General features: G+C 62.5%; 101 protein-coding genes (2 of these 101 cut by a window edge). 50 read left to right on the top strand and 51 right to left on the bottom strand.

Annotation, left to right across the window (positions count from 1 at the left end; translation table 11 throughout):
• Window positions 1–1,550, top strand: partial view of a succinic semialdehyde dehydrogenase gene (locus FHU29_RS12250; protein WP_260152665.1) — the 3' portion only. It extends 46 nt beyond the left edge of the window; 1,550 of the gene's 1,596 nt are visible here — the last part of the coding sequence; its start codon lies off the left edge, out of view; the stop codon is at window positions 1,548–1,550.
• 80 nt (window positions 1,551–1,630) lie between these two features.
• On the opposite strand, the gene FHU29_RS12245 is transcribed toward FHU29_RS12250, so the two are convergent.
• Window positions 1,631–2,056: a CsbD family protein gene (locus FHU29_RS12245; protein WP_064439925.1), complete on the bottom strand. Its 426-nt coding sequence runs from the start codon at window positions 2,054–2,056 to the stop codon at window positions 1,631–1,633.
• A gap of 180 nt (window positions 2,057–2,236) precedes the next feature.
• Here FHU29_RS12245 and FHU29_RS12240 point away from each other — a divergent pair, with 180 nt between their 5' ends.
• The gene (locus tag FHU29_RS12240) at window positions 2,237–2,704 is read left to right on the top strand and encodes an SRPBCC family protein (protein ID WP_064440084.1); all 468 of its coding nucleotides are present in this window, start codon (window positions 2,237–2,239) and stop codon (window positions 2,702–2,704) included.
• Between the two features lie 8 nt (window positions 2,705–2,712).
• On the opposite strand, the gene FHU29_RS23680 is transcribed toward FHU29_RS12240, so the two are convergent.
• From FHU29_RS23680 to FHU29_RS12215, 5 genes are read right to left on the bottom strand one after another with little or no spacing between them, the layout of a single operon-like run.
• Window positions 2,713–3,681: a CopD family protein gene (locus tag FHU29_RS23680; protein ID WP_064439924.1), complete on the bottom strand. Its 969-nt coding sequence runs from the start codon at window positions 3,679–3,681 to the stop codon at window positions 2,713–2,715.
• A 4-nt stretch (window positions 3,682–3,685) separates the two neighbouring features.
• Window positions 3,686–4,255 (bottom strand): copper resistance CopC family protein, encoded by a 570-nt coding sequence (locus tag FHU29_RS12230; RefSeq protein ID WP_064439923.1) that lies wholly within the window; start codon window positions 4,253–4,255, stop codon window positions 3,686–3,688.
• Window positions 4,256–4,879 (bottom strand): YcnI family copper-binding membrane protein, encoded by a 624-nt coding sequence (locus FHU29_RS12225; RefSeq protein ID WP_064439922.1) that lies wholly within the window; start codon window positions 4,877–4,879, stop codon window positions 4,256–4,258.
• A gap of 37 nt (window positions 4,880–4,916) precedes the next feature.
• Window positions 4,917–5,447 carry a hypothetical protein gene (locus tag FHU29_RS12220; RefSeq protein ID WP_064439921.1) on the bottom strand — a complete coding sequence of 177 codons (531 nt, stop codon included), beginning with the start codon at window positions 5,445–5,447 and terminating at the stop codon, window positions 4,917–4,919.
• A 41-nt stretch (window positions 5,448–5,488) separates the two neighbouring features.
• Window positions 5,489–6,163 carry a DUF6474 family protein gene (locus FHU29_RS12215; RefSeq protein WP_064439920.1) on the bottom strand — a complete coding sequence of 225 codons (675 nt, stop codon included), beginning with the start codon at window positions 6,161–6,163 and terminating at the stop codon, window positions 5,489–5,491.
• A 101-nt stretch (window positions 6,164–6,264) separates the two neighbouring features.
• Here FHU29_RS12215 and FHU29_RS12210 point away from each other — a divergent pair, with 101 nt between their 5' ends.
• Genes FHU29_RS12210 through yidC form a run of 3 tightly spaced genes read left to right on the top strand, consistent with a single transcriptional unit; the run spans window position 6,265 to window position 9,157 of the window.
• Entirely contained in the window at window positions 6,265–7,902 is a 1,638-nt protein-coding gene (locus tag FHU29_RS12210; RefSeq protein WP_064439919.1) for a TM0106 family RecB-like putative nuclease, read from the top strand.
• 58 nt (window positions 7,903–7,960) lie between these two features.
• Window positions 7,961–8,269 carry a hypothetical protein gene (locus tag FHU29_RS12205; RefSeq protein ID WP_064439918.1) on the top strand — a complete coding sequence of 103 codons (309 nt, stop codon included), beginning with the start codon at window positions 7,961–7,963 and terminating at the stop codon, window positions 8,267–8,269.
• A 42-nt stretch (window positions 8,270–8,311) separates the two neighbouring features.
• Window positions 8,312–9,157 carry a membrane protein insertase YidC gene (gene yidC / locus FHU29_RS12200; RefSeq protein WP_232322939.1) on the top strand — a complete coding sequence of 282 codons (846 nt, stop codon included), beginning with the start codon at window positions 8,312–8,314 and terminating at the stop codon, window positions 9,155–9,157.
• 60 nt (window positions 9,158–9,217) lie between these two features.
• Here yidC and ilvD read toward each other — a convergent pair whose 3' ends face one another.
• The 4 genes from ilvD to FHU29_RS12180 form a co-directional block, all read right to left on the bottom strand.
• Window positions 9,218–10,924, bottom strand: a complete 1,707-nt coding sequence (gene ilvD / locus FHU29_RS12195; RefSeq protein WP_064439916.1) for a dihydroxy-acid dehydratase — start codon at window positions 10,922–10,924, stop codon at window positions 9,218–9,220.
• 41 nt (window positions 10,925–10,965) lie between these two features.
• Window positions 10,966–11,733, bottom strand: a complete 768-nt coding sequence (locus FHU29_RS12190; protein ID WP_064439915.1) for an SDR family NAD(P)-dependent oxidoreductase — start codon at window positions 11,731–11,733, stop codon at window positions 10,966–10,968.
• Window positions 11,734–11,865: 132 nt separating this feature from the next.
• Entirely contained in the window at window positions 11,866–13,485 is a 1,620-nt protein-coding gene (locus tag FHU29_RS12185; RefSeq protein ID WP_064439914.1) for a coiled-coil domain-containing protein, read from the bottom strand.
• Between the two features lie 271 nt (window positions 13,486–13,756).
• Complete coding sequence (locus tag FHU29_RS12180) at window positions 13,757–14,281, bottom strand: hypothetical protein (RefSeq protein ID WP_064439913.1); 525 nt, start codon at window positions 14,279–14,281, stop codon at window positions 13,757–13,759.
• 216 nt (window positions 14,282–14,497) lie between these two features.
• Between FHU29_RS12180 and mgtE the strand changes: the two genes are divergently transcribed.
• Window positions 14,498–15,865, top strand: coding sequence for a magnesium transporter (mgtE, locus tag FHU29_RS12175; protein ID WP_064439912.1), 1,368 nt, complete (start codon window positions 14,498–14,500; stop codon window positions 15,863–15,865).
• Between the two features lie 55 nt (window positions 15,866–15,920).
• Here mgtE and FHU29_RS12170 read toward each other — a convergent pair whose 3' ends face one another.
• On the bottom strand, window positions 15,921–16,544 hold the full coding sequence (locus FHU29_RS12170) for a superoxide dismutase (RefSeq protein WP_064439911.1): 624 nt from the start codon (window positions 16,542–16,544) through the stop codon (window positions 15,921–15,923).
• Between the two features lie 237 nt (window positions 16,545–16,781).
• On the opposite strand from FHU29_RS12170, the gene msrA reads away from it, so the two are divergent.
• The gene (msrA, locus tag FHU29_RS12165) at window positions 16,782–17,444 is read left to right on the top strand and encodes a peptide-methionine (S)-S-oxide reductase MsrA (RefSeq protein WP_064439910.1); all 663 of its coding nucleotides are present in this window, start codon (window positions 16,782–16,784) and stop codon (window positions 17,442–17,444) included.
• A 29-nt stretch (window positions 17,445–17,473) separates the two neighbouring features.
• On the opposite strand, the gene FHU29_RS12160 is transcribed toward msrA, so the two are convergent.
• Together FHU29_RS12160 and FHU29_RS12155 are read right to left on the bottom strand one after the other, a co-directional pair.
• Window positions 17,474–18,268: an ABC transporter permease gene (locus FHU29_RS12160; RefSeq protein WP_064439909.1), complete on the bottom strand. Its 795-nt coding sequence runs from the start codon at window positions 18,266–18,268 to the stop codon at window positions 17,474–17,476.
• Window positions 18,269–18,280: 12 nt separating this feature from the next.
• Entirely contained in the window at window positions 18,281–19,252 is a 972-nt protein-coding gene (locus FHU29_RS12155; protein WP_064439908.1) for an ABC transporter ATP-binding protein, read from the bottom strand.
• Window positions 19,253–19,382: 130 nt separating this feature from the next.
• Here FHU29_RS12155 and FHU29_RS12150 point away from each other — a divergent pair, with 130 nt between their 5' ends.
• From FHU29_RS12150 to FHU29_RS12130, 5 genes are all read left to right on the top strand, one after another.
• On the top strand, window positions 19,383–20,546 hold the full coding sequence (locus tag FHU29_RS12150) for a sensor histidine kinase (RefSeq protein WP_157095022.1): 1,164 nt from the start codon (window positions 19,383–19,385) through the stop codon (window positions 20,544–20,546).
• Complete coding sequence (locus FHU29_RS12145) at window positions 20,546–21,169, top strand: response regulator transcription factor (RefSeq protein WP_083962253.1); 624 nt, start codon at window positions 20,546–20,548, stop codon at window positions 21,167–21,169. Before FHU29_RS12150 ends, FHU29_RS12145 begins: the two co-directional genes overlap by 1 nt.
• Window positions 21,170–21,490: 321 nt before the next feature.
• Window positions 21,491–21,811: a 2Fe-2S iron-sulfur cluster-binding protein gene (locus FHU29_RS12140; RefSeq protein ID WP_064440082.1), complete on the top strand. Its 321-nt coding sequence runs from the start codon at window positions 21,491–21,493 to the stop codon at window positions 21,809–21,811.
• 38 nt (window positions 21,812–21,849) lie between these two features.
• Window positions 21,850–23,238: a cytochrome P450 gene (locus tag FHU29_RS12135; RefSeq protein ID WP_198156528.1), complete on the top strand. Its 1,389-nt coding sequence runs from the start codon at window positions 21,850–21,852 to the stop codon at window positions 23,236–23,238.
• A 2-nt stretch (window positions 23,239–23,240) separates the two neighbouring features.
• On the top strand, window positions 23,241–24,473 hold the full coding sequence (locus FHU29_RS12130) for an NAD(P)/FAD-dependent oxidoreductase (protein ID WP_064439905.1): 1,233 nt from the start codon (window positions 23,241–23,243) through the stop codon (window positions 24,471–24,473).
• A gap of 31 nt (window positions 24,474–24,504) precedes the next feature.
• Here FHU29_RS12130 and FHU29_RS12125 read toward each other — a convergent pair whose 3' ends face one another.
• A complete protein-coding gene (locus FHU29_RS12125; RefSeq protein WP_232322938.1) occupies window positions 24,505–25,419 on the bottom strand; it encodes a DAPG hydrolase family protein in 915 nt (304 codons plus the stop codon).
• Window positions 25,420–25,468: 49 nt separating this feature from the next.
• Here FHU29_RS12125 and FHU29_RS12120 point away from each other — a divergent pair, with 49 nt between their 5' ends.
• The 3 genes from FHU29_RS12120 to FHU29_RS12110 all read left to right on the top strand — a co-directional run bounded on the left by FHU29_RS12120 (window position 25,469) and on the right by FHU29_RS12110 (window position 28,058).
• A complete protein-coding gene (locus FHU29_RS12120; RefSeq protein WP_198156524.1) occupies window positions 25,469–25,843 on the top strand; it encodes a DUF6403 family protein in 375 nt (124 codons plus the stop codon).
• Window positions 25,836–27,038: a hypothetical protein gene (locus FHU29_RS12115; RefSeq protein WP_198156523.1), complete on the top strand. Its 1,203-nt coding sequence runs from the start codon at window positions 25,836–25,838 to the stop codon at window positions 27,036–27,038. Before FHU29_RS12120 ends, FHU29_RS12115 begins: the two co-directional genes overlap by 8 nt.
• Window positions 27,039–27,161: 123 nt before the next feature.
• Window positions 27,162–28,058: a hypothetical protein gene (locus FHU29_RS12110; protein WP_064439904.1), complete on the top strand. Its 897-nt coding sequence runs from the start codon at window positions 27,162–27,164 to the stop codon at window positions 28,056–28,058.
• A 20-nt stretch (window positions 28,059–28,078) separates the two neighbouring features.
• Here the strand turns inward: FHU29_RS12110 and FHU29_RS12105 are convergent, their stop codons facing one another.
• Window positions 28,079–29,122 carry a flavin-containing monooxygenase gene (locus tag FHU29_RS12105; RefSeq protein WP_064439903.1) on the bottom strand — a complete coding sequence of 348 codons (1,044 nt, stop codon included), beginning with the start codon at window positions 29,120–29,122 and terminating at the stop codon, window positions 28,079–28,081.
• A 5-nt stretch (window positions 29,123–29,127) separates the two neighbouring features.
• Window positions 29,128–30,387, bottom strand: coding sequence for an MFS transporter (locus FHU29_RS12100; protein WP_064439902.1), 1,260 nt, complete (start codon window positions 30,385–30,387; stop codon window positions 29,128–29,130).
• Window positions 30,388–30,483: 96 nt separating this feature from the next.
• Between FHU29_RS12100 and FHU29_RS12095 the strand changes: the two genes are divergently transcribed.
• Window positions 30,484–31,362 carry a helix-turn-helix domain-containing GNAT family N-acetyltransferase gene (locus tag FHU29_RS12095; RefSeq protein WP_064439901.1) on the top strand — a complete coding sequence of 293 codons (879 nt, stop codon included), beginning with the start codon at window positions 30,484–30,486 and terminating at the stop codon, window positions 31,360–31,362.
• On the opposite strand, the gene FHU29_RS12090 is transcribed toward FHU29_RS12095, so the two are convergent.
• Together FHU29_RS12090 and FHU29_RS12085 are read right to left on the bottom strand one after the other, a co-directional pair.
• Window positions 31,359–31,700: a carboxymuconolactone decarboxylase family protein gene (locus tag FHU29_RS12090; protein ID WP_064439900.1), complete on the bottom strand. Its 342-nt coding sequence runs from the start codon at window positions 31,698–31,700 to the stop codon at window positions 31,359–31,361. The genes FHU29_RS12095 and FHU29_RS12090 overlap by 4 nt on opposite strands.
• A gap of 116 nt (window positions 31,701–31,816) precedes the next feature.
• A complete protein-coding gene (locus FHU29_RS12085) occupies window positions 31,817–33,760 on the bottom strand; it encodes an ABC transporter ATP-binding protein (RefSeq protein WP_064439899.1) in 1,944 nt (647 codons plus the stop codon).
• A 93-nt stretch (window positions 33,761–33,853) separates the two neighbouring features.
• Here FHU29_RS12085 and FHU29_RS12080 point away from each other — a divergent pair, with 93 nt between their 5' ends.
• The 5 genes from FHU29_RS12080 to FHU29_RS12060 all read left to right on the top strand — a co-directional run bounded on the left by FHU29_RS12080 (window position 33,854) and on the right by FHU29_RS12060 (window position 38,341).
• Complete coding sequence (locus tag FHU29_RS12080; protein ID WP_221194919.1) at window positions 33,854–34,762, top strand: S49 family peptidase; 909 nt, start codon at window positions 33,854–33,856, stop codon at window positions 34,760–34,762.
• Window positions 34,763–35,091: 329 nt separating this feature from the next.
• The gene (locus FHU29_RS12075; RefSeq protein WP_423785872.1) at window positions 35,092–35,433 is read left to right on the top strand and encodes a rhodanese-like domain-containing protein; all 342 of its coding nucleotides are present in this window, start codon (window positions 35,092–35,094) and stop codon (window positions 35,431–35,433) included.
• A gap of 15 nt (window positions 35,434–35,448) precedes the next feature.
• Window positions 35,449–36,444: a DUF4328 domain-containing protein gene (locus FHU29_RS12070; protein WP_064439897.1), complete on the top strand. Its 996-nt coding sequence runs from the start codon at window positions 35,449–35,451 to the stop codon at window positions 36,442–36,444.
• Between the two features lie 45 nt (window positions 36,445–36,489).
• The gene (locus FHU29_RS12065) at window positions 36,490–37,380 is read left to right on the top strand and encodes a glycerophosphodiester phosphodiesterase (RefSeq protein WP_064439896.1); all 891 of its coding nucleotides are present in this window, start codon (window positions 36,490–36,492) and stop codon (window positions 37,378–37,380) included.
• A 28-nt stretch (window positions 37,381–37,408) separates the two neighbouring features.
• A complete protein-coding gene (locus FHU29_RS12060; RefSeq protein WP_064439895.1) occupies window positions 37,409–38,341 on the top strand; it encodes a DUF5926 family protein in 933 nt (310 codons plus the stop codon).
• Between the two features lie 70 nt (window positions 38,342–38,411).
• On the opposite strand, the gene FHU29_RS12055 is transcribed toward FHU29_RS12060, so the two are convergent.
• The 6 genes from FHU29_RS12055 to FHU29_RS12030 form a co-directional block, all read right to left on the bottom strand.
• Window positions 38,412–38,951 (bottom strand): ferritin, encoded by a 540-nt coding sequence (locus FHU29_RS12055; protein ID WP_064439894.1) that lies wholly within the window; start codon window positions 38,949–38,951, stop codon window positions 38,412–38,414.
• A 143-nt stretch (window positions 38,952–39,094) separates the two neighbouring features.
• Entirely contained in the window at window positions 39,095–40,015 is a 921-nt protein-coding gene (locus FHU29_RS12050) for an LCP family glycopolymer transferase (RefSeq protein ID WP_083962252.1), read from the bottom strand.
• A 418-nt stretch (window positions 40,016–40,433) separates the two neighbouring features.
• Window positions 40,434–41,186 (bottom strand): LysR substrate-binding domain-containing protein, encoded by a 753-nt coding sequence (locus tag FHU29_RS12045; RefSeq protein ID WP_064439893.1) that lies wholly within the window; start codon window positions 41,184–41,186, stop codon window positions 40,434–40,436.
• Window positions 41,179–41,511: an Rdx family protein gene (locus tag FHU29_RS12040; protein ID WP_064439892.1), complete on the bottom strand. Its 333-nt coding sequence runs from the start codon at window positions 41,509–41,511 to the stop codon at window positions 41,179–41,181. Before FHU29_RS12040 ends, FHU29_RS12045 begins: the two co-directional genes overlap by 8 nt.
• A 41-nt stretch (window positions 41,512–41,552) precedes the next feature.
• Window positions 41,553–42,341: a CPBP family intramembrane glutamic endopeptidase gene (locus FHU29_RS12035; RefSeq protein WP_064439891.1), complete on the bottom strand. Its 789-nt coding sequence runs from the start codon at window positions 42,339–42,341 to the stop codon at window positions 41,553–41,555.
• A gap of 20 nt (window positions 42,342–42,361) precedes the next feature.
• The gene (locus tag FHU29_RS12030) at window positions 42,362–43,150 is read right to left on the bottom strand and encodes a DUF2470 domain-containing protein (RefSeq protein ID WP_064439890.1); all 789 of its coding nucleotides are present in this window, start codon (window positions 43,148–43,150) and stop codon (window positions 42,362–42,364) included.
• A 111-nt stretch (window positions 43,151–43,261) separates the two neighbouring features.
• Between FHU29_RS12030 and pheA the strand changes: the two genes are divergently transcribed.
• Entirely contained in the window at window positions 43,262–44,179 is a 918-nt protein-coding gene (gene pheA, locus FHU29_RS12025; protein ID WP_064439889.1) for a prephenate dehydratase, read from the top strand.
• Window positions 44,176–44,832, top strand: a complete 657-nt coding sequence (locus FHU29_RS12020; RefSeq protein WP_064439888.1) for a histidine phosphatase family protein — start codon at window positions 44,176–44,178, stop codon at window positions 44,830–44,832. Before pheA ends, FHU29_RS12020 begins: the two co-directional genes overlap by 4 nt.
• A 15-nt stretch (window positions 44,833–44,847) precedes the next feature.
• On the opposite strand, the gene FHU29_RS12015 is transcribed toward FHU29_RS12020, so the two are convergent.
• From FHU29_RS12015 to FHU29_RS11995, 5 genes are all read right to left on the bottom strand, one after another.
• Entirely contained in the window at window positions 44,848–45,609 is a 762-nt protein-coding gene (locus FHU29_RS12015) for an ESX secretion-associated protein EspG (RefSeq protein ID WP_064439887.1), read from the bottom strand.
• A gap of 5 nt (window positions 45,610–45,614) precedes the next feature.
• Complete coding sequence (locus tag FHU29_RS12010) at window positions 45,615–46,904, bottom strand: PPE domain-containing protein (RefSeq protein WP_064439886.1); 1,290 nt, start codon at window positions 46,902–46,904, stop codon at window positions 45,615–45,617.
• Window positions 46,905–46,928: 24 nt separating this feature from the next.
• Window positions 46,929–47,237 (bottom strand): PE family protein, encoded by a 309-nt coding sequence (locus tag FHU29_RS12005; RefSeq protein WP_183377549.1) that lies wholly within the window; start codon window positions 47,235–47,237, stop codon window positions 46,929–46,931.
• 169 nt (window positions 47,238–47,406) lie between these two features.
• The gene (locus FHU29_RS12000) at window positions 47,407–47,757 is read right to left on the bottom strand and encodes a metallopeptidase family protein (RefSeq protein ID WP_074390831.1); all 351 of its coding nucleotides are present in this window, start codon (window positions 47,755–47,757) and stop codon (window positions 47,407–47,409) included.
• 15 nt (window positions 47,758–47,772) lie between these two features.
• Window positions 47,773–48,909 (bottom strand): septum formation family protein, encoded by a 1,137-nt coding sequence (locus FHU29_RS11995; RefSeq protein ID WP_083962250.1) that lies wholly within the window; start codon window positions 48,907–48,909, stop codon window positions 47,773–47,775.
• A 73-nt stretch (window positions 48,910–48,982) separates the two neighbouring features.
• On the opposite strand from FHU29_RS11995, the gene FHU29_RS11990 reads away from it, so the two are divergent.
• Both FHU29_RS11990 and serS read left to right on the top strand, forming a co-directional pair.
• The gene (locus tag FHU29_RS11990) at window positions 48,983–49,402 is read left to right on the top strand and encodes an ankyrin repeat domain-containing protein (protein WP_064439884.1); all 420 of its coding nucleotides are present in this window, start codon (window positions 48,983–48,985) and stop codon (window positions 49,400–49,402) included.
• Between the two features lie 44 nt (window positions 49,403–49,446).
• The gene (gene serS / locus FHU29_RS11985; protein WP_064439883.1) at window positions 49,447–50,706 is read left to right on the top strand and encodes a serine--tRNA ligase; all 1,260 of its coding nucleotides are present in this window, start codon (window positions 49,447–49,449) and stop codon (window positions 50,704–50,706) included.
• Here the strand turns inward: serS and FHU29_RS11980 are convergent.
• The gene (locus FHU29_RS11980) at window positions 50,703–51,218 is read right to left on the bottom strand and encodes a PaaI family thioesterase (protein ID WP_064439882.1); all 516 of its coding nucleotides are present in this window, start codon (window positions 51,216–51,218) and stop codon (window positions 50,703–50,705) included. The genes serS and FHU29_RS11980 overlap by 4 nt on opposite strands.
• Window positions 51,219–51,309: 91 nt before the next feature.
• On the opposite strand from FHU29_RS11980, the gene FHU29_RS11975 reads away from it, so the two are divergent.
• The 3 genes from FHU29_RS11975 to FHU29_RS11965 are packed head-to-tail and all read left to right on the top strand — an operon-like array spanning window position 51,310 to window position 53,739.
• On the top strand, window positions 51,310–52,074 hold the full coding sequence (locus FHU29_RS11975; RefSeq protein WP_064439881.1) for a lysophospholipid acyltransferase family protein: 765 nt from the start codon (window positions 51,310–51,312) through the stop codon (window positions 52,072–52,074).
• Window positions 52,071–52,862, top strand: coding sequence for a lysophospholipid acyltransferase family protein (locus FHU29_RS11970; protein ID WP_064439880.1), 792 nt, complete (start codon window positions 52,071–52,073; stop codon window positions 52,860–52,862). The genes FHU29_RS11975 and FHU29_RS11970 overlap by 4 nt, the downstream gene beginning before the upstream one ends.
• Before the next feature lie 37 nt (window positions 52,863–52,899).
• Complete coding sequence (locus FHU29_RS11965; protein ID WP_064439879.1) at window positions 52,900–53,739, top strand: Cof-type HAD-IIB family hydrolase; 840 nt, start codon at window positions 52,900–52,902, stop codon at window positions 53,737–53,739.
• A 59-nt stretch (window positions 53,740–53,798) separates the two neighbouring features.
• On the opposite strand, the gene FHU29_RS11960 is transcribed toward FHU29_RS11965, so the two are convergent.
• Window positions 53,799–55,844: an N-acetylmuramoyl-L-alanine amidase gene (locus FHU29_RS11960; RefSeq protein WP_064439878.1), complete on the bottom strand. Its 2,046-nt coding sequence runs from the start codon at window positions 55,842–55,844 to the stop codon at window positions 53,799–53,801.
• Window positions 55,845–56,162: 318 nt separating this feature from the next.
• Between FHU29_RS11960 and glf the strand changes: the two genes are divergently transcribed.
• From glf to FHU29_RS11900, 12 genes are all read left to right on the top strand, one after another.
• The gene (gene glf / locus FHU29_RS11955) at window positions 56,163–57,389 is read left to right on the top strand and encodes a UDP-galactopyranose mutase (RefSeq protein ID WP_064439877.1); all 1,227 of its coding nucleotides are present in this window, start codon (window positions 56,163–56,165) and stop codon (window positions 57,387–57,389) included.
• 55 nt (window positions 57,390–57,444) lie between these two features.
• A complete protein-coding gene (locus FHU29_RS11950; protein WP_064439876.1) occupies window positions 57,445–59,346 on the top strand; it encodes a glycosyltransferase in 1,902 nt (633 codons plus the stop codon).
• A gap of 8 nt (window positions 59,347–59,354) precedes the next feature.
• Window positions 59,355–59,909 (top strand): phosphatase PAP2 family protein, encoded by a 555-nt coding sequence (locus FHU29_RS11945; protein WP_064439875.1) that lies wholly within the window; start codon window positions 59,355–59,357, stop codon window positions 59,907–59,909.
• A gap of 62 nt (window positions 59,910–59,971) precedes the next feature.
• Window positions 59,972–60,925 (top strand): decaprenyl-phosphate phosphoribosyltransferase, encoded by a 954-nt coding sequence (locus tag FHU29_RS11940; RefSeq protein ID WP_064439874.1) that lies wholly within the window; start codon window positions 59,972–59,974, stop codon window positions 60,923–60,925.
• Window positions 60,903–62,837, top strand: a complete 1,935-nt coding sequence (locus FHU29_RS11935; RefSeq protein ID WP_232322937.1) for an arabinofuranosyltransferase AftB family protein — start codon at window positions 60,903–60,905, stop codon at window positions 62,835–62,837. Before FHU29_RS11940 ends, FHU29_RS11935 begins: the two co-directional genes overlap by 23 nt.
• Window positions 62,838–63,163: 326 nt before the next feature.
• Window positions 63,164–64,141: an alpha/beta hydrolase gene (locus FHU29_RS11930; protein WP_064440075.1), complete on the top strand. Its 978-nt coding sequence runs from the start codon at window positions 63,164–63,166 to the stop codon at window positions 64,139–64,141.
• A gap of 390 nt (window positions 64,142–64,531) precedes the next feature.
• Window positions 64,532–66,484, top strand: coding sequence for an alpha/beta hydrolase-fold protein (locus FHU29_RS11925; protein WP_064439872.1), 1,953 nt, complete (start codon window positions 64,532–64,534; stop codon window positions 66,482–66,484).
• Window positions 66,485–66,661: 177 nt separating this feature from the next.
• Window positions 66,662–67,195 (top strand): DUF732 domain-containing protein, encoded by a 534-nt coding sequence (locus FHU29_RS11920; RefSeq protein ID WP_183377548.1) that lies wholly within the window; start codon window positions 66,662–66,664, stop codon window positions 67,193–67,195.
• A 3-nt stretch (window positions 67,196–67,198) separates the two neighbouring features.
• Window positions 67,199–68,185, top strand: a complete 987-nt coding sequence (locus tag FHU29_RS11915; RefSeq protein ID WP_064439870.1) for a cutinase family protein — start codon at window positions 67,199–67,201, stop codon at window positions 68,183–68,185.
• A 399-nt stretch (window positions 68,186–68,584) separates the two neighbouring features.
• Window positions 68,585–70,477 (top strand): long-chain-fatty-acid--AMP ligase FadD32, encoded by a 1,893-nt coding sequence (gene fadD32, locus FHU29_RS11910; RefSeq protein WP_064439869.1) that lies wholly within the window; start codon window positions 68,585–68,587, stop codon window positions 70,475–70,477.
• Between the two features lie 17 nt (window positions 70,478–70,494).
• The gene (locus FHU29_RS11905) at window positions 70,495–75,342 is read left to right on the top strand and encodes a type I polyketide synthase (RefSeq protein ID WP_064440074.1); all 4,848 of its coding nucleotides are present in this window, start codon (window positions 70,495–70,497) and stop codon (window positions 75,340–75,342) included.
• Window positions 75,343–75,355: 13 nt separating this feature from the next.
• Window positions 75,356–76,900, top strand: coding sequence for an acyl-CoA carboxylase subunit beta (locus FHU29_RS11900; protein WP_064439868.1), 1,545 nt, complete (start codon window positions 75,356–75,358; stop codon window positions 76,898–76,900).
• A gap of 72 nt (window positions 76,901–76,972) precedes the next feature.
• On the opposite strand, the gene FHU29_RS11895 is transcribed toward FHU29_RS11900, so the two are convergent.
• The 3 genes from FHU29_RS11895 to FHU29_RS11885 form a co-directional block, all read right to left on the bottom strand.
• On the bottom strand, window positions 76,973–80,212 hold the full coding sequence (locus tag FHU29_RS11895; protein ID WP_183377573.1) for an arabinosyltransferase domain-containing protein: 3,240 nt from the start codon (window positions 80,210–80,212) through the stop codon (window positions 76,973–76,975).
• Window positions 80,213–80,340: 128 nt separating this feature from the next.
• A complete protein-coding gene (locus FHU29_RS11890; protein WP_183377547.1) occupies window positions 80,341–83,592 on the bottom strand; it encodes an arabinosyltransferase domain-containing protein in 3,252 nt (1,083 codons plus the stop codon).
• A 68-nt stretch (window positions 83,593–83,660) separates the two neighbouring features.
• Window positions 83,661–83,876, bottom strand: coding sequence for a hypothetical protein (locus FHU29_RS11885; RefSeq protein ID WP_064442412.1), 216 nt, complete (start codon window positions 83,874–83,876; stop codon window positions 83,661–83,663).
• 241 nt (window positions 83,877–84,117) lie between these two features.
• On the opposite strand from FHU29_RS11885, the gene FHU29_RS11880 reads away from it, so the two are divergent.
• Window positions 84,118–84,645 carry a COG4315 family predicted lipoprotein gene (locus FHU29_RS11880; RefSeq protein ID WP_083962568.1) on the top strand — a complete coding sequence of 176 codons (528 nt, stop codon included), beginning with the start codon at window positions 84,118–84,120 and terminating at the stop codon, window positions 84,643–84,645.
• Between the two features lie 64 nt (window positions 84,646–84,709).
• Here FHU29_RS11880 and FHU29_RS11875 read toward each other — a convergent pair whose 3' ends face one another.
• From FHU29_RS11875 to FHU29_RS11845, 7 genes are all read right to left on the bottom strand, one after another.
• Window positions 84,710–85,015 (bottom strand): Rieske (2Fe-2S) protein, encoded by a 306-nt coding sequence (locus FHU29_RS11875; RefSeq protein ID WP_064442413.1) that lies wholly within the window; start codon window positions 85,013–85,015, stop codon window positions 84,710–84,712.
• Window positions 85,012–87,492 (bottom strand): nitrite reductase large subunit NirB, encoded by a 2,481-nt coding sequence (gene nirB / locus FHU29_RS11870; protein ID WP_064442414.1) that lies wholly within the window; start codon window positions 87,490–87,492, stop codon window positions 85,012–85,014. Before nirB ends, FHU29_RS11875 begins: the two co-directional genes overlap by 4 nt.
• Entirely contained in the window at window positions 87,489–87,836 is a 348-nt protein-coding gene (locus FHU29_RS11865) for a hypothetical protein (RefSeq protein WP_064442415.1), read from the bottom strand. The genes nirB and FHU29_RS11865 overlap by 4 nt, the downstream gene beginning before the upstream one ends.
• Window positions 87,837–87,959: 123 nt before the next feature.
• A complete protein-coding gene (gene dprE2, locus FHU29_RS11860) occupies window positions 87,960–88,715 on the bottom strand; it encodes a decaprenylphospho-beta-D-erythro-pentofuranosid-2-ulose 2-reductase (protein WP_064442416.1) in 756 nt (251 codons plus the stop codon).
• Window positions 88,712–90,145 carry a decaprenylphosphoryl-beta-D-ribose oxidase gene (dprE1, locus tag FHU29_RS11855; RefSeq protein ID WP_064442417.1) on the bottom strand — a complete coding sequence of 478 codons (1,434 nt, stop codon included), beginning with the start codon at window positions 90,143–90,145 and terminating at the stop codon, window positions 88,712–88,714. The genes dprE2 and dprE1 overlap by 4 nt, the downstream gene beginning before the upstream one ends.
• Window positions 90,146–90,197: 52 nt before the next feature.
• Window positions 90,198–90,755, bottom strand: coding sequence for a TetR/AcrR family transcriptional regulator (locus tag FHU29_RS11850; RefSeq protein WP_064442418.1), 558 nt, complete (start codon window positions 90,753–90,755; stop codon window positions 90,198–90,200).
• Entirely contained in the window at window positions 90,718–91,263 is a 546-nt protein-coding gene (locus FHU29_RS11845) for an SRPBCC domain-containing protein (protein WP_064442419.1), read from the bottom strand. The genes FHU29_RS11850 and FHU29_RS11845 overlap by 38 nt, the downstream gene beginning before the upstream one ends.
• A 100-nt stretch (window positions 91,264–91,363) precedes the next feature.
• Here FHU29_RS11845 and FHU29_RS11840 point away from each other — a divergent pair, with 100 nt between their 5' ends.
• Window positions 91,364–91,831 carry a GtrA family protein gene (locus FHU29_RS11840; RefSeq protein ID WP_074390936.1) on the top strand — a complete coding sequence of 156 codons (468 nt, stop codon included), beginning with the start codon at window positions 91,364–91,366 and terminating at the stop codon, window positions 91,829–91,831.
• An 11-nt stretch (window positions 91,832–91,842) separates the two neighbouring features.
• Here the strand turns inward: FHU29_RS11840 and FHU29_RS11835 are convergent, their stop codons facing one another.
• The 5 genes from FHU29_RS11835 to FHU29_RS11815 form a co-directional block, all read right to left on the bottom strand.
• Window positions 91,843–92,397 (bottom strand): Uma2 family endonuclease, encoded by a 555-nt coding sequence (locus tag FHU29_RS11835; RefSeq protein WP_064442420.1) that lies wholly within the window; start codon window positions 92,395–92,397, stop codon window positions 91,843–91,845.
• A gap of 73 nt (window positions 92,398–92,470) precedes the next feature.
• On the bottom strand, window positions 92,471–93,058 hold the full coding sequence (gene rfbC, locus FHU29_RS11830; protein WP_064442421.1) for a dTDP-4-dehydrorhamnose 3,5-epimerase: 588 nt from the start codon (window positions 93,056–93,058) through the stop codon (window positions 92,471–92,473).
• Window positions 93,045–93,929: a glucose-1-phosphate thymidylyltransferase RfbA gene (gene rfbA / locus FHU29_RS11825; protein ID WP_064442422.1), complete on the bottom strand. Its 885-nt coding sequence runs from the start codon at window positions 93,927–93,929 to the stop codon at window positions 93,045–93,047. The genes rfbC and rfbA overlap by 14 nt, the downstream gene beginning before the upstream one ends.
• Window positions 93,930–93,991: 62 nt before the next feature.
• Window positions 93,992–95,407 carry an alpha/beta-hydrolase family protein gene (locus FHU29_RS11820; RefSeq protein ID WP_183377546.1) on the bottom strand — a complete coding sequence of 472 codons (1,416 nt, stop codon included), beginning with the start codon at window positions 95,405–95,407 and terminating at the stop codon, window positions 93,992–93,994.
• On the bottom strand, window positions 95,398–96,156 hold the full coding sequence (locus FHU29_RS11815) for a hypothetical protein (protein WP_064442423.1): 759 nt from the start codon (window positions 96,154–96,156) through the stop codon (window positions 95,398–95,400). The genes FHU29_RS11820 and FHU29_RS11815 overlap by 10 nt, the downstream gene beginning before the upstream one ends.
• A gap of 54 nt (window positions 96,157–96,210) precedes the next feature.
• Here FHU29_RS11815 and FHU29_RS11810 point away from each other — a divergent pair, with 54 nt between their 5' ends.
• The 7 genes from FHU29_RS11810 (at window position 96,211) to FHU29_RS11780 (ending at window position 103,171) form a co-directional block, all read left to right on the top strand.
• Window positions 96,211–97,473, top strand: a complete 1,263-nt coding sequence (locus tag FHU29_RS11810; RefSeq protein ID WP_232323084.1) for a sensor histidine kinase — start codon at window positions 96,211–96,213, stop codon at window positions 97,471–97,473.
• Window positions 97,474–97,482: 9 nt separating this feature from the next.
• On the top strand, window positions 97,483–98,148 hold the full coding sequence (locus FHU29_RS11805) for a response regulator (protein WP_064442425.1): 666 nt from the start codon (window positions 97,483–97,485) through the stop codon (window positions 98,146–98,148).
• 80 nt (window positions 98,149–98,228) lie between these two features.
• Window positions 98,229–99,314 carry a FecCD family ABC transporter permease gene (locus FHU29_RS11800; protein WP_232323085.1) on the top strand — a complete coding sequence of 362 codons (1,086 nt, stop codon included), beginning with the start codon at window positions 98,229–98,231 and terminating at the stop codon, window positions 99,312–99,314.
• Complete coding sequence (locus FHU29_RS11795) at window positions 99,314–100,114, top strand: ABC transporter ATP-binding protein (protein WP_064442426.1); 801 nt, start codon at window positions 99,314–99,316, stop codon at window positions 100,112–100,114. Before FHU29_RS11800 ends, FHU29_RS11795 begins: the two co-directional genes overlap by 1 nt.
• Window positions 100,111–101,106, top strand: a complete 996-nt coding sequence (locus FHU29_RS11790; RefSeq protein ID WP_232323086.1) for an ABC transporter substrate-binding protein — start codon at window positions 100,111–100,113, stop codon at window positions 101,104–101,106. Before FHU29_RS11795 ends, FHU29_RS11790 begins: the two co-directional genes overlap by 4 nt.
• Window positions 101,107–101,151: 45 nt before the next feature.
• A complete protein-coding gene (gene rfbB / locus FHU29_RS11785; RefSeq protein ID WP_064442428.1) occupies window positions 101,152–102,150 on the top strand; it encodes a dTDP-glucose 4,6-dehydratase in 999 nt (332 codons plus the stop codon).
• Entirely contained in the window at window positions 102,134–103,171 is a 1,038-nt protein-coding gene (locus FHU29_RS11780) for an endonuclease/exonuclease/phosphatase family protein (RefSeq protein WP_232323087.1), read from the top strand. The genes rfbB and FHU29_RS11780 overlap by 17 nt, the downstream gene beginning before the upstream one ends.
• Before the next feature lie 25 nt (window positions 103,172–103,196).
• On the opposite strand, the gene FHU29_RS11775 is transcribed toward FHU29_RS11780, so the two are convergent.
• The 5 genes from FHU29_RS11775 to FHU29_RS11755 are packed head-to-tail and all read right to left on the bottom strand — an operon-like array spanning window position 103,197 to window position 108,664.
• Window positions 103,197–104,471 carry a lysine N(6)-hydroxylase/L-ornithine N(5)-oxygenase family protein gene (locus FHU29_RS11775; protein ID WP_064442429.1) on the bottom strand — a complete coding sequence of 425 codons (1,275 nt, stop codon included), beginning with the start codon at window positions 104,469–104,471 and terminating at the stop codon, window positions 103,197–103,199.
• 39 nt (window positions 104,472–104,510) lie between these two features.
• Complete coding sequence (locus FHU29_RS11770; RefSeq protein ID WP_064442430.1) at window positions 104,511–105,161, bottom strand: isochorismatase family protein; 651 nt, start codon at window positions 105,159–105,161, stop codon at window positions 104,511–104,513.
• Window positions 105,161–106,798 (bottom strand): (2,3-dihydroxybenzoyl)adenylate synthase, encoded by a 1,638-nt coding sequence (locus tag FHU29_RS11765; RefSeq protein WP_064442431.1) that lies wholly within the window; start codon window positions 106,796–106,798, stop codon window positions 105,161–105,163. The genes FHU29_RS11770 and FHU29_RS11765 overlap by 1 nt, the downstream gene beginning before the upstream one ends.
• Window positions 106,773–107,531: an SDR family oxidoreductase gene (locus FHU29_RS11760; protein WP_064442432.1), complete on the bottom strand. Its 759-nt coding sequence runs from the start codon at window positions 107,529–107,531 to the stop codon at window positions 106,773–106,775. The genes FHU29_RS11765 and FHU29_RS11760 overlap by 26 nt, the downstream gene beginning before the upstream one ends.
• Window positions 107,528–108,664 (bottom strand): isochorismate synthase, encoded by a 1,137-nt coding sequence (locus FHU29_RS11755; RefSeq protein ID WP_064442433.1) that lies wholly within the window; start codon window positions 108,662–108,664, stop codon window positions 107,528–107,530. The genes FHU29_RS11760 and FHU29_RS11755 overlap by 4 nt, the downstream gene beginning before the upstream one ends.
• 185 nt (window positions 108,665–108,849) lie before the next feature.
• Here FHU29_RS11755 and FHU29_RS11750 point away from each other — a divergent pair, with 185 nt between their 5' ends.
• On the top strand, window positions 108,850–115,343 hold the 5' portion of the coding sequence (locus FHU29_RS11750) for a non-ribosomal peptide synthetase (protein WP_064442434.1). Its footprint extends 1,132 nt past the window's final position; 6,494 of the gene's 7,626 nt are visible here — the first part of the coding sequence; the start codon lies at window positions 108,850–108,852; the stop codon falls past the right edge of the window.

Here is a 115,343-nt window from a genome sequence, read left to right as displayed (position 1 = left end):
CTGCTCCGTCTGCCGAGGCGTTCGCGCGTCTGGCTGACCTCGCCGTGATAACCGACAAGGCAGCACGCGAGACGCACCCGTTGTATGAGACCTTCACCGGGAAAGAACTCGCGACGATCCCCGTGGCCACCGCTGAAGATGCGGTGGCGGCTGTGGAACGTGCGCGCGTTGCACAGAAAGAATGGGCGAAGGTCCGCGTCGCGGAGCGTGCGAAAATCTTCAACAAGTATCACGACTTGATTCTCGATCGCCGTGATTGGTTGCTGGACCTGTCGCAGGCAGAGACAGGGAAAGCGCGGACGTCCGCTCTGGAAGAAGTCATCGATATTGCGATGACGTCGCGCTACTACGCACGGACTGCGGCAAAAACGCTGGAAAAGAAGACCGTGCAAGGCCTCTTCCCGGTGCTCACGAAGACGACTGTGAACTACCGGCCGAAAGGTGTCGTCGGGGTCATCTCACCGTGGAACTACCCGATGACACTTGCGGTATCGGACGCGATCCCGGCGCTCCTGGCCGGCAACGCTGTCGTAGTCAAGCCCGACAGTCAAACGCCATTCTGCGCTCTCGCTGTGGCGGAGATCCTGTACGAGGCAGGTTTGCCGAAGGATCTCTTTGCGGTCGTCCCTGGGCCAGGCTCTGTTGTCGGTACTGCGCTGGTGGAAAACTGCGATTACATCATGTTCACCGGCTCGACGGAGACGGGCCGGACGCTCGCTGAGCAATGCGGGCGCAGGCTGATTGGCTTCTCCGCGGAACTCGGCGGCAAGAACCCGATGATCGTCGCTAAAGGCGCTGACCTCAACCACGTCGCCGACGCGGCGGTGCGGGCGTGCTTCTCCAACTCCGGCCAGCTGTGCATATCAATTGAACGCATCTATGTGGAGGATGACGTCGCGGAGGAGTTCACTTCTCTATTCTCCGACAAGGTGCGCAATATGGCGCTCACCGCGGAGTACGACCTTGCCGGTGACATGGGCAGTCTCATCTCAGAATCCCACCTCGAAACCGTGAAACGCTTCGTCGATGACGCGGTTGAGAAGGGCGCGACGGTGCTCGCGGGCGGCAAGGCACGGCCGGATCTCGGGCCGCTCTTCTTCGAGCCCACGCTGCTCACCGACGTGACACCGGAGATGATGGTGTACCGCACGGAAACCTTCGGTCCGGTCGTGTCGATCTATCCTTTCGCCAGCATCGATGAGGCCATCGAGCAGGCGAACGACACAGAATACGGCCTTAATGCCAGCGTATGGGCAGCGAACGAAGCGGATGGTGAAGCGATCGCGGAGCGCATCAATTCGGGTACTGCGAATGTGAACGAAGGCTACGGGCCGGCATGGGCTAGTTACGGTGCTCCCATGGGCGGTATGGGTGCCTCCGGTATGGGCCGTCGCCACGGCGCCGAGGGCCTGACCAAATTCACCGAGGTGCAAACTGTAGCGACGCAGCGTCTACTCGACCTCGGCGGCCCGAGCTGGCTGGATCAGAAGTACTTCTCGGCAGCGCTCCCGTGGGCGGTGCGCGCAATGAAGTACCTGCCTGGGCGGTAACGAACGACGAAGGCTGGAGCCGGTCGGTATTCTGTCGGCCGGCTCCAGCCTTCGGTGCGTGTTGCCTGGAGAGTTGTGCTTTAGCGGTTGCGAATTGCGCGCACGACGAAGAACAGCACGATCGCAGCTACCACCGCAGCGATGGCCGCGCCAGCCTTGCGCGTGTCCCCTTCGTCGAGGTCTGACAGCGAGTCGAAGGTCGCCTGGCGTAGTTCCGCAACCTTGTCTTCTACCGTGGACCGAGCTTCGGATGCAGCCGCGCGGCCTGAGTTCAGCGCGTCCGTGGTCTTTTCCTTCACGACTGTCGCTTTTTCAGCAACGGAACCCGCAGCATCAGACGCGGCGGTCTTCGCCGAGTCCGCAGCGTTCTCCGCCGCGTCCTTAGCGTTCGCGACAGCCTGATCGCCCTGACCCTCTGACTTGAGCGAGTCATCGTTGGCGACAGTTCCAGCTGCTTCCTTCGCCGTGCCTTTGACCTTGTCTGCAGTGTTCTCGAGGTCTGCCATTAACTGCTCCTTCGCGCCAATAATTCGGATGCCCGTCCGGGCACCGCTTGCTGAGACTGGCTGCAACCCGACCTTACCTGCGTCGCGGCCAGTGCACCGGGCACACGGATCCATCATGCCCCGCTGCGCGCCGAGATACGAACGTTATCTTAGTGGCGTGAGGGAGCTAAAGTGATCGCCATGGCCAAACAACCAGGTGACCCCGCTGATGTTGTGTCGATCCGGATCGAAGCTCCCCCGGAAAAAGTGTGGCACCTCGTCAGCGATCTGGCTCGTATGGGCCGCTACAGCCCCGAGAATCGAGGCGGCTGGTGGATCAAAGGTAAGCCGGGTGAGGCTGGCTCCTGGCTCCAGGGTTTCAACCGTCACCGCTTGGTGCCATGGCTGACACACGCGAAAGTCGTTGAATCACGCCGCCCGCACATCTTTGCTTTTGACGTGCTCGAGTCGCGAGCCCGATGGACATACCGGCTGGAAGCCGACGGCGAAGCGACAGTGGTCACCGAAACGAGGGAGATCACGAAGCGCCCATCGCTCCCGGTTCGCCTGTTTTCAGGCTCCGGCGTGATCGGCAAGGATCGCGATGAACTGATGACTGCGGGTATGCGGGCGACACTCGAAGCGATGAAGGCGGAACTAGAGGCCTGACGTCACGTCTACGGCGTAGTCGCCAGACTTGCTGCAAGGCCGAATGCGATCGCCATAATTGCAACCTCGGTTGCGGCTCGGCGCGCTGAGACATTCGCGTCGCCGCGATGGTTTCGTGCTGCCCCGACCCACACCTGCCGCCACCACCAGCCGAGCATGAAAAGACCGGACAGGACGATCGCCTTCCCGATCAGGACCTGTCCGTAGCCCGTGCTGACCAGTGCAGTTGGTGATTCCAGAAGAGCCGCAGCCGAGGCGATACCTGTCACGGCAACGACCGCGATGCAGATGGCGGCGAGCCTCGAAAACGCGGGCAGCGCGGTCGCCCACTCCCCGCGGGAGCGGGCGACCAGCGCGAGCGCGGCGAGCAGGCCGCACCACAGCGCCGCCGCGGCGGTATGCGCGGTGATCAATATGGCGGTGAGCGCCTGGTGCGATGCGTGCCCCGCGAGAGGCAGCGCGAGAACCCCAAGGAGTGCCACACAGGCCGCAGGAACGTCCCACTGGCGACGGGCCTCCGGAGAGGTTTGGCGGCAAACCAACACAGCCGCGACGCTGAGCAGAAGTGCGCAACCAATAACGAGAAGTGAGATCCGGCCCAGCAGGATGTGGACGTAGTACGTCGCGAGATCTTCGATACTGAGCGAAGCGACCGTGACGTCGGCCAGGTTCGCCGCCGACGCGGTGGCGCCCGCAAGTGCGGCAGCACCCCACGCGGCCGCGAACACTGAAATCAGGCGCCACCGCCGCACATCCCGCGCGGCGGCTCGTGCCCGCTGGCCGTGTTCGGTGCGGAGCAGCCACGGGTAGGCGCACAGACCTAGCGTGACGACTCCACAGCCGAGCGTGACCGCCCGGGTGAGGGCGGCTGTGGCCGCATCATGCTGCGCGATGAGAGTCGCAGCGACTGCGCCGCCGATGACAGCGGGCACGGCGGCCCACAACAGGTGGCGAGCATCCCGGGCGGTCTGAACCACGTGCTCAGGCCCGCTTGCTTGATGACTTCAGGATCAGCGCGATGCCGCCACCAAGGACGATGACCGCTCCCAGTACGAATGGCCATGCTGGAAGAGATGTGGTCTCCTCGGCGGTGGCGTCTGGATCGGCTGGTGCCGGAGCGGAGCCTTCCCCGGCAGTTTCCGTCGCGGGGGTGACTGGCTCGCCGCTACCGTCGGTGGTGAGCGTGAACTCCACCGTCCCGCTGACGGGATGGCTGTCAGCAGAGATGACGCGGTACGCGATCGTGTAAGTGCCAGCGGCTCCAGCACCTGCGACACCGACACTGACTGTGTCTCCCGAAACCTCAATGTCGTCATCCGACCATTGATTACCCTCGGCGTCGGTGAGTGTGATCGCAGCGAAAGACTCCTGCAACGGCTCGTTGAACTGAGCTGACACACGGTCGGGCAGTGCCTCGACCTCCAAGCCGGCCTCCGGGTTGCTCGCGACGAGTACCGCGTGTCCTGAGGCGGGCGCGGCGAAGCCAAGCATCATCAGCGCGCCGACGAATCCAGCGGCACACAAAGTGACAAAGCGACGCAGGAATAGCATCTAAGCGCGTCCTTTCCTGACGAAGGCACCGAACCCGAGCACAGCGCCTAGGGCTCCCAGCATGAGACCCGCTCCGCCGAGCCAGCGCGCCGTGTTGTCGGAGTATTCGCTCGAACTAGTAGCTGCCGGTTGCACTTCAGTGTTCGCGGTGAGTTGGACAACTGGCGCCGGGTACTCGGATTCTGAGCCCTCCTCGAACCACTCCACGAGGGTGCCATCGCTGTATGACTGTACGGTCGGCAGTGGCAGTATTTCTTCGCTGGGTAGCGGACCAACTGATAATCGGAACAGGCCGAACTGGCCGGGTGCTATCCCAGTTCCGTCCGCATTCTCCCATCGGACCTCGGTTGTTCCGCCGCTTTCTTGATCTCGGATGATCTCGGACGTCCAGCCGGGCATGGGTTCCGTTCGAACGGACCGCATCTCCGGCAGGGTGACGGCGAGTCCAGTCGTGCTTGCGTCATCTGATTCAGTCGGCACGCGGAATGTGAGAACGGTATAACCCCCGGATTCCGCTTCAGGTGCATCCACGGTGACGTGTGCACCCGCGAGTGGGGCGGAAGTGAGCATTAGCGAAATCGCCGCGCTGGTGACAACCAGCGCAGGCAGGATTCTTCTGTTCATGTTGTGTCGTCTCTCGGATAAGTGCGGTTGCTCGTGGTCAGACAACCACGGGCGGACCGCGCCAAGAGACACAGGAACCGAGGTGATCCGGCAGGCGCCGGGCTGTTTGGGAGCCTGGGATCCGCGGTGCGCCGGCGGCGCCATGCTTTACCGGGCCCACGACTAGAAACAGCAGCGCCTGCACCGTCGTGGAAACCATGTGGACCAGGTGATCGGCCCACATGAGCAGCAGTGCGCACAGCAGCGTGGCGACGGCGTGCGCGGACAGCATCGCCGCTGAGTCAGGTGGCGCAGCGGGCGTCGCCGCTTCCGCGACGCCGGCCACATGCGGATGCCCAGTGAGATGCAGGACTAGATGCCCAGCGGCCTGGCCGGCGCCGAGAACACCGGCGAGCTTCCACCATTGCCCCGAGGTGAACGCCGAAATAGCGTGACACCCAACGATCACCGCGATCGGTGCCAGCGCAATCAGGCCCGACGGGTCAAGGTGGCCGCCCGCAGCGCCGTGAGCGGCAAGGGTAATAGCCGCACACACCAGCGCCGTGGCAATGGACCGGCCGTTGGTCATGGGGAACTCACTGCAGCATCATGCGGTACAGGCTCGTGGCGCTAACGAACACCAAGGCGGGCAAGGAGATCCGCTTCGATTCCGTCGAGCTCCGTCGAGATCGCCTGATGTGCTGCACGCCGGCGCGGCGGTGCCATGCGTTCGGCAGCTCGGACCGCAGTACTGAGTTCCTCAAGGCGCCCTGAGATGGCCTGGGAGAACTGCTGCACTTCGGCGTTCTTCGGATCGCGGTCGTGAACCTCGCGGGTAGAAGCTTCAGCGCCCGCGATCCGGGCGCTGAGTTTTGCGCCGTGACCTGTGAACTTGCCGAGTTCGTCGAGCGGGACACCGAAATGGCGCGCGCGCCGTTCGTCGAGGAACCCGCGGGCGGCAGTGACACCGCGGTAAACCACGGGAACGAGGACTGGCGCCAGCACGCGGGTAACCCCGACGAACCGCCTTGCTCTGCTCACTGTCACTCGCCCTTCCGCTGCGGTGCGCGCCTGCTGCTCAGCAACCTTAACCTGCTTGTCGGCAAGCTTCATCTGAGCCTTCTCCGACCTGCGCTGCGTCTTGTCCTGCTGCCTGGCGAGCTTCCGTTCTTGCTTCAAGGCTTTGTTCCATTTTCTGGACTCGTTCTTTGCCGCGAGCTTTGCCTCCGTTTTTGCCTTCGCTTTGAGGGCTTTTGCCTCAGCTTTTCGCATAGCGCGACTGGGTTTCTTGCTGAACAAACCCATCCGAGTGTCCTCCCTATGGCGGCCGAATCCGTGACGATCGCATCTGGGCGCGACCTCTAGTATTCGCTACTACCCTAGGACAGCGAATATCCTTCGTCATCGTGAACCCGAAGTCTGGTGTCCGCATTTTGCTAGATGCGAACCTTTTGTCCCGCTGCCGCCACCGAGTGCACCTCGATGCCGCGGCCGCGAAGGGGCTCGTACCGGGGGTGCAGCGGCGCACCGTGCCCCCGGGCGTTCGTCAGCGTCAGGAAGCTGCGGCGCTGCACCGGACGGCTGTGCGTGAGGCGATGAGTGCACTTCACCACGACAGCTGGGTCACCGTCGATTCTGACCAGTCGGCCCGCGACCGCGAAGACGACACGTTGCGAGCATGCGCTTCGGGCGTGTCGTGGATCTGGGGAGCGCGACTCCCGCTGGGGCCGGATGGGCAGCGAGGCGGCTCCGAGATTCTCATGCGCGATAATGCTCGTGGCGGTTACGTGCCGATCATCGTGGTGAATCACAAGGTGACGGATCCAGGTTCGGGAGCGTTCACCTCGCCGCTCACCACGTTCACGCCGGGCAGTGACCCTACGCGTAAAGTTCGGAGTCAGTTGCGTGATCAGCTGCGTCTAGCCCACCTCTACCGGCTGCTCCAGGCCTCGGGGCTGGCGTCCCCGCAGGCTATCGGTGGTGCGATCGGATACGACGCCGATTGCATTCTGGTGCATGACCTCACCCGTGAGATCCCGTCATTCGGGCACAGCCTGCTCGATGAGTATGACGCGCGAATCACCGACCGCATTGCCGTCATCAATGGTGAAGTCGTGACACAGCCGACCCGGATCGGGGAATGCGGCTTGTGTGAGTGGTGGCCGCAATGCAACATCGACCTCACCCGGGACCGCGATGTTTCGCTTGTGGTCAACGGTGCGCAGGCAGACGCGATGCGCAGCGCTGGAGCCAGCACCATCGACGAACTCGCACGGTGGGAAGGGGAAGCGCCCGAGCAGTGGCCAGGCTCTGGTTTTGCGGACGCGAAGATATTCGCGCAGGCGTGGCTGCATGACGTCACGCTCGTCCGCAAGGTGAACCAGGTAAGCGCGCGACGTGCCGATGTCGAGGTCGATATCGATATGGAAAGCTACCAGGACCACGGGGCGTATCTCTGGGGGACGCTGCTGACCGAGCCCGGTAAACCCCCCGTATATCGTCCGTTCGTGACGTGGGACCCGTTGCCCACGCGGGACGAAGGCCGCAACTTCGCAGAGTTCTGGGACTGGCTGACGGGTGTTCGCCGCTCAGCTGCCCAGCGCGGACTGACGTTCGCTGCTTACTGCTACTCGAAGGCGGCGGAGAATCGATGGCTGCTTGATTCCGCAGACCGGTTCCGCGGGATGAACGATATGCCGCTGGTCTCAGAGATAGAGCACTTCATCGAATCGGATGAGTGGGTGGACATGTTCGAAGCCGTCGCTGAGCAGTTTCATTGCCCCCAGGGACGTGGGCTGAAGAAGATCGCACCGAATGCAGGATTCTCGTGGCGTGATCCCGAAGCAGGCGGTGAAGCGTCCATGATCTGGTACCGCGAGGCAGTGGGGTTCGAGGGTGATCCCGTCCTGGACCAGCGCACGCGCATACTGCAGTACAACGAGGACGACGTATGGGCGACTCGTGTGCTGCGTGAATGGATGACCAGCATGGCGACCGCGCAAGTGCCCAGCGTCGACGACCTCGCCGCCCAGATGCAGCGCTAGACGCTGAAGCATCGACACGACTCCCACCAGCGCGCACGCTGACGGGTATTCTGGGTCCGTGAGCAGCGGCGGGAATTTCCTGGGGCGCTTTGGTGCGTCCGCACTGTTGCCGTTGTTCGCGTTCTTCGGCGTGGTAATGCTGACGGTTCAGAGTCCCACGGCCGCGGTTGGTGCTGCGGCGGTGCTGCTCATTGTCGCGGTGTCGGCTCCGCGACCCATACGTGATCTCGTCGCCTATTTTGACTCCGCCGAATGGCCGTCTCCCGAGGCGCGGCGGCTTCGGGGGTCCTATCGCAGGCACAGTGCCGCTGATGCTCCGGGGCGACCCCGGAAAGCGCGTGCACCAGGTTCGGGTCTCTTCACCTGACCTCTGACCCTAATTCCTGCCGAACGTTTTTCGTTCGGCGGGTTGTGCACCGCGAAAAGGAAATTTATGTTCAATTTTGTTTACTACCCTATTTCAGGGATTCTGTGGGTTTGGCATTATCTGTTCCTCGAGATGGCGGGAATGGCTGCGGGGTTTTCCTGGACTTTGTCCATCGTGTTTTTGGTCTTCACCATTCGAGCATTGCTCTATCGGCCCACCGCTGCTCAAATGCGGTTGAGCATGCGGATGCAGCAACTGCGCCCGCAGTTCGATGCGCTGAAGAAACGTTACGGTAAGGACCGCCAGCGGTATGCGATGGAAGTGCAGAAACTCCAGAAGGAGCATGGCATTAACCCGCTCGCGGGATGCCTGCCAGTGTTAGTGCAAGCTTTTGCGTTCCTGGGGATCTTTCATGTTCTGCGATCATTCAATCGTACGGGTGCTGGTTTTGGGCAGTTAAGTATGTCGGCAGAATTAAATGCCAACACACCCAACTATCTATTCAGCGTCGATCACGTGCAGTCTTTCCTCAGCGCGCAGTTGTTCGGCAGTCCGCTTGGGGCGGCTGCGGTTGGGCCGCTTAGCGCGCCGGACGCATTCGCGGTGCTCGGTGTTACGCCCGCGGCCCCCGCAGTCGCAGCGTTAGCCATGGTCCTGGGCGTCGCTGCCGCGATCGTGACACATGTGAACGCCCGGACATCGATCGCGAGACAGACTCCGGAAACCGCAGCGAGCCCTCAGTCAATAATCATGAATCGATTGATGTTGTGGGCGTTCCCACTTGGGGCCCTCATTGCTGCACCGTTCATGCCGGTCGCTGTGCTGGTCTACCTAGTGAGCAACAACGCATGGACGTACGGCCAGCAGCGCTTCGTTTATCGACGATGATTCGCTGCAGGAAACTCGCTAGGGCGCCCCCGACGTTTCACAACGCACCTCTGGTGCGGATCATCCGCAGACGGCGCCATACGATGCCGAGCCGACGAGCTTCGAGTACTTGGCGAGAACGCCGCGTTCGTACCGAGGTGGCAGTGGTGCCCATCCCTCTTTGCGCTTCTCTAGTTCAGCCGGGTCAACGAGAACTTCAAGGGTGCCCGTACCAACGTCGAGCTGAATCTGGTCGCCGTCCCGAACGAATGCGATCGGGCCTCCGTCGACTGCTTCAGGCGCGATGTGCCCAACACACAGTCCCGTCGTGCCACCGGAGAAGCGGCCATCGGTGATGAGCAAGACATCCTTGCCGAGTCCCGCTCCTTTGATCGCGCCGGTGATCGCGAGCATCTCCCGCATCCCGGGGCCGCCCTTGGGGCCTTCGTAGCGGATGACAACCACATCGCCCGCGGCGATCGTGCCGTCTTCGAGCGCATCGAGCGCTGCCCGCTCGCGTTCAAACACTCGTGCGGTCCCGGTGAACACATCCGTGTCGAAGCCAGCCGACTTCACGACCGCACCGCCGGGAGCGAGCGATCCGTGCAGGATCGTGATCCCGCCGGTGGGATGTATTGGTTCGCTGAGGTAGCGCAGTACCTTGCCGTCCGGATCGGGCGGAGCAATCCCAGCGAGATTCTCCGCGAGCGTTTTCCCGGTGACCGTCATGCAATCACCATGCATGAGACCGGCATCGAGCAGTGCTTTCATCACGACGGGGATGCCCCCGAGTTTGTCGATGTCTGTCATCACGTACTGGCCGAAGGGTTTGACGTCAGCGAGATGCGGGACACGAGACCCGATTCGCTGAAAATCGTCGAGTGTTAAATCGACCTGGGCCTCGTGGGCAATTGCGAGCAAGTGCAACACCGCGTTGGTGGAGCCGCCTAGCGCCATCACTACCGCGATCGCGTTCTCGAAAGCTTCCTTGGTGAGGATGTCTTTCGTGGTGATACCGCGGCGCAGCAGGTTCACGACGGCCTCACCTGACCGCCGGGCGAACCCATCGCGGCGACGGTCAGTAGCTGGCGGAGCCGCGCTCCCGGGAAGCGACATGCCGAGTGCCTCGGCGGCGCTAGCCATTGTGTTGGCGGTGTACATTCCGCCGCATGCGCCTTCGCCCGGGCAGATTGCGCGTTCGATCGTGTCGACGTCCTCGCGTGTCATCAGTCCCCGCGCGCAGGCGCCGACAGCTTCGAAAGCGTCAATTATGGTGACTTCTTTTTCGGTGCCGTCGGACAGCTTCACCCACCCCGGAAGGATCGAGCCTGCGTAGAGGAAAACTGACGCCAGCTCGAGGCGGGCCGCCGCCATCAGCATCCCGGGAAGCGATTTATCGCATCCAGCGAGCAGTACCGACCCGTCGAGGCGTTCGGCGCACATCACGGTTTCCACGCTGTCCGCGATGACTTCTCGTGACACAAGCGAAAAGTGCATGCCTTCGTGGCCCATTGCGATGCCGTCTGACACGGAGATCGTGCCGAATTCAAGTGGGTATCCTGCCGCCGCGTGGACGCCATCCTTGACGGCTTTCGCTAGGCGATCAAGCGACAGGTTGCACGGCGTGATCTCGTTCCACGATGACGCGACACCTATTTGGGGTTTGGCGAAGTCCTCATCCGACATCCCGACCGCGCGGAGCATCCCCCGGGCAGCGGTTTTCTCGAGGCCATCTGTGACATCGCGGCTCCGTGGCTTGATGTCGACGTTCTGTCCGTTTGCCGTCATCGCTGCTCCTGCGTGGTCGGTGGGGCTGTTGCCTGGGCTGATTACCTCGGGGCCATACGGAGCGCACCATCCATACGGATAGTCTCCCCGTTGAGGTAGTCATGCTCAATGATCATCGTAGTGAGCTGCGCGAATTCCGCGGGGAGGGCGAGCCGGCGCGGGAATGGCACTCCAGCGCTCAGGCCCTTCCGGTACTCCTCGGTGACTCCGGCGAGCATGGGTGTGTCGACAATTCCAGGTGCAATTGTGTTCACTCGAATGCCGAACTGCGCGAGGTCCCGCGCTGCCGGGACAGTCATGCCATGCACCCCACCTTTTGAAGCGCTATAGGCGATCTGACCGACCTGACCCTCGAAAGCTGCTACGGACGCAGTGTTCACGATGACACCGCGCTGGCCGAAGTCGTCCATCGGAGTTGTCTCAGCCATCGCCTGCGCGGCAAGTCGCATGACGTTGAACGTTCCGATGAGGTTGACAGTGACGACTGTCCGGAAAAGTTCGAGGTCGTGCGGGCCCTGCTTGGAGAGGATCCGCCCCGCCCAGCCAACGCCAGCGCAGTTCACGGTGATGCGAAGTGGCTTCTCACTCGCGGACACCTGATCGACGGCCGCGGTGACATCACTGTCGCTGGTGACATCTGTGGCGATCAGTGTGACACCCGCTGGGGCGGAATCACCCGCACGGTCGATGGAGCTAGCGAGGTCGAGGCCGTAGACAGTCGCGCCCTTTTCGGTGAGAAGCGCGGCCGTAGCGGCTCCAAGACCTGAGGCTGCACCTGTGACGATTGCAGCGGTTCCTGAGATGTCCAATGCTGGTCCTCCCTGCGTGATCTGGAGTTACTGAGACGCTGTAACCAACTCTATGCCGGCGTCGAAACGCAACGTCGCCTGCACCCCTGAAAAAAGGGGTGCAGGCGACGAGGAAAGGGTGCAGCGCGGCGGCTAGTTCGTCCGGCGGCGGAGGAAGTACGTTCCCGCTGCGGCTGTTCCCGCGACACCCGCAGTGCCGAGAAGGATCACCGAAATCGGAATGGCACTGCCTGATGCGGCCTGGTCACCGAGTACGAGGCCGACTGGAGGGAGTTCGCCCGCGAGGGTGTCGTCGCTGGTCAAATAGTCGACAACCTCGAATGTCCCGTCGTCGTTGTAGAGGCCGGCGAGCACAATTCCCGTCGGACTCGAGACGACGATTGATTCGGACACCTTTGTGACGTCGACGTCCTCCAGTTTCTCTCCGCCCAGGTCGATATCGGCGGTGTCCTCTGTACCCTCCGTGATGGCCTTTCGCGCCTCTTCTTCTGCGAGCTTCGCGGCCTCGAGGTCTGCTTCGGCTTCAGCGAGCGCATTCGCTGCGGCGTCTGCATCCTCTTCCGCGAGCGCGGCTTGCTTCTTCGCGGTCTCGTAGCTTTCGTACGCTTCGGTGGCCTGCGCCTTGGCTTCCTCAGCAGCGGCAAGCTTCTCCCGTGCAGCCTGACGTTTCTCGGTGAGAATCTTGCGGGCTTCGGCAGAGTCGTCGGCGGCGGCTTCGAACTGTGTCAGGGCGGCGTTGTATTCCAGCTCTGCCTCGTCGGCAGCTGTTTTCGCGTCCTCGTATCGCCGCTCGGCTTCCGCATGCTCGGCCTGAGCTGATGTCAGCGTGTCGGTGGCGGCTGCGGCGGCCGCTCGTTTTTCCTCAGCGACGGATTTCGCCGCGTCGAGTTCTGCGGTGGCGGCGTGGAATTCTGCTTCTGCGGCAGCCTTGGCTTTAAGCTTCGCCTCGAGCTCTCGCTTGGCTGCGATCTTTTCGGTGCCATGCGCATTATGGAAGGCCTTTTTCGCCGCGGCGGCTTCCTCTTCGGCCTGCTTCAGATTTTCCTCGGCCTTGGAGACAGTCTGCTCGGCTTCTGCGACCGCCGCTTCTGCATCGGCGAGTTCTGCCTGCGTTTCCGCATCTGTCTCGCCCGCCGCCTTCATGCTGTCCTCCGCGGCCGCGAGGTCCTCTTTGGCGCTGTTAAGTTCCTGGTTCGCTGCATCGAGCTCAGCCTTAGCGGCACTGGCTTTAGCTTCCGCCTCAGCGGCCTGTGCCGCGGCTTCGCTGGCCTTCCGACGAGCCTCTTTGCGCTCCTCGACAGCACGGTCAGCCTCGACTGTGGCCTTTGTGTATTCGACGCTCTTTTCGGCGAGCCGCTTTTCTGCCTCGCTTGAAGCCTGCCCGGCTTCCTCCGCGGCCTTTTGGGACTCTTCGGCTGTCTGGCGCGCTTCGGCCGCTGCCTGTTCCTTTTCCGCGGTGTTCTTCTCCGCTTCTTCGAGGACATTCGTTTCGGTGGTGACGACGGTCGTCGCAGAGACCGAATTTTCGGGCGCCGGCTCGTTGACGGCGGTGCCGGCGTCATTCGTGAATGTTGATTCCGGCGGATCCACCGGTGCGGGTGGTGCCGTGGGCTCAATCGGCTGTGCCGTCGTTTCACCTTCGCCGTGTTCATCTTCTGCCATGGCAATGGCGGGGAGTGCTACCCCCGCTGAAACCGCCAGTGCTGCAGCGACGGTGAGCGCACGGATGCGACGGGATGGTGTCACAGGCATAGCGGGGTTGCTCCTTCGAGAAGGCGGGATTCTGCGTGCGAATTTGAATGGGGCGAAATGGTCAATCTCGAGGCAATCGTGATCATCCCCGTTGGGAGAAGTTTCGCTGAGGCTGACGCTTCTGTTACTGCGAACTTAACGCGTCTACCTGAGTGTGATCCAAATCACATAGCTTTGTCGTCTGACTAGCCGACACTGAGACACGAACCGTTCATCAGCTGTCGGCAAATTAGAGGACAACGGCCCAAGGGCCCAATGACCCAAGGGCCATTCAGGCAGCTAGGAGCATTGCCAGTACCGCTGTATCTGGATGCTCGTTCGGGTCGACGCCAATTCGGGTGACAAGCGAGGTTACGGTGCCGTCCGCTTCGGCCTCCGCCCACGTTGCCCGATGCTCCAGCCCGAGATGTGGCAAACCCGGAAGAAGTAAGCACCCCGATGCCGCACCATTGCATTCGGGCAGTGAGGGTGTGGTCTCAGACGGTGGATGCAGCATCAGCAGGGCCGGCGGCTGCTCACTGGCGAAAACGCCGGGGGTGAGAGCTTGATCACCTAGCACTGTCCCGGCGGCGAAAAGCAGGCCCACGACATCGGGGATGGAGGTTTCTGGGTGATCCTCACGCGCGCCGAAGACCGTCGATGTGGGCAAAAGTCCTGGGAGAGAAGCAACCCGGACGGCGAGCACGAGTAGCTGGGCCCATTCTTTGGTGCTTTCCGGCCAGCGTCCGCTGAGCAGGAAACCCTTCAGAGTGCCGCCTTGTTCGAACGGTGACATCTCTACTGTGTCCCGATTCATTGCTACCTCCTGCTTTTCCGGAGAGACCTCCCGATCGGCCGGTTGGGTTGGCGAAAGACCTGGTGATAGGACTATGAACAATTATCCCGCTGTCACACAAGGCTATGCGAGTGCTAACCGTGTTCGCGGGCTGTACATGCTCATGCAACGTATTCGTGCCAAAGTGGGAAGGCTGGGTTTGGATGGTGGGCGGAAGCGAGCAGGAGAGGATGGCGCGTGGTCACTGAAGATCTCGATGCAGTGGTAGACGATTGGCCTGACCGGATCCGTGAGGGCTCCTTATCTGCTGTTGCACGTCAAGCCGCTGATTTATCCCTTCCTGACTTGGTCTGGGTGCTGGAACGGTTACGCGTCCGCGACCGCGCCATTGTGTTCCGGTTGCTCCCGAAAAGTCTTGCGCACGAGGTGTTCGAACGTTTCGACGATGGACTCAAGGGCGAACTGTTCACGAGTCTGCGGGACGACCAGGTTGTGTCGCTGTTCTCGGACCTCGATCCGGATGATCGCGTCCACGTCATGGATGAGTTGCCCGCGACCGTCGCGAAGAAGCTGCTGCAGGGCCTCTCCAAGCATGAGCGGGAACTCACCGCCCCGATCCTCGGTTACGACCGCGGTTCGATCGGCCGCTGGATGAGCACCGAGTTCGTGCGCGTACTCGAAGGCCAGACCGTCGCAGCCGCGCTGATGCAGATCCGGCAGCGGGGCAGGGATGCGGAGACGATCTACACCGTTCCGGTGACAGATACGGCGAAGCGCCTCGTTGGCGTTGTGAGCTTGCGAGAATTGATGCTGGCGGACCCAGAGATCCTCGTCAGCGAAGTGATGAACGAGCCGATCAGCGTGACCGCCTCCGAAGCTGACGAGACTGCAGCGAGATTGTGTCTCGACGCGCAAGTCTTGGCGCTGCCTGTGGTCGACAAAGAGGACAGGCTCGTGGGGATCCTCACTGTCGACGATGCCGTGCGCATCACCGCGGTCGCAGAGGAAGAGGACGCCGCCCGCGCAGGTGCTATGGAGCCCCTGGGCAGGCCCTATTTGTCGACGCCCGTGCGTACCCTTGTCCGCACGCGTGTCGTATGGCTGCTGCTGCTCGCGGTTTCCGCGGTAGCCACGGTGGGTGTGCTCGACCACTTCGAGGACGATCTGGCCGCTGTAGTGACGCTGGCGGTCTTCATCCCGCTTCTCATCGGAACGGGCGGTAACACGGGTTCGCAGGCCGCGGTCACAATTACTCGCGCGCTGGCGCTGGGTGATGTTCGAGCGAGAGACGTCGGGGTCGTCCTTTTCCGCGAGGTTCGGACGGGCGCCGTCTTGGGTGCACTACTCGGCACGCTCGCGCTTGGCGCGATCAGCCTGGTAGCGGTATTCGTCGATGGCTATACTGCGGAAATAGGGGTTGTTGTAGCCGCTTCCATGCTCGCGATCTGTACGCTCGCCGCCTCGGTGGGTGGCGTGATTCCGTTGTTCGCGAAGGCTGTGAAGATCGACCCGGCGGTCATGTCGACGCCATTCATTGCGACGTTTGTTGATGCCACAGGGCTTATCCTCTACTTCGTGATTGCGAAGTTGGTCCTGGGCATTTAGTAGTGAAGCATTTTCCCTCCTCGTGAGGGAAAATGCTTCACTCTCTCGTGCGGTTCTAGACGATGAGGCCGTTGGCCTGGGAGCGCGCGCGGTCGAAGCGCGCGGCGACATCGTTCCAGTTCACGATGTTCCAGAAGGCGTTGACGTAGTCCGCCTTGACGTTCTTGTACTGCAGGTAGAAGGCGTGCTCCCACATATCGAGCATCAGCAGCGGTGTGAGACCAATCGGGATATTGCCCTGCTGGTCGAAGAGCTGAACGATGATCGGGCGCTGGCCAATCGAGTCATATGCGAGGATCGACCAGCCGGAGCCCTGAATCGCGTTAGCGTTCGCGCTGAAGTGTGCCCGGAACTTGTCAAATGAACCGAAGTGCTCATCGATAGCGGCTGCTAGTTCGCCCTCGGGCTTGTCGCCGCCGTCCGGAGAGAGGTTATTCCAGAACACCGAGTGATTGGTGTGGCCACCGAGATGGAACGCAAGGTTCTTCTCGTGAAGGTTCACCACAGCGGCGAGTGTGTCGTTCTCACGCGCTTCAGCGAGCTTCTCGAGTGCGGTGTTTGCGCCCGTCACGTAGGTCTGGTGGTGCTTGGAATGGTGGAGCTCCATGATCTGGCCCGAGATGTGGGGTTCCAGAGCGGAGTAGTCGTACGGCAGATCCGGAAGCGTGTAGACAGCCACGAGTGTCCTTTCTACGCGAGCCTGCGGGCCGCCTGCAGGTAAATGCAGATGCCCGCAGCGCGGACTGTTGAGTTTTTCCAATACCGTGCCAACTCTTCTTGATCGACACACTTTCTGCAACAACTTCGCCCTCAGCGAATTCCGCGTATGAAAAAGTTCGGGTATCCGAATTAAATTACGTCGGACATCAATCTTTCGGTCGGGCAGAGAGCATCGGGGAACGCGTAGCATCGCAGTATGTCGTGGTTCGATGAACTCACAGGCCGGAAGAAGACGACTATGGTGACGCCTGAGCAGGCTCTCCCTGGCAGGGACACACCGCTGCGGATCTCGGGTGTGCACGCGGTAAACGGCGCTCGAATCGTTCCGCCGTTCCCTGCCAAAACGGAGACAGCTGTGGTGGGTGAGGGCTGTTTCTGGGGTGTTGAACGGATCTTCTGGAAACTGCCTGGCGTGCACGCGACGGCGGTCGGATACGCAGGCGGGTATACACCCAACCCGACGTACGAGGAAGTGTGCACAGGCCTCACCGGTCATAACGAAGTTGTACTGGTGGTGTTTGATCTGGAGGCGATCAGCTACGCGCAGATCCTCCGCAACTTCTGGGAAAGCCACGACCCGACGCAGGGGATGCGCCAGGGCAACGACGTAGGCACCCAGTACCGCTCAGCGATCTACACAATCGGAGATGAGCAGGGTGCAGCGGCTCAGGCATCCGCCGAGGAGTACCAGAAGGCGCTCACCAAGGCGGGATACGGCCGGATCACCACCGAGATCGCGCCGCTGACCTCCTTCTATTACGCGGAGGAGTTTCACCAGCAATACCTGCACAAGAACCCGGCCGGGTATTGCGGGCTCGGAGGCACGGGAGTCAGCTGCCCAGTGGGCCTCGGCGCCTAGCCGCCTCCCGCGCTTCTACGGAGGAGCCGTCAGCTCCGAGGTTCCCAGCGCCAGCGTTTCCGGGCAACCGACACCGCGATCCACGTCCACAGGGCCGTGATCAACAGTGCGCTGACAAGTGGCGGCAACGCGGTCAGTGCGCCCTGCGCGATCACATCCTCGGAGGCACCCATACCGCGTGCGAGCAGGCTGGTCAGGGAGGCGAACGGGATCGCGCTGACGAGGCGGCCCTGCATCTCGTCAAGTGGCTGCAGCACCAGGTTCGCGCCTACTGCTCCGAGGATGATTAGCGGCATGACCGTCCACTGCACCCGCTCGATGTTCGGCGCGACACTGCCAGTCGCGACTCCCGCGGCAACAGCGAGCACGGCGGTGCCGAGGAGCGCGAGCACCACATACCCCGGCTGCTGCGGGAAGGGAGCTCCCAGTGCGAGGCATCCGCCAAGCACGATGAGTCCCTGCACGGTACCGATGAGAATTAGTGGTCCGGCGATGGCGCTCAGCATTTGTGCCGGAGCTAATTCGCTCGTCCGCAGCCGCTTGAACAGTTGTGTTTCGCGCCGCGCCGTCACCACCGATGCGCTCGTCACGTATACCGAGAACAACAACGCGAGAATGCACATCGGTGCGGCGATCTGCGCCCACTGCTCCGACGTCTCAGGCTGAGCGAGAATCGGGAAGATCATTACGAACGCCGGCGCGAACACCATGGTTAAGAGGGTGACTCGCTGGCGCACGATCATCGTAAGTTCAAAACGCATCATCCGCAGCGTGCGGGTGATCGGATGGACGAGCACGGGCGCTGGAGGTGCTGTGGTTGTCATGTGCTTGGCTCCTTAGTTGAGCGGCTGGCCGCTGATGTCGAGAAACACTTCTTCCAGCGACGCCGGTGTGGCGCGCAGGGGACCGAGACGCACCCCGGACGTGTCGGCTGCATTCATGAGCCACGTGAGGGCGAGTTGCTGGTCGGTGCTTTCGAGAACAAGTACGTCTTTCCCGCGCTGTGTCTCACGGCGCATCTCGACACCATCCGGTGGGCGATGATGCGCTGGCGGCCAATAAATGTCGTCGAGTTCCACGGTGACGCGCGAGGGGCGGCTCGCGAGAACTTCGCTGAGCGTTCCGGTTACCGCGATTTCACCGCCATGCATAATCGCGACGCGATCAGCGAGCGCCTCGGCTTCCTCGAGGTAATGCGTCGTCAGAACGACTGTTGTTCCCGCCCCGCGCAAGTCACTGATGACAGACCACAAGGTTCGCCGCGATTCCGGGTCGAGGCCGGTCGTCGGCTCATCGAGAATGATGAGTTCCGGGTTGCCCCAGATCGCCAGGGCAAGATCCAGGCGCCGCCGCTCACCGCCAGAAAGGGACGTCACTGTGTGGCTGGCACGGTGATCGAGGCCGACCGTGTGGAGTACGCGATCGACGTCGTCAGTGCGGGACGACAGGGATTTCCACAGTTTGACCGTCGCGGTGACGCTGATTTCACCGAAGAAGCCAGCTTCCTGCAGCACCACACCAGTGCGGGCACGGACGGTGCCTGGATGTTGGCGCGGATCTGTGCCGAAGACCTTCAGTTCTCCGTCCTCTTTGGCACGGAAGCCTTGGAGAATCTCGAGTGTCGTTGTCTTCCCAGCGCCGTTTGTGCCGAGCAGCGCGAATATCTCGCCGCGCTGAACTTGCAGGTCGACGGAGTTCACTGCGCGGTGCGCGCCGTACGAGTAACAAATGCCGCGCGCATCGATCACTGCATCGTGGGACGCGTTTACGGCGCCGACTGTGTGGTGTGGGGACGCAAGCCTTTCCATGCATTCAGCGTCGCGTTCGCCAGGAGTGTTCGTTAGTCCGCGATGTCACCGGCTTGCCATGACAAATGTCAGTGCGAAATCGTGACCGCCGCATACGTCCTGGCTGCGTGGCTCTGCAAGAATCGACAGAGTGACCACGCTGATGTCGCGGACGTGGCATTCCCGCACCCAAGTCGATCGTGTAGCGCTCTACACGATCGGCTCGCTGCACACGATCGCGTGGATGTTCGTGGTGGTGTTCCTCGTTGGCCTCGGTGTACCCCGAACGCCGTCCGAATTCGCGGGCTTCGCGGTGCTTCTCGCTACTGGGGGAACAGCGGCGTATGTGCTCCAGCTCGGCATCCGGCGCAACAGGCACGGTACGGCTGTAGCGGCCTGGCCGTTCGCCGTTCTCGCCTTGCTGGTAGCTGCAGCGGTTCTGGTTGCCGCTCTTGGGAGTGGAGACACGGAAAACTGGGAGCTCCAGGTGTCCCACGCAGCGCTCCTCCTTGGTGTCCTAGCGGTATCGCCGCTGGCTTCAGGGCGCCGAGCTGCCGTAATTGCGGTTGGGGCGGGTCTAACTTCGTATGTGATCGTCGGGGAAGCGCCGCTCGCTGTGCTTCTCGGCGGGGCAGCGATGTTCCTGATCGCCACGACACGTATCTCCCTGTGGATGCTGCGAGTCGTGGATGAACTCGATGCCGCGCGGGCGAAAGAAGCGGCGCTCTCGGTGGCAGAAGAACGGCTGCGTTTCGCGCGGGACCTGCATGATGTTGTGGGGCGGGCACTTTCCGTGATCAGCGTAAAAAGCGAGCTTGCCACTGTGCTGGCCGAAAGGGACATTGAGCGCGCTGCAGACCAGATGCGGGAAGTCCGGGAACTCGCGAACGACTCACTGCGTGAAATGCGTCAACTTGTTCGCGGCTACCGCGGACTCGATCTCGCCGCTGAAGTTGACGGTGCACGCGCGCTGCTGCAGTCGGCAGGCATCGACGTGACGGTCGAGGGGGACGTCGCGGACGTACCGGAGGGGTTCCGCGAGGCCGCGGCATGGATGGTGCGCGAAGGCGTAACGAATATCCTGCGGCACTCCGTTGCGCGCACCTGCACCATCATGGTTGCCGCGGGCGCCATTTCGCTCCGCAACGACGGTGTGCCGTCACGAGAAACAGACGACGGTGCCTCGAAACACGGCAATGGGCTGGCCGGGCTGTCCGAGCGGATGAACGCGGCAGGTGCCGCGCTAGTTTCCCGGCACACAGGTAGTGAGTTTGAGCTTCGCGCCGAATTTCCGCACACCAAAAGGGAGACGTAGTGGACGACGGTCGCGCGGTAATCAGCGTTCTTCTCGCCGATGACGAAAACCTCATACGCGCGGCATTGCGCACCATGCTCGACCTTGAATCAGACATCGACGTCGTCGCCGAAGCCTCTACCGGGGACGAAGCGCTGAGCAAAGCACGAGCATTTACTCCGGACATCGCGGTGCTTGACCTGCAGATGCCCGTGCTTGACGGGGTAGAGGTGGCCGAGCGGCTCCGTGAACATCTTCCGAACTGCGGCGTCGTCATCGTCACCAGCCACGGCCGCCCCGGTTACCTCAAGCGTGCTCTCAGTGTCGGCGCGCGGGGATTCCTGCCCAAGACAACGTCGGCAAGCACCCTTGCGGACGTGATCCGCAAAGTCGCGGCGGGCGGCCGTTTCGTCGACCCCGAGATCGCGGCTGAAGCGATCAGCGCTGGCGACAGTCCCCTCACCCCTCGGGAGGCCGACGTTCTCGAACACGCGGCAGAAGGTGCTTCCGTCGAAGAAATCGCACGTCGGGTGTCGCTCACAGCAGGGACGACACGCAACTATCTGTCGTCGGCGGTGTCGAAACTCGGCGCGGCGAATCGATATGAGGCGTGTGTGATCGCGCGGCGGTTCGGGTGGATTTGAGGGGGTGTTTGCTGTGGAGCCCGGAACCCCTGGCTTTCCGCCCACCTCTCAGCGACATTAGAGTGCGGCGCTGCAGGGCAGTTCGCGATCCAGGCTGCGGTCGGTGTAGAGCACCCCGCTGTCGGGCATGGACTCCGAGGGTTCAGTTGTTTCGCAACCGGGCGAGAGTAAGTTTTACACGTCGAGCCTCCTTGTCAAAGAAAAATATGTATGCGACTGTATGTAAAGCTCTGGCAGGCTGCAGAGCGTCGGGCCATGCTTCAACGGGGCAACATGGCTGCTCTGACCTTTTATTGCGCCTCGGTCATCGAAGACAGGGACATGGGAACAATCACTTTCGTTTCGCACGACGGCGAATCGCAAGAAGCTGAGATCGCCGAGGGACAGTCGTTGATGCAGGTCGCGACCAGCAACGGAATCGCTGGTATTGATGGTGACTGCGGCGGCGAGGCCGCCTGCGGTACGTGCCACGTCATTCTCGAAGCACAGTGGTTCGGTAAGACCGGTGATCAGAGCGACGAAGAGTTGCAGATGCTCGACATGACGCCGGAGCGCGAGGCGACATCGCGGCTCGCGTGCCAGATCAACGTCTCCGCAGCCCTGGACGGAATGGCCGTCAAGCTTCCCGAATTCCAGATGTAAACCTGACACTCTCGAACTACAACGAGGTAGGCGACATGATTGACGTTATTGGTCAGGTCAGAAGCAAGGTCGAGCAGGTCGTCCCGATCGACCTCCTGGTCCGCGGAGCACACGTGTACAACCGTGCGCGCCGGGTCGTGGACGCGAGGGAACGGCCACCGATCTTCCCCGAAACCCGCATCCCTGACGGCGCGGAAATTTCACTGGCAGAAATCGATACGAGCAACCCGTTCCTCTATCGACAGGGGCAATGGCTTACGCACTTCAAGCGCTTGCGCGACGAGTCTCCAGTCCATTTCCAGAAGGAAAGTCCGTTTGGACCTTTCTGGTCGGTCACTCGCTACGAGGACATCCTCGCGATGGACAAAAACCATCACGTATTCTCCGCCGAGCCGTACATCATCATCGGCAAACCCCCAGCGGGCTTCGACATCAAGATGTTCATCGCGATGGACCCGCCGCAGCATGACGTGCAGCGTTCAGCGGTGCAGGGTGTTGTAGCGCCCAAGAATCTCAAACAGATGGAGCAACTGATCCGCTCCCGAGTTCAGGAAGTGCTCGACGAACTGCCGGTCGGCGAGCCGTTCAACTGGGTGGACCGAGTCTCAATCGAGCTGACCGGCCGCATGCTCGCGACGTTGCTGGACTACCCGTACGACGATCGCCGGGAGCTGACGAAAATCTCCGACCTGACTTCCGGCATCCCGGGAGCGACGGGTGGGACGTCGGACCTCGATGAAACGTTCTCAGCTGCGGTCCCGCTCCTCCGCAAGGTCATGCATCTCTGGGATGAGAAGAAAGCGCGGATCGAGGCAGGTGAGACGCCGGGCTTCGACCTGATCAGCCTGATGCTCTCGGATGAGAACACAAAGAACATGAACCACCGTCCGATGGAGTTCCTCGGAAACTGGATACTGCTGGTTGTGGGCGGAAACGATACGACCCGTAACTCGATGAGCGGTGGCGTGTACGCGCTCAACAAGTTCCCCGACGAGTTCGCCAAGCTCAAGGCCAACCCGAAGCTAATCCCGAACATGGTGTCGGAGATCATCCGCTGGCAGACGCCGCTGGCGTACATGGCACGCCGGGCTAAAGAAGACACTGTTCTTCGCGGCCAGCAGATCAAAAAGGGCGACAAGCTCATCATGTGGTACGCCTCGGCAAACCGCGACGAGCGCCATTTCGAAAATCCGGACCAGCTCGTCATCGACCGCCCAAATGCGCGAAACCACATCGCCTTCGGATTCGGTGTGCACCGCTGCATGGGTAATCGCCTCGCGGAAATGCAGCTGCGCATTCTGTGGGAGGAACTGCTTGACCGCTTCGAAGACATCGAGGTACTCGAGGAGCCGGAGATCGTGCAATCGACCTTCGTGCGCGGTTATTCCAAGCTGATGGTCAAACTGACCAGAAAACAGCAGGTGTAACGGTGCGCGCGATCATCGTTGGCGGCAGCCACGCCGGGGCCCAGCTCTGCGCGAGCCTCCGTCAGGAAGGCTGGGACGGCGAACTACTGGTCATCGGCGACGAGCCGATACTGCCTTATCACCGCCCACCCCTGTCCAAGGCCTACCTCGCGGGCAAGTCGACCCTCGACGAACTTCTGATCCGGCCCGCGGACTTCTACGCGAAAAACGACATCGCGTTTCGCCACGCGGGCGTCGTGAGCATCGATCGTGACGCACATTCGCTCACGTTGAGTGATGGCGAGAAGGTCGGCTACGACAAACTCGCGCTGTGCCTGGGAGCCCGGCCGCGCCGTCTGCCGCTGGCGGGCACGGAATTGGCTGGCGTGCATTACCTGCGGTATGCCGCCGATATAGAGGCGATCCGTAGTGGAGTCGCGGGCGCTGGCCGTGTGGTCATTATCGGGGCTGGCTACATCGGGCTGGAGACAGCCGCCTCGCTGCGCAAGCGGGGTGTCGAGGTGACGGTCCTGGAGCACGCTGACCGCGTGATGCAGCGGGTCACCGCGCCGGAAGTCTCGGCGTTCTACGCTCGCGTGCATCGCGAAGAGGGCGTCGATATTCGTACCGGTGTAGCGATTTCGGCGATCGAGGGCGATGACAGTGTCCGCGGCGTCCGCCTCGCTGATGGTGAGCTCATCGAAGCCGATCTGGTCATCATTGGGGTGGGCGTCGTACCCAACACCGAGCTTGCCGAGGCCGCGGGGCTGGCGGTCGACAACGGGATCATCATTGATGACCACGCGCTCACGAACGACCCGGACATCGTTGCCGCTGGCGATTGCGTCAGCCACTTCATGCACCGCTACGGTCGTCGGCTGCGACTTGAGTCGGTGCCAAGTGCCGGCGAGCAAGCAAAAGTAGCTGCCGCGACCATTTGCGGCAAAGTGAAGACTGTTACCGCGCTGCCGTGGTTCTGGTCAGATCAGTACGAACTCAAGCTGCAGATCGCTGGACTGAACGAGGGCTACGACAGTGTCGTTTTGCGTGGTGATCCGGATGCTGGTCGCAGCTTCGCCTGCTTCTATTTCACGAAGGGCGAGATGATTGCAGCCGATTGCGTCAACCGGCCGCAGGAGTTCATGTTCAGCCGACGGGTCCTCGGCGACCGGATTCCGGTAGCGCCGAGCCAGCTGGCGGATCCTGAGAGCTCGCTCAGTGAACTGTTGAAGGCTGCCGTAGCCAGCAAGTTGTGACGGAAGCGACGAACCCGCTATTGCGGGACAGTCAGGGAGCGCAACGGAATTCGGCATACAGGTCCGGCAGAAAGCCGGCGAGATGGTTCATCTCGGTCGCGCAGTGGAGCAGCAGGTCCCGACCGAACTGGTCACGCGTCCGGTAGCGGCCGATCGCCGCCACCGCCGGTGGCAGCGTCATGCGTGCCACCGCGCTAGTCAGGATCCGCGCGGATAGTGGTTTGGATACGGAACTGGCGGGGACGGGCAGGATCTCGGCATGGCCGAGGAAAAACCGCGACCGCATCTCGCTGCCATGATCGGTGGGTCGCACCTGATGGACGAGCCATCCAGCGGAGACTGGGAGGTCGCTGGTCCCTACACGCGCACAAATGTGCGTGACGCCCGTTCGTTCGGAAAATCCAGCCTGGGAGGGGTCGATGAACCGGATGGCCAGGCGCGACAGCGATGTTCCGATGTACTCATCGACATACGAGACGTTATTGATGTAGCGCTGCCGGGCGCTGAGCGCGCGGTCGCCGCTACGGTCCTCAGCTAGGGCAGTGAACAGATGCGCGCCGGGATGCCAGAGCTTGTAACGAGCGCTGTCGGTGGAGTGCCAGCCAAACCACCAGTCCCACATCTCGGCGGTCACGTCAGGCATATCGGTGCGGCAACTGACCACGAGCGTGCCGCGATCAGTGCGAGTCCAGCCGGTTTCCATCTGGTGGTAGCCGGGTGCAGATAGCCGAGTGACTGCGTCATCGATCTCGTAGCCGCATTCGGCCGGCGCTTGGCCGCAGGTGAGTGCGTCGCGAACGTGAGCCTGAATTGGGCGGACTTCGGAACGGAAGTAATGCGCGAACGGACGGCTCGCATCGTCTTCGCTGAAGCCCAGCCGACGCTGCTGAGTCGCGTAAGAGCCGGGCAGGGGACGTCGATCAGCTGACGTGATCCGATACTTCACGAGCCCTCCTTACTGCAACGGCGAGGTAGTGCGCCACGGGACGGACCCAATGCGCCATGATCACGGTGAGGCAGTGCCTGGCAGAATGCCCGGTGAGTGCTTGGAGGTTGAGGTTGTGTTCGGATGGATACTGGCGGTGTCGGGTACCGCTGTCATCGTAGGTGCTGGCTTCGTTGCGGCCTACGCTCCGCGGATGCGGGAGCGTGCGTTGCGTCGGCGCACTGCCTGGTCGGCTGCGCGCTCGGCGGTTGAAAGCGCGGCGGTCAGCCGGGACGCTGCCCGTCGGTCGGTTGGCGAGGCAGAGGAGTTGTTCCACCGGGCGGAGCTACTCATCGCCGCTCAGGGTGGCGTGACGTCTGCGCTGGAAGCAAAAGAATGCGCCACCCGCGCGGATCTACTGTGGCGGGCAGCCGCTGATGCGTGAGCGACTCCTGTGGGTGCGCTGGGTGTTTCTTGTGGTTGGTGTCGCTGTGCTTGTCCTCTTTCTGGTGGCGCAGCGCCAGAGTCAAGGCGTGGACGTCAGCTACGGGCAATCGCCGTCGGTGGACAAGGTGATGGAAGGTGACGGGGATGAACTGACCGATCAGACCATCCCGTCGACCGCTGATATTCAGCAACGCGTCGACAGCGACCGAGTGGTAATCCTGCCGGGCGCGGTCGCACAGTGGGACGAACGGCGAGTCTCCGACGCGCTAGGCGACAGCGATTTGCGCATCCTCGTGGCGCCCCCGGGACTGAGCGAGGAGCAGAAAGACCAGCTTGACGATGTTGAGGGCGTCGATATTCAGATCGTCGGCACCAGCGTGACCGGCGGAATATTCGGAGCGACCAACAACAACATTGCCGGCTGGCGCGCCGAGTTCGCAACGGGTGACGTCACCAACCTCCTCGTGGCACTCATCGCGAGAGAACTGGACGAGGAGCATCCCTCGGACGTCGACCTCCTAGATCGGCGCATCGTCACAGATTCCGAACTCGCCGCAGTCGCTACAGACTTCAGCGCAGGACGCAGGCACGCCGCCGACGGCGCGACATTGGAAGCTGTGCCCGAAAGTGCCGAATTGGCATTCCCAGACGAGCAGCCGCTGGTGGCCGCGTTCCCACGGCAGGAGTTCGGCGAGGCGATGCCGGACTACGGCAGCGCTCTGACCGAGCGGTTCCCCGGGAAGCCAATTCTGGTGATGTATGGCGACTGGATCGAGTACCACGGTCCGCAGGCCGGAGAGTTCGCCGAGATCGCCGCCCAGCTTCTACGCGCAGTTCGGCAGCCGCCTAAGCCGCTGGGACTACCCGCAGCAAAATGTGCTCCACGCCTATCTGAACCGAGTCACGGACATCCGCTACGCGGGCATATTCGACCGTCCGCTCCCGTACCAGCCGTTCGATCCGCTTCGGGTGGCGCTGCCCGCGTTGCCGTGGCTTTTCGGGGGCTGCGTGCTGGTGTTCCTCGCGCTGTCGCTCCGGCCTATTCTCGGATCCGGGGCCCAGCCGCCGCGCACGGCGCCTGCACGTCTTGCCTTTCTCAACACGCTCGCCGTCGAGATCTCAGGCCTGTCGCACGATCCGTCGCTGGTCCGAGGCATCAAGAAGCTGCAAGCCGCGTCGTCAGCAATCGATGACGATCTCCCGTCGCAGCACGTCGAGCGCCTCATCGGCCAGGCGCAGCACGACCTCGACGAGACCGCGCGCAAACTCGGGCGTGAAGATCTACGGCCGCGGAACTACGTTGCTGGCGGTGAGATATGAGTGCATCACGGCTCACCACGTTCTTCCGCACACCGTTCGGTCTTGCGGTTGCGGCGCTGGTGGTGCTCGCGGGATGGTCGCTGTGGACGGCCGGGATCGCCGATAATGACCTGCAGCGCACAGCTCGGTCCGGCTCGGTCTACGCCGCTGCAGGCGTGGACCTGGACACTGAGGCGGCCGCTGAGATCATCGGCAACCGTAGGCTTTTCGTGGCGTTTCTCGAACCGGACGCTGACCTGAGCCGCGCGTGCAGTCAGGTGAGCGGACCGGCGAGGGGCACGCTCGCACTGCTTGTGAGCCGCAAGGAGGGCGGTGACGGTTACAACTCCTACGGCTGCTCGCAACTGCCAGGTGAGGGTACTGAGGCGTTCGGCCGCGCATTCGTCGCGGAGTCCATGATCCGTCGGGGCATCAACGTGTTCGCCGACCGTCCACTCGAAGCGCTTAAAGTCACCGTAGTCAACTACGACATGCTCGTGAAGGCCGGTACCGTGCCTGATCACGCGCGCACGATCAGCCCGTCGTTGCCGCGCTACCTGATCGCGCTCGCGGCCGTCACCGCCGTCCTGGCCGGTTCCGCCTTCGCGTACCTCGGTGCACGCCGTGCCGGCAAGCTCGCTGGTCAGCGCGCACAGAGCCGGGCCGCCGCGAGTGATGCGCAGTCGTCGCTGAACGTCAAAGCGGCAGTGCTCGCGAAACACATCCTCGACCTGGACCGCCGATACGAGGGAGCCGCCCGCCACCGGGGCTTCGGTGCGCAGTACCGCGCGATCGTGGCTGACTACACCGACCTCGTGGACGAACTCGCCGAGGAGAAGGGCTCGGTCGACGACCTCGCAACACGAATGGAGGACCTGATCTCGCGGTGCCGGGAGCTCAATTCTGGCAGGTGAGGTATGCACGTACGACCGGGCTATGCGGGCTTGAGCCTCCGCACGACGTAGTTCGCGTCGCGGCCCACACCGCGCAGAGATGCGGAGGAGAGGCTTCGTTGCCATTCCAGTCCTACGTAGCCAAGTCCGGGATGGGTGGTGGATAGGCCCTTCTTGTGTCGCGCGTAACCGTTTTCAGTGAGAGCACCGACCTGTTCGAGGTACTTCAGGTTGGGCGTGTATCCGGTGGCGAGGATGATGGAATCGACTGTTGTTACGGTGCGGTCGGGCCAGAACGCCTGGCTCTTTTCGAGTTTGGTGAACATGGCACGGCGTTGGGGCTTGTCAGCGGTGAGGGCAGCGCGATAGCGGCCGGTGTCGAATACTGGTGATGTCGGTGGCCGCGAGAGAAGATGTCCAATCGGGAGGGTGTCGATTCCGGTGTATTTGAACCAGAAGTGCATGTCCCGGCGCAGTGGCCGTTGCCGCACGAACCTCACGGGTTTCCGGCTGGCCAGAATCACATCGGCGGTCTCTGCGAGTTCCGCTGCGATCTGCACCGCGGAGTTTCCTGCACCGACCACGATGACATTCTGTCCGGCAAATTCGGTGGGGGCGCGGTAGTCGGCGGCATGTACGACGGCGCCGGTGAACGTATTCAGACCCTCGATGTCGGGGATATGAGGTGTCCCGAATCCACCTGTGGCGGCGATGATTCGCGGTGCAGTAAAGCTTGCCCCGGTGTCGGTCCGGACGATGTATTCGGCTCCGTTCGTGAATACGGTGTCGGCTCGTTCGTTGACATGGATGTCTGCGTCCAGGTTCTTCGCGTAACGGCGGAGATAGTCGACGACTTCGTCGCGTCTGGGATAGCGGTCACCGTCGCCGCCAAACGAGAGGCCGGGCAGCGAGCTGTATCGGGCTGGTGAGAACAGGGTGAGGCTGTCGTAGTAGTTCGGCCAGGAGCCGACAGGTTCGCTGCCTGCTTCGATGATCGCGGTGTCGAGTCCGCGGCGCCGCAGATGATAGGCGGCGGCAAGACCGGACTGGCCGCCACCGATGACGATCGCGTCGTAGTGCGTCATGAGATTTACCTTTCGGCGTGGGGATGTTCCGTAGTTGCTGTGGTGCTGGTGCGGACGGCAGGGATGCTTGCGGTGCTGATCACGGCGCCGACGAGTGCAATTGTTCCCAGGACCAGGTAGGCGTGGGCATAGCTTCCGGTCCAGGTGGAGAGCATGGTCCCGGCCCACGGGGCAAGAGCCATGACGATGACGATCGGCGCGGACATGAGTCCGTTGAGACGTCCGTAGTGCTCTCCGCCCCACCGATCGGTGATGGCGGTGGCGTGGATCAGCGTGAAGATGCCCCGTACAAGTCCGGCTCCGATGGCGATGCCTATTAGCGCAGTCACCGAGCTCGTGAGGCCCAGCCAGGCTGTGCTAAGCCCGGTCACGGTGATGACCGATATCGTGCGCACCCGCACACCCGTTATCGCTGCAAGCGGCAGGTAAAAGATCCGTCCGATGACCTGAGCGGCGCCCCCCATGCCAAGCGTGAGGGCGGCGAGGGTGGGGCTGAAACCTCGTTCGATCAATAGCGGAACTAGGTTGAAGACACCGGCGGACGCCGCGAAGGCGCCTGCCGCGAGCGCGATGATCAGAGCAAAAAATGCACGGCTGCGGGACGTTCGGTGATAGTCACCGGGATGTGCATGCGGTAATCGGACCGGGTCGGGCCACCCGCCGCGCAAACCCCAGACATGACCCGGGACAGTGATGATGGCCAGGACGGCGGCAAGAATCAGGTAAGTCGTGCGCCAGTCGAATCTTTCGGAAAGAGCCACAGTGAGCGGCGCGAAAATAGCGCTGGCCAGTCCCGCGGCGAGGGTCAAAATCATCAGCGCCTTGACGTAGCCGTCACCGTACCAGCGGGTCAGCGCGGCAAACGCAGGTGGATATAGCACCGCGCCCATCGCGATTCCGGCGATCACCCACCCGGCGAAAAACAACGGGAGGGTATGCGCCATCGCGATGACCACCAGTGCGGGCACCGCAAGTACCGAACCTACGGTCATAACCCACCGCGGGCCATGGCGATCGAGGATACGACCAACCGGAATGCCGATCACCGCGGCTACCAGCTGGCTCATGGAGAATGCCGCCACAATCACGACGATCGACCATTCGGTATCGCGGGAAATAGACACCGAAAGAACGGGAAACGCGTAGTAGAGGACTCCCCAGCTGGTGATCTCGGTCAGGCACAACGCCGCAAGTACTCGCCGCAGCCCCGACGGGCCCAGGCCGATAGATCCGGCTTTGATTGCGACAACTGGGGAACCGGGCATACCCGCCCCTTTCATCGACAGTGATCGATCTTTAAAGAAATATATCGACATGCGTCGATGAAGGCAACCATTGATGCGAGTCGATATAGTGGATGAATGACCTCCCTGCGGCCCCCGAGCGCGCGTGTCGGCGATTCGGACCAGGGTCAGGCCTGCTCAAACGTGCTAAAGCAGAGTGATGCTGAGACGTTTGCGCAGTGGTTCGCTTGTCTGGCCGAACCGATGCGGGTCCGGCTCTTGCACCGCGTCGCGAGCACTCCCGGCGGCATCACTGTCGGCGCTCTAGCGGAGGCCCTGGGTATAGGGCAACCGACGGTCTCCCATCACATACGCAAGCTCGCCGAGGTGGGGTTTGTGAGCTTGCGCAAGGCTGGAACCAGCACCGTTGTTGCGATGAATCCGACTTGCTGCGTGGCCCTTCCACAAGCTGCCGACGTGGTGATGGGTGTTCTGACGCCGCGCCCGTCCCGCCCTAGCGATCTGCCCGACGTCACCGTGCGCGCGATGACCGACAACGACTGGGACGCGGTCCTCCGGATCTACGGTGAGGGCATCGACACTCGCAACGCCACCTTTACCACCGAGGTTCCAAGCCGGGAAAACCTCGATGAGCAGTGGCTCCCGAACCATCGGTGGGTGGCAACCATCGACGATGTCGTTACGGGCTGGGCGGCCCTGAGCACGGTGTCGGTTCGGGACTGCTACGGGGGAGTTGCCGAGAGTTCCGTCTACGTTACCGACGGCATGCGCGGCCGTGGCATCGGAAAAACCATGCTGAGCAAGCAAGTCACGTCCGCCGACGCCGACGGGATCTGGACGTTGCAAACCTCGATCTTCCCGGAGAACCGGGCCGCAATCTCCCTGTACCACTCTGAGGGTTTCCGAACGATCGGGATACGCGAGAAAATCGCTCGCCTCGACGGAGTTTGGCGCGATACCGTCCTTCTCGAACGGCGTAGCAGCATTGCGGGTTAGAGAGAGATAGGCCCAAACACCGCTTTGGCCACCGTGACTGCCGAAATAGCTTTGGGCCATCCAGCGTAGAAGGCGATGTGCGTGATGACTTCTACGAGTTCGGTCTCGGTGACGCCGTTCTTCAGTGCCAGATTCAGGTGGTAGCGCAGTTGTTCGTGGTTGCCTCCAGAGATGAGAGCGGCCACTGTTATTAGGCTTCGGTCGCGCGCGGCGAGTTCAGGCCGCGCCCAGATGTCGTTGTACAGAACATCGTCGGTGAGTGAGGCCAGCTTGGGGGCGACGGCTCCCATGTACTGCTGTGCTGACGTCGTTGTCGTCGACTCACTCGTGGTTGTCATGGCCGACCCTTCTCGATTTTCAACACGAAGTGGCTTAATTTATTGTCCTCGTGTTGACGACGATCGGGAAGCTCCGAATGGCGCCAAAACCAGCCGGAATGAAGGGTGGCTGACAATCACGCCCCGTAGATGCTCGCGGCAGCTTTTCCTGGAGTGCACGCCTCCTCTGCGCCGCACACGTCGTCACCGTTCACACCTGGCTGGTCGGCGAATTGGGTGCGGTAGAGCTCGCCGTACCGGCCGCCGCGCGCGAGTAGTTCGGTGTGGGTGCCACGTTCGATGATCCGGCCGTCCTCGACGACGAGTATCTGGTCTGCGGCCCGGATCGTGGAGAGCCGGTGCGCGATCACAAGCGCGGTTCGTCCTTCGAGGGCTTCGTTCAGCGCGGCCTGGACCGCCGCTTCCGACGTCGAATCGAGGTGCGCAGTCGCTTCGTCGAGGATGACGATTCGCGGCTGTGCGAGCAGGAGCCGGGCGATGGTGAGTCGCTGACGTTCGCCACCCGAGAGCCGGTAGCCCCGTTCCCCGACAACGGTATCGAGGCCGTCTGGCAGAGCGCCGACGAGGTCGTCGAGGCGCGCACGCCGAAGGACATCCCACAGTTGCTCTTCGGTAGCCTCCGGGCCGGCAAGCAGGAGGTTGTCGCGAATTGATTCGTGGAAGAGATGCCCATCCTGTGTGACCATGCCCACGGCGTTCCGAATCGACGCGGTCCGCAGATCCCGAACGTCGCGGCCACCAATCGAAACGGCCCCCGCGTCGACGTCATAAAGGCGGGGGACAAGCTGGGCGAGCGTCGACTTTCCGGCGCCGGACGATCCGACGAGCGCAACCATCTGGCCTGGTTCCACGTGGAACGAGACGTCATGCAGCACTTCTGTCCCAGCTCGGGTATCGAGCTGGGCTACTTCTTCGAGCGAAGCGAGTGAAATCTTGTCCGCCGCTGGGTACGCGAAACGGACCTGCGAGAACTCGACCCCCACTGGGCCTGCGGGAACATCGACAGCCTCGTCTTTCTCGACGATCAGGGGCTTCAGGTCGAGCACCTCGAAGACTCGCTCGAAGCTGACGAGGGCGCTCATGACGTCGACGCGTGCGCTCGCGAGGGAGGTCAGCGGCGAGTACAACCGTGTTAGCAAGAGAGCGAGCGCCACCACCGTGCCGGGGTCGAGTTGGCCACGCAGCGCGTAGAAACCCCCGACGCCGTAGACGAGTGCAAGCGCGAGCGCCGACACCAGGGTCAGTGCCGTGACGAAAAGCCACTGCACCATCGCTGAGCGCACGCCGATGTCGCGCACCCGGGACGCACGGACAGCGAACTCTGCTGATTCTCGCTGCGGGCGCCCGAACAGTTTGACCAGCGTCGCGCCAGGTGCGGAGAAGCGTTCCGTCATCTGGGTACTCATCGCGGAGTTGTGGTTTGCCGCTTCGCGTTCTAGCCGAGCCAGACGTGAACCAACGCTGCGCGCAGGAAGCATGAACACGGGCAACAGGAGCAGCGCAAGCAAGGTGATCTGCCATGAGAGTGTCATCATCACGATTAGCGTGAGGATGAGCGTGACGAGGTTGCTGACGACACCTGCGAGCGTGTCACTGAAAGCACGCTGGGCGCCGATGACGTCATTGTTGAGGCGGCTGACGAGCGCACCGGTGCGCGTCCGCGTGAAAAAGGCGATCGGCATGCGCTGGACGTGATCGAATACCGCGGTTCGCAAGTCAAGAATCAGTGCCTCGCCGATCCGGGCGGAGAGCCAACGGTGAACGATGCCGAAGGCGGCTTCCGCGACGGCGATGATTGCGATGATGACCGCGAGCCACGCCACGGTTGCGACGGCAGCGTTGTCGACGATCGCGTTCACCACCCGGCCAGCGAGCAGCGGTGTCAATACGGCAAGCACGGCGAGGACGACACCTAATCCAAGGAAGATCCATAGTTCGCGGTGGTGGGGCCGTGCGAATGCCCAGATGCGTTTGACTGTTTCTTTCGAGAAGGGGCGGCGATCCTGCTGTGCGTGCATCGCGTTATACATCGCGGTCCACGCGGTGACTTCCATGCTCATGACGGCTCCTCGTCGTCCCTTGCCGCCTGCGCGGCTTGTGTCCTATGACATCAGGCACCGGCGACATATTCCCTGCGCAACTACGCTGGCGGCATGTCTAAGTTGATGAATCTCCCTAAGCCACTGACCGCGAAGCTCCCCAGCGCGCTTGGCGGAGACGGCCGCGGTGTTGTGGCCGTCGTCCGTGTGCACGGGATGATCGCGGCAGGACCTGCCGGTATCGCACGGCACGTGGTGTCCGCAGAATCGATCGACGAGCAGCTCATTCGCGCGTTCGGCATGGACCGCGTCAAGGCTGTCGCGCTCCTCATCAACTCTCCAGGTGGTTCGCCTACACAGAGTGAAGTGATCGCCTCGCGGATTCGGCAGCTCGCGGAGAAGCACAAGGTTCCGGTTATCGCGTTCTGTGAGGACGTTGCTGCATCGGGAGGCTACTGGGTTGCGTGCGCCGCCGACGAAATCTACGCGGCGGAAACCTCAGTCGTCGGCTCGATCGGGGTGATCTCGGCGGGATTTGGGTTCCAGGACTTGATATCGAAGCTGGGTGTGGAGCGTCGCGTATATACCTCTGGAACTGAGAAAGCGCGGCTCGATCCCTTTACTGCGGAGCGGGCGGACGACGTCGAGTGGCTTTCGGGCTTGCAAGGCGCGTTGCATGATCTTTTTCGCACGTGGGTGCTGGAACGTCGTGGGCCCCAGCTTCGGCAGGACGAGGACCTTTTCAACGGGGACGTGTGGCTCGGGCGCGAGGCATTGCAGCGCGGCCTGATAGACGGTGTCGGTTCGCTGAGGGAGATCGCTGCGAAGAAGTTCCCCCACGCGGAGGTGGAATTCGTCGCGCCGAAGAAGCCGTTCTTTGCGCGGCTGGGCATGCCGTTTCCGGACCCATTCGGCATGGACAGTGCGCTGGGACGATTCGGTGCCGCAGCTGCGCAGGCACTTGTCGGTGCGACAGTCGAGACTCTTGAGGCGCGTGTTGCGTGGGGCCGTTTCGGTCGATGAGCCCGATTTCGGATATTCGGGCAAACCGGTCGGTGCTGAGAGTTAACAGGCTGGTGACAACTTGGGTGTGGACAAGGGGGAACTTGTGGACAAGTTTTCATCATCCCAGGCCACAGAGCTAGTTTTGGGCGGGTTATCCACCGTTTCTGTGGATAGACCTGTGGATATTGTGGATAACTTTGCTAACTAATGTTAGCGAAATCACAGCCAGTGAACGGCGTGTTGCTATGGGGTGTCCAATTCGCAGGAGCCCAGTCGAATCTCGCTCTCGTTGCGCGCGTTCGCGAGGCCGCCTGGAACAAGAGCGCTCGGCGTGTCAGTATCGAGATGTGAGTGAAAGTGTGCGTTCCGTTCCCATCGGCGACCTCCCGGAGGAGTTCTCGGAGTCGGTCGTTCTGCTCGACGTTCGCGAGCAAGATGAATGGGACCAGGGGCATGCACCCGGCGCATTGCACATTCCACTGGGGGACGTGCCGTCGCGAGTCGATGAGGTAGATCCTGATGCGGAACTTTTTGTCATCTGCCGCAGCGGGGGTCGCAGCTTCCGCGTCATTCAGTGGCTCAACCAGATCGGCTACGAGGCGACCAACGTTTCAGGTGGCATGGTGGCGTGGCAAAAAGAAGGGCGCCGCGTGATTGCTCTGGACGGATCTCCCGGGTCGGTCTACTAGCGGATGGCGTAAACAATGGGCTGGGTTCAAGGCTGTACGCGCTGCGGTGCCGTGTGGCCGATTGGTGACGTCGCCGCGATGTGGTGTCCGCGCTGCAACGGGCGGCTCGCAGCGCCGATGCGTGATCCGGCACAGGTGACCCCAAAGCCCCGTCCGCCCGCACCGCCGATGCACCCAGTACTCCGTCGCCCGCTCACGCACCGCTGGGTGGCACTCGGGCCGCCAGCTGTGCCGGAATCTCCTGAGCCGCGTGGACGGAAGTCCGCGCCAGTCACGCCGACTCCTCAGGCGGCAACTGTCCCAGGCTGGAGCTTGTATGAGAAACCGCAGCAGGAGTTGCCTAAACAGCCTCGTACCCGGCTATGGGGCGGATATGCCGTTTCATTCCTTGTAGTAGCGGCCGGACTCTATCTCGCTGCGGGCATGGCAGAGCTCTTCCGCTTCGGACTCCTGGTCTACAACCGGTCCAGGCTCGTACCGGCCTGGCTAGTATTCTCCTCAGATTTCCTCGTTGCGGTGACCGCGCTCGCGGCAATCATCTGTTCACTCCTCGCGGCGGTCAGTGCCGCGTGCTGGCTGGTCGATTTCAGGCGGGAGTGGTTCGCGAGGTTGGAGCTCCGCGATACGCGTTCGGTTCGAGAGCAACTGCTCGGCTGTCTGCTCCCAGTTGTGACGCTCTGGTATCCGGGGACACTGTTGAGCGAAATGCTGAGCAGTCCGCGCGCCCGTGACAATTTCGGTCAGCAGGCAGAGGCTGCTCTGCTGCGGGTGCGAGTGTGGTGGGGGCTGTGGGTGGCAACCTGGATCTGTCAGGCCTTGTCACTGCTGTGGCGTGAGACGGCGTCGACATTGCAAGCTCAGGCGAATGGTGTCGAGTTCGCGGCGCTTACTCATTTCCTGGCTGCTGCATGCGCCGTCATGACGCTGGTTGTCATGCGTGAGCTCCTCCAGCTACGGGACCGCACCCGCCCGCGTTCATCAAAACGCTGGGTTGTTGCCGCATCGCCGTAACCTGGGGCTGTTGCTCCGGTTGATTTGTCCGGGAACGATGAGAGTGTGAAGACACGACCGGCTGGGTGGCCTGGTGGGCGTCCGAGTGTAGTCGCGCACCGTGGTGCGTCCGGGGAACGGCCCGAACACACGCTCGCGGCGTATGAGCTCGCACTGGCTCAAGGTGCTGATGGCCTTGAGTGCGATGTCCGCTTGACGCGCGACGGCCAGCTGATCTGTATGCATGATCGCCGGATTGACCGGACGTCAACCGGGCGTGGCGTAGTCAGTTCTATGACACTCGACGCGCTGAAAGCGCACGACTACGGCAGCTGGCATGCTTCGGTTACAGCCTCAGAGAGAACATCTGTCGCCCTGGGTGATCCCGACATCTCGAACCCGGAGGTTGACCGCTATTCCGAACCGTCGGAACCGCAAACCGTTCTCACTCTGCGCGAGTTGTTAGCGCTGGTGGTGGATTGGCCGGGCCCAAAGACACTTTTCATCGAAACCAAGCATCCTGTGCGGTTCGGCGGACTCGTGGAGTTCAAGCTCCTCGCGGAGCTGCAGCGTTTCGGGCTTGCCAATCCGCGCACCGAGACCGATCCACCCGTGGTGTTCATGTCCTTCGCGCCCTCTGCAGTTTTCCGGATCCGGCGTGCTGCACCTCGATTGCCGTCAGTACTTCTCGGGGAGAACTCGCGTTATCTCGGCGTCGCTCCGAGCGCGAGCGGAACACCGACAGCAGTTGGGCCCTCCATCAAGATGTTGCGGGAGCGGCCGTCCATCGTTGAACGAGCAAGAGCCTCGGGCCGCGCAACATATTGCTGGACAGTGGACCATCCACAGGACGTGGCGCTCTGCCGTGATCTAGGGGTTCGCTGGCTTGCAACTAACTTCCCGCTCCGGACTAGGGTTCAGCTTGATGGGCAACATTCACGGCGCCAATCGGGGTAACCCACAGCGCGCCCGGTAGGTTGGCTGTGTGGGAAAGAAAAGTAAGCGCAATGCAGGCCCGAAAGAGGGAAGTCGGCGAGCAGAGAAGCTCGCCCAGCGCCAGGCACGGCTCGCGGAACTGCCGGCACGCAGGCCTTTCGAAGGCCTAGCGGCGGAGTGTGACATCGTCGCGCTGCGCGAGTTCGTTCCATCCGCAGTGGCACCGTTGCCGCTCGCTGCGTCCGCCGGCGAGAGCGCCGGTGATCGAGATCTGAAGCTGGCGACGGTCCTGCCCGGTGCCGTGGCCTCGCTGGTACGCACAGTGGGCGATCCTGGAGTCGATGAAGCGTACGTAGCGCTGCAATTGGCTGCGCACACAGACAACCCTGGCCGGGACCTGGCGGCCGCCACACAATGGGTCCTTGGCGCGACGCCGGGCTCCTCACTGACGCAAGCGACACCATCCAGCGACACTCCGGCACTAGCCGACATCCTCGACGCCGACAGTCTGCTCGATATCACCGTCCACAACGATTTCAACTGGTGGATTCCTGAAGGATCGGAACCCGCGGCTGAGGTAGCAGCAGCGGTCCAGCGTGCTAACGAGGTGATCATGCCGTCGGCGCGCCTAGCGGCGGATGGGATCGTCGCGGCATGGTGGGTTGATGCAGGGGAAAAGGCTCACTTGCGGTGGGTGCGGCCTGAGGACGAAGAAGCACTGATGCGCGCGCTCGCGCGGCTGCACGCCCGCGATGAATTGACCCTGGGGGAGGGTTCACGTTTCGCGGGGTCGTTCCGGGCGCACGGGCTCCTCGTGCCGGTCTTCGATCTCGACCCCGAATCGCACCATGAGGAATGGGTGCAGCCCGCCGTCGCTCTGCAAAAGAGGCTCCTAGAGGCGCTTGCGGACGACGCGCCACTGAATACCGCAGAACGACGCTCACGTGATGGGCTGATCGGGCGCCAGGTAACGCTGCGCTGAATACAGAAGCCTGGCCCCCGGCGCTCTCGGATGAGAATTCGCTGGGAGCCAGGCCTTCCGGCGATTGCGGTTAGATCGCGCCGCCAGCCGCGTGCGGGGCGGTCGAGTCCCGGGTAGCAGGACTTACTTCCCGGTCAACGAACGTTTCGAGATCGAACAGGTTGTCACCCGCGCGCTTTGCAATGGCAAGCAGGGTCGTCATCGTCGCGACCTCCTCGACCTGCTCCTTGAGGAACCACTGCATGAACTGTTCGCCCACATAGTCACCTTCGTCGCGGGCGGTGCTAGCGAGCTTGACGATCTGGTCGGTGACTTCTCTCTCCTGGTCCAGGGCGAGTTCGAGCGGCTGCAACACATTTGTGAAGTCGTTGCGCACAGGCTCGACGCCTGGAATGTCGACTCGCATATCGCGATCGAGGAAATACTGCACAATCATCATTGCGTGGTTGTGCTCTTCGTTGGCCTGCGCGTAGAAGTGCTTTGCAAGCTGGGGCAGGTCTTCGTTATCGAAGTAAACAGCTATCGCAATATACTGCTGCGATGCAGTGAATTCTTGCTTCACTTGTTCGCGCAACAGGCTGATGAACTTAGTTTCCGTGCTGTCTGTCATGATTCCAGAATAGGCTCTTGCAGCGCACATGTCATGCCAGTTCAGCCTAAATAAGGATAGTGTTCCCACAGTGAAGTTACGATAACCTAAAATGACTCACAGGGTTCTTAAACGAAGCCATTCCTAACTCGGCGGGCAGTTTTCTAGCCAGAAGTGATGAGATCCCCTGGTAGCGGTTCACCCCTGGAGATAGCCCCCCAGAATCGTGGCGCATCGTTGGCGTCCCAATAGAGGACATTGCCAATTCCAGCGAGGTCACCAAAACCGCCGACAGGTACTGTCGTCGTCACGATCGTGCCGCGCAGGGCGAGGCCGAGTCGCACTGCGTCGATGAGTGTATCGCGCTCGTCCATTGCGATCGCCCGTCCGACTGCACGAGCAAGGGGGATACTGCGGAAGGGGTTGAGAATCGTCGTGGGACTAGCGATCTTATCCGAAAGCGCCGACATGAATTCGCGCTGATTGTTCATCCGGTCGAGGTCGGCGAGGGGGGTTGCGCGGCTGCGCACAAAGCCGAGGGATTCGCGTCCACTGAGAGTCTGGCAGCCAGGAGCCAGGTCAATGCCCGCCAACGGATCCGTCATTGGATTTTCGAGACACATTTCTACGCCGCCAACGGCGTCGGTAATTCCCGCGAAACCGGCGAAGCCGACTTCAAGATAATGGTCGATATGGACACCGGTGGATTCTTCGATGGTCTGAACAAGTAGCGGAGCTCCGCCGAACGCGAATGCCGCATTGATTTTTTCGTATCCGTACCCCGGAATTGGAACGTACGAATCCCGAGGGATACTGACAAGTACCGTGTCACCGCCCCGGGGCTTATGGACCAGAAGAATTGTGTCTGTACGATCAGTGCCGGTGTCCCCGCCGGTTGTGAACTCAGCTTCCTGTTCTGGCGTCAGACCGATCCGGCTGTCTGACCCCACGATGAGGAAATTGGTTCCAGGTGTATCGCCTATGCGCCCCTCATAGGAAGAGAGCGCGTCGACTCGCGGCATCGACCGATCGAGCAGGAATCCACCGACACCGACCACGAAGACCAGAATTAGCAGCAGGATCATAAACACCCGCAGCGGGCGTCGGCGACGCCTCCAGTGGCGCCCGTGCTGTCGTGGCGGCGGGGCCGGGCGCCGGGGCGGTCCTGAAGGTGGGACCGCAGCCCATTGGCCAGCGTGTTGCCGCGTCCGGGGAGGTCGCGCCGGGGGAGGTGGCGGTTGTTGCGCGGGGAATGGCTGCCCGCGATACTGCCGTGTGCGGGCATCTGGCTGAGGCGGCTGGTGGGCCTGACCGGGAGGTATGGCTGACCACGCCTGGTTCTCCGGTGGCACGCGGGGGTCCCGCTGTGGGTGCGGAGGCTGCTGATGGCGACTGCGTCGGGGATCCTCCCCTAATGGAGGAATTCGTCGATGATCGCCGGGCATGCCATGACTTTACGCATCTAAAACTGACTGTCGATGTGATTCCTGATACTGGCGAGCCTCACCGGCCAGGCTTGCGAGGCTGCTTACGGCGATTCGAGGTCTGGCGAGGTGTGCCGCGCCGCGCCGTTTTCGCGGCTGGCTTCGACGCTGGAGGCTTCTGTACCGCAGGGGCCTGACTACGGAGCCCTCTGCTCGAATTCGCCCGGCGACCCTTGACGATCCCGACCATCTCGTCGAGCAATGCGTCCGTGTCCGTTGAACGTTCGGCGAGCCAGGCGATACCCACTTGCGAGCGCGGCCCTGCGGCGAGCGGTCGGGAAACAAGCTCAGGATCAGGGTGCAGCCGTGCCACGGACATCGGAACTACCGTGACGCCAGTCCCGGTCGCGACGAGTTCTAGGGCCTCGCGAGAAGTTGCGGGCCGGTGCGGCTGCGCTGCACCAGGAACGCCGCCGGCTCCCTCCCATGCGAACGTGTCATCGAGCGGGTACCACAACGCTTCGTCGGCAAGGTCCGCATACGTCACCTCCTCACCAGCGCTGAGAAAGTGTCCGCGCGGAACGACAACCACGGGCACCTCTTCGTACAGAGGCACCACGCTGAGTAGTTCCCATTCTTCGTCGCGTTGCGCCGGAAGTCGCACTAGTGCGGCGTCGACGCGCCGCTGCACTAGTGCGCTGCACTGATCTGCGACGGAAATCTGAACTAGCCGCAGGGGGACGTCGGTAACCCGCTCGGACCAGCGCTGAGCCCACTTCGCTGGTGTCGCGCCGGGCACGTATCCAAGCCAGAACTCGTTCTGTTCAGTCATCGTCGCCGCTTGTCAGGGTGGAACGGTCGGTGTGGCCGAGGTCGCGAGCGGGGGCTACTACATCGCGGACGCGTTGCTTGAGAACTGCGATCTCGGGGAACCCGCCGTCGGTCTCGCGGTTCCAGATGGTGCTGTCCCCCGCGTCAATGCGGAATGAACCGCTGGGCCCGGGGCGCAGCGCGACTTCACTAACATCCCCGTGAAACGACGTGAGCAACTCCTGCGCCATCCAGGCGGCGCGCAGCAACCATCCGCAACGCACGCAATAGGTGATGACTATGCGACTGCGGTTGGTGTCACCGCTGTCTGGGAGAGATTCGGTCATGCTCTCAGTATTGGTTAGTGCTACTTGAGTGCAAGCGGTGGCTAGCGCGTGACAACAAGGCTGTACCCGACGAAGGCGACTATGTCGATTACGGCATGGGCGACGAGCAGCGGCCATACGCGTCCAATTTTCTGAAAGTACCGGGCGAAAACTATGCCCATGACGATGTTGCCGCCGAAGGCGCCGATGCCCTGGTAGAGGTGGTAGCTTCCGCGGATGAACGCAGATACAGCGAGCGCTGCGTTCGGGCTGATGCCGAGTTGACGCAGCCGGATGAGTAGATACACGACGACGATGATTTCCTCGGCGGCGGAATTCGCGACCGCCGACGCGACGAGCATCGGCACTTGCCACCAGCTGTCCTGCAGTGCGCTGGGGACGACCTCCAGTGTGATCCCGAGAGTGCGGCCGATTGCGTAGAGCCCCAGGCCGGGAAGGCCGATCACGCCCGCGAGGATGAGTCCGGCGACTATGTCAGTGCGTCGCAGGCGCACCTGTGCGGACAGCCATCTAGCCGCACCCGTCCGCCACAACAGGAATCCGGCAAGCCCAGCCCACGCGAGCAAGCGCACGACGAGAAGTGCGTTCCGCGCGAAGTCGATGATCGCGGAATCAGATCGCGTTACGTTCAGCGCGACGGTCTGTTCGGCGATCGGTCGCGGGTCGAGCCAGGCTTCGGCAAACGTGAGAACACTGAATAAGCCCTGAATGCCGAGAGTGATGAAGACGACAAGACCGACCTCGATCCACAGCAGTCGTCGCTGGCGGGGGTCACGCTCTGGCTCGGGCAGGTGGCGGAGGTCAGGCCTGACCCAGCTACGAATGCTCACCTTGAGTCAAGCTAGCAGCGTTACAGCCCTCTCGCGCGTATCCCATTCAGGAATGGACAGCCCATCAGAATGCGCAGAGCCTGACTGAGTTGGTCCGGAGTGCTGACTGGGGCGGGGAACGCGATGCGGATGTCTTGATCAGCGTTGTCACTCGCGTCGGAATGCTCGACCCGCAGACGCAGCCCGTAGCGATCAAGTCCGAGTGGGCGGATAGTGCCGGAGCGCGTCGATGCGGGAAGTTTGCGGGTGATCATTGCCAGCATGTCGGTGTGGTCACTGTCGAGATGGCGAAGCCAGCACGTTTCCACGTGGCAGAAGGGGTCTGGCTCGGCTGCGGCGAGCGCATCGATCGGGACAGCTTCCGCGCCAGTGTGATCGGCCACCACGGTGGAAGTCACCTCAAGGCGCAGCAGAGTCAAACCGTGACCGACGTCGAGGAGTGCGATGTGAGGGGAGGTCGCCGCGATTCGCTGCGCAGTCGCGCCGAGCGCGTCGGGATCGATGGGAAACAGCTGTCCGCGGATCCATACAAGCGCCCGCACCGGCTCGCGGAGTTCGACCGGGGCCTCGTCGGTCAATTCCAGCACGGCGGGCATTCCCGCAGTACATGCTTGCCACGCCAGGGCGGTGGCGGCGCAATCCTCAGGGACCGCAATGATCATGCCGCCGACGCCGTCGAAGTGATGAACGGACGTCGCCACCGGATCGGTTCCGTCGAGCGCGAGGACAGCGGTGCGGGCGCGGCTGAATGCGGACCGGACCCGCTCCGCAGCGTTGGGGCCGTATTGGCCCGGTGATCGGTGTGCCATCGATCGCATCCTCCTCAGTGTAGGTGAGGTAAGGCTAACCAATTTATCCTGAGGGTGGAAGTGCTTGCGCTTAAGCTGCTACGGGAGGCGTCGGCACGTACGCTCTTATGCGTGCAGCGAATCGCCTACTTCGGACCAGCCGGAACCTTCACTGAAGCGGCACTCGTGCAGATGGAAGCCGCAGGAACCGTGCGAGACACGGTAGAGCGAATCCCAGCCGCCAGCCCGCCCGCGGCTCTCGATCTTGTCCGGAACGGGCAAGCTGAGATGGCCTGCGTTCCGATCGAAAGTTCCGTCGAAGGACCGGTGGTGCCCACACTGGACGCGCTTGCGCGTGGCGAGCGGCTGCAGATCATCGCGGAGACTGAACTTGTGATCGCGTTCACAGTCGCGGCGCGACCGGGAACGAGCCTCGAGGACGTGCGAACTATCGCTGCCTACCCCGTTGCCGCCGCCCAAGTCTCGAGCTGGCTTAGCGAGAACCTCGGGCATGCGCGCATCGTTCCTGCCGCCTCCAACGCCGCTGCGGCAGACGATGTTGCCGCAAATCGGGCCGACGCAGCCGTTTCGACACACCTCGCCGCTCGCCAGCGCTCCCTGCAGATCCTCGCGGACGAAGTCGCTGACGTCGAGGGCGCCCGAACAAGCTTCGTCCTTGTCACGAAGCCCGGCCCGCCGCCCCCGCGCACAGGTCGTGACCGCACCTCGATCGTTCTGGGGCTGCCAAACGAGCCAGGCGCACTCGCGAAAGCGATGAACGAATTCGCGCTCCGCGGGATAGATCTCAGCCGAATCCAGTCTCGGCCCACCAGGACAGCAATGGGCACGTATCGTTTCTACCTCGACTGCATCGGCCACATCGAAGACTCGGCCGTCGGTGAGGCGCTCAAAGCTCTCCGTCGCGGTGGCGGAGAAGTGAGGTTTCTGGGATCCTGGCCGACAGTAGTGTCAGGAGGGTGTCCGCCTCCTGACGACACCGCGGTATCGGCGTGGCTTGAGCGTTTGCGCCGGGGAGACAGGACACTATGAGTGGGCGCCTGGTGCTGGTAAGGCACGCTGAATCAGAATCGAATATCCTCCAGAAACTGGATACGCGTCCACCCGGCGCTGGGCTGACCGCGCGTGGACATGAACAGGCGAGTGCCCTCGCTAAGGACGCTGAGTCCTGGACCTGTAACGCGCTCGTCAGTTCAATCGCATTGCGTGCGCAGCAGACCGCCGACCCATTATCGAGGACACTCGGCCGCGAACTGCAGATCGTCGAGGGTATCCACGAGATTCAGGCAGGCGAACTTGAAGACCGTGCGGACCGCGAGGCGCATCGTCTCTACCTCGATGCGTATTCCGCATGGATGCACGGTGACTACTCGGTGAGGATCCCCGGTGGTGAGAGCGGGCACGACGTTCTGGACCGCTATTTACCCGTCATCGGCGACCTTCATGATCAGTACCTGGCAGAGGACGACGGAACTGTTGTTGTTGTCAGTCATGGCGCGGTGATCAGGCTCGTCGCTGCAAGGCTCACTGGCATTACCCCGATGTTCGCGATCATGAATAGGCTTCAGAACACGGGGGTCGTTGAGCTTCAGCCGACCCGGGGTGGCTGGGAACTTGGCCAGTGGGGTCAGCTCAAGGCACCGTTCACGGACGTGGCTGAACACGTTCGTGACGTCATGGGCTGACAGTGGGGGTGCTGTTCAGGTGCCTGCCGGCACAGCCCGGCATAGCCCCTGCAGAAGTGCCGAGATGCGAGCCTCGCTGCCACCGCATAGCGTTAGCCACGGTGGCTCACCAGGGCAAGCAGGAATCGTCAGCAGTCGCCCTGATGGACTGTCGAAGACTCCTGACGTCATCATGCTGCCTGCACGAGGCGCGCCGGCGACGATCTCTGACATCCCCGTCAATCGTGAAAATGCATCCACTATGCGGCGGGCGTCCTGAGCGGGAACGCCGAGGCGCCTGAACGCGGACTCCGCGCCTGCTGGCTCTCCCGCCATCCCGAGCGCTTCCAGAAGATCCTCGCGCGGTGCCCGCACATCGCGAACACGCATAGCGGGAACAGAGCCGAGGAACCGCCGCAGGGGTGCGGCTGGTGCGCCGGTGATCGCCGCAATTCTGATGATGTCTCCGATGCGGACGGCACCCACCGGTGAGCCACGGCGACCTCCCCAGGAGATCACCATTCGCTCGGGCTGGGCTACCGCGATACGTCGTATCGCAACCTGATGTTCGGCAAGCACGAGCGTGCGCAGCCATTCGCCGAGATCAGGGTGAACATACCCGTCGGTGACCAGGCCGCGTCTCGACAGGCCGTCGATAAGATATTCGCCGGGGCTCACGAGCGGGACCTGCAGAGCCACCGGCAATTCCTCAACTCCTGCGAAGGACTGCAGCGCGGCCAGCTCGGAAACCGTGACAGTTACGGACTCGAGCTCATTCGCCAGTTGCGGCGCAAGCATGGCGTTCACCGCCCCGCAGCGTTCGCGCCGATGATCGGAGGACAGACGAGTTGCCCGGCTGGCCCCGTATCGAAGGATTCCCTGGGAACGGTGCCCCGCCTGACGGGGCGGACCTCGTCCTCTTCGCCCGACGTGACTGCGCGTCCGGCGAATGGTGCATATGGCATTGCCGCGGGCGTCACCGCGTCTCGCGCGCCTGAAACCGGTGTAGTCCGATGCAAAACACCCCGGCCAGCCTCCCCAGCGCCATCAGGCGTGCGGATCGCCGGGGAGCTTCGCTGATGTGTGTCGCGTGCATGCCCTGGAAGTTCACTACCGGTGACTCCCCGCGATATTAGGGGCCGATCGCTAGTAGGCGTGGCGCCCGCCGCAAGGTTTGCGCTGACTGTCGCAAGGGGCGTGGTAACGCTCGAGCGTGGTGCTGTGGACTGCACCGCACCGGCGGACGACGTAGAGCTTCCGGAGGCAGGTCCGGCAATAGTTCCGAGGACTGAGGAAACTGAACGCATCGCTGTCGCCGAGACGCCCGCGATTGTCGCGGCGGCATGCGCAGCGTGCGACACGCGGGTGGCTCCATGAGTGATGGCCGCGAGCGGAGTGGAGGGCCCCGAGAGTGTTCCAGCGACAGGCGAAATCTGCGCGGGGCTGATGTGGGTACCACCAGAACTGCCGACGTTGCTGAACGCAGACGCAGGCGTGGTCGAGAGCGAAACGTCATCCGGAATCGCACCGTCCGAATTCGATTGCGGCTCCGAGTTCTGAAGGTTGGTGAGAGCTGGCGGGGCCGGGAAGTCGACAGCAACACCGACAGGGGAGCATGCCGCTTCGTACCCGTGCATCGCCGCGGCAGCCCGGATATCGAGTGCCCGTTCCATGCCCTCGCCCGCGGCAGTCAGCCCGCTAGCGACGCCAGGAGCCGCAGCGCCGGCAGCTTTCATCGCCTGAACAGCCATGATCTCCGCTTCGGTGGGCATCGCCACGTTCGCAGCGTCGTATCCCGCTGCGCAGAGCCGGGCCTGTGCGCTCACCGAGCCGGCGGTGACGCTGGCTGTGCGTAGCCACACCTCCATTTCGCGGAGCTTGGGCAGCGCCCTCGCGGCAGCATCGCCGCGCCAGTTCTCACCGAGAGAGCGGGTGACTGCCGCGATCTGGTCAGCCGTCTCGGCAAGTGTGGTGTTCATGTCAGACCATTGCGCGCTTGCTGTAGCCATCGGGCCTGATCGCGCTCCGCCGCGAAGGTCGGTCGCGAGCCGCACGACTCGTCGCAACGCCCAGACAATGCCTGTGAATCCCATGTCATTACTCCCTGACAGCTGTGGTCACGAACGGGCGTGCAGCGCTGCGCTGAACGTCTCGTCATTCGTCGAATACCCCGCCGCGATCGCCGCCAGCGCACCCGAGGCTGCCCGCAACTCAGCGACGGCAGCATGCGTGCGATGGTTGAGGCTCGAACTAGCCGAGGTGCTCCAGCGGGCTGCCGCGACTGAGACTTCGTCCAGCCCCGCTGGCATAGGACTAAGCGCGGGTGCGCATCTGGCTAGATCTGCACTCAGCCGATGCGCCATCGCCTCTAGTCGCTGTGCGGCCTCCTGAAGCGCTTCCGGATTGACATACAGCTGTTCCCCCACCGCAAAACCTCCCACTGTCAGCGGACATGGACCCTCAAGGGAGATGCGATGTCATCGATCTCACCGGCCCGCTATAGACCGACGCAGCAAAGCCGGACTTGGTTCCGCGAAAGTCTGCGAAATTTCTGGGAGTCACAAAATTCCGCACAAGGCGTTCGTGTGCTGGAGATCAGGCCCAGCCGAGTTCGTGTAAGCGGTCGTCGTCAATACCGAAGTGGTGGGCGATTTCGTGGATGACAGTCACAGCGACCTCGTGGACCACGTCATCCTCGGACTCGCACATCGTCAGCAGCGCATCGCGGTAAATCGTGATTGTGTCAGGAAGGTTGCCAGCGTAGAACGAGTCACGCTCGGTAAGCGCAACGCCATGGTAAAGCCCGAGCAGGTCCGGTTCTTCCTCATTACGTTCCTCCACGAGCACGACGACGTTGTCTATCGCGCGCGCAAGCTGCTCCGGAACGAGATCGAGCGCATCAGATACGAGCTCTTCGAAACGCTCGTCGGTCATAGCTACGGGCATCGACGGGTTCAGTCCTCAGTTCTCCGGGTCTTCGGGAGCATCAGGAGCCGGGGCATCACCGGGCGGTTGCCCGTTGATCGTGAACTCTCCACGCACCGAACCAGCGATCGTCGCGAACCCCGCACCTTCGGTTTGTGCACCGACCGCGCAATTCACCAAACGACTCCCCGCGAGCCAACTCGAGAGCGTGCGCGTATCCCAGAATGCTGTGAGGCGGAGTTCCTCGAGGCGTTCGGGGCCACCCAGGAATTCTGCGCTCAGCTGGCGGCACCGCTCATCCAGGAATCGGTCCTGATCATCCGTCGAGGGATAGCCCTCACCGAACTCGTCCACCAGGTTGACGATTCCGACAACCTCGAACGCGTGTGGGTCCTCGCACGGAACGGGGTCCGTTGGGATGTCGTGGTTGATGCCGATGCACTCACCCGGCTCCCAGGTCACGGACTGATCCTGGTCAGCAGCGTGGCCGCGGACCGCGAAAACCTCTCCAGTAGTACCCACATTCTGTAGCCCGCACCGGATCGTTCGCTCTCCTGCGTTCCAGCCCGCTTCGCCCGGATTGATCAGGTTGACGCTGAACTTGCCGCGCGGGTCAAAACGAGCTCCGAGGTAGTCCGACACGGCCGGTTCGCACACCTGAGCGCGAAGCTCTGCGAAGCGGAGTTCAGAAGGGAACTCTGCCTCTGGGCCAAACTCCGTACCCGGGAAGTGCGCGAGGTCCATTACGGATGCGACTTCGAAGCGATGTTCCTCCGAACACTCGACGAGCGAAAGGTCACCAGCGTCGCCCGCTTCCCAGAACAAGCAGTCGCCTGCCTCAGCAGAGGCGAAAGCTTCTCCCGCCACCGCATCGGTCTCGGGCGCCGCGACAGTTGTCAGTGAGGGTTCGTCCTCCTGCTCACCGAAGTCTTGGGTGAGGACATAACTCGTCACTCCACCTGCAACCAGGATCAGTAAGACAACGAGCGCCGCGATCCTCAGTCCCTTGCGCGGCCGTTTGGGTGCAGCCGTCGCGGAGCTGTCTGTCGGTGCGCTTCTCGCAGCTTCTCCGGGCTCATCGGAGCCGGGCTCAGCAGCCGAATCTAGTGGCTGCTCGGCGGCGGCATCGTCACCGCTGCTCGGTTCGTCACGCTCATCGTGTTCGTTCGTCATCGGCCTCTATGATGCACGCATTTCGCCGGGGGGACGAGTGGGCTCCCGTATTTCCCCCCGGTACGGTCGAAGAATGAGCGATGCCGGGACGGATGATGCCGAACTCGCCGAGTTCGCGGGACGCCTCTTCGACCTGGCACGCAGGGGTGACGCGCGAGCGCTGGCCGCATACTTGGACGCCGGAGTGCCAGTGAATCTGTCCAACGGAAAAGGGGACACGTTGCTGATGCTCGCGGCGTACCACGGGCATGCGGAGGTCGTCGCGCTGCTCATCGAGCGCGGTGCCGATGTGGATCAGCAAAATGACCGCGGGCAAACGCCACTTGCGGGCGCAGTATTCAAAGGGGAGGACGAGATTGTCGCCGCGCTTGTGCGAGCGGGAGCGGACCCCAACGCGGGCGTACCAACGGCTATCGCCGCGGCGACGATGTTCGGGCGCGAAGACTATGTACAACTGCTAGAGCCGACGCACAAAACTGGCTCAGGCGAGTAACGCGATACGACAGTTGCCAGCCTCGCGCAGTAGTGTGTTCAGCTGTGATCGACCTTAAGTTCCTCCGTGAAGATCCAGAAGCGGTCCGCGCCTCACAACGCGCCCGCGGTGAAGACGCCGGTCTGGTAGATACGCTGCTGCAGGCGGACACCGAACGCCGAGCGGCTGTAGCGTCTGCGGACAACTTGCGGGCTGAACACAAGGCACTCGGAAGGCGCATCGGCAAAGCGTCGCCTGAGGACCGCGCGGAATTGCTCGAAGGCGCCGCCAAACTCGCCCAGCGGGTTAAGGATGCGGAAGCTGATGAGAGCGCGGCCAACGAGCGTATGCAGCAGGCGCACCGCGCGATCTCTAATATCGTGCATCCTGACGTGCCCGTCGGAGGTGAAGCAGACTTCGCGGTACTCGAGACTGTGGGGGAGCCGCGGCCGATCGAGAACCCGAAGGACCATCTCGAACTCGGAGAATCGCTGGGTCTGCTCGACATGGAACGCGGTGCGAAGGTTTCAGGTGCCCGCTTCTATTTTCTTACGGGCTATGGTGCTCTGCTTCAGCTCGGTTTGCTGCAGCTTGCTATCCAGAAGGCGGTCGCCGCTGGCTTCACCCCGATGATCCCGCCGGTTCTGGTGCGTCCAGAAATCATGTCTGGTACAGGTTTCCTCGGCGCACATGCTGCCGAGGTTTATCATCTCGCCGATGACGACCTGTACCTCGTCGGGACGTCTGAGGTCCCGCTGGCTGGGTATCACTCGGGTGAAATCCTTGACCTCAGTGAGGGGCCGCGGCGTTACGCCGGGTGGTCGTCTTGCTTCCGGCGGGAGGCTGGCAGCTACGGCAAGGACACGCGCGGAATCATTCGTGTCCACCAGTTCGACAAGGTCGAGATGTTCTCGTACTGCCGGCCGGACGAGGCCGCCACCGAGCACGACCGCCTCCTCGGCTGGGAGAGGGACATGCTTTCCGCGATTGAAGTTCCCTATCGGGTCATCGATGTCGCATCCGGAGACCTGGGCTCGTCGGCTGTGCGCAAATTCGATTGCGAAGCCTGGATCCCCACCCAGCAGACGTATCGGGAATTGACATCAACATCGAACTGCACAACATTCCAGGCCCGCCGCCTTGGCATCAGGTATCGGGACGAGAACGGGAAACCGCAGATAGCGGCAACCCTCAATGGCACGCTGGCGACCACCCGCTGGATCGTCGCGCTGCTCGAAAATCATCAGCAGGCAGACGGCAGCGTCCGGGTGCCAGCTGCGCTCGTCCCGTTCGTGGGCACTGAACTGCTGACGCCGAAAAACTAGGAAGATTCCGGCCGGAGGATCATGCAGCGGGCAGTAGCGCTCGCAAGCAGGCGATCGTCGCTGTCGCGGATCTCAGCACGCGCGGTCGCAGTCGTTCGGCCGCTGTGTTCGGCGTAGCCGGTCGCTCTGATCGTGCCGGTCTCCTCGGTCACCGGCCTGATAAACCGGATGTTGAGATCGAGCGTCGTATAACCGGCGGATGCTGGGAGCGTGGTGCTCACTGCGAACCCCATCGCGGAATCAGCGATCGCTGTGACGGCACCGCCGTGCACGGAACCAACTGCGTTGTAGAGAAACTCAGCGGGTTCGAGCTCGATTGTGGCTGAGCCCTTCGTCGCCTCGGTCACCCGGAAGCCAATGGTATGTGCGATAGGGGAGTGCTCCAGTTCGCCGGAGGCGAGCGCGCGGAGGAACTCGAGACCGCTTAGTTCGAAGTGTTTTCCGCGCACCGCCATTGGATCGACCCAGGAATACTGGCGCTCGCGTCGTTTTGAAGACCCATTAGATGCCATAGCCCGTCATTCTCCCCGAAGCCGGTGAGCTCACGTCCAGTACCTTCTTCCCTGAAGGACAATGTCCGGATTACCCGCTAGGCTAGTGCGCGTGGAACCTGTCTACGCCCCTGTCGTTGCCATCGCCAAAGTTCTTTTCCGCGCCCAGGGACTCAAATTCTCCATCAAGGGAGAAGAGAACATGCCCAGGAAGGGTGGCGCGGTGATAGCCGTGAACCACACGGGCTATCTAGATTTCTTGTATGCGGGCAAGGCGATGGTTCCCGCGAAGCGTTACATCCGCTACATGGCCAAGCAGGAAGTGTTTGACCATCGCATCACTGGCCCAATCATGCGTTCCCTCAAGCATATTCCGGTCGATCGGGTAGCCGGCTCGGGTGCTTACGAGGCGGCAGTCCAGGCTTTGCGGGATGGCGAACTCGTCGGCGTGTACCCCGAGGCGACGATCAGCCGCAGTTTCGAACTGAAAGAGTTCAAATCCGGCGCCGCGCGAATGGCGATCGAAGCGAACGTCCCGATCATCCCGATCGTCGTCTGGGGTGCGCAGCGTGTATGGACGAAGGGCCACCCCAAGCAACTGGGCAGGACGAACACGCCCATCTCCGTATCTGTTGGCGCACCCATCGTCCCGTTCGAGCCTGCCTCGGAACTCACAGCGAAGCTGAAGAGCGCCATGCAGGAAATGCTGCTGACGGTTCAGGACGAGTATGGCCCGCACCCCGAGGGCGCGTACTGGGTTCCGCGGCGTCTCGGGGGCAGTGCCCCAACGCTGGAGGAGGCAACCGAATTGGATCGTCGTGACACGGAGGCGCGCATCGCGGCCAGGAAGGCCAAAGAACAAGCAGGACCTCAATGATCCGTAGGGCGCGAGAAACAATCGTCAGCTCAATCGCTGTGCTGGCATACGGATTTTTCGTGCTGCTCGCGTACATCATTCGGGCCTACCAGGGAGCCCAGCTCACCGTGGTGGGTGCCGAGAACGTGCCACGTCAGGGTGGCGCTGTGTACGCGATCAACCACACCGGTTACATGGATCCAATGTACGCAGGGTTCGGGCCGCTTCGCGTTCGCCGGGCAGTTCGCTATATGGCGAAGGAAGAGTTGTGGCGAAACCCCTTGTTGCGAACGATGGCGACTCTCACACGTACGATCCCAGTGGATCGGGAAGCCGGCGCAGCGTCCTACCAGGCAGCCGTCTCGGCACTCCGTGAAGGTGCCCTCGTAGGAGTGTTTCCAGAAGCAACCATCAGCCGCAGCTTTGAACTCAAGGAGTTCAAGAGTGGCGTCGCCCGTATGGCGATTGACGCGGACGCGCCGATCATCCCGGTTGTGCTGTGGGGCAGCCAACGGATAGCGACCAAAGGTAAACCGAAGAATCTGCACCGTTCGCGGACACCGCTGCGGCTGCACATAGGCGAGCCAATATTCCCGACGCAACCACTCGATGAGCTCGTTGTGGCGGTCAGATCGAGTATGCAGCGGCTCCTCGAGCAAGCTCAGCAGCAGTATGGTGACCATCCTGCAGGTGCATGGTGGGTTCCGCAGCGCCTTGGTGGTGGCGCCCCGACTCTCAGCGAGGCGACCCTCTTGGACAACGAGGAAATCGCTGAGCGCCGTGCCCGGAAGCGGAACCGGGACGCCTGAGTAAACGCGGGATTGGACCGCGAGGCAGGATAGTGGGGTGACTTCGCTACCTCACCGGCCACCCGAGCCGCCACGGCTCATCGGTTCAGATGTCGACGGAACCCTCATCGATGATCAAGACCGCATCACTGACCGCACACGGAGAGTCATTTCCGCGGCCGTCGCCGACGGTGCCCAATTTTTGCTCGCCACTGGACGTCCCCCGAGGTGGCTGAAGCCGATCATCGACCAACTTGGCTATGCTCCGCTTGCGGTCTGCGCGAACGGTGCGGTGGTGTACGACAGTTCGACGGACCAGATACTGACGGCGAACACACTTCAAGTTGAGACGCTGGAATGGCTGGCAGATTGCGCCTTGACAGCGATCCCGGGCTGCGGTCTCGCGGCAGAACGGGTGGGGCGCAGTGCCCATGACGCAGCGTCGCCGCAGTTTGTCAGCGCACCTGGGTACGAGCACGCGTGGCTGAACCCGGACAACGTGGAGTTGTCTGCAACTGAAGTGTTGTCCGCACCTGCGATCAAGCTACTCGTGCGCAAAGCTGGTGCTGCGAGCGCTGATCTTCGAGCCGCGCTCCTGCCCCTCGTAGGGGATCGCGCGCACATCACTTTTTCGACGAATCACGGGCTGATTGAGCTCTCGGCACCTGGTGTCACCAAAGCATCGGGACTCTCATGGGCCGCAGAGCGCCTCGGCAGGACTCCCGACGAAACCGTCACTTTCGGTGACATGCCAAATGATGTACCCATGCTGGCGTGGGCTAAGCATGGTGTTGCGATGGGCAACGCTCACCGCGACGCGGTCATCGCAGCGGACGAGATCACGAAAACCAACAATGACGACGGCGTTGCCCATGTCCTCGAACACTGGTGGGGATGACACCGAAAACACGAAAGGTGGCCTGCGTTGAAACGCAGGCCACCTTTGTGTTCAGCGGATCATCCCTCGGCGGGAGCTGCCTCCGCGCTGAGGTGGGCGTCGACCGTGCCGGTTGTACCGTCGAAGACGAGGTATCCGTTCTGGAAGTTCGTCCGAACTCCCTCAGGCACAGTGAACTCCTCGGTGATCGGCAGGCCGAGATCGGACTGCTCTGCACCTAATGCGGCCCATTTCTCACCGATGGCGCCCCAAACAGCACGGGCACCGGTTTCTTCGGACCAGTAGATCGTTCCGTTCTCGAACTTGGCATTCCTGACGTCGCCGGAGGCATCGCTGATGCCTTCAACGACCGTGCCCAGGAGGCCCTCAGCGCCACCAAGGGTGTACCAGCGGCGGGCAATTTCTTCCCCGACCTGATCGCTAGCGTCGGTGCGAAGCTGAGCCAGCAGTCGCGGCAGCTGGTTGTCGATCGCGCTAAGCAGGTCGCTGGAACTCCATCCCGAGTTCCCCCGTACCGGCGGCGTCACTGAACCTTCACCGGGGGGAGGAGTTGACGGTGGTGTCGTTGGAGGAGTCGTCGGCGGAGTTGTGGGAGGGTTGTCGCCCCCACCGCCGTTGCTTGGTGGCGGAGTGCCACCCGAAGCTGACTGCTGGTATTCGGCAGCAATGTTCCGAATGGTCGCCATCTGCTGGTACCCGAGATTGCCTGGGCACTCGGTGTAACCGACGTCACGATGCGCGAAGATGTTCGGCAGGCGGACGCTCTGGCCCTGCGGAATCCACGTAAACGAGGTTCCCTCGGAGTAGTGGAGCGAGTTGCCGGTGGCGCTGAGGTCCTCGAGTGCGAGCCGCCAGCCCGCGAGCTTGCCGATCGCCTCTACCTGAGCGCGCGGTGGCGTCACGTTGCTGTAGTGCCCGATCATGGAATACCCGGCGGTGTTGATGTTGAAGCCGCCAGTGTGAGCGCCTTGCAGATCGCGTTCCATTCCGCCGAAGCGGCCCTCGAAGATGCGGCCGTACTTGTCAACCAGGGCGTGGTAGCCGACATCGCACCAGCCAAGTGTTTGCGCGTGATATGCGTAGATGCCGCGGACGATCTGTGCCGACTGCTCCTGGGTGTAATTGTTGTTGCCGGCCGTGTGGTGCACGACCACGGCTCCAAGGCCACCGTTGACCCGTGGCTGGTTGCAGCGGATACCCTCGTTGGCGCCCCACTGAGCGCGGCTGATCACTGTTGGTTTCGTCGGTACCCCCGCGATGTCAACGGGATCAGAGACGTCCGATGGTGCGTCAGCGATCGGAGCTCGGCTCGGACGAACGAGAATCGCGGTGAGGTTCTCAGCAGTGCCGGAGCGCTCAGGTGCGGGTGGCTGCGCGATCAGAGGCCGAGAGATGTCGCCTGGTTCGCCAGGTGCCTCTTCGGGCGCCTCATCCGTAGGTGCCTCGGCTGTAGGTGCCTCGGATGGCGCTTCTTCGCCGGGTGCTTCGCCGGGCACCTCGTCGGCTGGCCCTTCCGCTGGTGAACCTTCGGTGGTCTCGTCGGCAGCGCCCCCGTCGTTCGGCGCGGCGTCTTCCGGTGCGATCGGTTCGCTTGGTTCAGTGTCCCCGCTCAGCACGGGGTTGACCTTCCCGCCGATGCTGATCTGTACGCGGGTCGTGTCGCCAACGAAGACGACCTCGCTCGCGGTCCGGCCTTCCTCGATTTCGTTGACGTAGCTGGAAGCGTCGATTGGCTCGACTTCGAACCAATCGGTCCAGGTTTCGTCTTCGAGTTGCGCACGAACCCAGGCTTCTGGGTCGCCTTCACCCTCCCAGGTCAGGCCGAACATGTTGAAGGGGGTGTCCTGGCTGATCTCGCGAACGATGGGTTCATCGCCGTCGTCAGAGATGTGGCCGGGGGCACCTCCGATGCCGGTGATGGCGGAGGTTGTGCCTGGGTTGATTGGCACTTCTTCGATCGACGTAGGCTCGTGGTCGGTTTCGTCTGCAGCGTTGATCACGCCGGGACTGTTGCTTGTGAATCCGATTCCCGCTAGCGAGCCAGCAGCAGCGACACCGGCGGCAACACTCAGCGACAGCAATCGTTTCGGGTGGTGTTTCGGCAACGCAGTGACTCCCTTGATCTGCGGTCTGGTCGCTCTTGCGTGACGTCGATTTCGGCCCATCACATTCACGGCTGTCCCGTCAATGCACAACAGACCCTTCAGTCACTGCAAAGACCATAGGCACCCCAGCAACACAGGTAACGCACCGAACCGTCTCTATGTGGTTAAGATCTGGAGTACCCGGTCGTAACATGACCGGGGTTATGTGTATGAGGGCCGACCACGGGACCCGCCGCGCGCCTTCGCACCGTCACTGCGGTAGCGGTCCGTTACCCTGAAGCCCGGTAGCCGGGCATATGGATATCGACAGGGGTAAAAGTGGGTTCAGAATCTAACGGGCAGTCTGACGGGCAGAGCGCGTTCGACCTGATCGTGGTGGGTTCCGGCTTCTTCGGGCTGACGATCGCGGAGCGTGCTGCAACGCAGCTCGGCAAGCGAGTCCTCGTTCTCGACAGGCGCCCCCACATCGGCGGCAACGCCTACTCGGAACCAGAGGCCCACACCGGCATCGAGGTACATAAGTACGGTGCCCACCTCTTCCACACTTCGAACCAGCGCGTGTGGGATTACGTCAACCAGTTCACGAGCTTCACGGGTTACCAGCATCGCGTATTCACGGTCCACGACGGCCAGGTGTATCAATTCCCGATGGGGCTCGGGCTCGTTGCCCAGTTCTTCGGCCGTTACTACGCACCGGACGAGGCCCGCGCGCTGATTGCTGAACAGGCGAGCGAGATAGATACCAAAGAGGCGCAGAATCTAGAAGAGAAAGCCATCTCGCTAATTGGCCGGCCGTTGTACGAAGCGTTCGTCAAGCATTACACGGCGAAGCAGTGGCAGACCGATCCGAAGCAGCTCCCAGCGAGCACAATCACCCGGTTGCCAGTCCGCTACACGTTCGACAATCGGTACTTCAACGACACGTACGAGGGCCTTCCCGTCGACGGTTACACGGCCTGGCTGAAGAACATGGCCACGGACCCGCGCATCGAAGTGCGGCTGGGTGTCGACTACTTCGACGTGCGTGAGGAACTGAAGAACACCTCCCCGACCGCACCGGTGGTCTATACCGGACCCATTGATCGCTACTTCGATTACTGCGAAGGCGAGCTTGGCTGGCGCACGCTCGACTTCGAACTCGACGTGCTCGACACGGGAGATTTTCAGGGAACTCCGGTAATGAATTACCCCGACCCGGAGGTCCCGTACACCCGCATCCATGAATTTCGGCATTTCCATCCGGAACGGGACTATCCCAACGACAAAACCGTAATCATGCGCGAATTCTCGCGGTTCGCGGAGTCGGGTGACGAACCGTACTATCCGATTAACACCGCGGATGACCGTGCACGGCTCGCGGCCTATCGCGACCGGGCGAAAGCTGAGACCGCAGCGAACAATGTGCTGTTCGGCGGGCGGCTTGGGACGTATCAATACCTTGACATGCACATGGCGATCGCGAGTGCGCTCACCATGTTCGACAACGTCCTCGCCCCACACTTCACCGACGGTTCGCCTCTGAGTAGGCACGATGGCGGCGAGTAATCGTCAACGGAGCAGGGCCGTCCGGCCGACGAAGATCACCAGAAAGGCGCATGCAGTGGAGACCGACAAGGCAGCCGGAGACGGTTCCTCCCAGGCAGTGTCTCTCCTTCAGCGGATACTCTTGCCTCGCCCCGGTGAGCCGCTTGACGTCCGGCGACTGTATCTAGTCGAGGCAGATTCGAACCCCAAGCGTGCACACGCGACGTCGCGAACATCGGTGCAAATCGCGGACGAGTCAGAAGTCTCGTTCTGCACCTACTTCAATGCATTCCCCGCCAGTTACTGGCGGCGCTGGAGCACTCTCGGGAGCGTGGTTCTGCGTCTCGAAGTCAACGGCGATTGCCGTGCCGATATCTATCGGTCGAAAGCGGACGGCACCCGCATCCACGTCACCAGCGTCCAGACAGACGGTGACGAGTCGGGTACGCGAGTGATCGAAGCCGCGATCGACCTGGCGCCGTTCGAGGATGGCGGCTGGATCTGGTTCGACCTCAGCGCGGAAGCGGACATCGAAGTCCTGGCTGGCGGGTGGTACGCATCAGTGCCTGCCCCCGGCGAGGCGCGAGTCGCAATCGGAATTCCGACATTCAACCGTCCTGATGACTGTGTGAAAGCACTGACTGCGCTGGGTTCAGACCCGCTTGTCCTCGACGTTATCGATGCGGTCATCATCCCGGACCAGGGCACGCGGAAGGTGAAGGATCAGGCAGGGTTCGACGAGGCCGCGGAGGTACTCGGTGACCGCTTGCGAATCCACAACCAGGGAAACATCGGTGGTTCCGGTGGCTACTCCCGCGTGATGTACGAGGCGCTGAAGACGACCGATAGCCCGTTCATTCTCTTCATGGACGACGACATCGAGATCGAGCCGGACTGCATTCTCCGTGCCATCGCATTTTCCCGCTTCGCGCGTGGCACAGTCCTCGTCGGCGGCCAGATGCTGAACTTGCAGAACCGGGCCCATTTGCACGTAATGGGTGAGGTTGTGCGCTTCGGTGAGTTTGTCTGGGGACCGGCGCCGCACACAGAGTATGACCATGATTTCGCGGCAAAGCCGCTCGACGAGTCCCCGGAGCTGCATCGACGCATCGATGTCACGTACAACGCGTGGTGGATGTGCCTCATCCCCCGGAACGTCGCCGAGGAACTCGGTCAGCCGCTGCCGCTGTTCATCAAATGGGACGATGCGGAGTACGGTCTGCGCGCGGCCGCAGCGGGGTATCCGACCGTCACGCTTCCGGGTACTGCGATCTGGCACATGGCTTGGTCAGACAAGGACGACGTTATTGACTGGCAGGCGTACTACCACATGCGCAACCGCCTGATCGTCGCGGCACTTCACAACCCCGGTGGGGCTCGAGCACTAGTGAAGAGCACGATGAAGCCGCTCTTCAAGCATTTGCTGTGCCTCGAATACTCGACCGTTGCACTTCAGAACGCCGCGATCGCGGACTTCCTCGCGGGACCAGATGGTTTGTTTGATGTGCTGCCTACATCGCTGGCAAACGTGCAAAAGATCCGCGGCGAGTATCCGGACGCGATAGTCGCCGGCTCCGCCACAGATCTACCCCTTCCCTCAGGAGCGGACGTCGGTGATGTAAGTCTGCCGCTTGGAATGCCCGCGAAGGTGAAGCGGCTCGGCAAGGCGATCATCCACAACATGCGTCCGGTGAACGACCAGCACCTTGAACGCCCACAGATGAATGTCGCGACAATGGATGCCCGGTGGTTCCTGCTCTCACAGGTTGACGGCGTGACAGTCACGACTGCTGACGGGCGGGGAGTCGTCTACCGCAAACGAGACAAAAAGCTCGCAAAGTCACTCCTCAAGGAAGCGATGCGGCTGCGCAGGGAACTGGAACGGCGCTTCCCTGAGGTGCAGGCGGCGTACCGGCGTGCGGCTCCAGAACTGACCAGCCGGGAACGCTGGGGCCAGTTTTTCGCCCAGTACCAATGAGAGGGACTATGACCCAGATCGCGAGTGATCATCGCCCGGACCTTGGCGCGCCACCAGCGGGAGAGGCTGCGCTCCTCGTAGCCATCCAGCGCGCGATTGTGAGTAAGCCCGGGGTAATACCCGCCACTAGACTGATGTCACATTTCGGTGAGCACGCACTCGGATGGGTGGGTATCGCTGGGGTGGGTGCCGTCGCTGACCCAGCGAGGCGGCGGCAGTGGTTTGGCGTCGCCGTCGGGGCAGTTGGTGCGCATGCCGCGTCGATCGCAATCAAACGTGTCGCCCGGCGTCCGCGTCCTACGCATCCAGATATCGTGATCAATGTCGGAACACCGAGCCAATTGAGTTTTCCGTCATCTCACGCAACGTCTACGACCGCCGCAGCGATTCTCATAGGTAGGCTCACCGGGCTTCCACTAGCGGCGCTGATCGTTCCACCGATGCTGCTATCCCGTCTTGTACTCGGTGTGCACTACCCGACCGATGTACTCGCGGGTGCCGCCGTGGGCGTGGCTTCCGCTGCAGCCGTGGGGTTGGCCGAGGAAAAGCTCGGATGGGCATAAGCTGTGCGTGCTAGTGCGGCACCTGGACTAGTTGTGACCACATGCGGTCGAGAGGGGTAAGGATGAGCGATCTGGTCGAGCCTGAGGACCCGACTCGCGCCAGAACGCGGAAGCCGCCGACATCGCTGGCTGATGGGCTGCTCAAGGCGATCCGCCCGCGTCAATGGGTGAAGAACGGCCTTGTCGTTGCCGCGCCTCTCGCGGATGGCTCGATTGGCCATGGACCGGTGCTTACCAGCGTCGCGATCGCGTTCGTCGTGTTCTGCCTCGCGGCTTCGGGCATTTACCTTGTCAACGATGCGCGCGACGTGGAAGCGGACCGCGCGCACCCGACGAAACGTTTCCGGCCAATCGCAGCCGGAGTTGTGCCTGTGCCGCTCGCGTATGCGTTGTCAGTGGTGTTCTTTGCCGCTTCTATCGCCCTGTCATTTGTCGCTAGTAGCGGGCTTGCGGTGGTAATCGCGATTTACATCGCGGTTCAGCTCGCGTATTGCTTTGGCCTCAAGCATCAGGCCGTGCTCGATATCTTCATCGTGTCGTCAGGCTTCCTGCTTCGGGCCGTAGCAGGTGGTGTCGCAGCCGGAATCCCACTTTCGCAGTGGTTCTTGCTGGTCGCGGCGTTCGGTTCGTTGTTCATGGCAGCGGGCAAGCGGTATGCCGAATTGCGCATCGCTGAAGAGACCGGCGCGAAGATCCGGAAAGCCCTGGAGAGTTACACAGCGACATACTTGCGGTTCGTGTGGACCCTCTCCGCGACGGCCGTAATCATCTTTTATGGTTTGTGGGCATTCGAGCAGGATGCTGGCGGACCGGGCGCGCCACGCGGCGATGGCAGCAGCCTTGGGTTGTTCGTTTTGTCGATGATTCCGTTTACAATCGCGATCCTGCGCTACGCCGTTGATATTGATGGTGGACACGCTGGCGAGCCCGAAGAAATAGCCCTTGGCGATCGGGTCTTGCAGTTCCTCGCGGTTGCATGGATTGGAGTCGTCGGTGTCGCGGTCTACGTCGCGTGACACAGTGTCCCCTCGCTTTACGGCGTCACGTGCCGTATTCGGCGGGGGGATTCTCGCTGTCATTTCTCTGTTTGCGTTCGGCGCGTGGCAGCGGAGATGGATTTCTGACGACGGATTGATCGTGCTGCGCACCGTGCGCAACATTCTCGCGGGCAATGGCCCCGTCTTCAACGCGGGTGAGCGGGTCGAGGCCAATACCTCCACCTTGTGGACGTATATCGTGACGCTTGCTGGCTGGGCCACCGGTAGCCGCCTCGAATACGTCGTACTGACCCTTGCGCTCCTCTTTAGCGTGAGCGCCCTCGCGCTCGCGATGCTCGGCAGTGCGCGGCTCTACGGGCAGACCCTGTTCGGACGCCCAGCCTCGGCTGTCGTACTGATGCCTGGGGGTGTTATCGCGTACCTTGCGGTCCCCCCAGCTCGTGACTTCGCGACCTCAGGTCTTGAATCGGGACTCGTGCTCGCGTGGATCGGGCTTATGTGGTGGTTACTTGTGAGATGGTCGTTCGCGGGCCGGCATGCAGGTGCAGCCACACTGCTTATGGCGTTCATCGCCGGTCTAGGCCCGCTTGTGCGGCCGGAACTGGCGGTCCTCGGCGGGCTCGCGATCATCGTCCTGCTGCTCGTGCCTTCGGGGCTGTGGTTCCGGATCGCGATAGTCGCGGCTGCAGGCGTCGTTCCAGTCGCATACCAGGTTTTCCGGATGGGCTACTACGCCCTGCCGTATCCGAGTACAGCCGTCGCTAAGGATGCTGGCGGTGCACGCTGGGATAAGGGCTGGATGTATCTTGGCGATCTCGTCGGTCCTTACTGGCTGTGGCTGCCGGTGGTAGTCCTGGTCTTGCTTGCGGTGGTCATTCTCATCCAGTTCCGGGGGCGTGACGGCGGGGTTGGCAGGGATGCGCGGACTGCTGATTCCCAGGACGAGACGGGGGTCGCGGGTGATAGCGATCCCGCGACACGGCCGGTTTTGCGGGCGCGACTGCAAACACCGACTTTCGTCGTCGCGTTCTTCCTCGCCAACGGCTTGCTGCTCGGCACTTATGTGATCCGCGTCGGCGGTGACTTCATGCACGGCCGCACGTTGCTCCCGGTGCTGTTTACATTGCTGTTGCCGGTGGCTGTCGTGCCGCTGACCGTCCCGCGCCGGGTTAAGACTCGTTCTGGTCCCACGCGACGGCACTACGGCTACCGCGTCAGCGGCGTCATCGTTGCATTCTGGGTCGGCGTGATGACGTGGTCGGGCGTCATTGTCATCGTGAGCGATCCCGGAGTCGTCGACGGTGTCCCAGACCATGGGATCGTCGATGAGCGCCAGTTCTACCGCTACTGGACAAATGTGGCGCATCCCATACTCGCCGAAGACTACATCGAATATCCGCGCATGGAATCAATGCTCGAAGCACAAGAAGCAGCACCCCGAGGCGCGGTGTTACTGCCGACTGCAGACCAGTATCACTGGGAGATCGTGCCGCTCGCGGAGCCAGCGGATCCTAACGCTCCCGCCTCAACAGTCTTCTTCCTGCAGCTGGGGATGACCAGCATGCTGTCATCGCTTGACGTGCGTATCCTCGACCCGGTGGGGCTCGCCTACCCCCTTGCTGGGCACACTGAGCGCATCCCCGGTGGCCGGATCGGACACGACAAGTTTCTGCTGCCAGACTGGGTCATCGCGGACAGCGGTGCCGTGACCTCTCGAGCGGCTGGTTTGCCCGGTTTCCTCGATCCGGAGTGGGTCGCGGATTCTCAGGAAGCTCTCAACTGTCCTCAGACTCAGAAGCTTCTCAGTGGCTACCGTGATGAGCTCAACACGGGCCAATTCCTCCGCAATCTGAAGGACTCGATGTGGCGTTCGTCCTACCGCATTGAGCGCCTTCCTGCCGACGAGATCGAGCGCTGCTTCTCGGGATAACAGCCAGGTCACCTGCGAATTCAGAGGCGTCAGTGTTCCGTGATGCAATTGTGACCACCATTAGTTCTCCCATTCACACTGCCCCAGGTCGCGGTGCTGCGGTACTGTATTCGTCACCGGGCGGTGTTGGAAATGTGATACTGCCGACGTGTAACGGTTATGGTGTCCGAGTCGATCTACACACCGAGCTCTCAGGAGATTGCCAGGGTTGCTAGATCCGCAAGGGTCGTAACGCTGGTGTCAGGGAGGGAACCAGTGTGGTCGCGACGGCACCCGACGCTGACGCGGCGACACGGTGGTGCACACGAGAAGAGGGAGATTTATCCATGCGTTTCGCCAAACCGCGCCTGTCTCAAAGATGGAGACAGCGGACAGTCGCCGCCTTTGCGGTCGGCGTACTGCTGCCGCTGATTGCGGGGCTCACCGGAGGTGCTGTCGCTTCAGCCCAGCCGGGTATTGAACGTCACAACGTGTACTCGGCGGCGATGGACCGCAACATTCCAGTGGATATCGTTCGTTCGTCAGGTGGCGGTAACGGTGCGCTCTTCCTGCTGGATGGTCTTCGTGCTCGCGAGGACCGCAGCGGCTGGACGATCGAAACCAACGCGGTCGAAATGTTCCGTGACTCGAACATCAACCTGGTGATGCCGGTCGGCGGTCGCGCGAGCTTCTACGCTGACTGGTACGGCCCGAGCTCCACCAACGCTCAGGGTTACACCTACAAGTGGGAGACCTTCCTCGCGCAGGAACTCCCGAACTACCTCGGCACGATCGGTATCCGCACCACGAACAACGCGGTTGCAGGTCTGTCCATGGCCGGTAGCGCAGCACTCAAGCTTGCTGCCGATCACGGCAACCGTTTCACGTATGCCGCTTCGTTCTCGGGCTACCTGAACCTGTCTGCTCCGGGTATGCCGTCACTCATCCGCCTCGCCCTGCTTGACGAGGGTGGCTACAACGTTGACGACATGTGGGGCCCGCCGTGGGATCCAGCCTGGGCAGCGCATGACCCGTCTGTTTTCGCTCCGAAGCTCGCCGGCAAGACGCTGTTCATCTCGGCAGGCAGCGGCATTCCAGGTCAGCACACCCAGATCCGCGAGCCGATCGACTACTTCCACACTGCGAACGCAATGGGACTTGAGGTCGTTTCGCTGCTCAACACCCGTGCATTCCAGGGTCGTGCGGATGCGCTTGGCCTGAACGCCACGTACAGCTACCCGCCGGTCGGTGTCCACGCATGGGGCTACTGGCAGGATGAGCTTGCTAACGCCAAGCCGGGCATCCTCCGCGCACTTGGTGCGTGATGCAGCGGTAACGCTGGGTGAGTGAACCTCTGCTGGGGAATCTCGTCGGTCGTGAACCCCCCGTCCTTAGGGACGGGGGGTTTCGGCGTTTCTGGGCTCTAGCCGACTTCCCTGATGTAGTCGGATCCACCCCTGAGGTGGATATGGCTACATCAGAGGGGACAGGCAGCGCTCGGAGTTGTGGACGTCACATGTACTGAATTTCGCCGGATGTCGGCGAGGGTTTCGATAACTAGCCTGCGCACATCCAGTAACAATTGCCTCACGCATGGCATGGCGCATCTCGTGCAACAGTGGTGTTGGAAGGTATGAAGAGACTGTGCATTTGGCAGCGGTCTAAATAGCCCAGCCGGATCTAGCTCGATACCACCACGAATTGAGGAGTGCCTCATGCGGCTTTCGTTGCAGCACGGCGATCGCGGAACCGACCGCCGGAGCCGGGGTGCCGGACGTCGCCAAGTAGCAGCATGTGCGGCGATCCTGATCGCCCCGCTTGCTATTTCGTCCGGGATTGCGCCGGCGGCGCTGGCCGCGCCGCCCGCGATCTCGTCCCAGAGTCCCGCGCTGCACCCAATGGCGCCTGCGCCGGTGCCAGGGGTGCGCGTAGACCGTGTCGACAAGATCTCTGACCGCCAGCTTTCGCTGTGGGTGTACTCGCCCGCGATGAACGAAACCATCCAGGTGCAGATGCTGCTCGCGCGTGATTACCACGCGCAGCCAGACTGGAGTTTTCCCGCACTCTTCCTGCTCGACGGCCTCCGGGCACGGGACGATCAGTCCGGCTGGATGCTGGAGACCGACGCTGCCGCCTTCTTCGGTGACAAAAACGTCAACGTGATTATGCCCGTCGGTGGACAGTCGAGCTTCTATGCGGACTGGCTGCAGCCCGACAATGACAAGAACTATCAGTGGGAAACGTTCCTGACGAAGGAACTCCCGCCGATTCTGCACGGCGACTATCGCGTCAACGACAACAAGGGCATCCTGGGACTGTCGATGGGCGGCACCGCCGCGATGTTCCTGCCAGCCCGAAACCGGGGAATGTTCCAGTTCGCGGGGTCACTTTCGGGGTATCTGAGTACGACTACCTACGGCATGCAGCGGGCGATCAAGGCTGCGATGCTCGATGCAGGTGGCTACAACTCCGACAACATGTGGGGTACGCCAGACAACTCGCTATGGGCGGAACACGACCCGCTCCAACTCGCTCGGAACCTGCGCGGCATGAGCCTGTACGTCTCAGCGGGCACCGGTGCGCAGGGAACACATGACCGGCCAGGCCTAGTTCCCGGTATCCCCGAGAACTCGGCGGGCATGGCGCTAGAAGTGCTTTCGAGACTGACGACGCAGAACTTTGCCGCTCGTCTCAACGATCTCGGCATCGACGCCACGGTCCGCTACCGGAACACCGGTACCCACTCGTGGCCGTACTGGCAGTCAGAGTTGCACGCAGCCTGGCCGCAGATCGCCGAGGCTCTCAATGTCGACTCGGTTGGGGTGAGTACGGCTGCGCCCAGCACCTCCGTCACCGACGAACCGACGTGTGAGGTTGGCGGCGCGATCGGTGAACTTGCCCAGCAGCGCGGCGACCTTGGGGTCTGCCTGACAGATGAGAGAACCTTGCGGGGCGGCGCTAAGCGGCAACAGTTCGAGCACGGCACCATCTACTGGTCGCCAGACCTCGGCGCGCACCAGATCGAGGGCGAGATCGAAGCGCTCTACGAAAAGGAAGGCGGCGCGCGCGGACAGCTCGGACTGCCCACGACGAGTGAAACCCCCACCCCCGATGGCCGCGGGTTCTTCACTCAATTCGAGAAGGGCGCGATCTACTGGACACCCGAGACGGGCGCCCAGATGGTTCACTCCGGCTTCCGTGACGTATGGGGCGAAAATGGCTGGGAAGCGGGTGACATGGGTTACCCCGTTTCTGGCATCGAGAACACCGAGGACCGCCGCGGCCGCCTGCAGAATTTTGAGCGCGGAGCGGTATTCGCAACGACCCGTGGCGGTACGACAGCCGTATTCGGCAAGATCTGGGACCACTACAAGGAGCTGGGCCGGGAAACTGGTGTCCTGGGGTACCCGCAATCAGGCGAGCACAACATCGGTTCCGGCCGGTTCACTGAGTTCGCGAACGGGAACATTTACTGGTCACCGGCTTCGGGCGCCTGGGCGGTGCTCGAGGGCGACATCATGGATGCCTGGGCTGAACAAGGCTACGAAGCCGGTCCCCTCGGATACCCCACGAGTGATGCCCATGACACCGAAGAGGGATTGCGGCAAAACTTCCAGAACGGATTCGTCCTGGTGAGCGATGGCGAAACGAAAGTGAACACAGGCTGACGGCGTACTTCCCCAGCAGCGCCGTTGGGGGCGGGCTGTGACGTGCACCATGCGGTGCGCATCGCAGCCCGCCCTAGCTCTGTACGCTGGTGCGGTGATTGGCGAAGGGCGCTTGACGGGGACGCGCCGCCCGCCCGTGACTGATATGGGGGAAGGCCCGAAATGCATGATGGGGAAGTGACGCTGTCAAGATCCGGCGTGCGCTGGCGTCTGCCGGTGCTGCTCGCTGTGCTCATCGCTACTGGTGGATTCACGATGGCCTGTGGAAATGAGTCCGTCGTCTCGGGAACGCCTGACCTGGGCACCAGCGTGACTGAAGCACCTTCGTCCGATCCCGAAGCTGACGACGACGAGGATGACGACGGCGAGGATGACGACGGCGACCGTGACAACGAGCGGCCGGAGAGCACAGCTGAGGCAGACCCAGATACCTCGGACCCCGAATACCCGCCGCTTGACGAGCGCGGCACCCGCTACGTGAAGGAGCTTCGCGATTCTGGCGCCTCGCCTTACGGTTCAGGTCAACAAGCTGTGGGTACGGCTGAATATGTGTGCGCGGCGGTGCGTGACGGTGTCTCCCGTGAGGACATGCTGGTCAACGTGACAGCCATGGTCGGCCTCGAGATGCAACTGAGTGGTTCTGACGACACAGTCGATGACGTGGCACAGACCTACGTTGAAGTCGCCGAGCAACACTACTGCGGAGAGTGACGCATGGCCTGGGCAAATCAATCAACGACGCGACGCGGGCGGAAGAAATCCGGAAAGTCCCGAGGTCTTCGCAGACTGCTAGTCATCCTGCTTGTGCTCGCCGCTATCGTGGCGCTCGTCGTGCTTGCGCTGCGCATAGCCCAGCGCGTCGACGTCCCACTCCCTGGCGTACCGGAGCCGGAGCCAACGGAGGAGCTGACGCAACCTGCCCATTGCCCGGATGTGCAACTGCTGTCTATCCCGGGCACGTGGGAGTCATCCGCAAATGACGACCCATTCAATCCGGGAGCCAACCCGAACTCTCTGCTACTGAGCGTTACGCAGCCGCTGCAGCAGCAATTCGGCACGGACCGCGCTGAAATCTACACATTGCCGTACCCAGCGCAGTTTCAGCGGCCGGGTGGACCACCCGAGATGACGTACGACGACAGTCGCCGCGCTGGAACGGACGCGGCCCGTGACGTGCTTGCCGCAAAGCATGATGAGTGCTGGCTCACGAGCTACGTGCTAGTCGGGTTTTCGCAGGGAGCCGTGATCGCCGGTGACATAGCGTCGGAGATCGGAAACGGGAACGGCCCAGTGCCCGCAGAGAACGTGCTGGGTGTCGCTCTCGTCGCTGATGGCCGTCGCGATCCCGAAGCTGCGCCCACTGTCGGGCCTCCCGTGCGTGGAATCGGTCTCGAGGTGTCGCTCGCTGGGTTCCCCTTCCTCCCCGGTGCGACATTCTCCGGCAAGCGCAGTGGCGGGTTCGGCGATCTTGCCGACAAGACAGTTCAGATTTGTGCACCGAATGACGGGATCTGTGACGCCCCCGTGCTCACGGACCTGCTGGGGGCCATCCATCGGCTGTTCAATGACTATATTCAGAACCCGGTACATGCGATGTATCACACGTTTGCGATCGATGAGAATGGGACTACAACGCCGCAGTGGCTGACGCAGTGGTCGACGGACCTCATCAATGAGGCGCCACGACCTGCGCATCCGTGATTAGATGCCTTCGAGCATCGGTGGCCGTTTCGTGTCATTCGCGACATTGCCGAGTCACAGGCCTGTCACGAATGATGCGTTCGTCTCACCGAGAGGCACGTAATGTGGTCCCCTCTTACACACACGAAGACGCAGGTAGGCGGGTACTTTAGCGGCGGCAGGGCAGTTACCGGACGAAGAAGTGAGGCTGACAACCGATTCGGAGCGGTTTATCGCGCATTGTGAGCGCGTCTGTAACATACAGAGGGCTTAATGCGACACGCTACGGGATAAGCCGACGCCGTAGCGGCATACGAAACGGTACATCGGTCACATGGGGTGTGGTGTTAGAGCAGATTTGCTGCGCCCGGGACTGGCTGCTGGAATCGCCAGTTCACACCTGCATATTTAGGGAGAGGCATGGACGAGTTCTTCAACGAAGCGGGTGAGGTTATCCTCACCCCGGAGGCAACTCTCGTGAACTTCGTTGAGCAGCATTCCCGAAACAACGCAGGTGAACTTGCATACCGCTACGTTGACTACTCGCACGACCGCGAGGGTGTTGCACACGAGTTGACGTGGGAGCGCTTCGGCATGCGTGTGCGTGCCGTCGCAGGAAGGTTGCAGCAGGTCGCGCATAAAGGCGATCGTGTCGCGATCCTCGCGCCGCAGGGCCTCGACTACGTCGTAGCGTTCTTTGCTGCTGTTCACGCGGGAACAATCGCGGTGCCGCTCTTCGACCCAGATGAGCCTGGCCACACCGACCGCCTCCACGCGGTGCTGGGTGACTGTGAGCCGGTGGCGATCCTGACTGGCACAAAGTCAGCGGCCGGTGTGCGGCAGTTCTTCCGCTCCCGTCCCGCGAATGAACGACCCCGCATCATCGCCGTCGATGCGATCCCAGATTCCGTGGAAGCGTCGTGGACGTTGCCGCACCCCTCTCTCGATGACATCGCCTATCTGCAATACACGTCCGGTTCGACGCGTGTTCCCGCCGGTGTGGAGATCACGCATCGCGCTGTCAGCACCAACGTGCTGCAGATGTGCTGGTCGCTTGGTCTCAACGAGCATTCGCGCGGCGTGACGTGGCTGCCGTTGTTCCATGACATGGGTCTGCTGACGGTTATTCTGCCGGCGTTCGGCGGGAAGTACATCACGATCATGTCGCCGCGTGCGTTCGTTCAGCGCCCGTACCGCTGGATCAAGGAACTTGCCGCTGAAAGTGACGGAGAGGGCACGTTCGCTGCAGCGCCGAACTTCGCGTTCGAGCATGCTGCGCTGCGCGGGCTTCCAAAAGATGGCGAGGAACTCGATCTGAGCCACGTTATTGGGCTGATCAACGGCAGTGAGCCGGTAACGCCTGCGGCGATGCGGAAGTTCAACGACGCTTTCGGGCCTTACGGCCTCCCGAACACTGCGATCAAGCCGTCGTACGGCATGGCCGAGGCCACGCTGTTCGTCTCGACACCGCACCGCGACGAAGAGGCGCGGGTCCTCTACGTCGATCGTGAGGAACTCAATGCCGGCAAGATTCTCCGCGTAGACCCATCTCACCCGAAGGCCGTGCCGCAGGTTTCGTGCGGTTATGTGTCGACCAGCCAGTGGGCGACAATCGTCGACGCCGATTCCGGAGAAGAGCTTCCGGACGAGCGGGTGGGGGAGATCTGGCTCAAAGGTGACAACATCGGCCAGGGGTACTGGGGCCGCGAAGGCGAGACAGCCGAAACCTTCGAGAACAAGCTGAAGGTCCGCCTCCAGGAAGGCAGTCATGCTTCCGGTGTGGACGAGGACGCGAATTGGATGCGCACCGGTGACTACGGCGTCTATATCGATGGCGAGCTGTACATCACCGGCCGGGTCAAAGACCTCGTGATCGTTGACGGTCGCAACCACTATCCGCAGGATCTCGAATATTCAGCTCAGGAGGCGAGTTCATCGCTGCGCCCGGGCTTCGTTGCCGCTTTTTCGGTCCCTGCAAATCAGCTTCCTCGCGCTGTCTTCGACAACCCGCACAGCGGGCTCGCCGGGTCAGGATTCGACGCAGACGATTCATCTGAGCAGCTCGTCGTCGTGGGCGAGCGGGCTCCTGGAGCTGGCAAGGCCGATCCTGGACCGATCGCCGACGATGTGCGCGCAGCAATCGCGTCTCGTCACGGCGTGACCGCTCGCGACGTGCTGTTAGTGCCCGCTGGTTCCATTCCCCGGACGTCGAGTGGGAAGATTGCACGCCGGGCGTGCAAGGCCAGTTACATTGATGGGACCCTTCGTGGGGGCCATGCCCAGACCGCGTTCCCTGACAGCGTGAGCGAGTAGTTTTGACCGCACAGCAGATGACTGTTGCCCAGCTGACCGATTGGCTTCGTGATTGGGTGGCGGTGTCCGCCGGTCTCCCGCGCGAGCAGGTTTCAGCAGACCGCCCAATGGAGGAGTTCGGTCTTTCCTCCCGTGATGCTGTCGCGCTGAGCGGTGAAATCGAGGAACTCCTCGGAATTACGCTGAGCGCTACGATCGCGTACGAGAACCCGACGATTGCTGCGCTGGCCAAGCGCATCATCGATGGGCCTGAAGAATCGGCTGAAGAAGCGCCGGGCACTGCTCAACCCCAGCGGCCCGCTGCGGTTGCGCACGTCGATATCGCGATCATCGGAATGGCCGCACGGTTCCCCGGTGGCGCGAACAGTCCCGAAGAGATGTGGAACCTCCTCGCGGAAGGCCGTGACGGGATAAGCGACCTGCCTCCTGGCCGCTGGCAGGAGTATGCGGGAGACCCAGTGATCGCTGCGGAGCTGGAGAAAACTCCCACTTTCGGCGGATACCTCGAGGATGTGAAGAGTTTCGATCACGAATTCTTCGGGATGTCTCCGCTTGAAGCGGAGAATGTTGATCCACAGCAGCGCCTTGCGCTCGAACTCGCGTGGGAAGCGCTCGAGGACGCGCACATCCCAGCTAGCGATCTGCGGGGCCAGCAAGTCGGTGTCTTCATCGGCAGCTCGTCCAACGACTACAGCCTGCTGACAGTGAGCGACCCGTCGACCGCGCACTACTACGCGCTTACAGGAACATCGTCGAGCATCATCCCGAACCGTGTGTCGTACACGTTCGATCTCCGTGGTCCGTCGATTTCCGTGGACACAGCATGTTCGTCGTCACTGGTGGCGGTGCATCAAGCGGTGCAGAGTCTGCGTTCCGGCGAGTCGGATTTTGCGCTCGCGGGCGGTGTGAACATGCTCCTCACGCCGGCTGCCACGCTGGGATTTGGCGCCGCGGGTGTGCTCGCTCCGGATGGCCGGATCAAGGCGTTCTCGAAGGATGCTGACGGCATCGCGCGTGCGGAAGGCGGCGGACTGGTCGCGCTGAAGCGAATCGACGACGCGTTGGCTGACGGTGACACGATCCTCGGTGTGATCAAAGGGTCCGCTGTCAACTCTGATGGCAGATCCAACGGGCTGACCGCCCCGAATCCAGAATCCCAGGTCGCAGTCCTCCGCGCCGCCTACCGCGATGCGGGAATCGACCCGACAACGGTGGATTACATTGAGGCCCACGGCACGGGCACGCTACTCGGCGACCCTATTGAAGCGGAGGCGCTCAACCGGGTCCTTGGGCGTGGTCGCGACGATCTGCTTCCCACGCTGCTGGGATCGGCGAAAACGAACTTCGGCCATCTTGAGTCAGCGGCAGGCGCAGCCGGGCTCATCAAGGTCTTACTTTCGATGCGGCATGATTTGTTGCCCGCGACGATCAACTTCACCGGACCCAACCCGTACATTCCTTTCGATGACGCGAAACTTGAGGTCGTCGACGAAATACGAGAGTGGCCACGGTACTCGGGTACAGCAACCGCGGGCGTCTCCGGTTTCGGTTTCGGCGGCACCAACGCGCACGTCGTGGTGCAGGAGTACCACCGTGACGCGGCAGCGGAGCCACCAGCACTGGCGCCGCTGACGGAGTCCGGGCCCTTCATTTTCCCAGTTTCCGCCGCGGTTCCGTCGCGTCGACGGCTGGCCGCCCGCCAATTGATCGAATGGCTGGAAACGGACGAGGGTCAGAAGGCGCCGCTCGATGTGATTGCGCGCAGTCTCGCCAAACGAAACCATGGTCGTTCCCGCGCAGCCGTCGTGGCAAGCAGTCACGAGGATCTCATCACCGGTCTGCAGGCGATAGCTTCTGGCAAGCCTGGGCCAGGTGTTTTCTCCGCGAACTCACCCGCTGGCAACGCCCCAGTGTGGGTGTTCTCCGGATTTGGGTCTCAGTTCCGCGGTATGGGCCGCGCGCTGTATGAGGCGGTTCCCGTGTTCGCGGCACGCGTCGACGAAATCGATGCGGTGATGATCGACGAGTCGGGGCACAGCATCAAAGACCTCTTCTTCGACGAAGAGGTCACGTACGGCGTTGAACTCGCACAGCTCGGCATTTTCACGATCCAGGTGGCGCTCGGGGCGACGCTGCAGGCGTTTGGCGCCCGCCCAGCCGCCGTCCTGGGCCACTCAGTTGGCGAGGTCGCAGCTGCCGCTGTCTCGGGAGGCCTGCCACTCGACGACGCGGTGCGTGTGATCTGCGCCCGTGCCCGCCTCATGGGTGAGACAGAAGCAGGCCTGAGCGGTGCCGACATCAGGCGCATGGCGATCGTCGAGTTTTCGGCGGACGAACTCGCTGACCTGCGCAGCGACTATCCCGGCATCGAAATCTGTGTGTATGCGGCGCCAACGCAGACTGTCATCGGTGGTCCCGACGACGAAGTCCGCGCCGTCGTCGGGCTCGCCGAAGCACAGCAGAAACTTGGTCGGCTGCTCGAGACCAAAGGCGCCGGCCATACCGAGCAGATGGATCCGATCATCGGCGAGCTTGCCGCGGAACTCATGGGTATCAACGCACGGGCACCCGAATGTGGAGTTTTCTCGTCCGTCCACGAAGGGCAGAAATTCCCGCGCCGAGGGGCGCCGCTGCACGGAGAGGACTACTGGACGAAGAACGTCCGGCACACTGTGTGGTTCACCCAGGCGGTGAACAACGCCGTTTCAGATGGTTACACGACGTTCGTCGAACTCGCCCCGCACCCTGTCGCCTTGATGTCAGTCGCTGCGACGACCTTCGCCGCTGGGCTGCACGAACCGCAGCTTATTTACACGCAGAACCGCAAGGAAGACTCAGCTGCCACCCTGGTGAACGCGATGGCACAGCTCTATGTGCATGGGCATGCGCTTGACTTGGCACACGTGGCCGGCTCCGGTGAACTCACGGCACTGCCGCCGACAGCCTGGATCAAGCGGCCACACTGGACACGGGCTCGCGCCGCTACGGGTGGCGGGAACCAGCGTGTGCCGGGCGCGCACGTCGCGCTTCCTGACGGCCAGCACGCCTGGGAGGTCGTGGCTGAGGCCGTGGCTGATCTCGACAGCCTGGTACTCGGTGCGGCGGCGCAGGTTCTGTCGGATGTGGACTTGGGCGCGGTGATCTACCACGGTGGGTTGCCCGAGGCGGGCACTCTGACCACAATGCTTCACCCCCACCCAGGTGGCGCATCGCTGCGCGTGTACGTGCAGCACGGTGACGAGTTCTCGCTGGTAGCTGATGCGGTCGTCACCGCTGGTGGCCCGCTGAATGCTCCCGAAACTTTCCATGCTCCGCGCCCCGCTGCGCGTCCGGAAACACCGGATGGTGATGTCGAAGTCGACGACACTGGCGACCGGTGGGATCCCGAAGGAGATGAGCCCGCCACCGAACGTCTCACCCGCATCATCGCTGAGGCGATGGGGTATTCAGCTGAGGATCTACCCGCTGAGATACCGCTGATCGAGCTAGGTCTCGACTCGCTGATGGCGGTGCGAATCAAGAACCGTGTCGAATACGAGTTCAATATTCCGCAGGTCCAGGTCCAAGTACTGCGCGACGCAAGCCTGAACGACGTTGACAAGTACTTGAGGTTCGCGCTGGAAAACCCGGACGACGTCGCGTCACTGGCTGAGCAGCAACGCGAGGGTACTGCAGCGTCACCTCCCGCGATCGAGCAGCTGACTGCGAACCCTGAGCAGGCGAGTCCAGCTGTCCCGCCAGGGGAAGAGGCGAACGCGCTCGATCAGCGCAGCGTCGCCGAGTCAGCGGGGCTGGAAGTTCCACCGCGCGATGCAGCGGAACGACTCGCCTTCGCGCAGTGGGCGACTGTCACCGGGACGTCCGCTGGCGGTATCTTCTCGCCGCTACCACCGGTTGGGGAAAGCGTCGCAGCTACGCTCGCCGCGAAGCTGTCGGAAAGAACCGGCGGCACGATCACCGCTGACGAGGTTCTGTCAGCAGCCACGATCGAAAAGCTTGCTGACCTCGTCCGCACGCACCTAGAAGGGGACGTCGGCCTCGTTCGCACCCTGCGTGCCCCCAACGCGGAGTCCAGCCGCCTCCCGGTCTTCGTTTTCCATCCTGCGGGTGGATCGACGGTGGTGTATGAGCCACTCACGAAGCGACTGCCCGGTGACGTGCCGGTTTTCGGCTTTGAACGTGTCGAGGGTGAACTCGTGGGCCGCGTCGACGAGTACCTTCCGGCGCTGCGTGAAATTCAGCCGCACGGGCCGTACGTGCTCGTCGGGTGGTCGTTCGGCGGCGCATTGGCCTATGCGATGGCCCAGCGATTGCGGGCCGCGGGTGAAGAGGTGGCGCTGCTCGGCCTCCTCGACACGGTTTTCCCGTCAGAGCCGATACCCGACACGCCCGAAGAGATCGCGTTGCGCTGGCAGCGTTTCAACGACTTTGCTGCAGTCAACTATGGCTTCCAGTTCCCGTTGCCCATAGATGAGCTCGTGAAGAGGGATGACCAGGGCCAGATTCAGCTCCTGCTCGGCATGCTGAAGGACGCGAACCACACGATAAGCGGCGGCATCATCGAGCATCAGCGCGCGTCGTTTCTGGACAATCGTGCTGTTCAGATGCTCCAGCCTGACCCCTACGAGGGCCCTGTGGTCTTGTATAAGGCTGAGCGGATGCACGACGGCGCGGTCCAGCTGGAGCCCCGTTACGCGGAGATCGCGCCGGACGGCGGCTGGGGCTCTGTCGCCCAGGATCTGGAGATTGTTCAGCTCACCGGCGATCACCTCGGCGTTGTCGACGAACCGGTGATCGCGCGCGTCGCCGCTCACCTTGCTGGCAGACTTGATCAGATCGAAAGAAACCGTCGTTCTGCACAGTAAGGAGCACCAGCGCGTGAGCACCACAGCAGCGAAGCTGGCGGACCTTCGAGAAAAACTCGAGAAGGCCAAAGAACCCGGCGCCCCGAGCGCAATCGAAAAGCGCAACGCGAAAGGGCTTCCCTCACCGCGCGAGCGTATCGACATGCTCCTCGACCCAGGCAGCTTCGTCGAGATTGGCGCGCTCGTCAAGGCGCCGGGATCAGCCGACAATCCGTACGGCGATGGAGTCGTCACTGGCCACGGCACAGTCGAGGGCCGGCCCGTGGTCGTGTTCTCCCATGACCTGACTGTTTTCGGCGGAAGCCTCGGTGAGATGTTCGGCCGGAAAGTTTGCGCCGCACTGGACTTCGCGCTGAAGATCGGCTGCCCAGTGGTGGGCATCAATGATTCAGGTGGGGCGCGTGTTCAGGAAGCTGTCACGTCGCTGGCTTTCTACGCGGAGATCGGCAGGCGCCAGATCAAACTCTCCGGCTTGGTCCCCCAGATCTCTGTCATGCTCGGCAAATGTGCGGGCGGCGCCGTCTACGGGCCGGCTATCACCGACTACGTCGTCGCCGTCGATGATCAGGCCTACATGTTCATCACGGGACCCGAGATCCTGAAAGCGGTGACGGGCGAAACCATCTCCGCAGAAGACCTCGGCGGCGCACGCAAGCAGGCCGAGTACGGCACGGTCAATCATGTCGCGCAGACCGAGGCAGATGCGTTTGCCTGGGTTCGCACGCTTCTCGGCTACCTGCCCTCCAACTGCAATGAGGAACCGCCCGTCGTCAACGCCGGTATGGAACCCGAAATCACGGATTCAGACCGGTCGCTTGACTCCTTCATCCCGGATGCGGACAACTCCGCGTACGACATGCACGAAATCCTGCGGAGGGTATTCGATGACGGCGAGTTCCACGAGATATCGTCCGAATACGCGCGCAGCATAATCGTCGGTTTCAGCCGGATCGACGGCCGCCCAGTCGGTGTGCTCGCGAACCAGCCGTTACACCTCAGTGGTGCCCTCGACATCGACTCTTCAGAGAAGGCATCCCGGTTTATCCGCTTCTGCAATGCGTTCGAGATTCCGATCGTCTGTGTGGTTGATGTTCCGGGGTTCCTTCCCGGTCTGGAGCAGGAACGCAACGGCATCATTCGCCGGGGGGCGAAGATTCTCAATTCGTACCTCGAGGCAGACGTGCCGAAGGTGACCGTGGTTGTACGCAAAGCGTACGGCGGCGGTTACGCCGTGATGGGTTCGAAGAACCTCGGCGCGGACCTCAACTTTGCCTGGCCCACCGCCCGGATCGCTGTCATGGGTGCGGAGGGCGCAGTCGCACTCCTCAAGCGCAGAGAACTTGCCGCAGCGGGGGACAAAGCCCCGGAACTCCGGCGCAAGTTCATCGACCACTACAACGAGTTCATCTCTACGCCCTACATCGCCGCGGAACGCGGGTACATCGACGCCGTGATCGAACCGTCAGCGACGCGGCTGGAACTCCGCCGGGCTTTGCGTGCGCTGCAGGATAAGGCGCCGGAGCGGGTGCCGAAGAAGTATTCACTACATCCCGGCTGAGCGATCTCCCGAGCACAAGCACTAAAGAGAACGGCGGGGCAGACCATTACGGTCTGCCCCGCCGTTTTCTGGCTACCAGCTGATCTCGCCGGGCGACCACCGGCCCCAACGCAGCTCGGTGCTGTGTTCGAGGTCAGCTGGGGCAGCTTCTTCGACGTGTGGCGTGTAACGGATCAGCTCACCCCAGTCCCGGCGCCAATCGTCAGCGAGGTAGCTGGCGAGGGTTGTCGGCCGATTCAGGGTGTTGGTGAGCCCGAGAGAGCCGCCAGCCGGGTGGCTCTGCCAGTTGTTCGCACCGGCGATCACGCCGCGGTCAGGGGTGATCCGGTATTCGGGATTCTGGGCAACGCCGTAGCGGTGCAGGTAAGGCTGCTGGCAGGGGAAATGCAGACCAACAGTCCAGTCGAGCAGCACAGGTGTTGTGGTGCCAACGATGTCCTGCAGTGTCTCAAGCTGGGGTACCCGCGGTGGTGTGAGGCCGATCCACTGGCGGGGCTCGAGGTCCGCGTCGCGTGCGATGACGCGGATGACATCGGCCTCTGCCGGGATGTCGGCCATCGGAATCCGGAGGTTTCGCCACATGGGGCTGGGGCCCGGGTCGATGGGCTGAATGCGGCCGAGAGCCTCATAATCGTCACCATCGCTGCGGCCGTACTCGAGCTCGACCCGCTGTCCGTACGTCTCAATTCCATCGCTGTCGACTGAGGCGATACGGCCCGCTGCGGTGATCACAACAAGCGGCGTCGCATCGGACCGCTCAGGCAACTCGTACCAGTCAGTGGTGAGCTCGGCGACATTGCTCTGCTGAGCCTCGTGGGTGCCCGCGGTGGGGATGCGTGACGGATCAAGCCCGAACGGCAACGGCACTAAGCTACCGTTGATCCCAGGCTCGTCCAGTACCCGTGCGTCAAGGGAACCGCCGGTCACAAACGGGCCGTCTGGGTCGATGGTGCTGGGTCCGTTGGCCCGAACTTCGATGTCTTCAGGTGCCAGATCGATCCGGAAACCGTTGGGGTCGAAACCCTGGCTGAACTGTCCGGTAAATGCTTCCACCGGGTCGTCGGTACTGACAGGTGTCAGGAACGAATCATTGGGATCCGTTTCGACTAGAACGTCGCGGGCGAGGCCACACGGCTCACCGAGTACCGCGTCGATATTCGCTCGCCCGATGGAGTACGACGGGTACTGCGAAACGGCGCCCTTCGCGAGTGACGCGAACTGGAACAGCACCACCAGTCCTGTCACGACGGCGATGGGGGCTGCCAGAGGCACCAGGAACCACTTTCGCTTGCCCTGAGCCTCCGTGTACCGGAGATAGAGGAAAGCGCCCACCAGGAGCAATGCCAGACCGAAAACGAGCACACCCGTCGCTAGTGTGTAGCCCTGGATAGACGGCCGCTTGTCCCACCACGGCACGCCGAAACTTCCCACATACCAGTACGCGTTGGGTCCAGTAGCCGCGTACGCGGCGATGATGACGACTATGCCGCTGAACAACACGCGGTTTCGCGGCGATTGGAAAAGCGGCGTCGTCAGCGCGACGGCCGCGAGCGCCGCGATCGCGGCTCCAATACCCGCGAACGCGCCGAAGTGGTGCACCCACTTGGTGGGTGTAGCTGCGAGGAATCCGAACGACATGATCGACACCGCGAGCAAACGCAGCGTGGGGCCCTTCGCCAATTTGCTCTTCGACGCGGAGTGAATGATCGCCGCCGCGGCGGTGAAGATACACACGATCATGATCAGGACTGGGAACCGGCGCGCAATTGATCCGTCGGCAGTCTGACTGAACAGTTCGCTGTATCGGAAGAACTCGTTGTACCAGCTATTCGACGGTCCGATGATGGTGCGGAGGCGGCTGGCTTCGCTGACGGCGGCGAGGGTCTGGTCGTAGAAGATGATGAAGAGGACGGCGGTGCCGGCGGCGAGGAGTGGGGCGGTGAGGGCGGCCCAGGCGAGGGGGGTGTGTTTGTTGGTGGGGCTGAGTTGTCTGGCGCGTTTGATGAGGATGGCGAGCAGGGGGCGGGAGCCGGCGAGGAGGGCGGCGACGGCCATGAGTCCGGTGGGGCCTGCGGCGAGGGAGAACGCGGCGATGATGGTGGCGACGGCGGCGGGGAGCAGGCGTCCGGTGGCGATGGCGCGTTCGACGCTGATCCAGGTGAGCAGGGCGCCGACGGCGATGACGGGTTCGGGGCGCAGGCCGTTGTTGTAGGGGAGCCAGAAGGCGAGGAAGACGGCGGCGGCGGTCCAGTAGACGGCGGGGGTGTGGCGGGCGCGGCGGCCGAGGCGGGGGATGACTTCGCGGGAGATGATCCACCAGCAGAGGATGCTGGCGATGAGGGTGGTGAGGCGGACGAAGGGGCTGGCGGTGGAGAGGGCGGCGAGGGCGGCGGTGACGTCGTAGAACCAGCCGAAGGGGGCTTCGGGGACGCCGTACCAGCGGTAGTAGTTGGCCATGTAGCCGGCGTGGCCGGCGACGCGGGCCATGTTGAGGATGTACCCGTCGTCGGCGGTGTTGGCGCCGATGAAGTACCAGCCGAGCAGGATTGCGCCGACGATGAGGTCGAGGGGGGAGAGTTTCCACCAGGAGGCGGGCAGGAAGCGGCGGTGGCGGCGTCCGTCGGTGAGGTCGAGGCGGTGCAGGGCGGCGAGGGAGACCAGGGTGGCGATTGCGCCGATGGTGATGGCGAGGATTTTCAGCAGGGTGGGGCTGGTGGTGAAGCGGGAGTCCACCTCGATGGTGACGTTCAGCCCGTCCGGAGCGGCACCCTCCAAATCCGTAAACACACCCACGACCTGTGGCATGAAGTTGCCCTCACGGGTGGTGGACGCGAGGTCGTCAGAACCGGCAACACCAGTGAACTCGGTGGTGAGCTGGTTAGTCGTGATGTTGAGGCGGATCTCGTCACACCCAGTGATCTGCTCTCTCGGGATCGAGTGCAGGACGCTGTTTCGCGCGACGATCTGAGCCTGGGTTTCGGTGGCGCGGATCTGGAGGCCGAAGCGCTGGCTGTCGGGTGATTGTGCGGGGATGGTGGCTGCGACGAGGCCGCCCTCGTCGGGCAGGTCGTTGAAGACTGCGCAGGGGATGGTGGCGCTGACCTCGACGGGCAGGTAGGAGATGAGGGGCGCTTCGATGCTGGTGGCCTGGTCGTCTTGGGGCCAGCTGATCGTGGTGGTGGTCTGATGCACCGGCAGCAGCGGCGTCGCCACCGCAAGCAGGAACCCGGCCAGACCCGTCAGCAGCGCAACAATGCGCGCAGCCCTCACACCACTGTCAGTCACTGAACCACCCGTCTTCGACGACTCCATTCCCACAGGCACAAGTCACGATGGTATTCGCACAGCGTCCGAATCCCCGCCTGAGCGTACGGATTCTTAGCTTAAGAGTGATCACAAACTCATTTACGTGAGTGCTGTGTTATTCATCGGAGTGTTATCTACCGGATCGGACCAGGATTCCACCGCCCAGACCGCGTAGTGGTATCCAGCGTCAGCTCAGCAGGGACAGCATCTGGATCATAAGGCTCAAAAGTGAGCAGTGAGCCCCAGTCTCTGTCCCAGTCGTCGCGCAGGTAAGTCGGGAGCGCTATAGGTGCGCCCACGAGCGCGGTAACGCCCACGGGACCGCCCCCGTAGCTGCCCTGCGCGATATCCGTGCCAGCTTTGAGTTCGAAATCGCCTGTGATGCGGTACTGCGGCATATCGATAACACCGTATCTGTGGAGGAAAGGCTGCTGACAGGGGAATGAGAGGCCGACGGACCAGTCGATGAGAACCGGTGATTCGGTACCGACAACATCGCCCAGCGTGCTCATTGCCGGAAGCCTCGGCGGTGTCAGCGCGACCCACTGATCTTCAGCGAGTTCGTCATCGCGAGCTATGACGCGAACGGCGGTGGCTTCCTCCGGGATCGCGGCCATCGGGATGCGGAGATTGCGCCACGACGGGATCGGACCGATATCAAGCGGCTGGATGCTGCCTTGGACTTCGATGTCAGTTTCCCGGCCCTCCTGGGTGCCGTATTCGATCTCGACGACCGGTCCGCGAATGTTGCGGCCGAACGGATCGACGGAAGCTACACGTCCCGCGATAGTCATAACAAGCACGGGCGTGTCGTCGGATCGGGCAGGAAGTTCGTACCAGCCCGATGTGAGGGCAGCCCGGCCGCCACCGGGGCGGTAGCTGCCAAGAAGTGGCACCTGCGACGGATCCAGCCCGAATGGGAGCGGCACGATGCTGCCATTAATGCCAGGAGCCTCCAGCGGACCTGAAGTTCCCGTGCCCGTCGGATCTATTGTGGTCAGTTCTTCCTCGGCATCACTCTCGCCCATGGCTACGGGCGTCGATGCTGTGCCGTCATCTTCGAGCGACTCCGGAGTGAGGTCCCGGGCGACGCCATTCGCGGTGAAGCCAGTGTTCTCCCCGTCGTCGAGCGCGGTGACTGCATCGACGTCACCTATTGGGGTGAGAAGCCCTGCTGTGGGGTCAGTCTCAACCAGCACGTCCCTCGCCATTCCGCACGGCTCGCCGCTCACCGCGTCAAGGTTGGCGCGCGCCACCGAATACGCGGGATATTGACTTACCGCGCCCACTGTCATCGACGCGAGCTGCCAGAGCACTACAGCGGAGGACACAATCATGACGGGTGCAGTGGTGATCACACGGACCGGCCAGGGCGGGTCGAACTTCCCTTTACGCAGCTCGAGATAGTGGAAGATAGCCGCCGCAATGAGCAGAAGCAGCGTCAGGGCCAGGAGCCAATTCGCCACACCGCGCCCAAGGAACAGCGGCGGCCTGTCATCGAACGGCACCCCATAGTTAGAGACGTGCCACCAGCGGTTTGTGCCGGTCATTGCGAAGGCGACAACGAACATCAGCACAGACAGCGCGAGGAGCCGGTTACGTGCCGACCGAAGGATCGCGGGACCCATCGCGATGGCTGTGAGCGCAGCCACGGCAGCAGCAACGCCGGCGAACGCGCCGAAGTGGTGCGTCCACTTGGTTGGTGTCAGCGTCAGGAACAGCAATGAACCGACCGTCACGCCGAGGATGCGCGCGGCGGGGCCGGTGGGCACTCCAGGCAGGCCGCCCCTGCGGATGATCGCCGCCGCGGAGATCGTGATGCAGAAGAACAAAATCAGTACAGCGAAACGGCGTGCCAGCGAACCATCAGAGGCGGGACCGAACAGTTCCTCATACCGGACCATTTCCTCGTACCACGTCAGTGACGGGCCAACCGCAGTGCGGAGGCGGCTGGCTTCGCTGACGGCGGCGAGGGTCTGGTCCCGGAAAACCATGAAGAGGACGGCGGTGCCGGCGGCGAGGAGGGGGGCGGTGAGGGCGGCCCAGGCGAGGGGGGTGTGTTTGTTGGTGGGGCTGAGTTGTCTGGCGCGTTTGATGAGGATGGCGAGCAGGGGGCGGGAGCCGGCGAGGAGGGCGGCGACGGCCATGAGTCCGGTGGGGCCTGCGGCGAGGGAGAACGCGGCGATGATGGTGGCGACGGCGGCGGGGAGCAGGCGTCCGGTGGCGATGGCGCGTTCGACGCTGATCCAGGTGAGCAGGGCGCCGACGGCGATGACGGGTTCGGGGCGCAGGCCGTTGTTGTAGGGGAGCCAGAAGGCGAGGAAGACGGCGGCGGCGGTCCAGTAGACGGCGGGGGTGTGGCGGGCGCGGCGGCCGAGGCGGGGGATGACTTCGCGGGAGATGATCCACCAGCAGAGGATGCTGGCGATGAGGGTGGTGAGGCGGACGAAGGGGCTGGCGGTGGAGAGGGCGGCGAGGGCGGCGGTGACGTCGTAGAACCAGCCGAAGGGGGCTTCGGGGACGCCGTACCAGCGGTAGTAGTTGGCCATGTAGCCGGCGTGGCCGGCGACGCGGGCCATGTTGAGGATGTACCCGTCGTCGGCGGTGTTGGCGCCGATGAAGTACCAGCCGAGCAGGATTGCGCCGACGATGAGGTCGAGGGGGGAGAGTTTCCACCAGGAGGCGGGCAGGAAGCGGCGGTGGCGGCGTCCGTCGGTGAGGTCGAGGCGGTGCAGGGCGGCGAGGGAGACCAGGGTGGCGATTGCGCCGATGGTGATGGCGAGGATTTTCAGCAGGGTGGGGCTGGTGGTGAAGCGGGAGTCCACCTCGATGGTGACGTTCAGCCCGTCCGGAGCGGCACCCTCCAAATCCGTAAACACACCCACGACATACGGCATCTGATTGCCGTCCCGGACCTGGGGCTCCACATCAATACCCGCGAACTCGGCGGTGACCGCGCCCTTTGTGATCCCCACCAGAAGCTGATCACAGTTCGCGAGTTCTTCGAGCGGCTGCGACGCGACCAGCGCGTTCCTGACCAGCACCTCAGCGTGGGTTTCGGTGGCGCGGATCTGGAGGCCGAAGCGCTGGCTGTCGGGTGATTGTGCGGGGATGGTGGCTGCGACGAGGCCGCCCTCGTCGGGCAGGTCGTTGAAGACTGCGCAGGGGATGGTGGCGCTGACCTCGACGGGCAGGTAGGAGATGAGGGGCGCTTCGATGCTGGTGGCCTGGTCGTCTTGGGGCCAGCTGATCGTGGTGGTGGTCTGATGCACCGGCAGCAGCGGCGTCGCCACCGCAAGCAGGAACCCGGCCAGACCCGTCAGCAGCGCAACAATGCGCGCGACGCGGAGGCGACCATCAGATTTCGAACCACCAGAACTCGGCACAATCCCCGATGGTATTCGTACCGTGTGGCATTACCTTCCGACGGGCCGTCGCCGGGAACCTGAGTTTGCTATTCGCGGGGGTAATCGTCGTCTTCGGGGACCTCCTGAAGCTGTTCAGCTACGTCGGCCTCGTTCGCACCGAAAATCTCTGATGCGCGGATGGACGGAGACGAGCCGGTGTCTTCGTCAGCGCCCACTGAGAGTTCCTGTTCGAGGCGGTCAGCCTCGGGAACATCCTCGGGAGTCGACGGAACCCTGCGGGAAGACGGAATTCGTGCTGACATCGTGCTCCTCCTTACATCTCTGTCGAGAAGTGAGCCCGCTGGTGAGCTGCACGGCTTCTAGCTTGCCCATCCAGTGTAGTGAACATGGCTAGGGTCGCTACCCGTCCAGCGCCAGCGCGACTTCACTACCTCTAATCCCGCTGGAGGGCGCAAATCGGAGCGGTATTTCGGGTAGCAAGGCCCAGGTCTGGGCTAGATCAAATCCGGACGATATGCTCAATCCGGCTCCTGGAGGTGTCATATGCGTATCCGTGTGCTGCTCGCAGCGTTCGTGTTGTGTTCGGTCTCCGCGTGTGGCGGCGAGCAACCGGCGGTGGAGACCACGGAACCGCCACCCGTCGAACCGGCAACCGAAGGCGCGGCCACTGCTGCTGAGCCGCAACAGCCTGCACTCGATTCAGACGACAGCCCGGCTGGCACGAGCATCATCGCTGCGGGCAGTGAGTTCGGCGACATGCTCTACGACGATTCGGGACAGGCGATTTACCTATTCGACGTAGAAAGCGACGGCGAGCCACTGTGCTACGAACAGTGCGCGCTCGCCTGGCCTCCAGTATTGACCGACGGCGAACCCGTGGCAGCCGACGGGGTCGACACGGAATTGCTGGGAACTGTCGAGCGTACGGACGGCACCGCCCAAGTCACCTATAACGGTTGGCCGTTGTACTTCTACGCGGCCGAAGAGCCGTGGGAGGTTAAATGCCACAACGTCTTCGGCTTCGGCGGGTTGTGGCTTGTCGTGACACCAGAGGGCGAGGCAGCGCCGTAGTCGGCCGTAGTCGACAGTGCTGGTGACGGCGGGGTCTGCCGCGCGGGGCCGCCTTGGGCTCACCTCAGAGCCGAATGTGAATCTCTTCGTTCAGCAAGCGCGCGGCGTAGACCGGCACGGCTTCGACCTCCCCCGTAGTGCAAAGACCTGATTCGAAAGCGAACGCGTATTGGTGGAGCGGACACACCACGACATTCGAGTCGATCTGCCCGTCCGCGAGCGGGCCGCCTTTGTGTGGACACACGGCAGCGGTGGCCCGGAGTGATCCGTCCGGCAGCAGGAACACCGCGATCTGGTGCCCATCAACGACAAACGTGCGTCCTTCACCGGGCGTGAGGTCGCGGACATGACCGACAGTTACCCAGCTCATCGGACAGGTACCTGTGGTAGCGGCATCAACGGCAGCGCCGACGCGAACTGCGCGGGCGAACGCGGCTCAGCGCGCTCAAGCCAGGGGTCGCGGTAGCCCTCTACTGAATGCTGCAGGCGTGCGTCGAGTTCAGCGGCGATCCCCTCCGAATCATCGAGCAGCACCGATTTGAGGGTGTCGAGGCCGACTCGAGGAACGAAGTCATACGTGCGCTCCAGCCATTTGGCGTTCTCGCGGTAGTACTGAACGAATCGCCCGCACAGAAGTACGACCTCGTCCGGAGTTTCGACGGTCGTGAAGAGATCACCCTTACGGATGTGAGCTCCTGCCGCGCCACCTAGATAGATTTCCCAGCCGGAGCCGACTGCGACGACGCCGACGTCTTTGCACAACGCCTCACTACAATTTCGGGGACAGCCTGCCACAGCCATTTTCAGCTTCGCCGGCGCCTCGAGGCCTTGTAATCGAGTTTCCAGCTCAACGCCGAGGGCCGTTGAATCGCCGAGCCCGTACCGGCAGAAATCGCTGCCGACACACGTCTTCACGGTGCGCATCGACTTTCCGTAAGCGAAGCCGGAAGGCATCCCAAGATCTGCCCAGACGCTGGGGAGTTCTTCCTTCTTGATGCCGAGCAGATCGATCCGCTGGCCACCGGTCACTTTCACCATCGGTACGTTGTATTTGTCGGCAACGTCCGCAATTTTGCGCAATTGATCAGGGGTGGTGACGCCACCCTTCATCTGTGGAACGACGGAGAAAGTGCCGTCGCGCTGAATGTTCGCATGCACGCGGTCGTTGATGAAGAGCGCACCACGCTCGTCTGCCCAATCCGGTCCCCAGACGATTCGCAGCAGGGACGCCAGGGGCATCTTCGCGGTGGCGTCCTCCTTGCCATCAACGGCGAGATCGGCGAAGACCGCGGAAACCGCCCGCAGCCCACGATCGCGGATCTCACCGATGAGCTGTGGTTTCGTCAGCGGAATGCAGGGAACGTAGTAGTCGGCTGCCGGGTCGGGCTCGAGAGTTCCGCCTGCGGCGCACGCGACGATATCGCCCACGAGGTTTTTGCACGACCCGCAGCCCTTTCCGGCCCGGGTTTGCGCGATCACCTCGGAAAGGGACGCCGCTCCACGGTGGACGCAATCGACGATCGCGCCCTTGGTGACGCCGTTGCAGTTGCAAACCTGCGCGTCATCGGCAAGTTCCATGGCGCCGGTTGCTTCTCCGGGTCCGCCCAGGTCGAACAACATGGTGATGCGTTCCTGTGGCAGGGGCACCTTGTCATCGAATGCCTGGCTCAGGTACCCGATCTTGCTGACGTCTCCTAGCAGCATGGCCCCGATGAGTTTGCCGTCGCGGACGACGACACTTTTGTACACGCCAGTCGAAGGCTCGTAGAACTGGACGAACTCGTCATCGTCTCGCTCAGGGCCCTTCACGCCCATCGCTGCGACGTCGATGCCCGCGACCTTCAGCTTCGTGGTGATACGAGAGCCGTGATACGCGGCGTCGGGATTGGCGCCAGTGAGATGATCGGCGAGTGTGACGGCCTGCTCCCACACCGGTGCGACGAGACCGTAAACCTCGCCGCGGTGCTGCACGCATTCCCCAACCGCGTAGATGGCGCTTTCGTCTTCGCAGCGCATTTGGTCGTCGACCACGATTCCGCGCTCCACGATCACTCCACCAGCTCGCGCGAACTCGGTGTTGGGCCGGATACCAGCAGTGACGACGACCATGTCGGCGGGGAGAGCGGTCCCGTCGGCGAACCCAACGCCCGTGACGCCGCCTGCCGCGTCGCGGTGCACGGAGGTCGTACGCGCGCCGGTGTGGACACCGATCCCCAACTTTTCGATCTCCCTGCGCAGCACGTTTCCGCCGCGCTCGTCGAGTTGCTGGTTCATCAGGTAGGTGGGCGAATGCACCACATCGACGGTAAGTCCCTGGGTGCGCAGGCCGTACGCCGCTTCCAGCCCCAGTAACCCGCCACCGATGACTGCAGCGTGAGTCTTGTCGCGGGAATGCGCCATCTGCAGCATCCCATTGGTGTCCTCGATGTTCCTGAAACCGAAGACACCTTTCATCAGGTGGCCATCGGAGGCGCGGAGGCCGTCGATGTTCGGAAAGAAACTCGTCGAACCCGTCGCGATGATCAGGGTGTCGTAGCTGACCGTCCGTCCACTTTCGCATCGCACGTACTTGGCGAAGCGGTCGAGCCGGGTAGCACGATCACCTGCATAGAGGGTGACGCCGTTGTCCCGGTACCAGCTCATTGGATTAAGCAGCAGGTCATCATCGTCGATTGTGGCTTCACCGGCCAGAACGTGCGAGAGCATGATGCGGTTGTAGTTACCGTACGGCTCGTCGCCGATCATGGTGATGTCGAACTGCTCCTGGCCACCACGGTTGATGATCTCTTCGACTGTCCGCGCCCCAGCCATCCCGTTTCCGATGACGAGAAGGCGCCTCCGCGTCATATCAGTACCAGCCCGAAATCGATGACGACCTCGCCGGAGCATCCCTTCGGTGCGGCGACGTGCAGTTCCAGTCGGGTATCGGGGTCGACGTCCTCGACGACGCGGAGGGGAATGTTTACCGCGCCCTGCGCGGCCATGGGGAATATCCGCATCGTGGCCCCGTCTCGAACCAATGTGACGGTGACAAGGTTTGAGCCTGTGTGGCCGCCACGAAAGTAGAGCGGCTGCGCGAGGTGACCGGAGGGAACGGTGAACGCCATTGAATCGTCGATCAGCCGCGGCTTGTCGAGACCTTTTCCGCTGAACGGGAAGACGCCGTGCAGGAACTTTGGTGTGCTCAACATAAACCGAGCGTCTCGCGCCGCCGTGTCTGCTGCACTACCTGGGCGTTACGGGACCGTCAGGAAGTCCTCACAGGTGCTGGAAGAGCGTGGCCAGAAGGACTCTAGTGCGGGTGTGCTTCCGGATTAGATCGGGAGCTTTCGGAAGAGCGGTCGGGGCACGTGCCGTAGCGCGGACATGACGAAACGATACGGCGCAGGAGCCCACACGAGTTCTTTGCCCTTGCGCGACGCGTTGACTGCGATCCGTGCGACTTCGTCGGCAGTGATTGTCATGGGTGCTTCGTCCATACCGTCGGTCATCTTGGTGCGCACCATTCCAGGGCGCACCACGGTGACGCGAACACCGAACGGGCGCAGCGCTTCACCAAGCCCGAGGTAGAAACCGTCGAATCCGGCCTTGCTCGAACCGTAGACGAAATTCGACCGGCGGACCCGCTCCCCAGCGACTGACGACAGCGCGATTATCCGTCCGTAGCCCTGGGCTTTCAGTTTGTCGCCGATGAGCACGCCAGCAGAGACCGCGGCGGTGTAATTGACGGTTGCTAGCTCGACAGCTTTGACCTGGTCCTGCCACATTTCTTCGGCATCACCGAGTAGCCCGAACGCCACGACAGCGACGTCAATGTCATTACCGGAGAAGGCCTCGTCGATGGACTTTTCGTGGCTGGAAGCGTCGAGCGCATCGAAGTCGACCAGAACGACGGTGGCACCCGCGTGTCGCATGCGACTGGCCGCGGCCTCACGGCGATCTGAGGGCCGCGCTGCCAGCACGACGCGGACAGGCCCTGCCGCAAGGTACTGCTCAGCGATAGCGAGCGCGATGTCTGACGTACCGCCGAGCAGCAGTATGGACTTGGGATTGCCAACAGCATCGATCATAGGAGTTCCAGCCTTCTGGCGAGATCGGAGACAAAGACACCATTCGGATCCACGGAGCGGCGGACCTTGATCCACTCGTCAATCCGCGGATACATCGCATGGAAGGTTTCCGCAGTGGTACGCGAATCCTTGGCGAGGTAGAGACGACCACCCATTTCGAGAACACGACGATCCAGGTCCGTGACGAGTTCGTGGAGACCGGGCTTGATCGGGAAGTCGACGCAAATGTTCCACCCAGGCATGGGGAAGGACAGCGGCGCGTCATTGCCTGGACCGAATCTCTTGAACACGTTGAGGAACGAGTAGTGGCCGCTGTGCGCGATGTCGCGGATGATTGCCCGGAATTCATTGACCGCGCTTAGGGGAACAATGAATTGGTACTGGAGGAAGCCAGTTGTTCCGTAGGCGCGGTTCCACTCCCCGAAGAGGTCGAGCGGGTGATAGAACTGCGTGAGGTTTTGCACCTTGTTCCGGTACGTGCCGGACTTCTGGTACCAGACCTCACCGAGCATTCCGAAGGTGAACTTGTTGCCCATCCCGTTCGGGAACATGTCGGGCAGCGTCATCAATGTCGGCGCATCGAACTTCAGCGGGTCTTTTTGCAGCTTCTTCGGAAGCTCGTCCAATTTGGCGAGCGATCCTCGCGAGATCGCGGCCCGGCCCAGCTTGGGGCCCTTGGAGATCGCATCGAACCACCCCGAGGAGTAGTCGTACTGATCCTCACTGCCGTCGCTGTGCAGGGCGATCGTCTCATCCAGATTCCGCGTGCGGTCACCGTCGGCGATGAAGTAGGCGGTTTCCGTCGGCGTCATCTTGATGACTGCCCGCAAGATGATCCCGGTGAGCCCCTGACCGCCCACGGTGGCCCAGAACAGTTCGGAGTTCTTTCCGTGTGGCGTAAGGGTACGAACCTGGCCGTCGGCAGTGAGCAGATCCATGGACAACACGTGATTGCCGAAGCTCCCCGCGCTGTGATGGTTCTTGCCATGAATGTCAGACCCGATCGCCCCACCGATGGTGACCTGGCGGGTGCCAGGGAGGACCGGAACCCAAAGGCCGAACGGCAGGGCCGCCTTCATCAGCTGATCGAGGTTGACGCCCGCATCAACGTCCACGAGCTGGGTGTCCGCGTCGATCGAATGAATCTTGTTGATCGGATTCATGTCGATGACGAGGCCACCGGCGTTTTGTGCGGGGTCGCCGTAGGATCGGCCCAGCCCCCGCGCGATGATTCCCCGCTGGAGGTAAGAGGGCTTGCTTTCGGCCTTTTCGCTGGCCATGCGCACGGCCTTTGCGATGAGCTCAACGTCGGGCGTCGAAAGCACCTGAGCTGTGGTCGGCGCGGTACGTGCCCAGCCCATTAGCGTCTTTGTGTGAGTGGGCAGTTCCGGGCTGAACCCCGGAGCGCCTGATTTGGCAGTCGTTGACATCGAGGTAGAGGTTACTCGCCCGCTCTGAGACCTGGCGGTGGACAGGCCGAACTCACTCAGTCCGTAGGGAATTAGTGAAGGCCCGGATGCCCCTTTCCCAGGTGCGGTCAAGTTCTGAACCTGGAGGGTAGCGGTTGTCGATCTCGAGGATCGACATCCCGTGTGCGAAAGACCACAGTGCTTGTGCATCGTAAGGGTCGCCCGTGACCAGGAAAAAGGGCGATCCGGCCCACTCTTCCAGCCCGTCCGGAAGGTCCGCTCTCGGCATCTCACCTGAGGTCGCGAGCCGGTACATGCTGGGGCTATCGCGTGCCAGCTGGCGATAGGCTTGCAGGAGCGCCGCGATCGAGTGTTCTTCCGCGATCGCGGCGAATAGTCGCTGACCGGTTTCAGCAAGTCCATCGCTGATCAGTGCGGCGCGCAGCGCCTCTCTGCCGCGGAAGTGCTTGTACAGCGACGGGGCTTTGATGCCCAGCTCCGCCGCAAGAACTCGCATGGTCACGTACTCCCAGCCGTGAGCCTCGAGGAGGCGCCGCGCGCAATTGGTGATTTCACGAGCGCGTGCGGAAAGTTCAGGGAGTTGGGGCCGCAGCGGCAACTCGGGCGTCACGCTCCTCCTCGGCCTTCTTCTTGAGTGCCTGATTCATTGCGTCGAAGCCGTCTTCGACGTCGAGCGCACTTCCAGCAAAAGGAACAAGTGCTCCGCGGAAGTCTTCACCCTGGATGAAACGTACCCTGCCGGGGCTGATCTCTTCGATAAGGAAATAGTGCTCACCCTTGATGATCCCGGGCAGGAGGAACTGGCCGATCCAGCGGAGTTCTGAACCCGGATCGGCGACGACGATCGTGGGTGCGAATTCCATTTCGGTTTCGCCGTTGCGCAGCGTGTTGTGCAGTTGTGCGCCGACTTCGGCTGCGCCAGAGGAGTGGATGATGAACGGATTCCACTCGCTGTACGCGTCAAAGTCCGTGAGTATCTCCCACACGGCATCGGGGTCAGCGTTGATGTCCACTGATGTGTGAATGGAGGGTTTGGTGATTGCTGTCCAGGCGTAGCTGCCGATTCCGGCAAGAAGTACTACCCCGAGAGCGATGAGCGGATATTTGGCGAACTTCACGACAGCCTCCTTGGCTAACACTGTTAGCTATATTGTGGGCTAACGGTGTTAGCTCGCGCAAGTGCCGGGAATCTTGCCAAAGGCACGCTAGGCTCGCTTCGTGGCAACAGCGTCCGAAGAACACCACGAACTGCCCCTCCCCGTTGAGCTGCCGCTCGACGAATACACCAGCACCGCCGATGTCAGCCTGAAGACACAGATGATCCGCTTCGGCGTGACGGGCGGGCTTTCTGCGATTGTGGACTTCGGTTCCCTGCTTGCATTTCTTGGCCTCGGGCTTCCGTTCTGGCTGGCGAAATCGATCAGCTTCATCCTCGGCACCACAACCGCCTACATGATCAACCGGCGGTGGACCTTCAAAGCGCCCCACAGCAACGCGCGATTCATGGCGGTCATCGCGCTCTACGGTGTCACCTTCGCTCTTCAAGTGGGCATCTCGACCGCGCTGTACCATTACTTCCCCGAAGACGCGCTGTGGCGGGTCCCGGTGGCGTTCGTGATTGCGCAAGGGACGGCGACAGTCATTAACTTCATCGTTCAGCGCGCAGTGATCTTCAAGATCTCCTGACGCGTGCACAGTCAGCGGGCGTCAGCGAGCCCGTCAAGTTGGAGCGTCAGAGCGAACGGTTCCGCCGTCGTGAAACTGCCGGAGACAGCAGGAGCCTCCTGGTAACCAAAGTCTCCAGCGAGGTGCAGGGCCGTCAAAGTGGCGGGCTCATCAAGATCGACTATCCTGTAGTGCGGGATTCCGGCCTCGGCGTATTCGGAACGTTTCGTGACGGTATCGGTGCGCCGCGACCCAGGCGAGACGATCTCGATGGCAATCACGACCTCCGCTGCGGCTACACGTTTGTCAGGGCCGTCGGACCGCGTCACAACAACATCGGGTACCCGAACGGTCGCTGGGAACTCCGCTTCGACGACGATCTCGAAGTCGAGCAGCGCTTCGAAGCCTAAAGGGAGTTGGGAGTCCAACTGCTTCCAGATTCGTGCCGCTGCTCGTTGGTGCCTACGCTGCGGTTTTGGGCTTACGATAAGCACACCTTCCTGGAGTTCGATGCGGGCACTGTTGTCCTCAGGAAGTGCGTCCCACTCTTCCAGGGACAGCAGTCGCGCCGAATGTGCGCTCGTCATGTCGGCCTCCAGGCGTGGTGTGCTCTGTTCTGAGAGTAATCCCGGATAGCCTCGCTGACCGCGTCCAACACTCCTAACCGCGGAACGTCGGGAGAATCCCCTGCTCCTGAGCCTCTTTCAGGGTCGGCGCCGCAGCATCCTTGTCAGACAGAATCGGGTCTAGCCGCCGTCCCGTGTGTCCGATATGCGGCCACTCGATTCCGATATCGCGGTCGAGTGGGTTGATCCCGTGTTCCGCTTTCGGGTTGTACCCGCTGGTGCAAAGGTAAAGGACCGTCGCTTTCTCATCGAGTGCGTAAAAGGCGTGTCCCAGCCCTACGTCGATGAAGACCGCCCGCTTCGCTGTGTCATCAAGCAAGACGCTGTCCCACTGCCCAAACGTCGGTGAGCCGACACGGACATCCACGACAACGTCGAGTATCGCGCCGCGCACGCACGTGACGTACTTCGCCTGGCCTGGCGGTACGTCAGCGAAATGAATACCACGCAGCGCACCTTCGCCTGATACAGACCAGTTCGCCTGCTCCAGTTCAAAGCGCTGACCGGTCGTGCTTGTGAAGGTTTCCTGTTTGAACCATTCGAGAAAGACGCCACGGTCATCGGAGAATTGGCGAGGGGTGACTTCCCAGGACCCGGGAATTCTCAGTTCACGAAATTCCATCGTCTTTTTCGCTTTCCAGCAGTTCGAGGAGGTAGCTTCCGTACCCCGATTTCCTTAGCAAATGCCCGTGGCGCTCGAGAGCCTCGTCATCGATGAAGCCGCACCGCCATGCGACCTCTTCAGGCGCACTGATTTTCATGCCTTGCCGGTGCTCGATTGTGCGCACGAAATTGCACGCCTCGAGGAACGAGTCGAACGTTCCAGTATCCAGCCATGCGGTGCCACGGCCGAGTTTCTCCACGGAAAGCCTACCTGCGTTGAGGTATGCGAGGTTGATGTCGGTGATCTCGTATTCACCGCGCTGAGAAGGCTCCAAACCTTGCGCGATCGATACAACATCATTGTCATAGAAGTACAAGCCTGGTACCGCATAATGCGATTTGGGTTTCGCTGGCTTTTCTTCCAGAGATATCGCCCGCCCGTCGGCACCGAACTCGATCACCCCATATGCGGACGGGTCCGACACCCGGTAGCCGAAGACGAAACCTCCATCGAGTCCGTGGAACCGCTTCAGACTCGTTCCGGTTCCCGGGCCGTAGAAGATGTTGTCGCCAAGAATGAGTGCGACAGCACCTGTGCCTATGTGCGCCGCACCGAGGGTGAACGCTTGCGCCAGCCCGCGTGGTTCGGACTGGACCGCATACGTCAGGCTGATTCCGAATTGTGAGCCGTCACCGAGCAGACGCTGAAACTGCCCTTGTTCGTGTGGGGTAGTGATCACAAGAACATCCGAAATTCCCGCCATCATCAACGTGCAGAGCGGGTAATAGATCATCGGCTTGTCATAGACCGGCAGCAGTTGCTTGCTGATGCCAAGCGTGATCGGATGCAGGCGCGAACCTGTGCCGCCCGCCAGGATTATTCCCCGCATAAGGCAATCGTGTCAGGTTCCGGGCCCGAATCAAGCACCGCGAATCGGTAGCGGTCCCGAAATTAATAGCGTTCAGGTCCGCAGTCCGGCAAAAGGTCACCCTGCTCGGCGCCGTAGCGGTGGCCAAAGCCGGGGCCAGCGGCAAGCGAATTCGCCAGATCAGCGCTCACTTGGAGGTACGACACAACTGGTAGCCAGACGTCGAGGCGTTCTGTCGGCCATACAGCGAGGCGCGGTTCCCAGACAGCAACGGGATCGCTGGGGTTCTCGACTACAACGGTTCGCGTGGTCGTGCGGTCCACGGCGGGCGGCGCTCCGGCCCAAAGGACACCACAGGGCTCCAGGCCAGCGTGATCCAGTGCGGTCAGTGCGGCTGCGCCAGCGATCGACCCCATGCTGAGGCCGTAAAGGTACAGGCGGGGACGTTCCGCGCGTGGCATCTCCTGAAGACGCGCCGCGACCTCGGAGGTGAGGATTGCTGCGGCTTCCTCCGCTTCCACCCGGCCGAATAGGTAATTGATCCAGCTCGGACTTGTCGAATAGGCCATGGCCGCGGTCGCCACGTCATCGCCGAATCGATCTTCGATCGCCCTGGCCGCAGCCGGGTCAATCCAGCCGCTGCCAGTGGGGAAAGCGACGACTAAATGCGACTTCGTCAGCCCCCCAGTCCTTTCAAGCTCGTGCACCACTAGGGCGGCGCGCTCCTGGATGGAGTCTGCCGCGGACATGCCGGCATAAACACGTACCGCACCACTCGATGCCCCGGCGGCTCCCGAGCCCAGCACGAAACGCTGACCGTAACTTCCCAGTTCCTCCCAGGAGACCCGGGAATCCGAACTGCCCGAAACCCACGGGGTATTAGCAAGTTGGCCGGGCATATCCAGGCTGACTGGCTGAACAGCCCGAGTGGCCATGGAACCTCCCGCGGGCAGCGCGACGAGGTACACGACAGCGCCGACAACGACGGCGATCCCCACGAGCTTCATCGGTGAGCGGGAGGCTCGCGCGATGAGGCGGACACCAAGCATGGCCAGCGCGATCATGGCTCCGGCTAGGCCGGCGAACACCGCCCAGTAGGTTGCCCCGATCTCCGGCATCCGCATTTCGCTCCTGAGCGCGTTCTGCCACTCTGAATTGCGCCAGAGCGCGTACGCCGCAACCACCACTCCCAGTCCCGCGGCCACCACCCGAAACGCAGCGGGCACCGTCACCCCCCGGTAGCGCAGTACCCAGGAAACACCGCAGTGAAGGGCGAGCGCCACAAGCACGAAGAGGCCGGTGACGAAGGCCTGCATCGCTGCCGCTCGGGGCAGTAATCCTGGCGTGAGGGACAGTGCGACCGCGATCCCGCTCGTGGAGAGCAGGCCGGTGCGCAACATGAACCAGTCACGAATTGGCCAGGCGAAGGTGCCCAGCGAGATCTTCTCAGCAGGGTACGAGACGGCGGGCGTCATGTGTCGAAGCTGGGCTACAGCCATGGCGTCCATCCTTCTCTGAGAGGATTCACGGGGGCACCGGGGTGACCCCGGGTTTCTTTCGCACGAATGTCAGGGATGGACGGAGAAGTTTCAGGGTTTTTCCTGAAGCCGCGAAGCCTGGAGAAGCCCACAGCGGCGACGACGATGGCGATCACGATACCCGCGAGCTGGAGGGTGAGAAGCGGTTCGTGTCTGGGGACACTATTGGCCTGGCGCAGCGAATTTGCACGGACCACTGTAGTTGCCGTGGTCGCTGCGGCGCCGCAGAGCCACGCTGGCCTATCTGTGGTCTGCCTCTCGCACGATTCCTCCAGCCGGGCAGCGAATTGTTCGTCTATTGCCTGACGTGCTTCACTGCCGAGTGCGTCGCCAGTGCTCGACGCGTACCGCAACAAGTCGTAGCCGAGGTCGTGCTCCCGGCAGGGATCGGTGAACTCGGCGGGCAGCGGAACTGGTGACGAGCAGTCACCCTCGATGTTCATCCAGATGCCGTCACGCAGCTGGGGTGTATATCCAATTACCTCAGGGAAGTCGGACGGCCACCAGCCGTACTGCGAGTAGGGCGAGGTGAAGGCTGTGATCGCTCGCATGGAAGTACCGGGACTGTTGTGCTGAGGCAGCGTGGAAACCGAATTTGCGGTGATCGCGGCGTCAACCGGAGTGACGGCGGCGAGCGCCAGTGCGGTGAGAATAGCGACCCCAGTCGCGTATCTTATTCGTCGTCGACGAAGCGTCACTGAGCTGTTCATAGGGCGGAACGGTATGGATCGCGGCTGCCGGCTCACATCACCTTCGGGACTGAAATGGCTCGTCAGTCTGCGTGGGGAGAACGTCACCGCCTAGTACTGAGGTATGGGGCTGCGATCGCTCCGCAGAGCGAGGCGCGGGGGCTCGTGCCTGCGTACGGTAATGGCATGGGCCTTGCGTCGAGGGTGCGTGCGAACGTGACGGTGTGGATCGACGCGTCCCTGGCGGTCGTGAGCGTGATCCTGTTCGTGGTCGCGTGGTCGACTCTGCAGCTGACGCACGATGTGTCGCTCGCGACGCAGCCGGTGGTCGCTGCGACTACTGCGGCGCCCTTGTTGGCGGCACGCCGGAAACCGGTGCTCGGATTCGGTGCGGCTGCTGGATGGGCGGTCATCGTCAACATGCAGATCGAGACGCTGCCCGGATGGCATATTCCCTGGCAAGTGGTGCACGTGATCGTGCTGATGTTGCTGGCTGGGGCGGTGGCTCTGCAGTGCCGGATATGGGTCAGCGTGGTCGTCTGGGCGGTGACGGTTGCTGTCTTCGACCTGACTGACGGCGCCGATGGGCTTCCTCTAGGCGTGACCGCACTGATGGTCGTGGGTGTGCTTCTCCGCAGCCTGGTGCTGTCGCGGCTGCAGCTTTCTGATCAAGAGCGACTGCGGGATGAGGAGCGTGAACGCCGCATCATCCTGGAAGAGCGTGCCCGTATTGCGCGTGAACTCCATGACGTTGTCGCGCACCAGATGTCGCTCGTGGTGGTGCAAGCGGAGACGGCACCGTTCCGTTTGAAGAATGTTCCTGGCGAGGTGCGCGACGAATTTACATCGATAGCGGGAACAGCGAGGGGCGCTTTGCTCGAAGTGCGCGGTCTGCTTGGTGTGCTCCGTGCTGAGGATGCGGTGGTGCAGCGCGCGCCGCAACCGGGGGCGCAGCAACTCCCTGAACTCCTTGCGAGCACGAAAAGGGCGGGCGTGCCGCTGAACTGGTCATTCAGCGGTGAGGTGCCGGAGAATCTGAGCGCGCTGACCGGGATGAGCCTCTACCGCATCGTGCAGGAGGCGCTGGCTAACGCTTCCAGGCATGCGCCCAGAGCTCCGGTCCGCGTCCAGATTTCCTACACCGACGCCGCGGTGGAGGCAGTGATCACGAACAAGCTGCTGCAGCCGCTGTCCGGCGTACCGGGCAACGGGATTGCGGGAATGAACGAGCGGGCCGTCAGCGCTGGCGGCACCCTTCAAGCAGGCCCTACCCCCAAAGGGGGCTTTGAGGTTCGCGCTGAGCTGCCCATCACCTTCGCGCGACCCCGGCCGGCATAGGGTGGACACGTGACCATCAGGTTGTTCATCGCCGACGATCAAGCGATGGTGCGTCAAGGCTTCGGTGCGCTGCTCGCTTCGCAGGACGACATGATCGTGGTTGGTGATGCCGCGAATGGTGCCGACGCGGTGGAAGCTGTGAGGCGCCTCGAGCCTGAGGTGGTGCTGATGGACGTGCGTATGCCGGTGATGGATGGGCTGGAGGCGACACGGCAGATCTTGACCTCAGGGATGGCCCGCGACCACGTCAAAGTGCTGATGCTGACGACATTTGACATCGATGACTATGTTTACGAGGCGCTCGCCGCCGGTGCGAGCGGCTTCCTCCTGAAAGATGCCACTGCCGAGGAGCTGGTTCGGGCAGTGCGTATTGTCGCGAGCGGTGATGCGCTGCTAGCACCCTCGGTGACGCGTCGCCTCATCGCCGAGGTCACGAAACGGCGTGCAGCGCCGAAGCGTCGTAAGTCGTTGCTCATGGAGTTGACGCCGCGTGAACGTGAGGTGCTTGAACTCGTTGCGCACGGCATGAGTAACGCCGAGATCGCGGATGCGCTGGTGGTTGCGGAGCAGACCGTGAAAAGCCATGTCAGCAATGTGCTGTCGAAATTGCAGCTGCGCGACCGTGCTCAGGCGGTTGTGGCCGCTTACGAATCGGGACTGGTGACGCCCGGGTAGGTGGTCCGATTGGCGCATTCACCGACAAGGTACTAAGAATGATTACTGTTTTCATCTAGTCCTCGAGTTGGTGAGTTTGAGTGCCCAGTCCGACCGTTGAAGCTCGCACCGTGGCTCGGCCTCCTGGCCGCGCTACGGCGCTCCTCTGTGGGCTTATCGGAGTCGGAATCGCTGCGGTTTTGCTGGTCTCAGCAAGCACTGGTCCTCTCCAGACGTCCTTCGTCGATGCCCTGAAAATCGTCGTGGGCCACCTACTGCCGAACATGCCGTGGATGGCTGACGGATCGCTGACGCTGGCCCAGGATCAGGCAGTGTGGAACTTCCGGGTGCCTCGGACGATCCTCGCTGGCGTCGCCGGGGCATCACTTGCACTAGCTGGCGCAATCATGCAGGTCACAGTGCGCAACCCCCTAGCTGAGCCCTACATACTCGGTGTGTCCGCCGGAGCGGGCGTCGGCGCGGTACTTGCAATTGTGTTCGGGTCGACCGCATTGGCGGGGGTGCCACTGAGCATCGCCGCGTTCCTGGGCGCCACGGTGGCTACGGTGCTTGTCTATTTGCTAGCTCAGCAGCGCGGGGTTATAGCTCCAGCCAGGCTGATCCTCGCTGGTGTCGCCCTTGGTGCGCTGCTCTCCGCCATCACGAACTTCCTGACCATCACAACCGAAGCGCAGAACGTCTTCAGTGTGCTGTTCTTCCTGCTCGGCAGTGTTTCGGCCGCGACCTACTCTCAAATCGCATTCCCGGCGGTGTGCTTAGCCGCCGTCGCGGTGCTGGTGATGCTGCAGTCGCGTTCCCTCAATGCCATGCTTACGGGGGATGAGGCGGCGACCGCGCTGGGCGTCAACGTAGGCCTCATGCGGAAGCTGCTCCTCCTCGCCGCGGCGCTCCTGACGGGAGCGACAGTCGCCGTTGCCGGCGGGATTGGCTTCGTCGGGCTTGTGATACCCCACGTTGCGCGGATCCTCGTCGGTGCGGATCACCGGAGGATGCTGCCCGTAACAGTGCTGGGCGGCGCGCTCTTCCTGATGCTCGCTGACCTGCTTTCCCGAACGCTCGCGCAGCCGACGGAGATTCCACTGGGGATTCTCACTGCCGTCGTTGGGGCACCGTTCTTCCTCTGGCTGATGCGGCGCGCTAGCGCGGTCCGCGGGGGAGTGAGCTGATGGACATACGTTTCGACCAGGTGGACGTCGCCCTGCGTGGCACCCAGATCGTGCGGGACGTCACACTCGTCGTGCCAGATGGGACCTTCACGGGCTTGCTCGGACCTAATGGCAGCGGCAAATCGACCTTGCTGAGGACGCTCTACCGCATACACAAACCCACCGGGGGGTCGATCTTCCTCGGTGACCACGACATTCGTGAACTCACCGCCAAGCAGACCGCGCGAACCGTGGCTGTAATGACTCAGGAAACATCGCAGGACTTTGCTTTGACCGCGCTTGACATCGCGCTGCTGGGGCGCGTCCCACATCAGCGTGGCTTCGGCGGCGACTCCGATCGAGACCTCACCCTGGCCTACGAGATGCTCAGCTCGGTGGGAGCGAAGCACCTCGCCAACCGGATGTTCGCCGACCTGTCGGGCGGCGAGAAACAGCGAGTTCTTCTCGCGCGTGCGCTCGTGCAGGAGGCTCCGATACTGGTTCTCGACGAGCCGACCAACCACCTGGACATCGGCTTCCAGCTCGAACTGATGGCGATGGTGCGTGAACGTGGGCTGACCACGATCGCTGCTCTCCACGACCTCAACCTCGCTGCGGCATTTTGTGACTCGGTGGTTGTTCTGAACGAGGGGACGGTGGCTGCCCAGGGAAGCCCCGAGGATGTCCTGCTGCCGGATCTTCTGCGCGATGTCTTCCGGGTTGCTGCGCACACTCTCACGCACCCGGCAGATGGCCGCAGCGTCATCGCGTTCAGCGCGCAGGAAAGCCCGATATCGACCAACACCCGAGGAGCACGATGAGGATGCGGCAAGCGAGCTATTGGATAGCTACCGCTGCAGCGGGACTGCTGACACTGACCGCCTGTGGTCAGTCAGTGAGCCCGGTTGCGAGCGACGAAGAAGCGCACGAGAGGCGCACCGTTGAGAGTTGTGGGCAGCCCGTCACCCTCGACGGTGACCCACAGAGAATCGTCTCGATGATGCCGGGTACCACGGATCTGCTTGTCCGGCTCGGCGTGGCCGATCGCATCGTCGGTGAGGCGCAGGGCAAGGGTGCTGCCCTGAACTCAGAACTCGACGGCGAGGCCGTCGTGATTCTCAGTGAGGACTCGCCCCCATCGCGAGAAGTGCTGCTGAATGTCGAGCCGGATCTAGTGGTATCGCCAACCAGCTACGAATTCACCGCGGAACAGGGCTTCGCGAGCATCGACCAGCTCGGCGATGCGGGAGCGGGAGTCTATATCGCGGCGGCGGGCTGCTTTGACCGCAGAAAGACCGCTGAAGTGTCGGACCTGGTCATCGACATCGAGAACCTTTCGGCACTACTTGGCGTAGATGCACAGGGGAGCGAGCTGGCCAGCTCCGTTGAGGAGGAGATCAGCGCAATCGAGTCGGCTGTCGCGGAGCGCGAGAACCCGTCGGTAGCTCAGCTGTACATCGAAGGCACAACCATTTCTGCCATCGGTGCCGGGCTCGAATACGACATCATCCGTACAGCGGGCGGAGACAATGTCTTCGATCCAGCTGATCCTGAGTTCTCTGACTTCATTGCAGCGGTGATCTCCCCCGAAACACTCATCGCACGGGACCCTCAGGTCATCGTCATCTCAGTGATGAATGACGCTCATGAGCGGGCCGTTCGCGACTTCCTCACTAGCAGGTTCGGTGACGTCAGTGCAGTTCGTGAGGACAGAATCGTCGCAGTCAGCAGTGACGCGGTGATGCCGGGAACTTGGGGCAACATCGAAGTGTTGCGACAGCTTGCGCATGCGTTTCACCCCGGCGTGTTCTGAGTGGTTCGCTAGGTTGTAGGGGACCCCTACCGAAAGTGTGGTGCTGTGCGACTCCTCGTCACCGGCGGCGCCGGGTTCATCGGTGCTAACTTCGTGCACCTGACCGTGCGCGATCACCCTGATGTTCAGGTGACCGTCCTCGACAAGCTCACATATGCGGGACATAAGGAGTCGCTCGCGCCGGTCGGGGACCATATCGAGTTTGTGCACGGGGACGTTGCTGACTTTCCGCTGGTAGATCGTCTCGTTGCGCAGGCTGACGTGGTCGTGCACTTCGCCGCTGAATCGCACAACGACAACTCGCTGCGCGGTCCCGAGCCGTTCATCAACACGAATATCGTCGGAACATTTACGTTGCTCGAAGCGGTCCGGTCGCATGGCGTGCGCCTGCATCACATATCGACCGACGAAGTGTTCGGTGATCTGGAGCTCGATGACCCGCAGCGGTTCAGTGAGGTGACGGCGTATAACCCGTCAAGCCCCTACTCGGCGTCTAAAGCCTCGGCAGACCTACTGGTCCGCGCCTGGGTGCGCTCCTTCGGGGTCCACGCCACGATTTCGAATTGTTCGAATAACTATGGCCCTTACCAGCATGTCGAGAAGTTCATCCCCCGGCAGATCACCAACATCCTGACCGGGGTCCGGCCGAAACTGTACGGCGAGGGCCTGAACGTGCGTGACTGGATTCATGTTGACGACCACAACCGCGCGGTGTGGACCATTCTGGATAAGGGCACTGCGGGCGAGACGTACTTGATTGGCGCGGACGGGGAGGAGTCGAACCGCGATGTTCTTGCGCTCATCCTCGAACTGATGGGCTGCGGCGCGGACGACTTCGACCACGTGGCGGACCGGCCGGGCCACGACTTGCGTTATGCGATCAACTCGTCGAAGTTGCGTTCTGAGCTTGGGTGGAAGCCAGAGTTTCGCGATTTCCGTGACGGACTGGCTGCCACGATCGATTGGTACCGGCTCAACGAGGCCTGGTGGCGCCCATTCAAGGACGCCACCGAGCGAGCTTACGACCGTGGCTCGCAGCGCTGAGATCACCACCGTGACGCGGCGGCCGATGAGAAGCCGCTGGCGCGCGCTTCGGTGGCTGGTGGACCTCAGCGCAGCGGCCGGGATCGCCGTGAGTGGCTTCGCGATCATTCTGTTCAGTACCGACGTGCAACGTGACAGGGCGGTCGCCTTGGCCTCTTTCACCCCGTTGCTCTTGATCACGGCGTTCATTGCTCTTGTGATCGCGATTGCGGGCAAGCGCTGGGTGCTGGCCACGATCGCAGCCCTGGTTTCGGTTGCTGGGGCAGCAGTGATCGGTCCGCTTTTCGTCGCGTCCGGAGCGAGCGGGGCTGGCGCGCATTCGTGCGCAATCAACCTGCGCGTTATGCAAGCCAACCTCCTGTTCGGCACTGCGGATCTGGATGCGCTTGTGCAGACGGCGAAGGAACGCGATGCCGACATTCTCACTGTGCAGGAGCTAACGGAGGAAGCTGGCGCGGGCCTGGAACGGGCAGGTATCGACGAACTGCTGCCTTACCAGCTGCTCCGTCCGAGCCCGGGCGGGGGAGGCGCCGCTATTTACAGCCGATTGCCCCTTGAGAACGGTCGCTCACTGGACGGCTTTCTGCCCACGAACTTGACTGCGGAAATCGAAATCGGATCGCGTCAGCCACTTGTGCTGTACGCGGTACATCCGGTGCCGCCATTTCCGCGAGCGGCGCGCTGGCATGCTGAATACGAAACGCTCGCAGCAGAACTGGAGGCCGCCACGGCACACGAGTTTGTGCTGGTGAGCGGAGATTTCAATGCGACTTACTTTCACAAAAAGTATCGTGATCTGCTGGCGCTCGGCTATGAGGACGCTGCCGCCTCGTTGGGTGCAGGGCTGATGAGCACTTACCCCGCTGACAAGTGGTACCCGGCATTGGTTGGGATCGACCGCATCGTCACAAAGGGTGCGACCGCCACTTCACTGTCCCGTGTGAAGATTCCCGGATCCGATCACCACGGCCTCGTCGCTGACGTATGTGTGCCACCTCGCGCCCACGCAGACTCAGGGTAAACGGGACAGACTCACTGTTCGTTTCCTACGCCGATGTCTCGTTTCTTGTGAAGCTCGGCGCCCGGGTCAAGGACTGGAGGATTTCGCCGGCTCGAACTGCAACGTTGGATAACAGCGACGAACTGATGCCGTGGGTGTGTTCCACTCCGCCCTGCAAGTAGATTCCGGCGCGAATCCCTGGGCTGGTGCTGAGGCGATAGTCCCGTGTGACAGCAGGCGGTTGCGCCACGAGTGTCCCGAATAGCGGTTGTAGGGGAGCCGGGGTGAAACCGGTCGCGAAAACCACGGCATCGCAGGTGAGCTCGTCATCGAGGCCGTCAAGATCGGAGCGGATGGTGACGTCAACTCCGTCGGGTCGCTCCTGCACGCGAGTTAGCTGGGAGGCTCGGCGCATGAACAGTCGCCGCTGGCCACTGACCCGTTCGCGATACTCCGCCGCGTACAGTTTGGCAATGAGATCAGGGTCCACGACGGAGTAGTTCACACCGCGGTGGAGGTCGAGCAGGCGCCGCCGGACTGCGGCGGGTGCGTGATGGAATTCGTCGACAACGGCGGGGTCGAAGATGCGGTTGGCGTACGGGCTGTCGTCGGCGGGGCTGTAGCCAAAACGCGAAAAGACGCTATGCACCTCGGCGCTCGGGTGGTGAGTGTGCAGGTAATCCACGATTTCGGCGGCGCTCTGGCCAGCGCCTACGACGACGAACCGCTGATGCACAGGTGGGGGCATCTCTGCGATCCGGTGGAGGAACTGGTGGTTGTGGAAGCACCGCCGCGATGTCTGGATACCTTCGGGCAGTCGCTCACGGAGGCCAACCGCGGCAACAACGTGACGTGCAACCACAGACTTGCCTTCCGTGTCGACTCTGAGCGTGTCCGCCTGGCCGTTCGCGTCGTAAATCGGTGTCACGCTGGTGACCGTGGTGCCGTAGCGGACGTCGGCGCAAACCCGGTCAGCGGCCCACTCGAGGTAGGCGTGGAACTCCTTTCTCGAGGGGAAGAACGTCTGGTGGTTGACGAAGTCGACGAGCCGGTCCTGATCGTGCAGGTACGAGAAGAAGGTGTATCGGCTGCGGGGATTGCGGAACGTCGCGAGATCCTTGGGAAAAGCGACCTGCATGGAAGTTCCATCGAGCAGCATGCCCCGGTGCCAGCCGAAGCGTTCCTGCCGTTCGAAAAAAACGGCGCGCAGTGGTTGGCTCGCAGTCTCGTTGTACTCCTCGATCGCGATGGCCAGCGCCAGGTTGGAGGGGCCGAAACCGATTCCGGCGATGTCGATTTCAGTAGAATCCTGGTCGCTCATGAAGTTCCTCTCGCTGAAGCGGGATGGGTGGGCAGGGGGCTAGACGCGCGCCGCGCCTAATGCTGCGTCCACGTCGGAGGTGGGCAGGACGACGGCGCATCGGGCGGCGGCGTAGGCAAGTGCTTCGTTGTGTTCGCGCGCGGAGAAGTCCGCGACCGCATCAGACACGAGAAAAATCTGCACGTCCTGCATGAAGCCGTCGAGGGCGGTTGTGAGGCATCCGATGTGGGCGTAGACGCCTGTAATCACTAATTGGTCGCGGCCCCACTCCCGCATCAGGTCACGGAGGTTCGTCCGAATGAAGGCGCTGTAGCGCCACTTGGTCAGCAGAGTGTCATCAGGATCGGGAGCGAGATCATCGATAATGGATGTTTCACGTGGATCATCGCTGAGCCCAGGCCCCCAGAAGTCGGCAAGCAGCGCCCTATCCGTCGGGTGCTGGTCGCCGGGCTGCGCGGTATAGACGACGGGTACTCGCAGATCCTTCGCCTGCTTTCTGATCCGCTGAATGTTCGGGACAACCGTTGCGAGGGGCTCCGCATTGCGCTCGAACGCGCGAATGAAGTACTCCTGCATGTCATGAAGCAAGAGCACCGTGCGCCGCGGATCGATGGTCCACGTCGCGACGTTCGACGGCTGCTCATAGGGCAAGGCGTACGAGATCGACTTAGGCAAAGAGCTCTGGGCCATCAGGATTTCACTTTCTCCCAGCTGCGAGTTAGGGCGCGGCGAAGTTCAGCGCGGCTGATCTTCCCGACACTGGTGACCGGGAATTCAGGCACGACCTGTACGAGGTCAGGCACCTTGTAACCGGCAAGTCCGCGGCCGCGCAGGAATGATTTGAGTGCGATCGGGCTTGGTGGTTCGCCGTCTGCGACCACGAACGCGCAAGTGCGTTCTCCCAGGTAGGCGTCAGGAATGGAGACGATCGCGGCGTCGAGCACGTTGGGATGCGCGACGAGGTGGTTCTCAACTTTTTCGGCGGCGATCTTTTCGCCACCCCGGTTGATCTGGTCTTTGCTCCGTCCCTCGACAACGATGTAGCCGTCTTCGGTAAGGCGCACAATGTCACCGGTGCGGTAGAAGCCGTCCTCGGTGAACGCCGTCTTATTGTGCTCGGCGGCGTTGTAGTAGCCGCGAATCGTATAGGGACCGCGGGTCAGGAGATGGCCCACCTCACCGGTGCGGACATCGCAACCGGCGTCGTCGACGACCCGAACCTCGTCATCCGGGCTGATCGGGCAGCCCTGTGTCGTGACAATGACGTCTTCGGGGTCGTCAAGCCGCGTGTAGTTCACGAGGCCTTCCGCCATCCCGAATACCTGCTGCAGCGTACAACCCAATTCTGGTGTGACCCGGCGCGCTGCTTCTTCGGTGAACTTCGCACCACCAACCTGCAATACCTCGAGTGACGACAGATCGGCGCTGCTGTTCTTGCGCGCTGCGAGCCACGTGAGTGCGAGCGGCGGCACGAGCGAGGTCATTGTGATGCGGTGGCGCTCGATCATCGAGAAGGCGGTGGAAGGACTCGGATCTGGTGCGAGCACCACAGTGCCACCCGCATGCAGCACGCCGAGAAATCCAGGTGAACTCATCGGGAAGTTGTGTGCGGCGGGCAGGACTACAAGCATCCGTGTCGCGCTGCTGACGCCACAGATGGCGGCTGATTCCCGCACCGAGTACAGATAATCGGCGTGTGTTCGCGGTATCAGTTTGGGTGTGCCGGTAGTGCCGCCCGACAATTGCAGGAACGCGACCGTTTCCGCGTCGACGTGTGTGACATCTGACGGCCCAGCGGCCCGAAGGCCGGAAAGCGCGAGGAAGTCGCCTGCGTCCCCAGCAACGACGACGTGCAGCGTGGACGGCAGGGTCCGGGCAATCTCGCGATAGTCGAATCCGCCATACTGATCAGCGATCACATATGCCTTTGTCTCCGCGAATTCGCAAAAGAAGCCGATCTCAGCGCTGCGGTGTGCGGGCAGCGCGAACACGGGAAGCGCACCGAGCCGGAACAGCGCGAACACGACCTCCATGAACTCCACGATGTTGGGGAGTTGAACGACCACACGGTCGCCGGTACGGATACCTAGCCGAGCGAATCCCCCGGCGATCCGCTCGGCCGACGTGGTGAGTTCCAGGTAGGTCAGGGCCCGTTCGGTGCCTGTGGCGTCCCGTCCAATGACTGCGATGTGGTCGGCGAAGCGGTCCGCACGGCGCGGCAGGAATTCCTGGAATGTTTCGTTCGTCCAGTACCCGGCGGCGCGGTATCGCGCGGCGAATTCGGCTGGAAACGGGATGTGATCAGGCACGAAGGGTCGCACCCCCATCTACGTAAAGGGTCTGCATGGTGATGTGGCGTGCGCGTTCCGACAGCAGAAAGTCGACCGCATCAGCGATGTCGCTGGGTTCCGCGATGCGGCCCAGCGGAATGCCCACTTTGAATGAGTCAGGGTCGCCGCTGAGCACCGTGCGCAGGCCGGTTTCCTCATCGCGCCAGAGCGATCGCTGCATCGCCGTGTCTGTGGAGCCCGGTGCCACCACATTCGCGCGGATCCCGAAGGGTGCAAGTTCGAGGCCGAGAACCCGGACAATCATGGAGACAGCAGCTTTGGAAGCGCCGTACGCGCCCATTCCTGCTCGCGGAACTCCCGCTGCGTTCGAGCCGACGACGACAATCGCGCCGTGCTGCCGTTTACGCATGATTGCGCCAGCCGTGCGTAGCACGTTCACGGTGCCATGGACATTGACGTCGAAAACCTGCTGCCAGGCCGCCGGGCCCGTGTCGAGAATCGAGCCAGTGACAAGAACCCCGGCGACATGCGCGAGGTGGGTGATCGGCCCGTGGCCGACTTCGATAGTGCTGATCACGCGTTCTACTTCTGCGGTGTCCCGAACGTCGAGCACATACGCAGGCTGGCCACCGATTAGGTGCGACGTTTCGTGGAGTGCCGCTTCGTCGACGTCAGTGAGGACGACGGTGCGGCCGGCTTTCGCGAGCGTGAGGGCGGTGGCGCGTCCGATGCCACTTCCGGCGCCGGTAACGAGGGTCAGCTCCGTCACTGTTCCACCCCGAATGCGCCGAAAATGGTGCGCAGCTTGCTGGTTGTTTCGTCGAGCTCTTCGTGCGGGTCAGAGTCGGCGACAATTCCGCCTCCCGCATAGGCAGTGAGGGTGACACCGTCGCTCGCGAGGGTTGCGCACCGGATGGTCACCATCCATTCGCCGTCTCCGGCAGCGTCGGTCCAGCCGAGCGCGCCTGCGTAGAAACCGCGGTCCCCCTCGGTTTCGCGAATGAATGCTTGCGCAGCCATCGTTGGTGTGCCGCAGACGGCCGGGGTTGGGTGCAGCGCGAGAGCCAGGTCAAGTGCGGTCGTTGAGGCGCTTCGGAGTTGACCCCGAATGGGTGTGCCAAGGTGCCAGAGTTCCCGCGTGCTGGTGAGCGTGGGCTGACGCGGGATGCTGAGTTCGCGGCACAACGGGGTCAGGGTCGCGCGGATCTGGTCTACGACGAATGCGTGTTCAGCGAGGTCTTTGCTGGAAGCCCGCAAATTGGCGGCGTGCGCGCGGTCGAGCTCAGCGTCACGGTCACGCGGCGCCGATCCGGCGAGCGGGTGGCAGGTGATCGTCGTGCCGCTGCGCGATATCAGCACCTCGGGGCTGGCGCCAACGAGATGGCAGCCCTGCCACGGTCCTCCAGCGGCGCTGAGATTGATCGCGAATCCATTGCGATTCGGGTCGCTGTGCACCAGCCGGGCGAGAAGAGCGGAGGAATCGACGGGTGAGGTGGCACGAAGCTCCACCGCGCGTGCAAGTACCACCTTCTGCAGTGTGGTGCTGCCCAGTTCTCTGACGGCAGCATGAACGCGTTTGAGGTGGGTGTCGGGCGAGGGAGCGAAGCCGGTGACGGAGAGTCGCGGCAGCGCAACTTCTCTGGGGTCTAGCGGGGTGTTGTAGCGGAGCAGGTCGTGCGGCGCGGTGAGCGCGGCGGGGCGCTCGGGGTCGAAAGGCAGTGCTCCAGCTATGGCTGATACTTCCCCCGACCGCAGCGCGTGAGCTGCCGCATTGGCACAGTCGAACGTGGCTGCTGTGCCCATCGCGATCACGGTTCCATGCGGCCTGGACAGCACGAAGGGCGCGGGTTCGAGACACCCGTGGAGGTCGCGGGCTGGTTGTGAAATCACCTGTGCCTGCATGCCGCAGTTTCCTCCCGATTGCTGAACGTGATGGGCGCCGCGGGGAAGAACCCCGCGCCAATCGAGAACATATATGGTTAGCCTAACCTTTTGGGGGATACCCCCAGGTGGGCGTCCGATTAGCCCGCTTCGACCAGCTCTCGGTCGATAAATAGCCCCCGAAATGCAGAAGATGAGGAAGGTACATGGCTGTCCCGTTCTTCCAGGAAAACGGAGCGTTTCCACTCACCCGAGCTCAGCTCGGAGTGTGGTTCGCACAGCAACTCGACCCCTCCAATGCGATCTTCAACACAGCCGAGTGTGTCGAATTGTGCGGTGCGGTGGAACACGAAGCTCTCGCCGCAGCCGTGCAAGACTCAGTCAACGAAGCTGAAGTGCTTGTTGCGGAGTTCATCCCGGACCCCGACGGGGGAGTCTCACTTCGCCCAGGAGCGCGCAGCCTCCAGGCCGTTGAACGAGTCGACTTGCGTCACCACGCGGATCCGTGGGCAGAGGCCCATAAGTGGATGGCGGCGGATCACCAGCAGGTCATCGATCCGGCGCGAGAGCTATGTGTCCGCGCGGCCATCCTGCAACTGGCTCCCGATCATGCCTTGCTCTATTTGTGCATCCACCATGTTGTGATCGATGCGTACGGCTTCGGGCTGCTCATTCGCCGAATGGCGCAGCGGTACACCGCAGTGGTGAACGGCAGTGAACTCCCCAGTGGCCCTGCCTCATTCGCTCCGGTTGTCGAGGAGGAATCGGCGTACCGCGCCTCCAGCGACTGGGAGCAGGATAGGCAATTCTGGCTCAACTACCTCGACGGCGCTGAAGAGGCGGTCAGCCTTTCCAGCACAGCAACCGGTATCGCGCGCACCGTCCGCAGCGCCCGCCTCATTCTGGCCGCGGAAGACAAGCGCGGCCTGGCCAGCGCCGCTGCGGCAACGGGGGTACCAGGCGCGAGCTGGGGTGACGCGCTCACCGCGGCGATCACCACGTATCTGCGTGGCGCGACGGGACGCGGGGACATCACTGTGGGGTTCCCGGTCATGAACCGGCTGGGCAGCGCTTCCATGGCCGTGCCGATGTCAGCTGTCAACGTTGTCCCGTTGCGACTCGATGTGCGGCCCGAGTACACCGTCCCTGACATCATCGGCCAAGTGAGCGGGGCCATCAAGCAATGCCGCACGCACTTCCGCTACCGCGGCGAAGACATCATCAACGACCTCCGCCTCCCGGCCGGCTCACGCGGCGTGATGGGTGCATCCATCAACGTCAAACCGTTCGCGGACCGTTTCAGCTTCGGGGACATTCGCGCATCGGTTCATTCGATCGCCCGCGGTCCGCTCCAGGACCTCATGGTGACGGCACGCCCCATCGACAAAACGGGCGAACTCGAGGTGTGGCTCGACCTTGACGCCGCGGCGTACACCGAAAACGATCTGGCCGTGCATGCAGCAAGGCTGACGAAAATGTTCCGAGACGTCGCCACGCTGGGTGGCAGCGATACGCCGGTCGCTCGATTGCAGGTGCTCACTGACCCCGAAATGCGAACCATTCTGCACGGGTGGAACAGCCACCACGCCAGTGTTCCAGCGGGTCTGACACTCGTCGACCTGTTTCGCGACTGCTGTGACCGCAACGGCGACCGCGCCGCGATCTATGACGGTGTTACGTCGATGACCTACCGGCAACTGGCGTCCCGCGCTCGCCGCCTCGCACGCCACGTGCTCGCAGTGGATGGGCTGGGAACAACGGGTCGCGTCGCTGTTGCTCTGCCGCGCGGTGCTGACGCTCTGGTTGCGCTGTTCGCGGTCCTGGAAGCAGGCGGAACTTGCGTACCGCTCGATCCCGACCAGCCGGCAGCGCGGCTCGCGCACATCCTGGAGGGCACGGCTCCAGGCAGTGTCATAACCACAGCAGACTGCGCTTCCCGCGTTGCCGGGACATGCGAAATCTGGCTCGACGAGGCTGACGTGAGTAGCTACCCTGATGGTCCACTTACGAACCAGGAACGGCGCAGGCCGCATCCACTCGACATCGCCTACGTCATCTACACATCCGGGTCGACCGGCCGCCCCAAAGGCGTTGAGGTACCGCATGCCGGTGCGGTGAACCTGTTCCATAGCCACCGTGCGCGCGTGTTCAGCCGCACCAAAGAGGTGGCGCACAAAGAACACCTGATCGTCGGGCACGTGTGGTCGCTCGCGTTCGACGCATCGTGGGGCCCGCACCTGTGGATGCTGGATGGGCACACGCTGCACCTCGTCGATGAGACAACGCAACGCGACCCGGAGTTGCTCGCGACGTGGGCGAACCGGGAGAACTGGGACTTCGTCGAGCTACCGCCGGCGCAGCTGGAGTACATCATCGACCATGGCCTGCTGACTGAGGGCAGCGTGCCGGTGCTTGGTTTCGGCGGCGACGCGGTCACGGCCTCGCTATGGAAGCAGCTCCGTGAACGTCCGGGTGCCGCGTTCAATTTTTACGGACCGACGGAAGGCACCGTTGATGTGCTGATCGCCGAAGTGCGCGACCATCCAGAACCTGTTGTCGGTCGGCCGGTTTCGAATCTGCAGGTGTACGTGCTGGATGCAGGGCTGCAGCCCGTGCCGCCGGGGTGCGACGGGGAGCTTTACGTCGCGGGCCCAGGCGTGGTGCAGGGTTACCTCGCTGCCGCCGCGCTGACCGCCGCTCGGTTTGTGGCCAATCCGTTTGGGGACGGGCGTATGTACCGCACCGGCGACGTTGTGCGGTGGACTGATCACGGCACGATCGTCTATCGCGGCCGTGGCGACGATCAAGTGAAAATCCGGGGGTTCCGGGTCGAAGTTGCTGAGGTTGAAACCGCGCTCCGCCGGCTGCGAGGAGTTACTGCTGCGCTGGCGGTCGCTCGTCCCGATGAGAGCGGAGCGAATCAGCTAGTTGGCTACGTTGTCGGCGACGGCGATGAGATCGGTGACGCCGCCTCGATTCGGCAGCAGCTAGCACAGTGGCTGCCCAGCTACATGGTGCCTGCCGTGGTGCTGCCGCTCGATGCAGTGCCGCTTACGTCCAATGGGAAGGTCGACCGGAAACGTCTTCCCGACCCGGACTTTCAGACGATGGTTTCGGCGCGGAAGCCCATTACCCGCGTGGAGCGTGTGGTCGCCGACATTGTCGCGGGAGTGCTCGGCCTTAGTGCCGTCGGTGTAGATGACGACTTCTTCATGCTTGGCGGGCACTCTCTTGCGGCCGCGAAGCTGATCGCAGCGGTGCGCGACAAACTCGGTAGTGACTTGTCGATCCGGTCAGTCTTCGACAACCCGACGGTGGCGGGGCTCGCCAGGGAATGTGGTGGGCAGGTGCGCCACCGCCCGGCCCTGAAGCCTGTTCGCAGGGGAGCGGCATCGCCTCTGTCGGCGGCGCAACAGCGCCTTTGGTTCCAGTACCAGTTAGAAGGCCCGGCGCCGACATACAACATTCCCGTCGCACTGCGTTTGTGTGGAACCCTGGATATCGAGGCGCTGACCGAGGCGCTGCGGCGAGTCATTTACCGGCATGAAGTGTTGCGCACCGTCATTCGCGCGGATGAGAACGGTCGCGCGAGTCAGCACGTGTTGCCGCTTCCCGAAGTGCCGCTTACGGTGCGCAACGTCGCAGCGGAGTCGCTCGACGATGAGCTCACTGAAGCGGCTCGGCATGCTTTCGAGCTGGAACATCACATCCCCCTGCACCTCACGCTGTTCGTCACCGGCGGTGAGTCGGTTCTGCTCGTGCTTGCTCATCACATCGCCAGCGATGAACTGTCGACCCCAATCTTGTTGCGGGACATCGGTGACGCGTACGCCGCAGCATCAGAGGGGACGAGGTGGGCGCCACCGGCGCTGCCTGTCCAGTACGCCGACTACTCGCACTGGCAGCACATTCTGCTGGGCAGTCCAGACGATGCCGACAGCCTCGCCGCTGAACAGATCCGGTACTGGACCGGCGCGCTGGCTGGGCTGCCACCGGAGATGACGCTGCCGTACGACCGCCAGCGGCCTGGCACGGCGAGCTGCCGAGGGGGTGTCGCGGAGGTGACTGTGGGTGCGTCCACCGTCGCTGAACTGCAGAACTTCGCGCGCCGGAACGGCCTGACGATGTTCCTGCTTTCGCACTTGGCGGTTACGGTAACCCTGAATGGGAGCGGCGCCGGGCAGGACGTCGTGGTGGGCACTCCCACAGCGGGACGCCCCGATTCGGCGCTCGACGATCTTGTCGGGTTCTTCGTCAACATGGTGGTTCTGCGATCCGATCTTTCAGGCAATCCGACACTGGAAGAGTTGTCGGTGCGGATCCGCGATTCTGACCTGAGCGCGTTTGCTCACCAGGATGTGTCTTTCGACCGCGTCGTCGAGGTCCTCAGCCCACCGCGTCATGCTGCACGGCACCCGTTGTTCCAGGTGCTCGTCCAGTACAGGACGCCACCGGTGGTAGAGGTGTTCGGGGATCTGCAGCCTCAGGTTGCGACAGTGGACACGCAGGCCGCGATGTATGACTTGGTGTTCGACGTCGTGGGGGAACGTGACGGTTCGGCGCGGATTCGTGTCGAGTATGCCCACGACCTGTTCGATGACCGCACGGGTGCACGTTTTGCTGCGCGGGTGGCGCGGGTTTTCGAACTGATCGCAGAGAATCCCCATCAGCGGCTCACTGAACTGCAACTGCTGTCCCGGGAGGAACAGCAGCTCGTGGATGGACCCCCTGGATACGCATTCAGTGCAGTGGCGCCGCAGATGACCGTGATCGATGCGTTTTTCGCGCAGGCGGCGCGTACCCCTGATGTGAGTGCGCTGGTATCGGAGGAAGCCCGTTATACCTTCGGCGCGCTCGCAGAGCAGGTGCGTCGTATCGCGGGGCACCTCGCTGACCGGGGTGCGAAACGGGAATCACTTATTGCGCTGAAGATTCCGCGCGGGGCGGACGCGATTGCGACGATTCTCGCGATCTGGCAGGTGGGTGCTGCGTATGTGCCTATCGATCCCGACTACCCGGCTGAACGCGTCGACCATATGCTGAACGATGCGGCGCCCCAATTTGTTCTAGAGGACAAAACGTTTGGCCCGCCTCTGAGCGACAGCCGCGCGGAGCTGCGGAACGCCGCATACGTGATCTACACGTCGGGTTCGACCGGACTGCCGAAGGGCGTGGTCGTACCGCACGCGGGACTCGCGAATCTGCGTGACGCGCACGTGCTTGGCTCAGCTAGACAGAAGAGCGTTCTGCTGACTTACAGCTTGTCCTTCGATTCTGCCCTGGATCCGTTGATGGCAATGGTGAACGGGCACACGCTGCACGTGCTGCCCGCGGAGCTCAAAGCTGACGCTCACGGAATCGTCGACTACGTGCGGAAGTACCAGATCGACGTCATCGATTGTGTGCCCCTGCTGATGGCGGAATTGCTCGCTGCCGGGGTGCTCGCCGATGGAGCAGGCCACCGCCCTGACACGGTCATGGTCGGCGGTGAGGCGGTGCCGCCAGAGCTGTGGAGGCAGCTTGCGCACGCCCCGGGTATCACCGCGTACAACGTCTACGGTCCAACTGAGTGCACTGTGGACACGGCTGTTGCTGTGATAGGCGGGGGACGTCCCGTCATCGGGAGACCGATCCCGGGGGTGCAGGCGTACGTTCTCGACGACCTCTTGCGGCCCGTGCCACCGGGTGTTGCCGGCGAGCTGTATGTGGGCGGCCAGGGTGTGAGCCGTGGCTACCTGGGTCAGCCGGGCGTGACGGCGTGCCGATTCATTGCGAGCCCGTTCAGTGGTGCGGGCGAGCGACTGTACCGGACTGGGGATCTAGTTCGGTGGCGCGCCGATGACGCGGCGCTCGACTATCTCGGTCGTGCCGATGACCAGGTGAAACTCCGGGGTTTCCGGATCGAACTGCGCGAAATCGAAGCGGCGCTGTCTCTGCATCCATCGGTGAAATCGGCCGCCGTGATGCTGCGCGAGGACGCACCGGGACGGCGCTTACTTGCGGGCTACGTCACGACATGTGAAGCGGTCACCACTGACGCGCTGCGCCGCTACCTCGCGGAACGATTGCCAGAGCATATGGTCCCCGCCTCGCTGGCCGTCCTTGATGTCCTGCCCCAGACTCCTAACGGCAAGGTTGATCGGGCTGCATTGCCGGAACCGGACTTCACTGCCGAACCGGTGCGTGACGTTGCGAACGAGCGGGAGCAACTCATGTGCGACATCGTGTCGGACGTGCTCCAGGTGCCTTCGGTGGATCCGGATGCCGACTTCTTCACGCTCGGTGGCGATTCGATCGTCGCGATCCAGCTCGTGTCGCGCGCGCGGAATGCCGGGCTCCGTGTGACAGCACGCGAGGTGTTCGAGCATCGCACCGCTGCGGGACTGGCTCGAGTGGCAGTCCCAGATGATCCTGCACGGTGGACCTGGGATGAGCAGTCAGCGACAGGAACGGTGCCGGTGCTGCCGATCACCCACGACATGATCGGTCGCGGTGGCGAGTATCGCCGGTTCGCACAATCGCGGCTGCTGCATGCCCCCGCAAATCTGACACGTGAGGCGCTGGTCGCGGGCATGCAGCAAGTTCTCGACATCCACGATGTCCTGCGGGCGAGTTTCGCAGCGCAGATGCGAACGCTGGAGATCCCCCCGGCGGGCGCCGTTCGCGCGGAAGATGTCGTCGCCGAAGTGGCGCTGCCGGA

The sequence above is a fragment of the Hoyosella altamirensis genome (genome assembly GCF_014191505.1).
Classification (GTDB): Bacteria; Actinomycetota; Actinomycetes; order Mycobacteriales; family Mycobacteriaceae; genus Hoyosella; species Hoyosella altamirensis.
The sequence above is the reverse complement of the archived record's forward strand: the minus strand, read 5'-3'. Positions and strand labels throughout refer to the sequence as shown.

Bases quoted from the DNA above. Each gene is read 5' to 3' on its own strand.
- FHU29_RS12160 (WP_064439909.1), bottom strand. From the start codon at position 18,268: ATGACAACCACAGCACCTCCAGCGCCCGTGCTCGTCCATCCGATCACC.
- FHU29_RS12220 (WP_064439921.1), bottom strand. From the start codon at position 5,447: ATGACCAACGGCCGGTCCATTGCCACGGCGCTGGTGTGTGCGGCTATT.
- FHU29_RS11905 (WP_064440074.1), top strand. From the start codon at position 70,495: ATGACTGTTGCCCAGCTGACCGATTGGCTTCGTGATTGGGTGGCGGTG.
- FHU29_RS11755 (WP_064442433.1), bottom strand. From the start codon at position 108,664: ATGCAGGCACAGGTGATTTCACAACCAGCCCGCGACCTCCACGGGTGT.
- FHU29_RS11945 (WP_064439875.1), top strand. From the start codon at position 59,355: ATGACCCAGATCGCGAGTGATCATCGCCCGGACCTTGGCGCGCCACCA.
- FHU29_RS12030 (WP_064439890.1), bottom strand. From the start codon at position 43,150: ATGGCACACCGATCACCGGGCCAATACGGCCCCAACGCTGCGGAGCGG.
- FHU29_RS12245 (WP_064439925.1), bottom strand. From the start codon at position 2,056: ATGGCAGACCTCGAGAACACTGCAGACAAGGTCAAAGGCACGGCGAAG.
- FHU29_RS11880 (WP_083962568.1), top strand. From the start codon at position 84,118: ATGCGTATCCGTGTGCTGCTCGCAGCGTTCGTGTTGTGTTCGGTCTCC.
- FHU29_RS11895 (WP_183377573.1), bottom strand. From the start codon at position 80,212: ATGGAGTCGTCGAAGACGGGTGGTTCAGTGACTGACAGTGGTGTGAGG.
- FHU29_RS11930 (WP_064440075.1), top strand. From the start codon at position 63,164: ATGCGTTTCGCCAAACCGCGCCTGTCTCAAAGATGGAGACAGCGGACA.
- FHU29_RS12040 (WP_064439892.1), bottom strand. From the start codon at position 41,511: ATGACCGAATCTCTCCCAGACAGCGGTGACACCAACCGCAGTCGCATA.
- FHU29_RS12180 (WP_064439913.1), bottom strand. From the start codon at position 14,281: ATGAATCGGGACACAGTAGAGATGTCACCGTTCGAACAAGGCGGCACT.
- FHU29_RS12050 (WP_083962252.1), bottom strand. From the start codon at position 40,015: ATGATCCTGCTGCTAATTCTGGTCTTCGTGGTCGGTGTCGGTGGATTC.
- FHU29_RS11885 (WP_064442412.1), bottom strand. From the start codon at position 83,876: ATGTCAGCACGAATTCCGTCTTCCCGCAGGGTTCCGTCGACTCCCGAG.
- dprE2 (WP_064442416.1), bottom strand. From the start codon at position 88,715: ATGATCGATGCTGTTGGCAATCCCAAGTCCATACTGCTGCTCGGCGGT.
- FHU29_RS12115 (WP_198156523.1), top strand. From the start codon at position 25,836: ATGCGTGAGCGACTCCTGTGGGTGCGCTGGGTGTTTCTTGTGGTTGGT.
- FHU29_RS11980 (WP_064439882.1), bottom strand. From the start codon at position 51,218: ATGGCATCTAATGGGTCTTCAAAACGACGCGAGCGCCAGTATTCCTGG.
- FHU29_RS12055 (WP_064439894.1), bottom strand. From the start codon at position 38,951: ATGACAGACAGCACGGAAACTAAGTTCATCAGCCTGTTGCGCGAACAA.
- FHU29_RS12010 (WP_064439886.1), bottom strand. From the start codon at position 46,904: ATGGGATTCACAGGCATTGTCTGGGCGTTGCGACGAGTCGTGCGGCTC.
- FHU29_RS11875 (WP_064442413.1), bottom strand. From the start codon at position 85,015: ATGAGCTGGGTAACTGTCGGTCATGTCCGCGACCTCACGCCCGGTGAA.
- FHU29_RS11995 (WP_083962250.1), bottom strand. From the start codon at position 48,909: ATGACGAACGAACACGATGAGCGTGACGAACCGAGCAGCGGTGACGAT.
- rfbA (WP_064442422.1), bottom strand. From the start codon at position 93,929: ATGCGGGGAATAATCCTGGCGGGCGGCACAGGTTCGCGCCTGCATCCG.
- FHU29_RS12000 (WP_074390831.1), bottom strand. From the start codon at position 47,757: ATGCCCGTAGCTATGACCGACGAGCGTTTCGAAGAGCTCGTATCTGAT.
- FHU29_RS11940 (WP_064439874.1), top strand. From the start codon at position 59,972: ATGAGCGATCTGGTCGAGCCTGAGGACCCGACTCGCGCCAGAACGCGG.
- FHU29_RS12225 (WP_064439922.1), bottom strand. From the start codon at position 4,879: ATGAACAGAAGAATCCTGCCTGCGCTGGTTGTCACCAGCGCGGCGATT.
- FHU29_RS12105 (WP_064439903.1), bottom strand. From the start codon at position 29,122: ATGACGCACTACGACGCGATCGTCATCGGTGGCGGCCAGTCCGGTCTT.
- FHU29_RS12230 (WP_064439923.1), bottom strand. From the start codon at position 4,255: ATGCTATTCCTGCGTCGCTTTGTCACTTTGTGTGCCGCTGGATTCGTC.
- FHU29_RS11835 (WP_064442420.1), bottom strand. From the start codon at position 92,397: ATGACGAGCGCACATTCGGCGCGACTGCTGTCCCTGGAAGAGTGGGAC.
- FHU29_RS11765 (WP_064442431.1), bottom strand. From the start codon at position 106,798: ATGGGGGTGCGACCCTTCGTGCCTGATCACATCCCGTTTCCAGCCGAA.
- FHU29_RS12110 (WP_064439904.1), top strand. From the start codon at position 27,162: ATGAGTGCATCACGGCTCACCACGTTCTTCCGCACACCGTTCGGTCTT.
- msrA (WP_064439910.1), top strand. From the start codon at position 16,782: ATGTCGTGGTTCGATGAACTCACAGGCCGGAAGAAGACGACTATGGTG.
- FHU29_RS12100 (WP_064439902.1), bottom strand. From the start codon at position 30,387: ATGCCCGGTTCCCCAGTTGTCGCAATCAAAGCCGGATCTATCGGCCTG.
- FHU29_RS11815 (WP_064442423.1), bottom strand. From the start codon at position 96,156: ATGAACAGCTCAGTGACGCTTCGTCGACGACGAATAAGATACGCGACT.
- FHU29_RS11795 (WP_064442426.1), top strand. From the start codon at position 99,314: ATGGACATACGTTTCGACCAGGTGGACGTCGCCCTGCGTGGCACCCAG.
- ilvD (WP_064439916.1), bottom strand. From the start codon at position 10,924: ATGACGGCAAACGGACAGAACGTCGACATCAAGCCACGGAGCCGCGAT.
- FHU29_RS12090 (WP_064439900.1), bottom strand. From the start codon at position 31,700: ATGACAACCACGAGTGAGTCGACGACAACGACGTCAGCACAGCAGTAC.
- FHU29_RS12215 (WP_064439920.1), bottom strand. From the start codon at position 6,163: ATGGGTTTGTTCAGCAAGAAACCCAGTCGCGCTATGCGAAAAGCTGAG.
- FHU29_RS12045 (WP_064439893.1), bottom strand. From the start codon at position 41,186: ATGACTGAACAGAACGAGTTCTGGCTTGGATACGTGCCCGGCGCGACA.
- FHU29_RS11820 (WP_183377546.1), bottom strand. From the start codon at position 95,407: ATGGCTGTAGCCCAGCTTCGACACATGACGCCCGCCGTCTCGTACCCT.
- FHU29_RS12085 (WP_064439899.1), bottom strand. From the start codon at position 33,760: ATGAGCATGGAAGTCACCGCGTGGACCGCGATGTATAACGCGATGCAC.
- FHU29_RS11915 (WP_064439870.1), top strand. From the start codon at position 67,199: ATGGCCTGGGCAAATCAATCAACGACGCGACGCGGGCGGAAGAAATCC.
- FHU29_RS11925 (WP_064439872.1), top strand. From the start codon at position 64,532: ATGCGGCTTTCGTTGCAGCACGGCGATCGCGGAACCGACCGCCGGAGC.
- FHU29_RS11775 (WP_064442429.1), bottom strand. From the start codon at position 104,471: ATGAGCGACCAGGATTCTACTGAAATCGACATCGCCGGAATCGGTTTC.
- FHU29_RS12120 (WP_198156524.1), top strand. From the start codon at position 25,469: ATGCGCCATGATCACGGTGAGGCAGTGCCTGGCAGAATGCCCGGTGAG.
- FHU29_RS11810 (WP_232323084.1), top strand. From the start codon at position 96,211: ATGGCTCGTCAGTCTGCGTGGGGAGAACGTCACCGCCTAGTACTGAGG.
- FHU29_RS12095 (WP_064439901.1), top strand. From the start codon at position 30,484: ATGACCTCCCTGCGGCCCCCGAGCGCGCGTGTCGGCGATTCGGACCAG.
- FHU29_RS11790 (WP_232323086.1), top strand. From the start codon at position 100,111: ATGAGGATGCGGCAAGCGAGCTATTGGATAGCTACCGCTGCAGCGGGA.
- FHU29_RS12155 (WP_064439908.1), bottom strand. From the start codon at position 19,252: ATGGAAAGGCTTGCGTCCCCACACCACACAGTCGGCGCCGTAAACGCG.
- FHU29_RS12240 (WP_064440084.1), top strand. From the start codon at position 2,237: ATGGCCAAACAACCAGGTGACCCCGCTGATGTTGTGTCGATCCGGATC.
- FHU29_RS12140 (WP_064440082.1), top strand. From the start codon at position 21,491: ATGGGAACAATCACTTTCGTTTCGCACGACGGCGAATCGCAAGAAGCT.
- nirB (WP_064442414.1), bottom strand. From the start codon at position 87,492: ATGACGCGGAGGCGCCTTCTCGTCATCGGAAACGGGATGGCTGGGGCG.
- rfbC (WP_064442421.1), bottom strand. From the start codon at position 93,058: ATGGAATTTCGTGAACTGAGAATTCCCGGGTCCTGGGAAGTCACCCCT.
- FHU29_RS11990 (WP_064439884.1), top strand. From the start codon at position 48,983: ATGAGCGATGCCGGGACGGATGATGCCGAACTCGCCGAGTTCGCGGGA.
- FHU29_RS12080 (WP_221194919.1), top strand. From the start codon at position 33,854: ATGTCTAAGTTGATGAATCTCCCTAAGCCACTGACCGCGAAGCTCCCC.
- FHU29_RS12070 (WP_064439897.1), top strand. From the start codon at position 35,449: ATGGGCTGGGTTCAAGGCTGTACGCGCTGCGGTGCCGTGTGGCCGATT.
- FHU29_RS12015 (WP_064439887.1), bottom strand. From the start codon at position 45,609: ATGCTTGCGCCGCAACTGGCGAATGAGCTCGAGTCCGTAACTGTCACG.
- FHU29_RS12020 (WP_064439888.1), top strand. From the start codon at position 44,176: ATGAGTGGGCGCCTGGTGCTGGTAAGGCACGCTGAATCAGAATCGAAT.
- FHU29_RS11970 (WP_064439880.1), top strand. From the start codon at position 52,071: ATGATCCGTAGGGCGCGAGAAACAATCGTCAGCTCAATCGCTGTGCTG.
- dprE1 (WP_064442417.1), bottom strand. From the start codon at position 90,145: ATGTCAACGACTGCCAAATCAGGCGCTCCGGGGTTCAGCCCGGAACTG.
- FHU29_RS11770 (WP_064442430.1), bottom strand. From the start codon at position 105,161: ATGGCCCAGAGCTCTTTGCCTAAGTCGATCTCGTACGCCTTGCCCTAT.
- FHU29_RS11865 (WP_064442415.1), bottom strand. From the start codon at position 87,836: ATGTTGAGCACACCAAAGTTCCTGCACGGCGTCTTCCCGTTCAGCGGA.
- FHU29_RS12185 (WP_064439914.1), bottom strand. From the start codon at position 13,485: ATGCCTGTGACACCATCCCGTCGCATCCGTGCGCTCACCGTCGCTGCA.
- fadD32 (WP_064439869.1), top strand. From the start codon at position 68,585: ATGGACGAGTTCTTCAACGAAGCGGGTGAGGTTATCCTCACCCCGGAG.